The sequence below is a fragment of the Colwellia sp. BRX8-5 genome (genome assembly GCF_014077325.1).
In the GTDB taxonomy this organism is placed as follows: Bacteria; Pseudomonadota; Gammaproteobacteria; order Enterobacterales; family Alteromonadaceae; genus Colwellia_A.
Genome location: NZ_JACGVR010000014.1, coordinates 1 through 111,726 on the forward strand (window position 1 = coordinate 1; position 111,726 = coordinate 111,726).

Genomic DNA, 111,726 nt, shown 5'->3' on the forward strand with positions numbered 1-111,726 from the left:
CTTTATATGAAGGAATAATATGAAAAGTATCAAACTATTAGCGGGATTTTTAATTGGTTGTTTTTTATTTAATGCCAATGCGGAATCAGCAATAAACTATAGTTATTGTGAGCGCGATTGCAAAATGGAATATAACTTTTTTAAGACATATGCTAGAGAAGGTTCGTCTTTGGCAAACTTAGCGATGGCAATCATGAATTATAGAGGTCATGGGCGTGAAATAAATATACCTTTAGCCAATAAGTTACTGATCCGAGCAGCCAGAGATGGTGAGCCTGGTGCAATGTATCAACTTGCTTATAATATGATGTATGGTTTACACATGGAGCAAGATCTTGAAAAAGCACTCGTTTGGTTTAAAAAAACCGAAAGGTTTAATGTCTTAAACACTAAACGTAATGTTAGTTTGCTAACGCTGCTTTTAAATGAAGAGCAAGTTGAAAAACGACCTTCAATAAAAGCATTACTGAGTAAAGCGAGCCAAACAAAAGAAGAGCGGTTGTCTAACACAGAAAATGATGATGGCATCGAGCATATTGCAGTGACTCATCAGTTCTACTGGGATTATATTTTGTACAATGCCGAGCTGCAAACTTGCACGGTAAAATGTTTACCAACGTCATTCAATACCCTAGTTCCTTTAATTCATGTTGTTAACGAGCAAGCACTGTTGAATGAATTAACATTAGCGGTTAGCGCTAAAATTTAATAATCAATTAATAGCTAGATATTAACCATATGCTGTCAATGCTATGGCAATGGTTATAAAGCTTATCTCACATTAGCAACCCTTTTGGGGCTGCTAATGTGGCTGCATTTTAATTTTAAGGATGAAAAACATCGTAAAAGTAAATTTCAACTTTAACCGCTATTACATCATCAAGTCATAAAATTACCGATGTTTATCGCTTCAAGTTAGGTCATGCATTCACTTTGATCATGGCGTATTTCAATAGATATGTGTGATAACTGTGGTAAAAATCCTTTTAAAATACGTTCATATTCGTTTGAATCTAAAGGCTCGGCAGAGGTTACTTTAAGAATTGCTGCTTGGTGTGCGCTTGCTATTTTCCAAACATGAATATCGTTGATCACGCTATTTTTTTCACTTAATACCGCTGAAATTTCATCCATGGTTGATTTATTTATCGATTTATCAAGCAGTACTTCACTTGATTCTTTAATTAATCCATAAGACCAACGCAAGATAACGATGGCACCGACAATCCCCATGAGTGGATCCATCCATAATAAACCAATATATTTACCCACCAATAAGGCAACAATCGCTAATAAAGAGGTGAGGGTGTCCGCCAGTACATGAAAGTAGGCGGCTTTCATCGTATGGTCGTGCTGGTGCTCGTGGTTGTGGTCATGGTGGTGGTGATGGTGATCATCATGTAAGATGAAAACAGAGGCAACATTCACCAGTAACCCTATAATCGCAACAACGATTGCTTCGTTAAAATGAATTGATAGCGGGGCTGACAATCGCTGAGCAGATTCAATTATCATCATCAATGCGACAATCGCTAATGCAATTGCACTGGCAAAACCACCTAAAGAGTTTACTTTGCCTGTTCCAAAACTAAAGTCTTTATTACTGGCATGCTTTTTAGCATAAGAGTAAGCAAAAATAGCAATAAGAAAAGCGGCAGAATGAGTGCCCATATGCCAACCATCAGCAAGCAGAGCCATAGAACCAGACCATGTACCAGCAGCAATCTCAAGTACCATAATGATGGTTGTTAGCCAGAAAACAATTTTTACTTTATTTTCATGAAGCTTACTGTCAATACCAAAATCGTGCGAGTGTTCCCACTGAATACCACTATCTTTTTTCATTAAATATCTCCATCGGTTGCTTAATGCAGTTAGTCATAGCATCAATATATTTTTTGGAATATACTATACCCTAGTATACTACAATTCAAGTAAAGGAAATTTATGTCACATACTGCCGCCGGAAATAAAAAGCTGCTTAGTCGTGTTAGACGAATAAAAGGCCAATCAGTTGCTCTAGAGACTGCTTTAGAAGGAGAGCCCGATTGCATGGCTGTTTTGCAACAGGTTGCTGCAATAAAAGGTGCGGTTAATGGTTTGATGAAAGAAGTGCTAGAAGCTCATTTACGAGAGCATTTAGGTGCGGAGGATATGACAAAAGAGCAACGATTAGCAGAAGTAGAAGATGTTATTTCTATTCTTAAAAGTTACTTAAAATAATCACCGTAATCAACACCGATGAAAAGTAGTGATTAATATTTTTTATTGAATAAAAAAAACAGTTATGTAATCATTTATTATTATCATAATATTTTGTTGGCTACTTTGAGATTTCTTTTCCCTAAAACATTAATAGTATTGTTCGTATGTTTGGCCTTTGTTGGTCAGGCAATGGCCTCTACTAGTATGGCTTATCAAATGATAGGTATGAAGGTAATGAATGCGCAGCCACAAGATATGTCTATGATGGATCACAGCGACCACATTATGGCTAGTGACTCAACTGAGCAGTCAGAAAATACAAAAGAAGATTGTTGTACGTCTTCATGTAAATGCTCTGCTGGCGGTTGCTCTATGGTTATCGCATTTATCAAAGGTATTGCAGGTAACGGACCTGTTGCTAATTTTTCAGCTAAGATCTTTTCTTCTTCTAGTTTGGCTTTAAGCCAACAACCAGCATCTTTGTACCGCCCACCAATATTAAGCTAAATACAGGATAAATGCCTCCAAATTTTGGACCATTTATATCATTACTCTTGTATTAGGCTCTTTTGATATTGCGTTGTTATAACAACTTATCACTGATAAAAAACCTAATTAATCAAAAATATTAATTGATATCCCTCTTGGAGGGGTTATGTTTTCAAAAAAATTCACACCAAAATTAATGGCAGACTTTGTTGTTGGCTCAGATAATAAAGTGCCTGCACTTGCTACTGTGACGCGACCGTTAACATGGGTTCTGACAAACGGTGTTCCATTAAGGAATATGCTGATGAATAATCACAACATCAATAGTAAGTTTTACTTAAAATACAGTGCAGGGCTGCTTGCTTTGATTGTCATTTCTGCCAGCGCCTCTGATGTTAAAATGGTTAAGAGCCCGCCACCATTGTCTTTTATAAAGGCAGTTAAGGTCGCTCAAAAAAATGATCCTTGGTTAACGGGGAATGTTCATCAACAAAACGCTCTTGAATCGATGAGCTCAGCTGCTAGTACCTTACCCGATCCTAAAATGTCAATTGGCTTGGCAAATTTACCGACTAACGGTTTTGACTTTGGTCAAGAAGGTATGACGCAAATTAAAGTGGCTATTTCACAAATGTTTCCACGTGGCGACAGTCTAGCGATTAAAAGCCAACAACTAAAAATTGAAAGTGAAGCGTTTCCCTATCAACGTAAAGACAGAGAATCAAAGGTTGCGGTTACCGTAGGAAGTTTATGGTTGGACACCTATCGAGTTCAGCAAAGTATTGTTTTAATTGAAAAAAATAGATCGTTATTTGAACAGTTAGCTGATGTAGCAACTGCAAGCTATTCATCGGCTTTAGGTAAAACTCGTCAACAAGATATTGTTCGTGCGCAATTAGAATTAACCTATTTAGAAGACAGGTTAGATAAATTAGCACAGCAGAAAAATCACTATGAAGGCATGCTTTTACCCTGGCTAAACACATTTTATAAGACGGGTAGTACTATAGATGAAGCGTCATTACTAACTGACTTTTCTTCACATGATATTGTAGTCAGTCATCAATTACCGCAACTAGAGTTAATGAATAGTCACTTAGTTTTGAAAGAAAATTGGCTTACACCAGGAGAGTTGCTGCCATATTTTTCAAATCACCCGGCGGTTATTGCTGTCGATAAGAAGGTGACTGCGACCAAAACAGGGATAAATTTGGCGCAGCAAAAATATAAAACTGAATGGGGTGTAAATGCAAGTTATGGCTATCGTGGCGATGATGCTATGGGAGGAAGTCGCGCCGATTTATTCTCTATAGGCGTAACTTTTGACATCCCCCTTTTTACTGAAAACCGACAAGACAAAGAAGTTCAATCGGCGATATCTCAAGCAGAAGCGGTGAAAACCGAAAAGTTACTATTACTAAGACAACTGCTAGGTGCTTACTCGAGCGCCAAAGGAAGACTATTGCGCTTAAACGACAGACAAAATTTATATAAAAATAAATTATTACCACAAATACATGACCAAGCAGAAGCCTCTTTGACTGCTTATACCAATGATGATGGCGACTTTTCAGAAGTTGTTCGCTCACGTATTGCCGTGCTAAACGCTGAAATCGACGACCTAACACTTAATGTAGAAGAGCAGAAGATAAGGCTTGAGCTTAATTATCTTTTTATTGGCGGTGCCAATTCGGTCGCTATACAAAACAAAAATAGCAAACTGGCTTTAGACAAAAGTAGACGAAATACGATTATTTCGGGAGAAAAACAATGAGCACATCTACCTCAACAAAATCCGCTAAACCATTAGTTCTTGGCATTATTATTGGTGGGATGCTGACTGTTGCTCTCACTAAACTTATCACTTCGGGCAGTAACTCAGTATCGGATGTTACGTCTAAAGAGAAAGTGCCACTTTATTGGGTCGCACCAATGGATGCCAATTATATCAAAGATAAACCGGGTAAATCACCGATGGGCATGGATTTAGTACCCGTTTACGATGACGGTGGCAAAGGACCCGATGAAGGTCCCGGCACCATTCGTATTTCACCTGATGTTGTTAATAATTTAGGCGTACGCACGGTAAATGTTCAATATAAAAAGCTCAATAGCCAAATTAATACCGTTGGTTATGTTACGTATAACGAAGATAAGCTTGTTCATATTCACCCTCGTGTACAAGGGTGGATTGAGAAGCTCTATGTGAAAGCGGTTGGAGATCCAGTTAAAAAAAATCAGCCATTATATGATATTTATTCTCCTGAGTTAGTTAATGCCCAAGAAGAGCTACTGCTGGCATTAGAGAGAAAAAATAATCGATTAATTAATGCGGCAGAAAATAGATTATCAGCACTACAGTTACCTAAACTAGCGATTAAAGAACTAAAGAAAACGCGAAAAGTACAGCAAAAAATAACTTTTTATTCACCACAAACTGGTGTTGTTGAAAGTCTAAATATCCGTGAAGGTTTTTTTGTAAAGCCAGGTACAACATTAATGTCGGTAGCTAATTTATCAGAAGTCTGGGTTGAGGCTGAGGTGTTTGAAAGGCAAGCAAGTTTAGTTAAAACCGCGTTACCCGTTACCATGACACTTGATTATTTACCGGGTCAAAAATGGCAGGGACAAGTGGACTATATTTACCCAATACTTGATGCTAAAACACGTACTGTGAAAGTACGTTTACGTTTTAATAATGAAGCGGGTGACTTTAAGCCTAATATGTTTGCAGAAATTGCCATAGATACAACAAGTGATAAACGAACACTCATTATTCCTAAAGAAGCGTTAATTCGCACGGGTAATCAAGACAGAGTTGTTTTGGCATTAGGAGAAGGCAGTTTTAAGTCAGTTGAGGTTTCTGTTGGGCGTTATGGCAGTGACAGTGTTGAAATACTAACCGGCCTTACTGATGGCGATAAAGTCGTGAGCTCGGCACAATTCTTATTGGATTCTGAATCGAGTAAATCTTCTGACTTTAAACGTATGCATTATCAGCTGGAACAAACAACGTCTGACTCAAATGACTCAAATGACTCAAATGACTCAATAGCGATGACGATGAGTGATAGCAATGATAACGTTATCAAAGAGAGTGTTTCCTCTGCAACAGTCAATGGTACCGTTATTTTGACCATGGTAAATCATCGAATGGTGACTATCGACCGAGAAGCCATTGTGAAATGGGATCGAGAAGCCGATAGAGTCGATTTTATTGTCGATGAAAAGGTTGATATGACCTTATTTTCAATCAATGCCTATGTGATGTTTACCTTTGAAATTCGCGCGGGTAATTTTATTATTGTTAGTGCTATGGCAATGTCGGCACCTGGCGTCGATACAAATAACATGACTAACGACGAAAGGAAATAATGATGATCACTGCTATTATTCGATGGTCTGTTGGTAATCGGTTTTTTGTCTTACTTGCAACATTATTACTGGTGGCTGCTGGTTTATATTCTGTCAGCAAAACGCCTATTGATGCACTACCAGATTTATCTGATGTGCAAGTCATCATAAAAACAAGTTACCCGGGTCAAGCGCCACAAGTTGTTGAAGACCAAGTTACTTATCCCATTACTACAGCGATGTTGTCCGTGCCCGGCGCAGTTACGGTAAGAGGCTATTCATTTTTTGGTGACTCTTATGTTTACGTTATTTTTGATGAAGATACCGATCTTTACTGGGCACGTTCAAGAGTTCTTGAGTATTTAAGTCAAGTTGCCCCAAACTTACCCAGTGATGCTCGCCCTCAATTGGGTCCCGATGCTACAGGCGTGGGCTGGGTATATTTGTATGCCCTAACCGATAAAACTGGTCAACATGATTTAAGCCAATTACGGAGTTTACAAGATTGGTTCTTAAAATTTGAGTTACAAACCGTGCCTGGCGTTTCGGAAGTTTCTGCTATTGGTGGCATGGTTAAACAATATCAAGTACAAATTAACCCAGAAAAACTGCGTGCTTTTGGTATACCTCTCTCTCATATACAACAGGCCATTAAACAAGGTAATCAGGAAATAGGTGCATCAGTTGTTGAGATGGCAGAAGCCGAGTATATGATCAGGACAACAGGTTATATTAAAAGTGTCAGTGATTTAGAAAACATTCCGCTAGGGGTTAACGAGAAAGGAACACCGCTGTTATTAAAAGATGTTGCCGATATAGGCACAGGTCCGCAAATGCGTCGTGGTGTTGCTGAGTTGAACGGTGAAGGTGAAGTTGTTGGTGGTATTGTGGTGATGCGTTTTGGCGAAAACGCACAGCAAGTCATTAATCGTGTTAAAGATAAACTGGAAAAACTCAAAAAAGGTTTGCCCGAAGGCGTTGAGATAGTACCTGTATATGACCGCTCTGCCTTAATTGAACGCGCAGTAGATAATTTAGCCTACAAGTTGCTCGAAGAATTTGGGGTAGTCGCATTAGTGTGTATTATCTTCTTGTTTCATGTTCGCTCTTCTTTAGTGGCAATTATTAGTTTACCGGTAGGTATATTAACCGCTTTTATCATTATGCACTTGCAAGGGCTTAACGCGAATATTATGTCGTTGGGCGGTATTGCTATTGCTATTGGTGCGATGATTGATGGCGCAATTGTCATGATAGAGAATATGCATAAGCATATGGAAAAAACGCCATTAACAAAAGAAAATCGCTGGCAAATCGTCACAGAATCAGCCAGTGAAGTTGGGCCGGCATTATTTTTTAGCTTATTAATTATTACCGTCAGTTTTGTGCCGGTATTTACTTTAGAAGCACAAGAAGGACGAATGTTTGCTCCACTCGCTTTTACTAAAACCTATGCTATGGCGGCTTCTGCGGCGTTAGCTATTACCTTAGTTCCGGTACTTATGGGCTATTTTATTCGCGGTAAAGTGTTAGCAGAGCATAAAAATCCGGTTAATAGATTTCTGACCTTTATTTATATGCCAGCCTTGAAGAAGGTTTTACATTTTCCAAAAATCACTTTAGTTGCGGCATTAGCTGTGTTGGCTATTGGCATATATCCATTGGATAAAATTGGTAGCGAATTTATTCCACCACTTGATGAAGGTGACTTGATGTATATGCCGACAACCTATCCAGGGATTTCTATTGGTCAAGCTCGTCAACTTCTTCAACAAACCGACAAATTGATTAAAACCGTCCCCGAAGTACAAACCGTGTTTGGTAAAGTTGGTCGAGCTGAAACCGCAACAGATCCTGCGCCACTGACTATGATAGAGACTTTTATTCAGTTAAAACCTCATGACCAATGGCGAGAGGGCGTAACCACAGAGAGCTTAAAGAAAGAACTTGATGCGTTAGTCAAACTACCCGGAGTAACCAACGCTTGGGTTATGCCTATTAAAACGCGTATTGATATGTTGGCAACCGGTATTAAGACACCGGTAGGCATAAAAATAGCGGGGCCACAACTGGACGTTATTCAAGAAATAGGTCAGCAAATAGAAGTCATTTTAGCCGATGTTCCCGGCACAGCGTCCGTTTATTCAGAGCGAGTTGCCGGTGGCCGTTATATTAAAATAGATATCCAGCGAGAAAAAGCTGCTCGTTATGGCCTAAATATCGCAGAAATTCAACAAGTGGTGGCAACGGCTATTGGTGGAATGAATGTTACTAAAACGGTAGAAGGTTTAGAGCGATATCCCGTTAATTTACGCTATCCACAAGATTATCGTGATTCGCCTGAACAATTATCTTCACTGCCCATAGTGACGCCAAACGGACAACGTATTTCGTTAGGTGATGTTGCCAATATCATAGTAGAAAATGGACCTCCGGGCATTAAATCTGAAAATGCTCGACTCAATGGCTGGGCTTTTGTTGATATTGATGGCGTTGATGTCGGAACCTACGTTGAAGCGGCGCAACAAGTGATTGCTGATAAATTAATCTTGCCTGCTGGCTACTCTATTACTTGGGCTGGACAATATGAATATATGCAACGTGCTAAAGCTAAGCTGACTTATGTGGTGCCATTAACTTTATTTATTATTATTATTTTACTCTATCTGAATTTTAGGAACGTTATTGAAGTGGCGATGATTATGGGAACTTTACCCTTTGCGATGGTAGGAAGCATTTGGTTAATGTACTTAGAAGGCTTTAACTTCTCAGTTGCTGTTGGCGTTGGTTTTATTGCGTTAGCCGGTGTTGCTGTAGAGATTGGGGTTATTATGTTGGTGTACCTCAATCAGGCTTACCAATCGATGCTAAGTGAACACCGCTTAGAAGGTATCATCACTAAAAAAGAAGATGTACTACAGGCTGTTTTACATGGCGCTGGGATGCGTGTTCGTCCTGTTATGATGACTGCTGCTGCTATTATTGTTGGTTTACTCCCTATTTTATATGGCACAGGTACGGGCTCTGAAGTGATGAGTCGTATTGCCGCACCTATGGTTGGCGGTATGTTGAGCGCGGTTATTTTAACATTACTGGTTTTACCAACGCTGTTCTATTTATGGCGATCGTCATCGATAAAATAGTGGCGATAAAAATAGTTTAGCAATCACCCTAATATTCATCGAGGTTATGGCGTTTTAAAATAGCGCCCGTACTTTTAAGTCTCATTGATGGTAGGGTAGTTGGGTAAAGTTTTATAAAGCATTGTGTACAAACTAATGAGGGAAAACTATGAACGAAAATGACAAAATAAAAGCATCCGATTTATTTGTGCAAGCATTAGAAGCCGAGGGGGTCGATCATATCTTTGCTGTTCCCGGCGAAGAAAACCTCGATATGCTCGAGTCCCTTCGCAAGTCGTCGATAAAATTAGTGTTAACTCGCCATGAACAAGGCGCAGGATTTATGGCGGCAACTTATGGACGCTTGACTAATAAAGCTGGCGTTTGTTTGGCAACATTAGGTCCAGGAGCAACAAATTTAGCTACACCTGCGGCCTATGCTCACTTAGGTGGTATGCCCTTAATTATGATCACCGGACAAAAGCCAATTAAAAAATCTAAGCAGGGCCAGTTCCAAATTATTGATGTAGTTGGCTTGTTTGACCCCATTTGCAAAATGTCTAAACAAATTGTCCATGGCAATACGATTCCGTCATTAGTGCGTGAAGCTTTCCGTCTCAGTGAAGAAGAGCGCCCGGGTGCTGTATTATTAGAGTTGCCTGAAGATATTGCTGCTGAAGATTGTACGGCAGGGATTATGACACCCCATAAACGTCATTATGCAGGTCCTAATGAGGTGGCACTCGAGGAAGCGGTTACGTTAATAAAGGCCGCTAAAATGCCGTTAATACTTATTGGAGCGGGCGCGAATCGTCAAAATGTTCGAGAGGCAATGTGTGATCTTGTTCACACAACACGTATTCCCTTTTTTGACACTCAAATGGGAAAAGGAGTTGTTGATGAACGCTCAAGTCTCTTTTTAGGCACTGCAGCGTTATCATCTGGTGATTATTTACATTGTGCGATTGAACGTGCAGATTTAATTATTAATATTGGACATGATGTTATTGAAAAACCGCCGTTTTTTATGGAGCAAGGGGGTAAAAAAGTTATTCATGTTAACTATAAATCTGCGAAAGTTGATCAAGTATATTTTCCTCAATCAGAAATTATTGGTGATCTCGCGGCGTCTGTGACTGCTTTAAAAGATAAGTTAGCAGGAGAAGTAAAGTTTGATAGAAGTTATTTTGATAAGGTAAAACTCGCCATAGATGAGCATCTTGAAGAAGGAGCTGACGATAATCGTTTTCCTATTATTCCTCAGCGCTTTGTTGCAGACATTCGAAAAGTCATGGGTGAAAAAGATATCATCGCCTTAGATAACGGTATGTACAAACTTTGGTTTGCCCGTAATTATAAAGCTTATCAACCTAATACGGTACTACTCGATAATGCCCTCGCTACAATGGGCGCTGGTTTGTCATCAGGTATGATGGCAGCAATGTTAAACCCTGACCGACGTGTGATGGCAATATGTGGGGATGGCGGTTTTATGATGAATTCACAAGAATTAGAAACAGCAATTCGTTTAGGCTTGAACCTAGTGATCACCGTGTTAAATGATAACTCTTATGGAATGATCCGTTGGAAGCAAGCCAGCTCTGGCTTTGCAGATTGGGGCTTGGAATTTAAAAACCCTGATTTTGTTAAATACGCAGAAAGTTACGGCGCAACCGGGCACAGAGTTACCTCTGCTGAAGATATCATTGCTACCTATGAAAAAGCATTCTCAGCGGGAGGTGTTCATCTTGTTGAACTTCCGGTTGATTACTCTGAGAATCAAAGGGTATTGATTGATGAATTGGCAGCAAAGGTTTGTTTAATATAAACCTTTTATTATAATATCGCTTGTCAGCAAGCATTTTTTAACTTAATAAAGAGCAGATTATGGCCGACTTAGACAAAAATAGTACCGCTGAAACACTCGATGTGGTTAACCCTTATGACCAAACTTATGTAGGATCAGTTCCAACGGTAACGTGGGATAAAATTGATGAATATTTAGAGACTGCCCAGCAACTCTTCAAAGATCGTAAGCAATGGCTACCTGCCTTTAAGCGGATAAATATTCTTAAAAAAGCGGCGGTGCTAATCTCACAACGAGCTGATGAATTAGCGTTACTCATCGCAAGTGAAGGCGGAAAGCCGCTGGTCGATGCTCGTGTAGAAGTTACCCGAGCTATCGATGGTGTAGAGCTTTGCGCAAAAGAAATATCGGCATTAACAGGTAAGCAAATACCGATGGATTTAACTGAAGCTGGAGCGGGGCGAATTGCTTTCACCAGCAAAGAGCCTATCGGAGTTGTGGTTGCTGTTTCAGCCTTTAATCACCCATTAAATTTAATTGTTCATCAAGTGGCTCCTGCGATAGCTGCAGGTTGTCCGGTGTTAGTTAAACCGGCTCGAGATACACCATTATCTTGTCAGGCATTCGTTGATATTATGCACGAAGCGGGATTACCACCTCAGTGGTGTCGCTTTATTACGTGCGAGACATCAACGTCTGAAAGAATGATCACCGACCCTCGCGTCGCCTTTTTTAGTTTTATTGGATCAGCTAAAATTGGTTGGATGTTACGTTCTAAATTAGCGCCAGGAACACGCTGTGCATTAGAGCATGGTGGCGTTGCCCCGGTTATTATCGAAGAAAGTGCCGATATTGCAGCAATGATCCCGAGTTTGCTTAAAGGTGGTTTTTATCATTCGGGGCAAGTATGTGTTTCTGTACAACGTATTTTTGCGCCTCGAAATAAAGCTCAAGCCATTGCAAAAATGCTAGCTGATGGCGCTGAAAAGCTCGTTGTCGGTAACGCTATTGATGAAACAACCGAATGTGGGCCATTAATTCGTCCCAAAGAAGTCGATCGTGTTGAAGAGTGGGTTAATGAAGCCGTGGCTGGTGGCGCAACACTTGTTACCGGCGGTAAACGCTTGGGTGATACTACTTATGCGCCAACAGTACTGCTTGAACCGCCAGTCGATGCAAAAGTTTCTAACATGGAAGTTTTTGGTCCAGTCATTTGTGTTTATGGCTATGATGATATTGACCAGGCTATTGCTCAGGCTAATTCACTAGACTATGCTTTTCAGGCATCGGTGTTTACCAAGAATCTTGATGTTGCGATGAAGGTGATACAGGAATTAGACGCTACAGCTGTAATGGTCAACGACCATACTGCCTTTAGGGTTGATTGGATGCCTTTCGCTGGGCGCAAAAGTTCAGGATATAATACCGGAGGCATAGCTTACACTATGCATGATATGTCTCAGGATAAGATGGCCGTTATTAAGCTCTAATACAGTAAGCGCTAATACAGTGAGCTTTAATATAGTGAAATAAATAGTCTCTATAAAATAAAAGCGTCTTTAGTTGTTACCAAAGACGCTTTTTTATTCGCTCTATACGCACTTTCATGCGGCGCCTAGTCATCAAATACCTTACATCGATAAATCTTCACGTAATATGTAAATGTTATAAGAAATTTCATCAAAGTGTGATGACCATCTTTGCAGTACTTTTTTAGCTTTTTTTGGGCTATCTAAATGTTTAGCTAGTAATTTACTAAACTTAATTTCTGGTGGCGCCATAGCTCCATAAGTCATGTAAGGAATAGCCAGACTCATTTCAAGTGTGCCATTGACTCTGTCATACCATAACCAATTATATGGCCAATTTTCTTTTTTAGCAGCATCACTGATGATTTTCTTATCTTTTTCTAAAGCTTCGCTGTGTCCTAACTTCAGCTGATAGGTATTAACACCGATATATTTATAAGTAACATCTGCTGGCCAATGACTGTTGTTTAGATCATTTTCAGCGCGGTGGTGTTCATAATGAGAAATATATTTGCTGACATTTTTACGCCAGTTTTCAGAGGCTTTCGCTTGAATGTTCCACTGACGGTAATCATCAAGCTCTGACCAAGTATTGCAACAAGACCGAACGATGTAAGCATCCATATTTGCCCCCATATCAGCTTGATAAACAGACCAGCTTCGTGGGTCTTTCATTAATTTTCGATAGGCAATGTGGTCTATAAACGCTTGTTCAAAATTAGCTATTTGTCCTGGTTTTGGTACAAATAACCACACATTAGCAATGTTTTTTACTGATTTTTCTTCTGCACTTACCGGTACTGACACCCAACCTAACATTAAGAACAAGGTTAATAGTACAAAATAAAATAATATTACTTTTAGATTTTTAGTCATGTTGGCTTCCTTTATATGATTGTTCATCCATGACAACCGCCAACAACTAAATGGAATATGGAAGAGTAATAATAATACAAAGTAGTCGTATTATTATTTGAGTTGGTTCATCAAAAGTGTAGGTGAAAAATTAAATAAAAGCCATTTATTGAGGCATGTTCATGCAATAATTTTGTGCTTTAATCGTTTGAGTTACTGTTACTTGGCTTGTCGGTAAAGCCAGAAAATTTTCTGCTATTTATTACTTCACCGTTTTATCCAAGCAAGCGTTAGGGATGCTTAATAAAAACTCATTTTATTATAATAAGTTAGCTATAAAGGCTATGGTAAAACTGTCGAATAAATATTGCCCTTTATTAAAACGCAAGGATATAATAAACAGAAATATAATAATAAAAGGATGTTCTGTGTATCCCCAAACAAAAAAAATACTGACCTTAGTTTTCATGTTTTTCAGTTACTGTTCCATGGCTATCGCGTTGGAAAATAAAAGTATAGAAAACAAACTAGCGGTAAAAAACCTCGATATTAATACACTCTTTGAGGAAGACGATTACCGTGATGTTAGTTTATCTCCTGATGGTAAACACCTTGCTTTGATCCAAGATCAAAAAGGGACGCCTGTTCTTATCATCGTTGCTGTTGAAACGATGAAAGCGATTAATCAAATTTCCTTTGCCAATAAAGACAGTGTCGGTCAATACCGATGGGCAAATAATGAAAGATTACTGGTTTTTCTTGCCAGTAAAAAAAGAAATCAAGAGAGGAAGGGCTACTATGGTGAAATTTATAGCATTAATATAGATGAAGATGAAGGTGACTTTATTTTTGGTGTCCGTTCACTTGTTCGTCGAGGAAAAATAAAAAAAGGCACTAAAGACCACGATTACGAAAAACATTTGGCGCATCCTGAAATAATCAGCATGTTAAAGGATGACCCTGAACATATCATTATTTCAACGTCACAATATAATGATAAAGGTATGTGGGTTTTTAAGTTAAATATATATGAGGGTCAAATAGAAACGTTAGCAAAAATAGATGATAGCAAGGCAAACCATCAAACGACTCAGCTAGATTACTTCGATGAAAGCCAAGAGTTATGGCTTAGCAGCAACACGGAAGATGATGATATTACTATCGCGCGTTATGATTTTGATGATGAGTCTTGGTTGTACTATAAACCTAAAAATGCAAGCTCTAGCTTATCTATTATCAGTACTTATAAAGATCAAAAGCAACTAGTGGTAAGTGATTATTGTGGTAACGATACTATTTCTATTTGTTTATTTAATCCAAAAACTGAGCAATTATCGACGTTATATACCGTGGATGGTTATGATACCAAATGGCTTTACTTAGATAATCAAGGTAGACCTTTTGCCGTCTCTTACTTTGACGAGTACCCGCAATATAAAATTTTAGATAAAAAGCATCCTATGGCTGAAAAACTTTCGGACTTCTTAGGACAATTTGCCGGTTATCACATTAACGTTAGCTGGGATAAGACATTTGAGACCAAAGCCTTAATCTCTCTTTCGAGCGACATTCAACCGACCTTATGGTATTTATTTGACCGTGAAACAAATAAGTTGAGTTACGTTGCACATAGTAAGAAGGGTATTGATACTAAAAAATTACATCCGCAATACTCGTTTAAATTTAACGCGAGAGATAACACCCCCATTCAAGGATATATAACCTTACCAACAAAAACGACGACTGCCGCAGTACCTGCTGTTGTTTTAGTTCATGGTGGCCCACATGCTCGTGATTATTGGGGATTTAATCCAGAAGTTCAATTATTAGCTTCGAGAGGCTATGCGGTGGTTCAGGTTAACTATCGTGGTTCAAAAGGTTTAGGTTGGAAATTTGAAGCCGCTGGTTTTGGCCAATGGGGAGATAAAATTCAGTATGACATTTTAGATGGCATCAATTATTTGGTCGACAAAAAATACATAGATAAAAGCCGTCTCTGCATCATGGGCGCAAGTTTTGGCGGTTATAGTGCTATTCAAAGCAGCATTATTGCACCTGATCTGTTTAAGTGTACTGTTGCTCGATCAGGGGTTTATGACTTGCCATTATTGGTTGATCACGAAGAGCCTGAGGTAGCGAAAATATTAATTAAAAGAGTCGGTCTAGAAAACATCCAAAAAGACCATTCACCCATTCATAAGATTAATTTATTAAAAGCGCCCGTTTTATTAGTACATGGCACCAAGGATGACAGAACACCTTTAGAGCAAGCAGAAGTATTACTTAAGCAATTAAAGAAGCATAACAAGTCGTACGAATGGTTTGAAATTGAAAATGAAGGGCATAATTTTTATAAGTCTGACAACCGAATTATATATCATGAAAAAGTTCTTCAATTTCTAAACAAACATAATCCGGTTACTTTATAATGGCTGCTCCCTTGTGCACAATGGTATAAGGGAGATTTACTGGCTAATTGCAGCCAAGATATTACCTAAGTCAGTAATCTAGTGTTTTTAAGTGGGATTTTTTTTGAACATCAATTTTATAAAAATTATTGCGAGTACTATTTTTGCCCTTTTAGCGTTTGCGGCAAACTCTGTGCTATGTAGGTTAGCATTAGGTGATAATGCCATTGACGCAAGCAGTTTTACGATTATACGGCTTCTTTCGGGCATTATTATATTAATTATTGTGCTGCAACTAACACGTAAATCAAATGAAATAAAACCTAAATCTAAAGGCAGTTGGTTGGCGGCAGGTATGCTCTTTATTTATGCTATCGCTTTTTCATTTGGCTATATCTCATTAGATACAGGAACAGGCGCACTGATTTTATTTGGCGCAGTACAAATAACGATGATTATGGCGAGTGTAATTTCAGGTAATAAACTTCATTTTACTGAATGGGTAGGACTCATTATTGCATTTTCTGGCTTTGTTTATTTAATCGTGCCAAGCCTAGTAACACCATCATTTAAAGGCTTTATACTTATGGCTGTTTCAGGTATTGCTTGGGGACTTTATACCCTTGCTGGCAGAACATCTAAAAATCCACTTAGTGATACCGCCTATAATTTTATGAGAACATCTCCTTTTATTTTAATACTGATAATTTTTGGACTTAATGATGCTCATATAACACCAATGGGGATATTACTTGCGGTATTGTCTGGTGGTATAGCTTCTGGCATAGGCTATTTTGTTTGGTATATAGCGCTGCGCGGACTCTCTGTTACACAAGCCGCTGTTGTGCAGTTGTTTGTACCTGTTATTGCTGCTGCAGGCGGAATAGTGTTTGCCAATGAACTGATTACATTACGTTTGGTTGAGTCATCCGCTTTAGTGCTTGGTGGTATTTTAACGGTGATCTTAGGTCGATACTATTTTGTTCAGTTAGCAGCAAAGAAGCCACCCATCACTTAATGCATGTTTTTAATCAGCACTCAGCTGACCATTATTGAAAAGTTAGCGTCTTAGCTTAACATTAATGCACATCGCCATTGATAATCGTTTAACCGCCTCATTCATACAACCGATAATCCCAAGGGTTAAGTGGGATTGATCCACATCACTGTGCAGCATCGCACGAAAGCTCAATAGTACCGAAATAGCCCAATAGTACAGTTATAGGGTTCGATCGTATGCGACATTCTTAAACTAAGTGACTACAATAATAGTAATTTTGTACTATTGTACCTTTTTGGTGATAGCGGTCCCGTCGAAAACAGCGCTAATTCTGATGGCGAACGCCTAGCTTAGTTTAATATTTTCCCTTAATGAGGAAAAATAAACCTAAGGTGCTAACCTATGAAGGTAGTAATAAATATTATTGCTCAAACTTTTGATTTTTTAGGCATAAGTTAACTATAAATAAACGCATCATTATATAATTATCAATAAGTTGTTCAAAGTTTATCTTAAGGTAGAAGTTTGCGCTGTTGAAAATAATTCAATCTGTTAATACAGAGATAATCAGAAATAAAAATCAGCTACTTTAATAAGTGGTGTACTTAATAAATAGATGAGTTGATAATTTTTTAGCTCAGTTTTGGAGAGAAAGTTATGATTGCATTCAAGTTAAATGGGAAAAATGTTTCCTCTACTGCAGAGGAAGACACGCCTTTATTATGGGTTATCCGTGATGAATTTGGCTTTAAAGGCACAAAATTTGGCTGTGGTATTGGAATGTGTGGTGCTTGTACTGTACATATCGATGGTGCGGCGATCAGAACCTGCTCTTTTCCATTAATAGCCGCCGCAAATAAAAATATCACCACGATTGAAGGTTTAGACAACAATCATCCATTGCAGCAAACCTGGATCGATGAACAAGTACCTCAGTGCGGCTACTGTCAATCTGGACAAATTATGCAGGCCGCAACTTTGCTAGCCAGTAATACTTCGCCAAGTGACCAAGAAATTGTTGATCATATGAGCGGAAATTTATGTCGTTGTATGGCCTATATCCGTATTCAAAGCGCCATTAAAAGTGCAGCAGATGTTATGTCAGCCGATGTACAAACGTTTGATCCACGCTCTTCAACCCAACAATCATAAAGGCGTATGACAATGCAAAATATTAAAGATGCAAAAAACAATGTCAGCTTATCTCGCCGTCGTTTTTTAGTTGGTACGGTCAGTAGTACATTATTAATGGCTTTCGCCCCCCTAGCTAGCGCCGCGAATATCGGGCAAAGCCCACAAGAAACCCTGAAAAATAAATTGTTTTCGCCAACTGTATGGTTTGAAATTAACCCACAGGGCGATGTGAACATTAATATTGCTAAGGCAGAAATGGGGCAGCATATTGGTACGGCACTCGCACGTGTTGTGGCGGATGAGTTAGGCGCAGATTGGTCTAAAGTCTCTATTACTCATGTAGACACTGACCCTAAATGGGGTTATATGGTCACGGGCGGCTCTTGGTCAGTATTTCAAACGTTTAAGCCACTTTCTCAGGCTGGGGCAGCCGGTCGTATTGCGCTAATAGAAGCCGCGGCAAAAATATTGAATTGCCCAGCAGAGCAATGTCGTGTTGAAAATGGTGCAGTAATTTATCAAGAACAATCGTTAAGTTTTGGTGAAATTGTCACTCAGGGCACCTTTAATCGTGTCTTTACACCAAAAGAGATTGATGCCTTACCCTTAAAACCAGCCAGTAAAAGAACATTAGTTGGCAAGCCTAGTTTAGCCCTCGATATTCCCGATAAAACCAATGGCTCGGCGGTTTATGGTATTGATGTTGAGTTGGAAGGGATGGTTTATGCTCGACCTATTGTTCCACCAACACGTTATGGCACTAAGGTCACCAATGTTGATGATAGTGCGGCTAAAAAGGTTAAAGGTTATTTTGGCTATCATATTTTGCAAGACCCAAGTGAAAACATTCAGGGCTGGGTGAGTGTCGAGGCTGATACTTATTACGGCGCGATTAAAGCCGGCGATGCGTTAAAAGTAAGCTATCAAGCGGGTAAAACAGCCAAAGTTAGCGAGCAAGATATTATTAAAGAAGGTGAGCGTTTAGTTGCTGATGAAAACGAAGGTGGGTTGTTTATTAATGACGGCGACTTTTCAGCGGCGAGTGCTAAAGCAGATAAATCTATTAATGCTGTTTACCGCACCCATACCGCGTTGCATTTTGCTTTGGAGCCAGTTAACGCAACGGTAGAAGAAAAAAATGGTCTGTGGCATGTTTATACCGGTAATCAATGGCAGTCGTTAACTTTGCCAGCGATCGCTAAAGCGCTACAAGTTTCAGATGAAAATGTTGTTATGCATCAGCAATACTTAGGCGGTGGCTTTGGTCGTCGTTTATTTGGCGATTATGCGATTCCAGCTGTATTAACGGCTAAAGCCATTGGCAAACCGGTAAAAATGGTCTTTACCCGAGAAGATGACTCTAGATTTGACCAACCAAGATCGCCTTCGGTTGTTTCGTTTCAAGCGTTATTTGATCAAAAAAATAAATTTACTGGCATGCAACACGCACTTGCTGCAGGTTGGCCAACCTTATCAATGGCGCCAGGGTTTATGCCTGAAAGTCTAGATAAAAAAATTCGTGTCGATATGTTTTCCACCAGTGGTGCAGATCATTGGTACAGCATGGAAAACCATCGTGTGCGCGTGGCTAACAATAGCCTAGCACAACAAACTATGTTGCCTGGTTGGTTAAGATCCGTAGGGCAGGGTTGGATTGTTTGGGGATTAGAATCATTTATTGATGAAATAGCGCATCAAAGTAAAATGGACCCTATTGATTTTCGTTTATCCATGCTTGATGGTTTAGGAAAGCAAGCGGGTAAAGCACCAGAAAGTGTTGGTGGTGCTAAGCGTTTAGCTCACGTATTAACTAGGCTAAAAGAAAAGACCGCCAATGTTAAGTTAGGAAAAAACGAAGCGATTGGTGTTGCGATAAGTGCGGGACAAGAACGTACCATGCCGGCTTGGATGGCTTGTGCCGCTCAAGTACATGTCGAACCTAGCTCTGGCAAAATCACGGTTAAGAAACTGACTATGATTGCTGATGCCGGCGTTATTATTCATCCTGATGGCGCTTTAGCTCAAGTACAAGGGTCAATGCTATGGGGAACAAGCTTAGCATTACACGAACAAAGTCCGATAGAAAATGGTCAAGTAAGTAATCTTAACTTAAACACTTACACTCCATTAAGAATGAATGATGTACCTGAGCTTGATATTGAATTTGTTGAAAGCGAAGAGTTTCCTGTTGGCTTAGGTGAGCCTGGTGTTGTGTCAATAGCGCCCGCTATCGCCAATGCTATTTTTCAGATAACAGGAGTTAGAGTACGAGATTTACCTATTAAGTCAGCGGCGTTAGTAAGTACATAAAATATTATTAGTTTTTTGTATCGCTAATATGGCCAATAAGAAAGATGGCTATAGGTAATAATAACAAAGCCTTTTGTGTCGATAATACGTCATTAAAGGCTTTTTTTATAAGTCAGTAAAAGATAAGGTAGTACTCAATTGTCTTATTAAATTGGCTAACTAAAAAATAAATATTATAGCCGACAAGTTCAGTGGCCTTTAATGGCCTGATTAATATTAATAGGGAGAAAAAATGTTTAGTCATATAATGATCGGCGCAAATGATGTCGCACAATCAAAGGTTTTTTATGATGCCATTCTTGGTGCCATGGGCCACGAGCCTGGTGTAATTGACGCCAAAGGTCGTTGTTTTTATTTTACCAAAAACGGAGTTTTTGCGCTAAGTAAGCCGATAGATGGTAAGCCTGCTAGTCATGGTAATGGCTCTACTATTGGTTTCGCAGCTGATAGTACCGCTATTGCTGATGCATGGCACGCAGCGGGTGTTGCTAATGGTGGTCGTGCGTGTGAAGACCTTCCAGGTGTAAGAGATGGAACGATAGGTAAGATTTATCTTGCTTATTTACGTGATCCCTCAGATAACAAAATTTGTGCGCTTCATCGAATCGTTTAAAAATAATTGTTAATTTTTACTACCATAATAATTTACAAAAGTAAGGGCGAAACCGCTTTAAATATGTCCGAAGTAGTGGCTTTTAGACATCTTACAGTCAGTATTATTTGCCTTTAGTTTAGTGTTTTTTGGAGAACTATCTTGGCGACTAAGCAAGAAGTAACAGACTTTATGAGAACAGAGTTTCCACAGGCCAAATGCATTGTTGAAGCTGTTGGAGAACAATCAGCAATAATAAGGCATACCGTAGGTTTTGATGAATTAAGGCCAGGTGGAACTGTATCTGGCCCCGTGTTAATGACCGTTGCCGATTGTGCTCTATATGTGGCTATTCTTGGTGAAATAGGCATCGTTTCTCTTGCTGTGACCACCAGCCTAACCATTAACTTTCTGAGAAAACCCTCTTCAAGCAAAGATATTATTGGTAAATGTACCTTACTAAAAATAGGGAAGTCACTCATTGTTGGAGAGGTATCCTTATACTCCGAAGGTGATGTAAACCCTGTTGCACATGTTGTTGGAACTTATTCAATACCTAAAGCAAGATAAATTAAATAAGTCTATAAAGAAGCAGGGATAATTATCGTTCGAGCCTCATTTTGTATTACACTATTATCAACAATGACGTGTTACTTGACCTTCTGTTATGTCTTTAGGAACTTATGAAAAAAAATTCTATCCCACAGTTTATCGGTGTCATCATTAGTTTTGTTGCTATTTGGTTAGTTAATGATTTCTTTTTGGTTGATCAATGCTTAGATAATGGTGGTAGCTTCAATTACAGCAAAGGTGAATGTGTATTAGTTAATGGTGAAATACAAGCATCTGATTTAGGGAAGTACTTAATCGCCATCTATTTTTTTATGGGCTTATTAATTGCGTTGTCGGTTTCAATGCTCATTCAAAAAATATGTAAAACTGGGCAAGAATAAACACTATCGACTGCTAATTTAATCGGCTATTAATTACTCTACCATTGGCGTTGGTACTATACATGCTCAGCTGAACGCTAAAATAAAGGTAACATATTATACGATTACAATTACAAGTCGCTACGTTAAGTGGTGTATTTATTGAATATTGAATATTGAATATGGGATCTTGAATCTATATACCCACTGTTTATTCACTATTTATTCGCTATAGCGTTAATGTTTTCATCAAATGAATGTCTTCTTGATAAAAAGCAGTCTAAAATCCTAGCCCATCAGTTTTTCTTGCAAAATTATGGCTAAATAATTACTGCTATTATTAATTGCAACGATATAGTAAGCCATTTAATTGTTATAGCCTTAGTGAAATGTACCGCTTGGCATTTAACTCTAACATGAGTTGTTAACACGATTTTTCCGCAAAAGTGAAGTTAAAATCAGGTCAAATAAACAGGAACTTATAAAGTTGAACAACGAAGAAATTAATTGGACCATTTGTCAGCAGTGCCAAGGGCTTGGTCAAAAAAATAAAAGACCACGCAAAAAAATGCGACTTCAGTATCAGCGTCAGTTGGATGAATTTGAACAAAAACAAAGCGAAGGTACACCTCCAGTTCGTCCTAAGGGACATTTATTTGATTGTTTAAATTGCAATGGAACTGGCCTTGTTCAGGCGAAAGATATTACCACCGCAGATAAAGAAAACTACCCACATATTGCTATTATCGGCGGCGGTATCGGCGGTGTTGCGCTAGCAGTTGCTTGTTTACACCGCGGTATTCCTTTTACACTTTATGAAAGAGACAGTGGCTTTGATACTCGCTCTCAGGGTTACGGACTGACATTACAACAAGCCAGTAGAGCGATAGCAGGGCTTGGCATTTCTGTGTTAACCCAAGGCGTTATTTCAACTAGGCATGTTGTTCATACCACCACGGGTAAAGTTATTGGTGAATGGGGGATCAGAAAGTGGCACCCCTCTGCGGTGAAATCGTCGGTTAAACGAACCAATGTTCATATCGCTCGCCAATCTTTGCGTTTAGCTTTACTTAAGCAACTCGTTGGTGACAACCAAGTAAAATGGTGTCACCAATTAGTAGATTATAAGGAGTCGCTGGCGGGAGGTGTTGATTTGAGTTTTCAGGTCGAAGGTGAATTGAAAAGCGCCAAGGCCGATCTTGTTGTTGGCGCCGATGGTATTCGCAGTTCAGTGCGAAAATTGCTGATAGCTGATGATAAAACACCTCTACGTTACTTAGACTGTATTGTTATTTTGGGTATTTGTCCTTTGGCGGCACTCGAAGGACTTAAAAGTTCACTGCTGGACTCAGCGACTGTTTTTCAAACGGCGAATGGTAATGAACGTATTTATATGATGCCTTATGCGTCTGACTCTGTGATGTGGCAGCTGAGTTTTCCGATGCCTGAAGCGGAAGCTAAGGCATTAAGCGCTAAAGGTCCTCAGGCATTAAAAGACGAAGCGTGTCGAAGAACTCAGTGGCATGACCCTATACCGCAAGTTTTAGCTGCTACCTTGGTGGCTCAAGTTTCTGGTTATCCCGTGTATGACCGGCCATTACTCGAAGCAGAATTATTGCAGCAAGGACAACAATCGACGCTCATTGGTGATGCGGCTCACCCGATGAGCCCATTCAAAGGACAGGGAGCAAATCAAGCGCTTCTCGATGCGTTGTCGCTTGCACGAGGCATATCGATAGGATGTCGGCCATTATCTCAATGGCGAGATGCTGGCATAAGGGAAAGTGTACTCAATGAGTTTGAAGAAGAAATGCTAGCGCGCAGTGCCTCTAAAGTGAAAGATTCTGCAGAAGCGGCAAAGTTTCTACATACCGACACTGTACTTCATGAAGGTGATGAACCCAGGGGCCGTTGCCTTCAAAGAGATGGCTTGTAAGTAAACCTTGACTGAGCAGGCTTGTTTTTTCCGTTATATTTATAGAGAGTTTTTATGATCTGTTGGCCATGTGTTTTAAAGTTAGAAGGCGAAGATGAGCTTACATATTTAGCCTCTGCGCTAGATTTTATTTCAGAATGTCAGGATTTAATTCTTAGCGATGAGGATTATGTTATAGATTCTATGGGTGTTTGCTATTTAATAGAATGTGTATCACAACAACGAGTGCTAGTTAAAACAGGGCGAACAGTCATTATAGCGGAAGTTTTAGATTTGATCCGTGCTCATGAGTTTAGTAAGGCGGAGCTTTGTCTCACTAAAATATATTTTTTAACAGTAGCAGATGCTATTAATTCACTACGCTATTAAATCAAAGTGAACAGCTAATGAGTGGTACAACTGCAGAAAGCCTATCTATTAGGGTTAATTAGCGATTATGTTTTATATAAAACATAATAAATGCCTATCATTACGCGCTATCATTTATTTAATAGCATCATCATTTTGTTAATTAACTCATGATATCAAACACGTAAAATTATTTTATAAATACGCCTTTTATAAAACTTTATACACAGCCATAACTTTATTTCTTTTCTCTCATTAATGTCTACGCATAAATTGCTTTAGCGATATTTACCAACTATATTTGTTTTATGTTTACGTTATATTAACCTTTAATTTACTTTTTTGTATGGATAACATACAGCTCATGATACCCATATAAACAAGTAAACAAAAAGTTATGCGAATATTTCATTATTTGAAATTTGAAAACTTAAGCATTTACAGCTTTAAATAAAATGAAATAATCTTTTAACCAGCGTTCGAAAAAGTAGATTAGTTTGGGTGTACCTGGTTAATTTATTGGCTGTCTTTTAACTTTTATTTATAAGTTATTAAAATAAGTAACTGAATATTATTGTAATTATTAATAGATAAGGGATTTCTATGAGATATTTAACGATAGCATTAATTTTACCTATAATGGCATTTGCTAAACAAATTCCATTCAATGAAGCAATGACTGCGGAAATTTCTTCAGCAATTGTTAGCCAAAACTTACCAACGACGCACAAGTCATCAACAAAAATGTCTACTTTAGCCCCTCCTAGCGGTGGTGATCCCGGAGACGAACCTGGTGGGGATGCTTATGGTATTGCCAATGAAGATATCTTAGCGCGTATGTCTGTAAAAGATTCTGTTACGCCTTATACAACCGACTTACTCGGCGAGCATATTGACCTTAACTCTGGCACGATTGGATTTAGCCATACTGATTTGGTGGCTAAAGGGATTGGCCCCGACATTGTCATAGCTCGAAAGTTCTACCCTGAAGCTGCCGGTTTAACTGCTTATAATTCAGCTTTTTTTGATGATTGGTTACTTGAAATCCCCGCGATTCATACCACACTACTTTTTAATGGTTCCCGGTATTCAGGTTCATGGGGAATAGGCAAAGAATGCTCTGGTTCCTTAAATCCTGGCGGGATTTCTGATCATGGTAACGTGTTTGAATCTCATGAATACTGGAACGGTGACTCTCTTATTTTACCGGGTCGGCAAGAGAAGTTAGTTGAAAAAAACGGTAGAAAAACAAAATCTAATTGGAAGTTCGATTGTTTTACTCGTTCAGGTGGCAATGGCGAAGGCTTTATCGGTCACTCACCCGATGGGCTTAAGTACACTTTCGACAAAATGAGATTAATATCCTCTAAGGGTATTTATCGAGATTATAAAGTTACTTCTCGGTATCAAGCCTTTATGTTGGCTTCAAAAGTAGAAGATCGTTTCGGTAATTGGATTCAGTATAATTATTCTGGTAACAAGCTAACTTCAATAACGTCCAGTGATGGCAGAACAGTTCTTATGACTTATGGAACGGGATCACATCTAAATCATATTACTAAAGTTTCTTATAACGGACGTCATTGGACATATTCATATGGGAGTACTGAAGGTTTAGATTCTGTCACCCGACCTGATGGTAAAAACTGGGTTTTTGATTTAAGCCCATATAGAAATGCTAAACCAACTGTTGGTACCAGGAACGGTGACAAAATGGATGATTGTGCATACACCATAAATTATACACCAAAAAACAGTACTGCAAGTATCACACACCCTGATGGTGTAACTGGCACATTTCAATTTGAAGGAAAAGTTCAAGGAAGAAGTAACACGCTTGAAACCACTACTAGTAATAACGGTCCCTATATACAACCACAATGCTACGCAACCATGTCTATTATTGAAAAAGTGTTAGACGGACCGGGAATGTCCAAGATGACATGGAATTATGATTACTCAGAAAACACAGGTTTTGCCGCTAATGAAAATATCCAAAGTAGTATGTTATTAAAGGGTACATTACCGAGCAATATCAATAATAAAGATTATAAATGGACACAAGTAATAGCTCCAGATAACAGTAGAACAAAATACTATCATAACCGTGATTACTCCAGTTACTTAGACGGTAGCTTAGCCGCTGTAGAAGAATTTGATACAAACGGCGCGATGCTGCTCCAAACAAAGAAAACATTTACTCGTCAAAATATCGGTAATGTGGGATTTGAGTTAAGCAGTGGTGTTGCTCATTCAAACAGAGCGTTAATTGCTTCTGAAGTAAAAGAATACTATAGAGTAGGTGGTAAAGATGTTTTTACTCACCTAACCACCTCATATGATATTTATGGTAACCCAACGCAGGCACACCAATACAATGATGCTAATGGTAACAAACATAAATATATTCAAACCACCTATAATAATGATCCAACATACTGGCTAATTGGTCGGCCATATCAAACAAAGGTCTTTAACGGTACTATTTATGAAGAAGTAGCAAAAACGACTTATCACTCTGCTGCGGGGATCTACAAATCACAACCCGCTAACCAATACTCTTTTGGTCGTTGGCATACCAATTACACCTATTTATCAAATGGATTACCTAATAAAATAACAAGAAATGCCAATAATCAGTGGGTAAAATATTCAAATTATTATCGTGGAATTCCTAGAACTATTCAGACGCCTAAGAGCCGCAGTACAGTTTCTCAATATGGTTATCGAATAGTCAATGCCAATGCTCAGGTTACTCGAGTAACGGATTTTGAAGGTAACTGTGAAAACTACAGCTATAACACTTTAGGGCGGTTAACCTTAATAGACCCTTGTGACGAAGAATGGTCCAATACCAACATTTCATATTCACAGTCATCAGGTGGTATTGGCGTTCCAGGAACAGTTTCAGGTATGACGGTTCAAACGGTTAGTCAAGGTGACTACCGTAAACAGACTTTTTATGATGGACTATTGAGGCCATTGGCCGTAAAAGAGTGGGATAACGGCGATAGTAGTAATACAACAAGGTATGTAAGAACAAACTTTAACTACTTAAATAAACCAACTTTTCAAAGTCAGCAGACAAGTTCTGCGTCTACTTATTATGGTGTTAATTACAGCTATGATGGATTAGGGCGTCCAAAGGCGGTTAATAACAATGCCATTTCAGGTCAAATATCTTATCGATATTTGGTTAATGACAAAGTAGAAGTTAATGATAATAAGGGCAATGTTACCACAACCACTTATTTGTCGTATGCATCCCCAAGTCAATCAATGCCTATACTAATTAACTCACCCGCTGATGTTAGTACAAGTATGGCCTACAATATCTACGGTAATGTTAGCAGCGTTAGCCAAGGCGGAGAGCATGAATACCGCGTTTATGATGATTATCAAAAGCTTTGTAAAGTTGTTAGAGAGGATGTCGGCCCGAGAGCTTATTCATTTGATAGTGTCGGACAGTTAAGCTGGAAAGCTTATGGAACGTCAATTAACACTAGTACCACCTCGTGCGATAGTTTAGTAAGTAGTTCAAATAAAACGAATTACTTCTATGGATACAGAGGAAATACTATTTCTGAGACATATGAAGATGATAGAGCAAACAAAAGCTTTTATTATGATAGAAATGGTCAGTTAATTACCCTTAATACCGGAAGTGTTGCTAGTCATTATTCATACAATAGTCTAGGGGGATTGGCCTCTGAAAGCTTATCTATAGACGGGAATACCTTCACCTTAACTTATCAAACGGATAATTTAGGTAATAAAAGTTCAATCACTTATCCCAGCGGGCAAGTGATGAATGTCAAGCATAATGCGTTAAGTCAACAATTGCGAGTGGGTAATTACGCAACAAATGCTAAGTATCATGCATTAGGTGCTATTAAGTCTCATAATTATAGCAATGGTTTTGTGTATTCTGCTACGCTAAACAGTGCTGGCTTACTTGCTTCAACCTATGATGTAAGAAGTGGTACTTATGCGATAAAACAAGCCATGACCTACGACTCAAATAATAATTTGACGTTCTGGGATGACCAAAAAAATAATGCCTATGACTTAAAAGCAACTTATGACGGGCTTGATAGGTTAAACCTGATCACCGATAGTTACTCGGGTACAGGAGATGTTAATTACGACACCAAAGGTAATATTACCTACTATAAAATAGGTTCTAAATCGATTGGGTATGCTTATGACAGCTTAAACCGTTTAAATTACACCACAGGAAGTAAATCATATAACTTTCTTTACGACAGTAGAGGGAATGTCACTTCAAATGGTTATGATAGCTTTTCGTATAATGTTGCTGGTCAAATGGACGAAGCAAGTGGCAATACTTATGTTTATGATGGTCATAACCGAAGAGTGAAAACAAACGATGGTTCAGGCTTAAGTTATTCGATGTACAGCTTATCTGGTCAGCTAATGTTTAGAAAAGTTGGTGGTGTTAACAAAGATTACTACCGTTTAGGTGGTAAATTAGTCGCTACAAAAAATGCTAGTGTAGAATTCATTCATACTGATTATTTAGGCAGTCCCGCTGCATTTAGTAACTTAGCGGGAGTGATTATAAAAACTCTACACTATCAACCTTTTGGTGAAACGATTGAAACACAAAGTGACGATGTAGGTTATACCGGACATAAGTTCGATACAGATATTGGCCTAAGTTATATGCAGGCACGATACTATGATCCAGTTATAGGGCGGTTTTATTCGAATGATCCGGTTGGTGTACGTGATATACATAGCTCTAACCGTTATGCTTATGCGAATAACAATCCGTATAAGTATATAGATCCTAATGGAATGCATAGCGCTGTCGCCCATGATAAATTAATATCCAATGCTTTAGGGAGTAGAATAAGTAAGCTAGATGTAAAAATAATACAAACGTCGAGTCGAGATTTTGACAAAAGAACTCAATCAGCAGCTGAATCATTTAAACATTCTATGGCTTCAAGTGCCCAAACTCCCGCAGAGGCAAAATCAGCCACTAATAAATTTGTAACAAACAAATTAGCTGATGCTAGAGATCTTCATCACAATGGAGATAGGGATGGAGCACTTAAGTTATTTGGGGAGGCTATGCACCCTGAAATGGATTCCTCTAGTAAGATGCATACAGATGCAAGAGGAATGCCTAAAGTTTGGACACCTTTGAATCCTATTGGGCATAGTCCAACAGATTGGATCGGTAATGAAACTTCAAATGAATTGACAAAAGAAATAATGGACTCGCAAAAAGAAATGATAAACGAAGCATATGACTCAGTATTTGGGCAGGAAGAATAATATGAAAAGTTTAACATTAAACTATAGGTCTTTTTTTTCAGCTTTACTAATTTATATCATTAGTTATATATGTACTTTCGTAGTGTTTACCGATGCTGATTGGGAGGTGTTTTTTAGCTATGTTGTGTGGAGTTGGTCGGGCGGAGGAGAAATCCCAATATTTATAAATATGATATCAATTGGAGTAACTATTTTACTAATATTTTTGGTGTTTATATTGAAATCTTTTAATAAAAAAAGTAACTAACTAGTCTTTAATTATATTCAAATTCTAAGGGAATGAGGGTTTACTTCGCACTCGCGGGTCTTTTTATTGTGTAAAATTAAAGTAATTAGGATTAGGTTGGTGTTTATTTACGTACATTTTTAAGCTGATAACTTTGATAGGAAGATTTACAAAGGACATTATCGTTCGGTTAAGACTCTGCTGAACGATAATCATCGTTAGCCCTGCAATTTTCTTGTTTGATCAACGGCTGCTGTTATTGAAGCAGTAGCAAGCAATGTTATTGAAACTAGCGCGAATAATATAATAAATTCAGTTTCAGGCTCCAATGAAATGCAAAATATTGATTCTCAAGGTGCCGCAACAAATGCTGTGGCAAATACAGCTACAACTAATACAACTAAATTAGCCGCGAGTAGTAAAAAAGTTGCAGTTATAACAGGTGCAGTTGAAGGTGTTAGAAAAGTAATGACGGAGGCTTTAAAATAAGATGATAAAACTTAAACACTTAATTTATATAAAAGAAATTAAATTATCACGGAAAAATTTTCCATGGACATTCTATGGACTCATTGGGCTGAATTTAAGTGTAATCGTTACTTCCATTGTAGTTGGGTTAGGAAAGAAAAAGGAACTTTTTGAAATTATTAGTGCTATGCCGTATGGTTTTTTAATTGTGACTTGTGTCAGTTTAGCAATATTTCCTTTTGTAGATATTTGGGAGAATATTGCTGACAGAGTTATGTGCTTGAATCTCGATTTAGATTATCAAACTGAGTTTTTAGATCGTTATGATATCAACACGCAAGAAAAAATTCGAGATGCATATATTAAAGGGCAAAAAGATAAAATTTCTGATACAAAAATTAAAGAAATAATTAATCAAATAAATCTAGTCTACGATAGTAAAGAATAGAAAACACTCACCCAAAATGGTTGTTTTTTGAATCCAAAAAATTAACTAGGCCATCCATAATAACTTTTGGTGAACAATTGGAACACAAAGTGATGATGTAGGTTATACCGGACATAAGTTCGATACAGATATTGGCTTAAGTTATATGCAGGCACGATACTATGATCCAGTTATCGGGCGGTTTTATTCGAATGATCCTGTTGGCTGGGTTCCTAGAAATCCGGTACACTCTTTTGGTAGATACACATATGCGAATAATAACCCTTATAAATATACTGACCCGACAGGTATGGAGGGTGAAGATTCATATAAAAGTGAAGTTCAAAAGCCAATACTCAAAGATATTACGGTTAAAATAGATCTTATAGTAACAATGGTAAATCTTGATGGTTCAATTACCTCAACCAGTGCAGACGGAACTACATCAGACACAGCGTCAACAAAACTTGATGAACTTGGCCCAATATCATTTGGCGCAAGTAAGGATAAAGCTACAGGAGAAACAACGCATAGTGTAGCGCTCGGAAAACAACTTGGGCCAGATGAGTTGAATGTTACTCCTTCAGTATCTGCTGATTCAAATGGTAATCTTACTGGTGCAGTTCTATTGAATGTTAGTAAAGTTGATCTAGCGGTTCAGGCACAAGTTCCTGCCTCTGGGATTGTTCACAACTTTAAAGTCTTACTTAAGCAGGCTGGGGATATCGCACTAACCTCTCCAACAGGGAATTAATAATCATGAAAGTATTGTTGTATTTATTCGTCATTTTGTATTGCGTAATTGGGCAAACCAATGAGAAGGTTGCTAATAGTGAAAATGATATTACTATAAAATATCAGGAGCTTAAAATGGCTGCTATTGACGGAGACATTAATAGTCAATATGAAATATTTAACTTTGTTAATAGTAACAATGATCCTAAATTAAATGAACATCTAACAGAAGCATTTAAATTTATGATTAAAGCTGGTGACGCAGGTCATACAGAAGCACAATTTACTATAGGTTCAATGTATCAAGCAGGAAACTTGTTGGAAAAAAATAGCGATGTTGCTCTTGGATGGCTTCTTGGGGCGGCTAAGAATGACCATAGAAAAGCACAACTTCTTGTAGGAAATAATTATTCTATTAGAGCTATTGATGCAACAGAAGCAAAAGTAAAAAATGAGAATAATGAATTAGCTATATATTGGTATGAAAAGTCCATTATTGATAGTTCCATAATGGCATTAAAGCAATATGGAATATTCCTTTTTATGATTGATACATTTTCGGCAAAAGCAGATAAATTGCTAAGTCAAGTAGCTGAAAGTGGTGATTCTGAAGCAATGTATTGGCTAGGTAAAATGTATGCTCATCGGTGGAATGATAACAAAGGGGATGTTGAGTTTGAACTTGCCCATTCATGGCTTGAAAAAGCGAAACTAAATGGGTATAAATCTCAAGAATTTATCGATGGATTAAATGAAAGGAAGAAGAATTACCTAGAAAGAATAGCAAAAGAGAATAAAGAGGAACAATAACTCCGCAGTTGAAAGTCTGTTTTATCACTTATTAGGCCACCCATAATAACTTATGCTGTTTTGTTTTAATAAACTAGACTTAAGTTACTTTTATTAAGTCGAGTGATTTTTATACCTAAACCTAGTTCATAACAAGTTAGTTTATTGGATACACCTTTTTATCTCATTTGCGGTCGCTCTGTACGCAAGACTTTTGTTTGTGGGGTTGATAATGAAAATGGGGCATAACTTGTATTTATAGATAGTTTTTTAATGGAATTTAGCGACTTACTTCTAATGGTAAAGTCACTAAAGATTTTTAAACATATAGTTTAATAAACCTGGAGAACAACATGAAAAAATTTACTACGTTTATAGCTCGCTGCATTATTTTAGTGTCGACTATCATCACAACATCGTATGCCAATGATCAGATAACAGATAAACAAATATATCAGTTAATGGATAAATCAGGGATAACCCAGTCAATTGAAGGACTACCGCTACAATTGCAAGCGATGGGACAACAAATGGCTTTAACGGCTAAAAATCCAGTTGAACATGAAAAATTTATGCAAGTGTTTGTATCGTCATTAAATCCTGATGTGATGCTAAACAAAATGACTGAAAACATAAGGAAGAATGTCTCATTAGCTGAACTACAGCCGATTCTTAAGTGGTTGGATAGTGATCTTGCTTCTCGCGTTATAAGTGCTGAGCTTCAATCTACCGATCCAAAGTTTCAGCAAAACTTAATGCTTTATATGGCTGAGTTGCAATCAAGCCCGCCATCTCCTGAGAGAACAAAAGTAATTATTCATTATGTTGAGTCATCAGAAATTGTAGAACAAGGGATGAATTTGATGATGGCGATGTTAGAAAATATGTTTGAAGCGTTGAAAATTACCCAACCAGAAAATGTTGAGCTTGCCACGCAACTCGATGCTCAATTAGAACAAATGGCGGTCAATATAAAGCCTTCAATGGAACAGCAAATGGTTTTAACGTCATATTTTATTTATCGTGACATCAGTAATGAAGATTTAAATGAATATAGTAATTTTTATAAGCAAGCTACCGGGAAAAAGTATTTGTCGCTGATGGTCGGTGCTATTGGCGATGGAATGAATGATTGGGGTACATCACTTATTCATCAAATATCAAAAGACAAAAGCTAGAGTTTTAAGGTTGTGGGTATTTAATTACCCATATTAGCCTCGCAAGGTACTTTAAATAAAGGTACAAAAATGAAGTTCCTTATAGCTATTGATGACAAGACCTGGTTACTGCCATTAATAAAAAGTCTGTTTAACGACGTTAAACAGACTTCAAAAAACCTACGGTGATAATTAGACAAAAGCTGCGAATTATCCTGCCACTATCATCAGTTTTACGCTATAAAACTGTTAATTACTTGCTAACTTTTGCATTAAATAAGTATGTTGCAGTGCGATTCGCTTGGCGGTTTCTTTAAGGTTGGCTGCAGCAGAGTGACCACCATCAATGTTTTCATAGTATAAAAATTTATGCCCTTGGTCTTCCATGCGTTTCGCTACTTTTCGAGCATGTCCCGGATGAACACGATCATCCTTAGTCGATGTTATAAAGAAGACTTCTGGATAATCTACAGCAGGGTCAATATTATGATAAGGCGAAATGCTCCGCAAAAACTTACCTTCAATTTCGTTTTCAGGGTCGCCATATTCGCCCATCCATGAGGCACCTGCTAATAGTGTATGATAGCGCATCATATCAAGCAGGGGCACAGCACATATTACCGCATTGAATAAATCTGGACGTTGGGTAAACATCACCCCCATTAACAAGCCTCCATTTGAGCCACCTTCGATACCTAAATGCTCAGGAGACGTTATTTTTTTGGTGATTAAATCTTGAGCGACAGCAATAAAATCATCATAAATACGTTGGCGATTGGTTTTTAAACCAGCCTGATGCCATTTAGGTCCATATTCGCCACCGCCTCTAATGTTGGCTAAGACATAGACACCGCCTCTTTCTAACCACAACTTTCCGCGAGTAGCCGAATAACTAGGGTTTAGAGAAACTTCAAAGCCGCCATAGCCATACAAAAGAGTTGGGTTTTTACCATCTAACTTTGTGTTCTTGTGTCGAACAACAAAGTAGGGAACTTGAGTACCGTCGGTTGAAGAAACAAAAAATTGTTCACTGACCATGCTTTCAGCATCAAACCAGCTAGGTAAAGATTTAGCTTTAGCTTTTTCGCCTGTTGCGGTGTTATAAGTATAAAGTGTGTCAGGATTAAGAAAGCTCTCTGCTGAAATAAAAGCAATTTCTTCTTTACTGTTGGTACTGCCAATTGAGACGGAACCATTAGCTGGAAAGTCTAATTTTTTAGAGGTCCATTTATTGTCATGCCAATCGAATTGATGAGCAGAGCCGGTTACATCATGGTAGATGCTCATCAGTACTTTAGATTTTGTGACGCCAAAGTTACCAATTGAAGATTTTTCATCAGGACTAAAAACAAGGTTAACAAGGTCAATTTTGCCATCATTCATAAAATCATCAATGTTAAAGCTGACTAAGTCGCCTAGTTTGAATTCACGCCAGTTTTCGTTTAATTTGACAATCATTTGCCCTTTAAACTCACCACTTAAATTTGATTTTTTAGGTATTGGTAATTTGATTTTTTCACTGATGCTGCCATCACTTTTGCGTGGAAACCAATAATACTCGGTGTCATAAAAGGTTAATGCCCGGGTAGTAATAATTTCGCGGCGGCCATCACTTAGCTCTGTTATACCCCCCCAATAGCCAACATCTGTTTGCTCGCCACGGTCAATTTCAACGGCACTCGATAACGCAGTACCGCGTTGCCATAGTTTAGAAACCATAGGGTAACCAGAAGTTGTCATGGTGTTTTCACCAAAATCAACCCCGATAATTAAGGTGTTCTTGTCTAGCCAATCTATACTGCCTTTACTTTCTTGGGTGATAAAACCATCGGTTACAAAAGTTTGAGTTTTGGTATTAAACTCACGTTGAATAACGGCATCTTTACCGCCATCAGAAAGGCTGACCATGCAAATTTCGTAATCAGGTGAAAGGCAGTTATTGCCTTTGTAGACCCAGTTTTTATTTTCACTTTTTGACAGAGCGTCAAAGTCTAAAACAGTTTGCCAAACCGGAATGTCTGAAAGGTAACTACTGAGGGTCGATTTTCTCCATATCCCCCTTTCATGTTGCTCATCTTGCCAAAAATTATGCACTTCTCCATTTCGATAAGACGCGTATGGAATTTTGTCTTTACTGTTAACAATCTCCAACACTTCGCTATTCATTTTTTCAAATAGAGGGTCTGCCATTAGGCGGTCGAGGGTGCGGGTATTCCAGCTTTTTACTTCAGTTAATGCTTTGTCACCTAAAACTTCCTCAAGATATAAATGATCTTGATCAGTTTTTCCTAAGGTGTCATAGGTAATAGTTTTATCAAGGTTTTCCACTTTCATTACGGGGGCCTTATTAGGTTCTTTATCATTTTGGCAAGCGGTGAGTGAAAGTGCTGCGCATAAAAATAGGGTTTTCTTGGGGTGATTCAATACAGACATAGTTCCCTTCTATTAAGATTTTGCTGAATATGCATCAATATAAGCAGAGTTCGGCATTACATTCAAGTCGCAGCTGAAATAATTGATTTTGCTTGGTTTAGTCTTTATATAGCTTGTTGCGATCTTTTATTGTTTATACCGTAATTAATAACAGATAGACTGCGGTCATTAATTACTTAACGATAGAATTTATGGGCTATTTATTTGCAGTTACCCTGCTATGGGCATTTTCATTTAGTTTAATTGGCGTTTATTTGGCAGGGCAGGTTGATGCATGGTTTAGCGTGCTTATGCGTATAACGCTTGCTACCTTAGTCTTTTTACCTTTTTTGAAATTAACACAAACACCAAAGCCCTTAGCGCTAAAGCTTATGATGATAGGCGCTGTGCAACTTGGCGTTATGTATAGCTTTTATTATCATTCCTTTTTATATTTATCTGTACCGGAAGTCTTATTGTTTACGGTAATGACGCCTATCTATATTACGCTATTAAATGATGCCCTTGAAAAACACTTTAACCCTAAATTTTTTCTAACTGCCGTTATCGCCGTCGGTGGCGCTGTAGCTATCCGTTATGAAAGTATTAACAGCAACTTTTGGACAGGCTTTCTGCTCGTACAAGCCGCCAACATCTGTTTTGCAACTGGACAAGTTACTTACAAACGCTTAATGGCTAATAGCAAGTTAGATGATAAAACGGTCTTTGGTTGGTTTTTTATTGGTGCATTAATCGTTGCTGTTGTTTGCTATGCCTTATTCGGCAATTCAGATAAATTACCCAATACAGCAACGCAATGGGGTGTCCTTATTTACCTAGGCATTGTAGCGTCGGGTTTAGGCTACTTTGGCTGGAATAAAGGTGCTACCTTAGTCAATGTCGGTGCATTAGCCGTGATGAATAATTTACTTATTCCAGCAGGTATTATTGTGAACGTACTTATTTGGAACAGAGATGCCGACCTAGTGAAGTTAAGCATTGGCGCGGGAATTATTTTAGCCGCATTATTATTCAACCATATAAATAATAGAGAATAGTATTTATAAAGGCTCTACTTATTGTTAGTTTCAACGTACGACTTTATTCAAAAGGGCAATGACTAAATTTAGTTGTCTGAAACAATGAACAGCGCTTTATAACGTGCTTACGGTTTCTCTTTTATTGATAAAAGATGATAAAAAGACTAGTCATTATTTTACGATAATAGTCGACAATTGTTAGCCACTTGTTGTGATGTTAAATAAGGAATATATGCAGAACTTTTCATGGGTCTACGACCAAGCCGACATTGATTGGCAGCAGTTATCAAGGTTATATCGTATTGCGCCTTTAGGTAATAAAGCCAAAGACGACCTTAATATTGTTTTTTCAAACAGTAAGTTTAAATGCTTTATTTATGAAAAACAAAAGCTTATTGGTGCAGGGAGAGCTTTAGCTGACGGACTTGATTGTTCATATATATGTGACGTTGCCATTCATCCTGAATATCAGGGGATGGGCTTAGGGCGTAAAATGATTAATCAATTAGTTGAGTTATCTTTCGGACATAAAAAAATAATATTATATGCTAATCCGGGTAAAGAAGGTTTTTATAAAAAGCTTGGCTTTAAACAAATGAATACGGCAATGGCTATTTTTAGTAATGAACAGCAGGCAATCGATGTTGGCATATTAAGTTCAACATAAGGTCAATCTATAAAGACCAAAACAACGAAGATAATTTTCTATGTTGCCTAAGCCTAAGCCTAAGCTATAGCCAGCAAAAAATACTTAGTTGATGGGATCGAGTGTAGAGGTTAAACAAGTCATAAAAGCTTTACTCGCTTTAGAAAGGTAATGATCTTTTTTCCATGCCAAACTCAATTTAAAGGCGAGTTTTGGTTCAAACGGAATTGATGTTATCTGCTGTTCATTTTGCAAAATACGCGATAAACAGGTAGTGATACCTACTTCATTGCGAACCAATGATTTTTGCAGTTCAATAAGATTCGTTTCCATACGTATGTCTAATGATAAGTTATGCGCTTTTGCATAGTGGCTAACCACTTCACGTAAAAAATAACCTTGATGAAACAACACCAGTGGCTCTTGACAAAATTGTGCCAATGATAAAGTTTCTTCTTTTGCTAGCGGGTGTGAAATCGCCATAGCAGCAACAATTTCCTCATCAATAAGCTCGGTATAACGCAGTTGTTGATTCTCTAAATCACCGCGGATCAAGGCTAAGTCGAGTTCGCCATTCATTAACATTTTCTCGAGTGCCGCTGTGCCTTGGTCAATCAAGTGTATTTTTATTTTTGGATACTTTTGCTTAAATGCCGTTAATACTTTCGGAAAATAATATGAGCCCATCATCGCGGAAACACCAAAGCGAATGGTACCTCGTTCTAAATCTTTCAGTTCTTCTAACTCTAATTCAACTTGTTTTGCTTGGCTTAATAATTGTGTTGCCAGTTTATAGAGCACTTCACCTTCAGCGGTTAATAAGGAGTTTTTATCGGTACGATTAATTAGCTTCAAACCAACTTCTTGTTCTAGCTTTTGAATAGCTATACTCAATGCTGGCTGAGCAATACCTATTTTATGTGCAGCCCGAGTAAAATTGCCTAATAAGGCTAATTGACAAAAATATGCTAAACGCTTTAAATTCATATTAAGCCTACTGATAAGTAAAAGTTATGATAAATATAATAACTATATATTATATTTATTTTTATTTTGAGGATAGAGTTAACGTATAAATATAAACTTTAGCGCATAACCGCCTACTAATGGAGTTACCTGATGAGCGACAAATTAACGCCTTTCAACTGGCAAGACCCGATGTTCCTTGATAATCAATTAACCGAAGAAGAGCGTATGATACGCGATACCGCTTATGATTATTGCCAAGAAAAATTGATGCCCAGAGTACTCGAAGCCAATCGACATGAACATTTTGACCGAGAAATAATGCGTGAATTAGGTCAATTGGGTTTACTAGGGGCTACTTTGCCTGCTAAGTATGGTGGCAGTGAAGTTAATTATGTTAGCTATGGCTTAATCGCTCGTGAAGTAGAACGCGTTGACAGTGGCTATCGTAGCGCGATGAGTGTGCAATCATCACTCGTTATGCATCCTATCTATGCCTATGGTACACAAGAGCAGCGGATGAAATATTTACCTAAACTTGCTTCCGGCGAATGGGTGGGTTGTTTCGGGTTAACTGAGCCTAATTCAGGTAGTGATCCTGCTTCAATGAGCACGCACGCCAAGAAAGTTGAGGGTGGCTATGCTTTAACGGGCAGTAAAATGTGGATCACCAATTCGCCTATCGCTGATGTGTTTGTTGTTTGGGCAAAGTTTGAAGGAATAATTCGCGGCTTTGTGCTTGAAAAAGGCATGACAGGGTTAACAGCACCGAAAATCGAGGGCAAATTTTCTTTACGTGCTTCAATCACTGGCGAAATTGTTATGGATAACGTTTTTGTACCCGATGAAAATATGTTCCCAGAGATTAAAGGCTTAGCAGGGCCTTTTGGTTGTTTAAATAAAGCGCGCTATGGCATCGCTTGGGGCTCTTTAGGGGCTGCAGAGTTCTGTTTTAATGCCGCAAGACTTTACACGATAGACCGTGAGCAATTTGGTCGCCCCTTGGCTGCTAACCAATTAATTCAAAAGAAACTTGCCGATATGCAAACTGAGATAAGTCTTGGTCTACAAGGTTGCTTACAAATGGGACGGTTAATGGATGCGGATCAATGTCCGGTCGAATTAATTTCACTATTGAAACGTAATAATTGTGGTAAGTCGCTTGATATTGCTCGTGTTGCACGTGATATGCACGGTGGCAATGGCATCAGTGATGAGTATGGGGTTATTCGCCATATGATGAATCTTGAAGCGGTTAATACCTATGAAGGTACCCATGATGTTCATGCCCTGATTTTAGGTCGTGCCATTACCGGTTTACAAGCTTTTTGCTAATGACAGATACTTTTACAAACGCAAACCCTCCATCGGCATTAGCAGGTATCAAGGTAGTCGATTTAAGCCGGATACTTGCGGGGCCTTGGGCCTCGCAAATGCTCGCTGATCTGGGGGCTGAGGTGATAAAAGTTGAACGGCCAAAAGTAGGTGATGACACCCGCTTTTGGGGGCCTCCTTTTGTAAAACCCCAAACAGCCAGTCAACCGCCACAAGCGGCGTACTTTCATTGCGCTAATCGCAACAAGAAATCTATTGCCATTGATATTCAATGTCAGCAAGGTCAACAGATCATTAAAGATTTAGTGGCGCAGTCAGACGTTTTTATTGAAAACTTTAAAGTCGGTGATTTAGCTAAATATGGTTTAGATTATGCTGAGTTGAAAAAAATTAATCCTAATTTGGTGTATTGTTCAATTACTGGCTATGGGCAAACGGGTCCTTATGCTCACAAACCCGGTTACGATGCCATGATACAAGGCGAGGGTGGCCTGATGAGTATTACCGGTGAACAGCAAGGCAGTCCAATGAAGGTTGGGGTTGCAGTCGTGGATATTATGACCGGGCTATATAGCTGTAACGCTATTTTAGCCGCTCTTATGGCTAGGCATCACACCAAGTGTGGTCAATATATTGATATGGCTTTACTTGATGTTCAAACAGCAATGCTGGCTAATCAAGCGATGAATTATTTAACCACTAATGAAAATCCACCTCGATTAGGTAATGCACACCCAAACATCGTGCCCTATCAAACGTTTACCACCCAAGACGGTGACTTAATTTTAGCCATTGGCAATGACAGCCAATTTTCAAGGTTTTGTCATTTGTGTCAGCTAAACGAGTTTGCAGCAGACGACCGCTATAGCACGAATGCTCAACGGGTTCTTCATCGAGACGATGTGGTGTCGACATTGGCTAAAAAAATTAAGACACAAACAACGCAGTGGTGGATAGCGCAACTTGAATTGATATCAGTACCTTGTGGACCGGTAAATACTCTAGAGCAAGTATTTGACCATCCTCAAATAAAACACCGAGCTATGGTTAAGCAACTGCCAAACGATGATGGCGATTTAATCGATGTTGTGGCATCACCCATTAATCTGTCGGCGACACCTCTGCAATACCATAGTGCAGCACCCGAGTTAGGACAGCATACCTACTTTGTTTTAAAGGATATGCTTAACTATGATGATGCCATTATCTCAAGTGCTTTTGAGCAAGGTGTTGTTGCTTAGTCGTAAGAACCAGCAAAGCTTAGCGGTTATCTCACTTACTTCTCTTTAACGGAGCTGGTCGGATAACCAAAGAGTACCTTCAGTTTTGCTTTCATGCCTTTACTGGTCAACATACTGCTTATTAAATAACGCCATTGATGAAAGGTAATCGTCAGTGGGTTATTACTGTGCAGTTGTCCAACAATACCGTATTTACAAGGTTTTCCAGATTCTTCTTTGGCAAAGGTGCCAAATAATTTATCCCAAATAATCAGAACCCCAGCAAAATTTTTATCCAGGTAACCCGCATTTATTGCATGGTGAACCCTGTGATGCGATGGGGTATTAAAAACTTTTTCGAACCACCCTAACTTATTCACAACTTGAGTGTGAACAAAAAATTGATAAGCCAAATTAAGTGCGACTACAGTAAATACGGTAATGGGGTCAAAACCTAGTAATATCATCGGCAACCAAAATAGCCACATACCGGCAAGCGGATACATTAAGCTCTGTCTAAAGGCGGTAGTAAAGTTCATTTTGGTCGAACTATGATGAACAACATGGGCGGCCCATAACCAATGAATATGGTGCGATGCCTTATGAAACCAATAATACAAGAAGTCTTGCAAGATAAAGGCGCCAAAAATACTGATAGGGGTTAGCGCTATATCAAATAATCGATAATCATAAAGCCAATAAAAAAAGGGCATTAAAATCAGTAAGGCGACAGCATCTGCACCTTGATGCATCAGAGCCAGTGCCGTGTTGGCGAAGCTGTCTTTGATATCGTAATAACGGCGATATTTAATAAATTCTAACGTAACAAAAATAATAAATACTGGGCTTAGCGCCAGTAAAATAATTTCTATGGACATACCATGTCACCTTTAAAGTGTAACGCTAATTTTTTAAGTGCTTGCACTAAATCTTTTCTAATAAAAAAAGCCAGTATAAAGCTTGGTAACCACCAGGGGGCTTTGCAGCTAATATGGTAGGTAACTTCAGTGGTTGCTGGGATGCTACTATCTTTAGCCAAGTCTTTTTCATTAAAATAAATGTCGCCGCGATGCTCTGCAACGGGTTTATTACCCATTATTTGATAACTTATATGGTGATGGTCAGCGCTAATAATACGCTCAGAAAACTTAATGCCACTGATTTTTACTTGCCTAATAGCGCCTTTACCACCTTTTAGTTCATCTTTATTTTGTGGTTGAATCAGGCTAAAAGTTGCATCAAAAAAACGACTTAATTGCTGATGCTCTAGCAAGGTCTCGCAAATTTGTTGCGGCGTTGCATTGATATTTTGTTTTAAGGTTATTGAGATCATAGTTACAACGCACCACTCTTGATAATTACCACTAGTATAAAAAAAACTTCCGTGGCAGACTTGCTCATAGATGACCATTTTTTAGCTTTAGGTGACAAATGACTACGTTGGCCGATCATTATTATACAAGTTGCCTTGATTACCTTGAAACGCTTGGTTTAGAGAGTCAAAGCGTTTTGTCGGCGATACACTTTGATGAATACGCGAATAAGCAAGCACAACAGTTAGCGCCTCGCATTAGTTTAAGCAGTTATAATGCACTGCTTGATTATGCGCAACAGACTTTAAATGAGCCAATTTTTGGATTTAAATTAGGTCAGCAAATCAGAGCCGCGGATTTTGGTGTGCTGGGTTATCTCATCGAATCGAGTAATAATTTAGCAAGCGCAATTTCATCGCTGTTAATTTATGACCGTTTGGTCGCTGATATCGGCAAGGCTGAATTTGAACAACAAGAAGATATTGCTATTATTCGATGGTTGCCAGACGCAAGTTGCAGCCCGCAGGCTATTTTACGTAATATGACGGCTTGGGTTAGTGTTATTCGCCAATTGCTTAACTCCCAGCTTTCACCTAGTTATATTTTTTTTACTGAGTCTTGGCCTGATATTGAAATAAAGAGACTCACTGATTGGTTTAACTGCCCGATTAAAACTAATGCACAATATAATCAAATTATCTTTCCTAGTAGCTATTTAGCACTGCCTTTTAAAACTGATAACGCCGCTATTAATTTAGCACTTAAACAAGTATCGGCGCAGCAATTGTCAGGTTTTAAAAGCCAGCAGCGCTTAGCCGAGAAAATAAGCCATCTCTTGATGGCTAAAAATGATTTGGACGACTGCAATTTAATACGCACAGCAAGTGCTTTAAACATGACAGTTCGAACGGTGCAACGTCAATTAAAACAACAACAGACCTCGTTTGCTTATTTACTTGAAAGCGAACGCAAAAGGCGGTTACAAGGCTATATGGGCAAATATCCCTTAGGTACTATCGCCTTAAAACTTGGTTTTAACGATCAAAGTTCTTTTAATCGCGCATTTAAACGTTGGTATGGTTGCAGCCCTTTGTATTACTTAAAATATAAATTAATTAAAACATAAGCTTATTCTTCTGGGGGTCGCTAGATAAACCCCAGCAGGTAATGATATTTGTGATCATTATTATCAGTTAGAAATTAAAAGTTAGCCGTAAAATAAAAAAACGGTTTTGAATTAAATCAAAGCCGTTCGATTTTTTTATACAAAACTGTTATTAACAGTTTTACCGATTGGTATTAGAACTTGTAGTTAATACCTACCTTCATCTGCCAACCAGATGAGCCTAATACTGTTCGATCGTAACTGCGAGTATCTGAGCCATTATAAACTTTATCTATTATATATTTGCCATCACCATCTAAACCACCAAAATCATAAATAGCTTGCTGTGGAAAGCTCATTCGCTTTTCAACACCCCAGTCATCATTTAACATGTTAGCAAAGTTGTTGACCATCAAGAATACTTCACCTTTATGACCTTCTGCAAAACCTGGGATCTGTTGCTTAATGCTGAGATCCATTGTTGTTACCCAAGGTTGTGTGCCAGTATTACGGTCAAGAATTTCACCTCGTTCGCTAATACCTGCTCGGTCTAAGAGCGCTTCTAACTCGTTCCACTTTATTCCTGAATCGGTCCAATTTACATTTGGATCCTCAGCACCTGTTGGAATGTACGCTAAGTAAGCCGAGTTAGAATAAAAGTCGCGAGTATCACCTAAGTCTTCATCTCGATAGTTGCCTGTTACCCAGCTAAATGGGCGGCCTGAACGACGTTCAAAGAATAAGTTGATATTGGTTTTATAACCAGAAAAAAACTCAGTTTCATAGCCTAAGTTAATTTTTAGGTTATGCTCAACTTCATAATTACCACGAGCAACAAAATCAAGATTACGGCTTTTAACAACATTATGTTTGTAGTTACTTTGTGCGCGTGATGATGAGCCAGCGTGATTTTCTTCGATATCTTGATGAGCGTAAGACATGGTCATACTTAAGCCATTGTCCCAACGCTTTGCTAACGCTGTTGAAAAGATAATAGAGCGACCATTGTCTTGCGCGTTAGTCATTTGAATATCAAAGTTATCCTCTACATCACCGGTGTAACGGCTTTCATAGATTAGACGTTCACCATCAGCAGCGGTAATAGGATAAAGTAATGCGGTATTCTTCCAAACAGCTTCATTTTCTTTAACATGGTACATCAATTCTGTTGACCAGTTAAAGTTTTCGCCTAAGCCATCAATGTCAAAAGTGTAATCTGCGGCAATGCGGCTACGCCAACTTGAAGGGAGTTTGAAATTCGGGTCAGTATAGTTTGTACTACCAGCGCCTTTTTCAAGTGAACTGATTATTTCGCTAGGAACATTGAAGTCAATCTCAACAAGTCTATCTTGATAATAATCGTCAACCGCTTTACTTGATGCAGCAACCAGCGTAATACCGTCATTTTGAAATGGGTTGTTATACCAAACATTTGGGATACCACCTTGGAAACGACCAATACCCGCAGAAAGTGTTAGTTTTTCAGAGAATATCCATTCAATATTAACCCGTGGTAAAATAATATCTAAACCGTCAAGATTTTCCTGGTTAGTGTAACCGTAAGTTTCTTGAAATTTGCTATTAAGTGTTGGTTTGTCGCTTGATGATAATCGTTCATAACGAACACCTGCAGTAACATTGATATCGTCTGTTAGATCGAAGTTGTCTTCAATATAAAAGGATAGTTGGCTACGTGAAACGTCGTAAGCAAGGTCTTGAGTATCGCCGGTATATGAATTTTGATAAGTAAATTCACCGTATCTAGCTAAATCACGTGCGGCAAAATCTTTAAAGCTTGCAAACTCCCAAGAGCCTAATGAATTAGCCCCAAATAAGTTGTATAAGTTTAAATCTTCATATTGGAGACCAAAATTAATTTCATGGTCATCCATCAAGTAAGTCGCATCTAACGACAACGTCAGGTTTTGAGTGGCTGATTCATTGGCATGACGGAACTGGTCTTGTCCAAAAACAAACTGTGGACCACGATATTCTGTAATAGCGGTGATTTCACCGATATCGCTATTAGTATTACTATCTGTTGCAACATCTTTGTAGCTTATGCCCATTTCAGTACTGAAGTCATTAGTCCAGTCTGAATAAATTTTAGTGGCGAAGTTATTAAATGTAGTTGCATAAGTATAGCGGTTTGATGCCATGCTAACGGTTGTACCACCGGTGCCGGCATTACGCTCATCTTGATCATCTTGCCATTGGTAGGTGAAATCAAGTCGGTGATCATCATTGATGTTCCAGCTTAATTTAGCTAATAACGTTTCATTGGTGTCTTCTTGATCGCCACCTAAAGAATCAGTGCGGCCATAAACATCACCTAAAATTGTATTGAAGTCATCAAATTGCTCTTGAGAAATATCGTATTCATGGGTAGCGCCGCTACCTTGGAAACCATAATCCATGGCCAACTCACTAGACCAGTTACTATAGTTAACAAAGAAAAATAGTTTGTCTTCTATAATAGGGCCGCCAACGTTAAAACCAAAACGTGATTGTGTTTTAATAGGGGCAACCGTTTTAGTAACAAATGTTTGATGGTCATCATCATCTAATATATTACGTACTCTGGGGTTCTTTTTATCAACGTCTGAATCAGTATAATAAACTTCAGTTGCTATATCGATTGTTTGAACATCACCAGCCATATCCGGTGTTGAAGTTTCAGCAAAGCCTGAAAATTTAAATTCATTAGATCCTGATTTAGTAACTGCATTAATGGTACCACCACCAAAGTTACCTTTTTGTGCTGAAAATGGTGACACATCGACTGATATTTGCGCAATAGCATCTAACGATATTGGTGGTTGCTCTGTTGGGTAGCCACCATAGTTAAGTCCAAAGTCATCATTCTGGCCAATACCATCAACGGTTAAACTGTTTGAACGTGGGTTACCACCAGCAATAATTAACTCGCCGTTACCATTAATACTTGCTAATGGGTTTAAACGGGCAATGTCTTTAATATCGCGGTTAAAACTTGGCGTATTCTGAATAAGCTCTGCTCCAAAAATACTGCTTGAACCACCTGATTTTTGAAGAAAACTTGAGCCTGTTACTTGAATACGTTCAATATTATCTGCTTGTAGTTGTTGGCTAATACGATGAGTATCACCAAGATTAAGAAAAATATTATCTAAAGTGGTATCACTATATGTGTCTGAATCAATAATAACAGTATAAGGACCACCAACACGTAAACCTTTAGCGGTAAAGGTACCTGTGGCATTTGTCATAAACTCACGGCTGGTTTTTGAAGGCTCATGAATAACGGTGATTTTAACATTACTAGCGGCTTCGCCCGTAGGGCTTAGGATTTTACCTCGCATTGAAGACGAGGTATCTGCAGCCATTGCAGAAGTCGATAAGCCAACAGCGATCACAATCGCACTGGCTATTTTTGACAGTCTTAGTTTGTTCATTTTATATTTGTTCCCTAAGTTTTTAAAAAGAACCAACGTTATTCTGTAACATTTTCATTGAAATATCAGTGATCCGTTAGTTCAAATAATCTCTATAAAATAATCAACGTTTCAAATAATTATTTTTACTCTTAAGCTTTATTTAGCAATATTTTTCAATATCGAGCAGCATTTTTCTTCTATAGAGTCTCATTAAAATAATACTATCTTGTCATATGTGTCAAGTTTTACTTGACCAATTGGACAAGAAAATAATATTTTAAATAATAGTATCATAAACAATGAAACTTAAAGTAGGAGTAACCCTCTTGCCACGTAAAAAGTTAACTAATGCTATGTTTCCTTTGGGCAAGGAGAAGATGACCCAACGCATTAACCGATAGAACAACTAACCAATTTACCTACTATACCTAACCTGACAACTTGGCGTCCTTGTGATGCCACTGAATCTACTGTTGTTTGGAAAATGGCGTTTAAAAATCACCAGTGCATTAATTTTTTCACGTCAAAATTTATCAGCCATACCCCGCAATGAATCACAGTTAGCAAATATTGAAAAAAGGTGCCTGCGTATTAACCACTTGTAAAGGGGCACCAGAGGTTATCTTAATTGCGACAGGCTATAGAAGTTGAACTTACTTTAAATGCTGGCAAAGTACTGACCGCGCAAGGACAAAAAGTACAAGTTGTTTCTATACTATCAACCAATATATTTGATGAACAAAGTAGCTATTGTAAAAAAGACATACTGCCAGTCGCCGTTACTAAACCTGTTGCTATAGGCGCCGTCCATAGCGATTTTTGGAGGAAGTATATCGGTTTAAGTGGCGGCGTTGTTGGTCTTAGTCGTTTTGAGAGTTAGCTCCGGGTAAAGTATTAATGGCGTACTTTATCTTTACTGTTGATGAGGTTGTTAAAAAAGTTAACGTTTGGTAATAATAATTTAAAAGTAATGCCACAGCCATTAGATAATAATTTATGCTGTGGTATTAATATACAATCTGCACTATTACTTTTTGTTATTTGTTGACTACTTGGTTAAGATTATTTATCTTGGTGTCGTGTCAAATTTGCACTGTATTTGTGTACGTTTTATTCGGGTTTTATTACGGAGTTGCAAGCATTATGGATAATATAGGGAGTGTTACCATTATTTAATAAAAACATAAGGTATATAAATGAACTATAAAAATAATATTGCTGCTTTATTACTCTGTGCTACCAGCCACTATGCTGTTGCAGACGTTAATAATGGAAGCTTTGAAACATGGTTAGCAGGCTCCCCCTCGGGTTGGACGACGATTGATTCTGGTATTAGCGTGAATAAAAATACCACTGTTTTTCAAGAAGGTTTGAGTTCAGCTGAAATTACCGTTAATACCGGTACACAAGGTTCTACCGACATTCAACAACTGGTTAGTGTTGTTGCAGGGCAAACTTACGAATTTTCTGTTTGGGTTTACCATACAGAAGGTAGTATTAAAGCGCGTTTATATATCGATGGCTATCAGGGCTACTCGAATGAAAGTCTAGTTAATCAATGGCAACAAGTTACCCATAGTTATACCGCAAGCGCAACGTCAGATATTGCTGTTGGCTTACGTTTTTACGACATTGCCGGTTTTGATGGTTCTGAAATTGTCTATGTTGACTATTTTCAACCTACTCAAGCATCGGGCGGTGGGACAGGTAGTTGCAGTACCAATAATGTGACTTTTAGTTTAACCACAGATAATTACGGTTACGAAACTAGTTGGACATTAACCAACACGAGTAATCAAGAAGTTGCTAGTGGTAATAACTACGAAAGTTCGACCAGCTATAATGAAAGTTATTGTTTAGCCGATGATGATTATACTTTTACCATTAATGATACTTATGGTGATGGTATTTGCTGTACTTACGGCAATGGCTCTTATGAATTTTCTCTTGCCGGAACTGCATTAATTAACGGTGGTGACTTCAACAGTAGTGAAACCAAAACCTTTACTTTAGGTAACACAGGCGGAATTCCGGGTGGAGGAGGCAGTGGCTCAGGCACTTATTCTGGTACCTATTATGACGGCATTAGCTCGACATCAGGTTACCCGTTAAAAACAGAGCTTTATAATTTAATCAAAGATCATGCAAATCAGGGCTATTCAGCGCTATGGACCTTCTATGAAAACCATTCTTTGGATGTTTATTTTGAAAATGATGGCTCTATATTAGATATATATTCTGAAAATCCGCTGGTGAGTGACAATTATAATTTTATTAAAGTCACCGATCAGTGTGGTAATTATAGCGGTGAAGGCGGTTGTTATAATCGAGAACATACTTTCCCAAAAAGCTGGTTTGGCGGCAAAGTAGAGCCAATGAACTCTGATGTTCATCATATCTATGCAACCGATGGCTTTGTTAATTCGAAACGCGGTGGTTACCCTTACGGTGAAGTTGCCACAGCATCTTTTACTTCAACTAATAACAGTAAATTAGGCTCAGCAACCACGACTTTAGGTTATAGCGGTACTGTGTTTGAACCCATTGATGAATTTAAAGGTGATTTAGCCCGCGCACAATTTTACATGGCGACGCGTTATGAAAACTTGATTGGCGGCTGGCAGAATAATTCAGTGTATGGTGATGCTATTTTAGATGGTAGTAGTAATCAAGTTTTTGAATTATGGCAATTAGAAATGTTATTGCGTTGGCATACCAATGACCCAGTCAGTCAAAAAGAAATAGATCGAAATGAAGCGGCACTTGGTCATCAAGGCAACCGTAATCCTTTTGTTGACCACCCTGAATATGTTGACAGTATCTGGGGTAATTAATTAAGGGAACTTCTCTTATTCATTGCTTTTAAAGCATTAGCTAACAAAGTAACGTTAAGGCATTTCATTTTTAAAAGTGAAATGCTTTTTTTATGTTCAGGATGAACGGTATGTCACGGTCACATGGATGTGAAGGAGAGACGATGTTCAGGATGGCCTCTCTCAGACATCCTGTCTTTCAAGGCATTAGTGCATCCCTGTACGTCAACGGTATGTCACGGTCACATGGATGTGAAAGAGAGACGATGTTCAGGATGACCTCTCTCAGACATCCTGTCTTTCAAGGAATTAGTGCGTAATATTGCACGTCTAGCTTTATATCTATCAGTGTAAATTTTTTACTTACTGATACCACAACCTTTAAGAATTATCTGGGTAAGGGTTTTAGCCACTTGTTCAAAGTCTTCATTACTTAACTTATCTTTACCCATGGCTGCGTTAACTTGTGGGGCAAAATCAGCATAATGTTGCGTGGCTCCCCAAATAGTAAAGAGTAAATAAAGTGGATCAATTGGGTCCATCTTACCTTGCTTAATCCAGCCTTCAATAGTCGCTTTAACCTCATCTATCCAAGTTTTAAAACTGGTTTTTAAGTATTCCTGCAAGCGAGGAGCACCGTGTATAAATTCACCGGCAAATATCCGTGATGCTTCAGGATTAGTTTTTGAATACATCACCTTAGCAAGAATATAATCACCTAAGACTTTAGCAGGTTCTTCAGTCGAGGTAATAATGGATGAATCCCATAAGGTAAGAATTTCTAATAATATATCAGAGTAAATAGCTTCTTTATTTTTATAATAATAATGAACATTTGCCCGTGGGATACCGGCGCGTTCAGCAATGCCTTTTATTGATGCCCCTTTAAAACCATGCTCTAAGAAATCTTGCTCGGCAGCTTTTAAAATGATCAATTGATTCTTTTTTCTGACCCGCCCAGTTGATGACGTGTTTGGTTGTTGATTCTTTATTATTGGCATATTAATCAATCATCTTTGCAGCATTTATTAGCAGGGTGGCAAATATAAGCTATTTCAACAATAAAGTTAATAGTCAATTTAGGGTTTAATTTTAGCAGAATTATGATTTTACTTGACACTGGTGTCAGGTTATTTCTATTATGTGAAAATAAATAGCTATAAAATAATTAAAACATCTCTGAACTATTAGGAAAATTTATTATGCCAACACCACATATCTCAGCTAATGTCGGAGATTTTGCCGAAACGGTTATCATGCCGGGTGATCCCTTACGTGCAAAATTCATCGCAGACAACTACCTAACCAATGTTAAACAGGTCACCGAAGTTAGAAATATGTTTGGTTACACGGGCGAATACAAAGGTAAACGTATTTCAGTGATGGGCTCAGGTATGGGGATCCCTTCGATGTCTATTTATGCGACTGAGCTTTACCGAGATTATGGCGTTGAAAATATTATTCGTGTTGGTAGCTGTGGTTCAATTCGTGACGATATACAACTTGAAGATATCGTTATTGCTATGGGTGCCAGCACCGACTCTAATGTTAATCGTCAACGATTGAATAATTATGATTTTGCGGCTATAGCTAACTATGAGTTACTCGAAAAAGTGGTTAGCACCGCGAAGCGTTTAGGCAAAACGCCGAAAGTAGGTAATGTTTTTTCAGCTGATTTGTTTTATGTACCAGAATTTGAAGTATTCGCGAAGTTAGAACAATATGGCATTCTTGCGGTAGAAATGGAAGCGGCTGGTCTTTATGGCGTTGCCGCTGAATTAGGTAAAAAAGCGCTATGCCTGCTAACAGTAAGTGATCATATTAAAACGGGCGAAAAAATGTCAGCAGAAGATCGTCAGTTAAAATTTGGCGAAATGATTGAAGTTACTCTAGAAAGTATTCTTTAGTTTTAGTACGCATATTTGTATAGGTAATTAACCATATGTCAGAAAATAAAATTCAATTTTTGTTAAATAACGAACGTAAAATTATCGAAAATTGTGATCCTAATATGACGGTACTCAACTATTTAAGAGAAGAGTTGAGTCGAAAAGGGACGAAAGAAGGTTGTGCTTCAGGAGACTGTGGTGCCTGTACAGCAGTGCTTGCTGAAGTGGTTCACTCAGCAAAAAGTCAAACAATAACCGAACATCTTAGCTATCAATCGATTAATACCTGCATTACTTTTTTATCTGCACTTCATGGCAAACAGCTTGTTACAGTAGAAGACTTACAGCAAGGAAATAAATTACATAGTGTTCAACAAGCTATGGTCGATTGCCATAGCTCACAATGTGGCTTTTGTACTCCTGGTTTTGTAATGTCACTTTTTTCATTAAAGAAAAATTTAGCGCAAGCCAAGTTTATTGATGCGACAGATAATTCTCCTGCTGTTGATCTAGACAAAGACATCGAGCATGGCTTAGCGGGTAACTTGTGCCGCTGTACTGGCTATCGCTCTATTACTGAAGCGGCAAAACAAGCTTGTGATAACAATGACGTTGATCAGTTTGAGCACGAGCAAGCGGCGACTATTAAGCAATTAAAACTCATAGCTCAGCAACAAGAAACTGTTGAACTGCACAATAATGGCAAGAGTCTTTATCTTCCTTATACCTTAGATAAATTAGCAAAATTGGTTGAACAATACCCGAAAGCTAAATTGTTAGCCGGTGGTACAGATTTAGCGTTAAGCGTTACCCAAGGTATGGCGCAAATACAAACCATGATTTCGATGAGCAATGTGCGCGAGCTTGCACAAATTAATGAAACAGCAGAAACTTTGTCTATTGGCGCTATGGTGAGCTATGAGCAAAGCCATCAGTTATTAAGCCAGCATTATCCAGAATTTGGTCAAATGCTTTATCGCCTTGGTTCAACTCAGGTGAGAAACTCGGGCACGTTAGGGGGAAATGTCGGTAATGCTTCTCCTATTGGAGACACGCCACCCGTGTTAATCGCCTTAGGTGCTAAGTTAGTGCTTCGCAAAGGCGAGCGTACTCGTGAAATATCTGTTGAAGATTATTTTGTTGATTACAAAGTAACACAACTCGAAAGTGGTGAGTTCATTGAACGTATTGAAATTCCAAAAGCTAACAGTAATAAACATCTCAAAGTCTTTAAAATATCAAAACGTTTAGATGACGACATCTCAACGGTGCTTGCCTGTTTCTATATTAAGTTTGCCAATAAAAAAGTGGCTAATATTACCATTGCTTTTGGCGGTATGGCAGGCATCCCAAAACGCGCTTTTTCCTGTGAACAAGCTTTAATGGGTAAAGAGCCCAGCGAACAAAATATTGCTTTAGCGATGACAGCATTAGCAAAAGACTTCTCTCCGATGTCAGATGTGCGCGCGAGCAGTGAATATCGCTTACAAGTGGCAAAAAACTTAGTGAGAAAATGCTTTTATGAACTAGAGCAAACGCATGCAGCAACCCGAATCGAAACCTTTGAAGTTGATACCTTTGAAGGGAAAGGAGTGACTCATGCGTAAATTAAGTGAAATTGATAAAGGTCTTGAAAGTAAAAAAAGTTCTGGCGCGGTTGGGCAATCGACCAAGCATGAAAGTGCTGAAATGCATGTTACCGGCAAAGCCGTTTATACCGATGACAAATTAGAGTCGTTAGGGCAATTGCATGCTGCTGTTGGTATGGCAACAATTGCCAGTGGTAATATTACCGCGATAGATTTATCGGCAGTACGCGCCGCCAAGGGTGTAGTTGCTGTTATTACCTTAGATGACATTGTTGGTCATACTGATATTGGTCCTGTTTTTCCGGGCGATCCAATACTCACCAAAGATGTCGTTGAATTTTATGGTCAAGCTATCTTTGCGGTCGCTGCGACGAGCCATGAGTTAGCAAAACAAGCGGTAGCGTTGGCAAAAATTGACTATAAAGAAAAAACACCAGTACTGACTATTAAACAAGCGTTAGAAGCTAAGAGCTTTGTTCGTCCACCGCATAGTATGAAACGTGGTGATAGTGCCACTGCTATTGAGCAAGCTAAGCATCAGCTGAGTGGTGAGATTACCATTGGTGGCCAAGAGCATTTTTATTTGGAAGGTCAAATAGCCAGTGTTATTCCCACCGAAGATGGCGGAATGACCGTTTATTCATCTAGCCAACATCCTGCTGAAGTTCAAAAACTTGTGGCAGAAGTGTTAGGTATCCCTTTTAATCGCGTCGTTGTCGATATGAAACGTATGGGTGGTGGTTTTGGCGGTAAAGAAACACAAGCGGCTGGTTGGTCTTGTTTAGCGGCGGTACTTGCTGATAAAACCCAAAAAGCAGTAAAGCTGCGTTTAAATCGTAGCGACGATATGATGATGACCGGTAAACGTCATCCTTTTGAAAATCATTATCAAGTAGGGTTTAATGGTCAAGGTGTTATTGAAGGCATAGATATAACGGTCAATGGTAATTGTGGTTACTCACCTGATTTATCAGATGCCATCGTCGACAGAGCCATGTTTCATGCTGATAATGGTTATTACTTGGACCATGTTAGTATTATCGGTAATCGTTGTAAGACGAATACCGCCTCCAATACCGCCTTTCGAGGTTTTGGTGGTCCACAAGGTATGATGATTATTGAGTGTGTCATGGATGATATTGCTTACTCTCTAGGATTAGACCCACTTGCTGTGCGTAAAGCTAACCTTTACGGTACAGATACGCGCAATATTACCCCGTACCATCAGCAAGTAGAGCACAATAATTTAGCTGAGATGATAACCAAACTTGAGCATAGCTCTCGTTATGCCAAGCGTTGCCAAGAAATTGATGAATTTAATGCCGGCAGTAAATTTCTTAAAAAAGGTATTTCACTAACACCGGTTAAATTTGGTATTTCGTTTACTGCTCAGCATCTTAATCAAGCAGGGGCGCTGATTAATATTTATACCGACGGAAGTGTTGATGTTACACATGGCGGCACTGAAATGGGCCAAGGGTTGCATACTAAAATTGCCCAAATCGTTGCACAAGTTTTTGGTATCGCCGTTGATAAGGTAAAAGTATCAGCAACGCGGACCGACAAAGTCCCTAATGCTTCACCAACAGCGGCTTCTTCAGGTACCGATCTCAATGGTAAAGCCGCTCAAAACGCTGCACAAACAATTAAACAAAGGTTAATTGATTTTGCTGTCGAGCACTTTGCTGTTGAGAGTAACGAGATAACTTTTAGTGACGATTTAATCGATGCCGGTGAACATAAACTCAGTTTTGTTGAGTTAGTCCAAAAAGCGTATTTTGCTCGGGTGTCTTTATCGTCGACCGGTTTTTATCGAACGCCAAAAATTTATTACGATCGAGAAAATGCCCAAGGTCGACCGTTTTTCTATTTTGCGATGGGTGCTTCAGTATCTGAAGTGTTAATCGATACGCTGACCGGTGAATACAAGTTATTACAAACCGATATCCTTCATGATGTTGGTGACTCTTTAAACCCTGCGATAGATATAGGCCAAATTGAAGGTGGTTATATTCAAGGCGTCGGTTGGTTAACCACTGAAGAATTACATTGGAATGATAAGGGACGTTTGTTAACGACTGGGCCGGCCACCTATAAAATTCCTGCTATTAGCGACGCACCAAAAGTCTTTAACGTTGAGTTGTTGAAAGATTCTCCTAATCGTGAAGCGACCATTTACCATTCTAAAGCGGTAGGCGAGCCACCGTTTATGTTGGCTATTTCTGTCTGGTCAGCGCTGCGCGCCGCTATTGCTAACTCTGTTGCTGCAAAAGATAGAGCCAAAGGTGTTATTCCGTCGCTTGATACTCCTGCCACACCAGAGCGAGTTTTAAAGGCTGTGCAATTAATAACCGCCCAGCAAGGGATGGACACTGATGAATAACCGACAAAGTTGGTCTGAAGCGGTTAGTTCATTAAAGATCAAAGGAGAGGCCTTTGTCTTGCTAACAATTATTGGTGTGCATGGCTCAGCGCCTAGAAATTCTGGTACTAAGATGGTGGTGAGTGCCAATAGCACTTATGACACTATTGGTGGTGGTCACTTAGAGTTTAAGTCTATCGCGATAGCGCAACAATTATTAGCAGACGAGGATAAGAATCAACATATCGAGCACTTTTCTTTAGGTGCTTCCTTAGGGCAATGTTGCGGCGGAGATTGTAGCGTATTATTTGAAAGCTTTGTAGCTTGTAAAACTCAAATAATGCTTTTTGGCGCCGGCCATGTTGGTAAAGCGTTAACGACCATCCTTGCTGACTTACCTTGCCAGCTAAAATGGGTTGATAATCGCCAAGAACAGTTTCCTGTTGAGATGCTGGCAAATGCGCCGGCTAATATTGAGTGTGTTGTTAGTGACAATCCGGTAGATGAAATAGCTAGCATGCCTGCAGGCAGTTTTTTTATCATTATGACCCACAATCATCAATTAGATTTTGAACTATGCCAGGCGCTGTTAAAGCGTGGTGATTTTGCGTATGCCGGTTTAATTGGTTCTGAGACAAAATGGAAACGCTTTCAGCATCGCTTAAAACATCGAGAATTTAGTCAGCAGGCTATTGAACAGCTCACTTGTCCTATTGGTTTAAGTGCCGTGCCGGGTAAACGTCCTATGGAAGTTGCGGTATCAATTGCGGCTGAAATTATTGGTTTATATCAAAAAGACGACCATGCAGGTCATCAGTCAACTACCGCGCAAGGTATCAGTTTCAAAGCGTTAACGCCGTTACTTAATAGCGCGACTAATCTCCATGTTACCGGTCGAAGCAAAAATAAAGTAACTGATAGCAAACCGATTACAGATAAGATTAATGAATAACTTTACCTTAGGTTCAACAGGCGTTTTTACCCTAGAAGGTATAAAAGCGGCAACACTTATTATTAACAGCGACAGGTTAAAAACCGCATAATAATGAGATCAAATTATATATTTATCCTAATAATGCTCTTAAGAAAAAGGGCATTATTGGTTACCTTGAATAAGGAAACGTTATGTCGATTATCGTGTTAAATGCTTTGCAACCTCAGGCGGCCCACTTGGCCTTTATGCAGTGCTGTACAGCCAATACTTGGGTAAGCCGCATGGTGGCTGCTATGCCATATAACAATTTAGCGGCGTTATCTGCACACGCTGATCTCAGCTGGAAAAACCTTACAGAAGCCGATTATTTGCAGGCTTTTGAAGGGCACCCTAAAATTGGCGATGTGTCTAGCCTAAGAGAAAAATACCGCTCGACAGAGAAAATTGCCGCGGGAGAACAATCGGGTGTTAACACAGCGACAGAACAAGCATTAAGTGAGTTAAAGCAATTAAATGATGACTATCAAGAAAAGTTTGGCTTCATTTTTATTGTTTGTGCCACAGGTAAAACAGCCACGCAGATGTTAGATATATTGGTAAAACGTTACGCTAATAATCGCGTGGAAGAAATCATTAATGCAGCAGAAGAGCAACGAAAAATATTTCAGTTAAGAATCAAAAAAATGATTGCTGAAACTGCCACTACTGCTTCAAACGTAAAAGAGACCTAAGTTTATGAGTCAAATAACTTCACATATATTAGACACTAGTCGCGGTAAACCCGCTGCTGGTATTACTATTTCTCTCTTTGAACTTAAGGGTTCAAATGATGGTGACAATAGTATCCAAGCACAGTGGTCACTTTTGGCACAAGGCCAAACAAACAGTGATGGGCGAGTGCCGGCCTTACTTGATAAAGAACGAATATTGCCTGCGGGGAGTTATCGCGTTCATTTTGCGATTAGTGATTATTTTAACGCGCTGAATGAGCAAGCTTTTTATCCCTATGTTGATATTGTTTTTGATATCAGTGGTGATGGTGAACACTATCATATTCCATTATTACTGACCGCTTTTGGTTACTCAACTTACCGTGGCAGCTAAGATGATTTTACATGCTAAACCACTAAGCCAAAAAGCGTTTCAAGCTTTTGGTGATGTGATTGAAGTCAATGATCAAGTAGAAAAAATATCAATAAATTATGGGCTTACACAAAGATATCATGCATTAGCGACGCTAGATGTTAGTGAGGAAGCAGGGCAAGGTATTATCAGTGTTTTTCGCTCGTCGCCTAAAGAATGCTGTCAGATCAACGCCGGTATAGGTCAAATAACCATTGACTGTATGGAACGTCATCCTTTATCAAGCCAGGCTTTTTATCCTTTGTCTGCTAACGCTTATTTGGTAGTTGTTGGACCTGCGGGCGAATTTGATGTGACTAAATTAGCCGTATTTCTTGCTACAGGCAACCAAGGTGTTAATTACCACAAAGGTACTTGGCATCATTATAGTTTAGCTTTAAGTGAAACCGCTGATTTTTTAGTTGTTGACCGAAAAGGTGTCGGCAAAAACTGCGATGAAATCGCTTTAGAAAATAAAATTACCATACATTTCAATTTAGATAACCGGAGCGATTAAGTCGATGTCAGTAAAAGCATTTCGCGGTGAGATTTTACATTTTGTCGAAGACCCAGCCTCGACGCCTTGCCAAGATAAAGAGCAAGCAGAGCAGAGCAGCTACCAGTATTTTGAAGATGGTATTTTGCTGATAGAAAATGGCAAGGTTAAACAGTTGGGCACAGCTAAAGCTATGTTGGCTGATTTAGAGCATTCCCTAGAGATTCAACATATTGAAAATGGCCTGATTGTCCCAGGCTTTATTGATACTCATATCCATTATCCTCAAACTGAGATGATAGGGAGTTATGGTGAACAATTATTACAATGGTTAGAAGATTATACCTTTCCGACCGAAAAAAAGTTTGCTGATAAAGCCTACGCCACTAAAATCAGTGAGTTTTTCCTCAATCAATTGCTTGCTAACGGCACAACAACCGCATTAGTTTTTGGCACTGTCCATGCTGAGTCAGTTAATGCCTTTTTTGAAGTGGCTTTAGCCAAAAATCTCCGCATGATTGCTGGCAAAGTGATGATGGATAGGAATGCTCCTGACTATTTACTCGATACCGCGCAAAGTAGTTATCAGCAGTCTAAGCAACTTATCAAAGATTGGCATGGTAAAGGGCGTTTGCAATATGCTATCACCCCAAGGTTTGCGCCAACCAGTAGTGATGAACAGTTAAGCTTGGCTGGACAACTATTAAAAGAGCACCCAGGTGTTTATATGCAAACCCATTTGTCTGAAAATTTAAAAGAAATTGAATGGGTTAAATCGCTTAATCCCGATTGCGAAAACTATTTAGATGTTTATAAAAAGCATCAATTACTTGGCAGTCGTAGTGTTTTTGCTCATGGTATACATTTATGTGATGCTGAATATAGCGACTTATCTCAATCTAATTCAGCCTTGTCATTTTGTCCAAGTTCAAATCTGTTTTTAGGGAGTGGTCTGTTTAAACTTGATGTTGCCCAGCAACACAATATTAAAGTGGGTCTAGGTACAGATATAGGCGCAGGAACCAGTTTTTCACTATTAGAGACCTTAAAAGATGCCTATAAAACGCAGCAGTTAAGAGGCAAAAAATTAGATTCATTACAATCTTTCTATTTGGCAACTTTAGGTGGCGCAAGGGCGCTAGACTTAGAAGGTACAGTAGGTAATTTTCAAGTGGGTTGTGAGGCTGACTTTATAGTCTTAGATTATCATGCAACACCATTAATGAAATTACGGTTAGAGCAGTGCCAATCATTGGCAGAGAAACTTTTTTCTTTCACTATATTAGGGGATGACCGTGCGGTTAAAGCCACTTATATACAAGGTGAATTAGCTGAGATTAATTGCGATTAGTGCTTACAATAAGATATGTAATAGCTAAAATTAATTTTACAGTTTTTACCTTTAGTGATCGGTTTTACTCAGGTTGGCGCGTTATTCGTGTCGACCACACTAATTACCGGTGCGACAAGACAATATTTCATCCTTCGTTAAACAATATCTAGATAGAGAATCAGCATCATTGCTCAACAAACAGCCTATCTGTTGTTCAGGTGATCATATTTAAGGTCATTAATATAAATTATTGAGTGTTAATTACTGATATACGGCTACAATCGAGTATGAAGGTTGATCAGCTTTGCCGAGTTAAAGCGATAGCTCTTGCCTCCAAGTTAAAACTTCAATCTATGCTCAGCATAAATTTTCTCCCCAACGCTATATATAAACCTGAGCGTTGCATTCGCACAACATTGGAGGCAGCCAAGAAGTATAGCTTTCCCATTGAAAAAATAATGTTTGAATTTACCGAAGTTGAAAAAATTGATGACACCGCTTTTATTAAGAATATTGTTGAGTCTTATAAGAAAATAGGCTTTAAAACTGCAATAGATGACTTTGGCGCAGGGTATGCTGGCTTGGGTTTATTAGCTGATTTTCAAACTAACATCGTAAAAATTGATATGGGGTTAATCCGTAACATTAATGAAGATAAAGTTCGTCAGTCAATAGTAAAAAATTGTTTAAATATTTTTAATGACCTAAACATTACTCCGCTTGCTGAGGGAATAGAGACTAAAGAAGAATACCGCTGTTTACGTGATTTTGGTATTGAACTAATGCAAGGTTACTTTTTTGCCAGACCGGGCTTTGAAAATCTACCTTTGGTTGACTTTAGCGACCTTTAATAATGAGAGCCTAACAAGCTGATTCATCAGTTTTTTATCCCTGTTTTACCTTTTATCTGCTGAAAGTATTTCGTCCACCGCTAAGCATTTACCTTGTTGCCAGCTCTCTTGTAAGCGTTGTTTAAATAATACTATTTCGTCTCGTTGTGCTAATAGTCCCTTAATTAAACTCTCTGCCTCAAGCAAGCGTATATCAAGTTGTTCGACTATTTTGTTGTGATCAAGTCCTTCAGTTACGCCACTATCTGCTAAAACATTTAAGATATCTGCCAATCTAAAACCTAGCCGCTTCGCACATTCAATCGTTGCTAAACGCTGCACACTATCTTGCGAATAATGTCGATAACCATTTATATTTCTTTGTATTTTAGGGAGTAATCCTTTGGCTTCATAAAACCGTATAGTAGAGGCTGTTATACCACTTATTTTTGCTAACTCGCTGATTTTCATCGGTACCTACTTTATGCGTATGTAAACTGTTGACATTAAAGTTAACTTTAAGCTTATACTTGTACAAAATCCAGCTCGTTAAACTTATTAACAGGAGTTCTACTTGAGTCACTCTGTATTTACACCGATAACTCTTCCTAATGGCGCAATTTTGCCAAATCGTTTAGCAAAAGCCGCCATGGAAGAAAATATGGCTGTTGAAGGCCATTTACCCGGCGATGATATTTTTCAACTATATAAAACATGGGCTGCGGGAGGTACTGGCCTGCTTATTACGGGTAATGTTATGGTAGATCACCGCGCAATGACCGGCCCAGGAGGTATTGCTTTAGAGGCAAATACACCCTTAGAGCCCTTTAAAAAGTGGGCTGAAATAGCAAGCAAAAATGGCACAAAAATATGGATGCAAATAAATCATCCTGGCCGACAAGTCTATGCTGCTATGGGAGGGCAAGTGTTTTCTCCCTCAGATATTGCATTGGATATGGGGAAGCATAGTCAGTTATTTAGTAAACCAAGTCCGATGACCGAGCTTGAAATTCAAGCGTTAATTCAGCGATTTGTTATCACAGCATCACGTGCTGTTGAAGCTGGGTTTCATGGTATCGAGATCCACGCAGCCCATGGCTACTTGTTATCACAATTTTTGTCGCCGCTGACCAATAAGAGAAATGATAACTGGGGTGGCAGCCTTGAAAACCGTGCTCGTCTCCTTTTTGAAATTGTTAAAGCGGTCAAGCTAGTTATACCTGAAAATATAGCGATAGCGGTTAAGTTAAACTCCGCAGATTTCCAACGTGGTGGTTTCGATGCACAAGATGCCTTAGTTGTGGTAAAAGAACTTGGCCATTTAAACGTAGATTTAGTTGAATTGTCAGGTGGTAGCTATGAAAGTCCAGCAATGCAGGGTAATACAGCTGATGGACAGCCCCTAAATAGAGAAGCTTATTTTCTTGAGTTTGCGAAAGAAATTGCCAAACAAGCTCCTATGCCAATTATGACAACAGGAGGGATTGTCCGTTTAGCGATTGCACAAAAAGTAGTAGATGAAGGCGTAGATATGGTCGGCATTGGCAGAGCGCTGGCCTTTAGTCCAAATCTTCCTCAACGCTGGAAAACGTCACCAGACGCGGTAGCCATTTTACCTCAAGTAAAATGGCAAGATAAAACTTTAGCCGCACTTGCAACTATGGCTATTACCAAACGTCAGTTACAACGTATTGGCAAAGGTAAAGCCCCAAAATTAAACTCATCACCATTATTTTCACTGATTTTTGACCAACTACGACTTAAAAAACTGACTAAAATCTATCGAAAAACTTATGAAAATGAATAGGGCATATTGATATTTTTTTAATCTTATATAAGGCATTGTCAACAGATAGTGTCGAGTAAGCCCGTTGATTAGCGGTTGACTAGGGCCTAAGGAAGTTGACAATAAAGCATAGTTTGACGGTTAATGGCGGCATATTCATCACCTTGCTTATATAAAGTGACGAAAATTACTCTTGTTAACGATAATACGTTATGTGTTAACAATCGTTCTAAACGTAAGGTTTATCCTTGCGTCTTTAATGAGTTTAGTTGGTGGTAAACGATGTAGCCAATGCTGTTGTGTTGGCCCTTTCATGACTAACAAACTGCCCGCTTTAAGGGGTAAGGTAATGACTTCTTTTGATATCTTGTGCTTAAAAGCAAACTTTCTTTCAGCACCAAAACTTAACGATGCAATCGCACCTTGGTCCTTTAAATCTTTTTCACCATCGCTGTGCCAAGCCATGCCTTCTTCTCCACTGTGATAAAGGTTAAGTAAGCATGAATTATAAGTTTCACCACTATGGCGCTCGACAAGTGCTTTTAATGAAAGCAAATCATCGGTAAAAGGCAACGCTGTTTTAGTAATATTTGAGTAGGTATAGCTAAAACATTCAGCAGCATGCCAAGCCACTTTTCTTTTTGTTTCAATAGTTTTGCCAAATATAACTGCTTGGTCACAACGCCAATCAATACCGTTAAGTAAGCGATTAAAGTAATAGTCGCTATCGTCTAAAGAGATAATTTCACCAAAATAATCGACATCACCATCATATGGCAAAAGATTAATCGGCTGTTCAAATAAAGATGAAAATAGATCCATGTCGATAACACTTAAATGAGAAGGTGAAGTAGCCATAGTACAGACAGCAGTTAATGAAAATGGGCTAAGCGTGTTTAAGTTAACACCCCCAAGCAATTACCTGAACTTTTTGAAAATAATAGCACAGTAGATAATAAAACTCATCGATACTTACGTCGCCACTTTAAAATTCAGCAATATTTACCACAATAAAACAACATTTTGTAGGGGGTTTCCCTGATTGAAGATGAAATTGGATTTAGATACTGTCTGAGCATAATAATATTCTGCAATTAAAAATGTCCTTAACGGTGAAGATAAGACTTCGTGGGTTAAGACTAAAATTGTTAAAAAACATATGATTAATGTCTTAAGTAGGACCTTTACTGCAGTAAGTAGTTTTATCTAATACTCATTGTCAATTATGTAAGATAAATCTATTTTGGAAGCCCATGGACGTGGTTAAAAAACTAAATTATGCCATTATCCACCCAGAGCAAAATAGCTACGATATAAAGCAGTTCGTTGACGGTAGCTGGATACGTCTTATTTATATGGCGTTGCAACAACAAAATTTACCAGCAAACAAATTATTATCGTCAGTAGGTATTAACGTCGCTTCTTTACGTGAGTTAGATTCTATTCAACGGGACGTTGTGCTTAAGCTATATGATAATATTGCAGTATATTCAGGCTTAGATGCCTTACCTGCTGCAGTGGCTGCTATTTTTCAACTGCATTTCTTACGTCATACGGGTGTCATCGTAGCAGATGCTAAATCGCTAGGTGATTTATTAGAAAAAATTATTTTTGCTAGTGAGCAAATGAATAAATTGATTGAGGTCACTTTAGTCGTTAAGGGCGATTGCAACTTATTAGTTGTTTCATCGCGGGCAGAGCTGGTTAATGTCCATAGAACGACACTAGAAATTGGATTTTGTCTGGTTTATAAAATAATTAATCAAATATTTCCTGCCCACTTAGATATTATTTCAAAGATAACGCTTGATTTAAAAAGTCAAAGAAACAGCTTTGAAAAAACATTTGACTATCCGGTTACGTACACCGATAGCGGGAAATATGTCATTTTTTTTAAGAAAAATGTTCTTGCGACCAAAAATTTATTTTCAACGCACTCGATTGGTTTAGAGCCCTTCGTAGATAATAAATTGTCTAAAACTTATATTCAATTACTCTCTGATATTGAGAATTTAATGACAGAAAATATTGCTTCAAATAATCTAAATATCGTTTTTGTAGCTGAGCAGATGAACATTAGTGTCAAGACCTTGCAACGCCGTTTAAAACGCTTTAATACTGACTTTAGTACTTTATTGAAAACAAAAAAAATCAATCATGCGCAAATACTCTTAAAGCAAAATAAGCTGAATTTAATTCAAATTTCTTATCGGCTGGGTTTTAATTCGCCATCAAGTTTTTCTAGGGCATTTAAGAAATGGACAGGTGTTTCGCCATCAGATTATCAGTAAATAATGTACATCTTGGTAACTCAATAGTTGGCTATGTAACTCCCTGTCAGTTGGTATTAATTTAACGTAACTGTTTTCATTATGGTACTAGACACTTTAAACACTGAACACTTGCTCATAAAAGTTTTGTAGTTGTTGAATAGCCAATGAAATTACAATTTTCTCATTAAATCTACCCACCGTATTCAACTTTTATTAACATCAATAATTTTAACTTGTTTTACTGGGTTAACTCGCGATATTAAGGCGTTATTATTACCTGGTAATCTTTATTAATGATCTAAAAAGCTATATTGAAAACAGCTGACCCCATACTTATGTAGCTTAGTTGTTATAAAGATAATAATTATAAGTTAGCCACTTAGTGAGGTGTCTTTAGTTGTCTAGATAATGTCGTTACTGGTTAAGGATTATTCTAAATAAACGCTTATAGTTAGCTAAATAAAAGCGAGTTTAGTGAATCGTTTAATTGAAGACAAATTTATTGATCATCGTCGTTGTGGTCGTTAAGGCAAATATATTTAATTCAGGTATTAAAAGCTACTTGAGCACATCCAGTCGTATCCTATGATTTTATTATAGTTTTGGATAATAAATTTTTGCGACAAGGATAAGTAATATAAAGGAATATAATCATGAGAATATTACATACCGCACAAGTGCTTACACTATTATTTAGTGCTAGTGCACTGGCTAATGCAAACAATACTAGCATCGATATTACGGGTATTAGTCTTACCGAACTATTCAATCTTAAAATAACCTCACTATCAAAAAAAAAGCAGACTTTACATAAAGTCGCTGCCGCTGTGTATCTGCTTACTCATAATGAAATAGATTACCTTGGCGTGACTACCATCGCAGATGCACTAGGTTATGTTTCAGGTGTTGAGGTAGCATATTGATTCGAGTCGATGGGCATAAGATTACTTGGGTGGTTAATGGGCTAAAAGCAGTGGAAATATTTCCAAGTAAAACCTTTGATATTGTCTTGATGGATTTTCAAATGCCCATTATGAATGATGACTTTAAGTGTAAAAATATCGAAGCAGCACAACATCACCTGACTATTTTAACACATACCTTTACCCGCAGTTTGGCGTTAATCAACGGATTAGTTCAACCAACTAATAGCCGTCAACTTTACCCGGTTATGAGCAAGCTCGAAGCTATTGAACAAATTAAAATTCTACGTGAATTATTCAAGAACTTTCAGCTATTTGACCTGATTTTAAAAAAAATTAATTCAGCAATTGCCTCATTTAAACAATCCTGATGAGCTGACCAACAAGTTACGATGTGCTATTGCCGACTTTTATTTTGAACGAGGAGTCATAGCGTTAATCGATATTGAATTACTACCGAGCAAGGAGTCAGCAAATGCAGTTAACTTATAATGCTAAAGCGAAAATTTTGGTGGTTGATGATGAACCTAATAACCTACAGGTCATTAATCAAGTGCTAGTGGGAAATTATCAATTGGTGTTTGCTAAAAATGGCCAGCGTGCCATTGAAATTGCAATAGAGCAGCAGCCTGATTTAATTTTACTCGACATCATGATGCCAGAAATGGACGGTTATGAAGTCTGTCGAACATTAAAAAAGATTAAAAGTACCGCTCATATTCCTATTATATTTGTTTCGGCAATGTCTAATATGGAAAATGAATGTCAGGGATTTGAAGCAGGGGGCGTCGATTATATTACTAAACCGATATGCCCAGAAATAGTACGCGTCAGAGTGAAAACCCATTTGTCTTTGGTTGGGGTAAATGAGCTAAAAGAAAGCAGAATGCAAATTATCCAGCGGTTAGGACGAGCCGCCGAATATAAAGATAATGAAACTGGATTACATGTTATTCGCATGAGCCACTACTCAAAACTAATTGCTAGGGCTGCTGGTTTAGATGAGTTTTCTCAAGAAACACTTCTTAATGCTGCCCCAATGCATGATATCGGCAAAATTGGTATACCCGATCATATTTTATTAAAGCCGGGGAAATTAGATGCCAAGGAGTGGGCTATTATGAAAACCCATGCCAATATTGGTGCCGACATCATCGGCGAAAATGACTCTCCACTACTAAGTATGGCGCTTAGTATTGCTTTAACTCACCATGAAAAATGGGATGGCTCTGGTTATCCTAATCATCTTAAAGGGCAAGAAATTCCGTTGGTTGGGCGAATCGTTGCTATTGCTGATGTCTTTGATGCCCTAACATCTGAGCGGTCATATAAAGCAGCATGGCCAGTTGATAAGGCTATTGCTCATATGAATTCAGTGTCGGGAAGTCATTTTGATCCCGATCTTATTAAACTTTTCAATGCGGTGTTACCGGATATTTTACTTATAAGAAATAAGTGGCCAGAGTTAAAGGCAAGTTCATCGTTTATTAACAAAGTATCTTAGTGATTTTGAAATTTCGTTATTTAAGATCACCATACTCTCAGACAAAAGCATTATTAATTGAAAAACTTCCAACAAACTAAATAACTAAAAATTAGTGGTTAAGTCGCCATTAGAGTTACGAGCGAGATAACAAAATGGACAGGCTTTATTCCTGCAGATTTTCAATTAATAATCTTCAGGTCGATACCTTTATAAAAGGATTAATATTTATGATTTTACTGATATTGAGAAGGTTGGTGACCACTTGTTTAATTTAAGTCATCGAGTGAATAAACCAATTTCGTTGTCTAGAAGTTTTCTAGATGTGATGCCGATACCCGTAGCAATATTTGATGTTGATGGTAAGTTGCTCCATGTGAACATTCAATTTTCACTATGGTTTACTCCTAACGCCGCCGAACTTAAAACCCTTAAGCAGGTATCAATGTTAATCAATGAGTTAATGTCTAATGAGCTGCAATTAATATTGTCAGATGTTATGACAAATAATCAAAGACGATACATCAGAGAAATAGCGATTAGAACTAACATTAAAGGCCACAAAACCTGTAAAACATCTTTTACCAATATTAGGTGTAATGATAAAAGTAATGGTGTGATTATGTTTTTTGAAGATAAAGACCGCGAAACTGAAAATATGGCACTTTATAAGGAGCAAGCTCAATTAGACCAACTTACAGATACCCTAAATAGGTTTGGCTTCTATGAGGCATTCAATAGGGTAACTCATCAATGTCTTAATCATAAATTTCTCTATGCGGTTATGATTGCTGACATCGATAAATTAAAATTATTGAATGATGTTAACGGTCATCAATATGGCGATATGGTGATAAAAAATACGGCGAAAGGGCTGTTAAAAGAACTGAGGACAGAAGACATTTTGGCGTGATGGGGGGGTGACGAATTTATCATTGTCTTGACTAATATATTTTCTGAAAATCATGTGACCAAACTTTCTGAACGACTAGCGAAAGGGGTTGATGAGTATAGTTTGGCGAAAAACACACCTACTTCAATTTCTTATGGTCTCGCTGTCTGGAAAACACATGGCGAATCACTAGATGATTTAATTGGTCACGCTGACCGCATGATGTATCAGCAAAAACAGCTTAAATAACGAGGATAAATTATTGTTGTTATGAACGCTTTAAACCTTACTCTATATTTTTACTAAAATCGGTGATGAATCCCTTGCCTGTAAAGGACTTTTATAACCGTAAATTTGAAAAATTAATATTTAATCTTAATTGAAATTATCGAAAACAGACATTTAATTCACATTTTTGTGTAGTAAACTTTTATTAGATTTAAGGCGGTTTGGAGCAAATAACGCCATAGAGTCCTTGATTTTTTCAGTGCGTTAAATTTAAGTTAGCAAAATTTCAATCTTAAGATCTGACATGATTTTTAAGATGCAGTGACTCTATCAGTGGTTATGATACTACAGACGTTGGAAACAGAGCCTGAGTCGAGTTAACTTTCAGTAAAAAAATTTATGAAACTAAAAAATTAGCTTTATAATAACTGATATTTTAAACCATAACAGCTTGGTTTCTTCCATTCTTTTTTGCTTTGTAAAGCGCAGAGTCTACCCTATCAAGTATTTCAGGCCATTCATTACTATTTATATTGCATGTTGAAACAGTCGTTGCACCAGCAGATATAGTAATATTCAAATCGCCCATGGTAGTTTTAATTGTTTCATTGGATATTGTTTGAATTATTCTATTAACCATCGAAAGTTCATTAACTTGCTGCTTCTTTTCTATAACTAAAACGAACTCTTCTCCACCCCAACGTACTAAAATATCGCTTTCTCTAATTTTAGTGCTTAATAACTTAGCAATTATAACGAGTACTTCATCCCCGACACCATGCCCATATGTGTCGTTGACTTGTTTAAAGTGATCTATATCGATGATAACAATGCAGTAATCTGTTTCTTCTTTGCTAGATTTAGCATCAAATACTTTTATATATTCAGTAAGTGCACGCCTATTACCCAATTTGGTTAACGGATCGATTAAGCTACTCTCTAGTAGTTTAGTATTTGATTTTTCTAGTTTGTTTTTATATTTCCAGATTGAAAAATAACGACTAACTAAGACGAATAAAACAATAACGCTAAAAATTGACACTAGAATTAATAGTTTATTAGAAAGCGTTCTTTCACTTAACTTAGATGATTGTAAATCGTTATTAATTTGTAGCAAGGTTATTTGTTTATCTTTTAACTTAGCTTCGTAGCTTTCATTAATCTCAGCGACTTCTTTTACACGTTCATTAAACATTAATTCAACATGTTTTTCATAATAACTTCTGAGTTGAATTAATGCCTTTTGATAGTCACCTGAACGTTCATAAGCGATACTTAAGCTTAGTTGTTGTTGAATCATGGCTTTAATATTGTTTTGTTTTTCAAAACTGTCTTTAGCATCAATCAGTAACTCAATGGCACTAGAATAATGCCCTAACTCTATTTCAATATGCCCTAAGTTAGAACGACAATGATGTAAAACCGAAGTTACACCGTATTTAATAGAATCATCGATACATTCTTGAACTTCTTTTTTTGCTTCGTTAATATTTTTGGTCTGTAATAATACACCTGAAAGGTTATTTTTTACGTTTAAAATCAAATTAATTGATCCGGACTTTATTGCACTCTCTTTGGCAAGATAAAGTGTGCTAGTTGCTTCGTCGATTTTGCCAATATTTCTCAAGAAGAGTGCCTTCATTATCAGTAGAGAAGTTTTCAGCTGTATATTATCTATTTTTTGGTCATCATATAACTGAAAAGCTAACTCATTAATTTGCAAACCTTTAGTAAAGTCTTCAATTTCCAAATAGATAATAGACATATTGGAGTAGATTTTTACCGTCCAGTCTTCGTTAGGGTATTGAGTTAAAGCATCGAACGCCAAATAATAATCTTTTAATGCACCGCTGTTATCACCGCTGCTTTGTTTATAAATCGCTCGTAAGTTATAGAGCCTACCAACTAAGTGGTTGAAATTTATATTTATTGCGGCTTGTAGTGTATTCTCAATAATATTATAAACAGAATTGGTGTTTCCATCTCGGCTTAAGTCAATATTAGCTTTTTGATAATTTGCTTCTAACATCAGCCAATCTATATTTTTTTCCTCTGCATATTTAGTTAGTTCTTCAACGGCGATATTTTCTTCTTGAGGGGAAGACATCGCCCTCTGAATTTGGATTTTTAAAATATAATATTTAGCATTTATAATGGGAGTATTTTCCCAAGTTTCTGATGCTTTTAATAGCTCTAATTGCTCTAATGTTTTTTTTGGGTTTATCGCATATTTACTTTCCGCTTTTAATAGTAGCCGACCTAGTTGACTCTTGTGTAGTGAGACAAAAGGTTGGATTTCTTCCATCGAAGCAAATGCTCGTAGTGAAAGAGCAAAAATTGATAAAAGTACAAAATTGACCAGCAGTTTTTTTAGCTTATACATTTTCCGATACGCCACAAGTAGTCCTTGTAATGTAGATGCAACCAAGGCAGCTAATAATACCCATGAATAATTTTTTTCAATATACCTAAACATCGAAAAAATTTCAGCATTAAAATTAGATAAATAAAGTGTAGTTGATTAATGTTCGCGAAGCACCGTTTTGTTAAATTTAGATTTTACACTCCTAAATATAGGAGTTATAAGAAAATATGCAAAAGTAGAGTAACTCTTTTAATTCTTAATATAATTAGATATTCATGAATTTATTCGTGGGTAGGATGTATCAGGTTTCTGAACTCAGTCCGTTATATAGTAATCTATAATATCTGCTTTTTTATATTTGTTAACTTTCACTGTGTGGCAAAAATAGGCGGTTAGCTCTAACTCATAAAAGGGGAGGTCTACCTAGATTTAATATTCTAGATTCATTTGGAACTTGAATATTCCAATGGTAAAAATTGACAAAATTTAATGCCTATTGATATTACACTGAACAAAGGGCTTGTATCTATGGTGAGTATATTAGGTTTTAACATTATTGACGAAGGAGTCGAAACTGAGCAACAGGGACAGCCCTGCAAACAACTTAATATTGGACGGGTACAAGGTTGCTACTATTCTCGCCCTAAACCTCAGCATGATATTGAAATTACTTACCTTCAAACATTAGATTTTTTTGTAAAAGGAACTCAAAAATATATGCAATGATTCAAAAGCTAGCTAAACAAATTTTTCACTACGAGGTAGTCTTAAAGTCAGGTACTGCGGACATTCAGGCTTTTGTACAAAAAATACAGGCAGATCATTAGAAAATATTTTCTAAAAGGCCTAACCTTGCAGATACCTACCCAGGTATTAATGGTATTGGCGTCATTTATTATGTACCAAAATAAAGTTAATTATTTTATCGAACAACAACGAATGTATAGAGCTAATTTTAATCCTAACTCTCAAAATAATGGAGATGAATATTGGGCAATTACCTATATAGATAGAGCCACTTAAAGGTAATGAAAAAGCGGTAGGATTAGACATGGTATTTGAAGAGAATCTGTTTAGTGCCGCCAAAAAAGCAAAAGATAGTGCAACAACACAAATTACTGCGCCTATAGCACGGGTTTAAGATGCAATAAAACACTTGGTTTATAGGCAAGGGTGATTTGTGTTATGATATGAATTGCTTTAGAAATCAAAGCAGAGTAATTATCTAAATTGCTCAAACAAACGCAAACAGTTGACTGGCGTTTGAAGTTTTCAATTTTAGTCAACAATTTATCGTTCGTTCGATAGGCGTTATACATTTATCAAATTCTAAAAATTAGGGAATTACATGACTGATATAGATATTGGCATAAATAAAGAAAATAGAACGGAAATATCAGACGGTTTAAAACGACTTTTAGCCGACTCTTATACGCTATATTTGCAAACACATAATTTTCATTGGAATGTAACCGGGTTACAATTTCGTGAGTTACATTTGATGTTTGAAGAACATTATACCGAATTAGCAATTGCTGTTGATGACATCGCTGAACGTATTAGAACCCTAGATGTACCTGCACCAGGAACCTATAAAGAGTTTTCAAAATTAAGCTCTATTAAAGAGGTTGACGGTGTACCAAGTTCTGCACAGATGGTTGAGTTACTTACCAAAGGGCACGAACAAGTCATTAAAACATCGCGTGAAGTTTTAAAAATTGCACAAGCTGCTGATGATGAATCAACCGCTTCGTTAGTGTCTGATCGTATGCGTATACACGAGAAAACAGCGTGGATGTTGAGAGCGACTAAAGAATCATAATAAGTTAATTAAACGGAAAATAACGGTTGGATATCGCACCCCTCTTATTTTCCGTTTTTAGCGACTACCTTACAAAATACTCCGACTAGCCCTTAAAAATAATATATAAATAACGTTTCTAATCGGCCCAGTAGCTTATTTGATGGCTTGCACCCATAAGCTTTTCAAATTAATCTAGCACCCTAACTTACATTATGGGAGAGATTTGTTATTAGTGAACTCAGCTCCTTAGACTTGATACAGTCTAAACAATGGTTGTCAGCTTGGCAAAGAAACGCACTTAGCGAAATTATCAAGGTTAGTTTTGCTGATATAGATGCAGAAGATTATCTGCTAAAATATTTTGATAGCCCTGAGCCCAACCAGAGAAAGCTGCGACTTTACTTCAATAATGAGCAAATCGTAGGCTATTGCTTACTCACCTTCACAGACAGTGCAAATTATACGGTAATTAAGGCTTCTGCTGCATTTCTTCCACAATATCGAAAGGGGAGTAATACTTTTTTATTTTCAATTAAAGAGAGCTTTAAAAACTGGTTGCAAAGACCCTGGCGCAAACACTATTATGCCGATACTATGCTCAGCCCTGCTATGTATCGAGCAATTGCCAAGAATACCGCCATTGTTTGGCCACATTTTGGGCAATCTGCACCCAAGGAATTGTTTACGCGTTTTAATCCAAACGGAAAAAACAGTAATGAAAATCAGTTGCGTTGTTTAGTTTCAGTCAATCGAAGCAGTAATTATAGCGAGCAGGAGTTGGAAATGTTGCGCTGTAGCGACAAAGCAGAAATTCAATATTATTGTCAGCTCAACCCTGACTTTGATCAAGGGATAGCGCTCTTTGTTATTATTCCAATAAATTTACAGCAGTTCGTGCAGACGACAATTAAATATCTAATGAAGTAAAATCGTATGCGCCAACAAAATAGTAGCGATTGAATAAATTAAGAGTTTTGAGATAAAACCATGAATAAACAAGGGTAATATAGCCTAAATAATGATTTTACTCATTTAGTTGAGGCGTTTTACTGAACTGAAAGAGCCCAGGTATTAACTGGGCTTTTATGTGAATAACGATTATTTATTCTTTAAAAATATCGTTTAACATTCCAGCAAGACGGAAGCCTGCTTTGGCTATTTGCTCATTTAATATCGGAGTGTTTTTATACGCATACTGGTAACTTAATTCTTTATCTTCAGGGAAGTCATAGACTGTTTCTCTGTTCGATTTAGATTCTTTAGCCCAATCAAGATAAACGGTATCTTGCCATAGGTTAATGGTGTCAGGCGTTTGATTATTTAAAAAGTTAGCATATTCGGTATAAGAAAGCTTTTGATGCTCAATTATTGACGAATCCCACACAGCATGAAGTTTTGTTGGTTTTCCAAACCATTTTACGGTTATTTTATTACCGCCAAGGTCATCTCTGCGTCCAACATGAAGCGGTTGGTGAATATCGCCAACAAAGTGAATATAGAAAGCTAGTGCTTGCCATTTCTCTTCTTTGGTGATTTTTTTATCGCGAAGTTTTTTTTCAAAATCAGCTAAAGCTTTTAATATGTCGCCATCTTCATTTCTTTTTAGCCCCTTAAATACTTCGTCATCATCAATAGAAATATAATGCCAAGGCTTAGCATAATCCCATTTTTTATCTGAACGTATGTTATCAGGCCAATTAGCCATTTGAGCTAATGGTGCACCATCGGTTAGCTGCATTAGCGCCTTTTTGGCCGAAGGTTCTAAGTTATCTTCTGCTATTTTGGCAACCATACGATGCCCATTAGGGCCAAGTGCTAATGCTGATTTAATCGGCAAGTGTGCGAGTGTAATGACCATAACAGCCATCAAACTTTTATTTATCATCTACATAATCCTTGTTTTAGTGTTTTCTTATCTGCAGTAAACTATTTTATATCTAAGTATGAGTAAGCTTGGTAGAGCAGTAAAGAACTTTATTACTTGGAGAGGTTTTGCTGGCAGTTGCGAGATGCGAGTTGCATTAATTTATCATTAATGCAACTCATTCTGCTAACAAGAAGGTGAGTTGTAACCTACTTATTAAGTCTTCTTAACGATAATAGAGCAAGTCCTGTAAGTAAAAAGTAAAAAGTACCACCACTGGTGTCTTCCTTTGTTATTACTTCAGCGGCGACATTAATAGTAACAGCGGCTGAACTTGTTTTACCTTGATCATCAGTAACAGTCACGTTAAATATTAGGCTTTCATCTTTACCAACTTTCGGTGCAACAAAAGTAATGGTAGCTGTGTCATAAACAGCAATATCAGCAACTTTACCGCTAGTTTGTGTCCAAACATAGCTAGCAATACTGCCATCACTATCTGCAGCCGTTGCGGTTAGTGTTACGTTAGCAGCTGAAGCAACTGATTGTTCATCACCAGCTGAAACGGTTGGTGCTGCATTAGCATCACCACCATCACTAGCAGCACCACAAGCTGAAGCATAAAGACTATCGACCCATTCAGGGTGATCGATAAAAGGATTACGGTTGCCTTGAAACTCATAGATAGTGTGGTTACGGTTTATTTCAAAGGTATCTATGGGGTCTTGTGAATGCCAGTCAAACAAGGTACACAATTTACCTAGTTTGCCAGTACCATCACTCAATTTGCTCGTTGCTGTACCAACAGTATCAACTAAGATTAAATCAGGCATGGTACTTTCTGTACCTGCATCGTAACGTACATCCATATAAAACATCATACGGGCAACATCACCTTTAACGTCATCTCTTGGTTCCCAAGTATCTGCTGTGCTTCTGTTTTCAGGCGCTTCAGTATTAGCGGTACCACCAATATCAAAATCACGATTACCACGGTCACTATTCATCGATATATCAGTAGGGCGCAAATGATGAATATCGGTATAACCTAATTGGTTAGTCTCTGGAAAACCATGTGATTTAGCCCATGTATGCTCTCGATTCCAAAAATCCTGGTTACTTGAAGCAGAACCACTACCGTTATCTGCTTTGGCAATTGAACGTCCAGAATAGAGTAAAATTATGTTATCAGCATTTGTAGCATCTTCATCGGTACTGGTTAGCGCGGTCCATACTTCTGAGTAGGTTAGCTGTTTATGATTAACACTGATGTCCGCTGTGATTGCTGCACGTAAATCGGCGGTTTCTGCAGCGTTTGCTTGGCTATAATAAGTGGCTTCGACATAAGTCGTTCGGTCAGCTATTTTTGCTAAATCAGGGCAGTTTGTACAAATTCCTGTAGCAGGTGTTGATCCATCACCAGTAGGCGTTCCAGCAGTAGGTAAAGCTTGTGAACCATCACAAGTTACTTCGCCACTACAGCCTAAACCATCAGCAGTATCTTTAGCAAAAGTAGCCCATTGTGTTGCTGGGTCAAAAGCATCATCAGCAGTGGCATCACCTTCGGTAACCGAGTTTAGGCGACGTAAGGTATGATCTTTTGTTGAAAAATCACCGGTACCCCAATTGCTACCTGGGTCAACACCAAATTGGCCAAAGCTATCAACAATACCGGTATTGTTAATAAGTAAAATAGCATCATCACCATTAAAGTAAGTTACGCTTGTGTCTTCAATACCTTGAGGAGCATCAAATTTAAATAGCTCAGTTGCCGCCTGATTATAAACAACAATACTAGAGCCAGGTACAAGTAAACCTTGCAATAATAGCTCATTTGGTGAATCTGTCTTGCCATTTGCATAAAGCTCTAGTTTATAACCATCTACCGCTAAATCTACATCTGCAGTACCTAAGTTAGATATTTCAATGGCTTTATTACTGCCACCGCCTTCAACATACTCAGTGATAATAACAATGCCTTGGCCAGTGGATGCGCCGCCTTCAGTCGGTAAGGGTTGATTGCCATCACAGGCTGCTATACCAGAACATCCTAAACCGTCTGAGGTGTCTTTTGGAAAGGTTGCCCATTGTGTCGCGGGGTCAAAAGCATCGTCAGAGGTAGTATCACCTTCAGTGACTGATGTTAAGCGGCGTAAAGTATGATCTTTAGTAGAAAAATCACCTTCACCCCAGTTACTGCCTGGGTCTGTTCCTAATTGTCCAAAACTGTCAACAACGCCATTAGCGTTTGAAAGTAATAGGGCATCATCACCATTAAAGTAAGTGGCACTTGAATCTTCAAGGCCTTGAGGAGCATCAAATTTAAATTCGGCAGTGGCATCCTTGTTATAAACAACAATGCTCGAGCCTGGCACTAATACGCCTTGCAATGATATACCGTTAGTTGTTTCTGTTTTACCGTTAGAATAAAGGTCGAGTTTATAACCTTCCGCGGCTAAGTCGACATTTTCGCTGCCAAGATTAGAAATCTCAATGGCTTTATTACTACCTCCACCTTCAATATATTCAGTGATCACAACATTAGCATGACTAGAAAGCACGCTAAGGCCGAGTACCGCTGTTAACATTTGTATTTTCATAATTTTCCTTTAGGTTGTTTGCTCAATGGTATTGAGTCTCTTCGTTAGTATTATTCAGTCATTAATGACCATTAGTGAATCTTAGTTAATTGCCTTCAAGCACCAAAAATAGCTGCTTAGCTATGTCGGTATTAGTTTGATGACGGTTTAAGGCTTTAGCACCATTCCCGGTGGCAAAGACTTGTACGTCAATACCGGTATGGCCACTAGAAGTCCAACCGGTATTAGTTCTTGCATCAATTAATAATTTAATTTGCTCATAGATAGATTTTTCATCGCTGCACCCAATAAACAAATTAGCTTCTTGGTCGGTAATAATAAAGCCGAGTGCGTCTGTTAATTGCTGAGCAGAAATAGCTGTGTTTTGATGCGCTAATTTTGTTGCAATACTTTTAGGTGATACGGATAGGTTTTTTAAAAATTCAGGCTGCCAACGATAATCGCCATTAGCACCAAGGGTTAAGCCACCAGTACTATGATCTGCCGTGGCAACTAATAAGGTGTCATGACGATTTTCTACATAGTTATTCAACCAAGTAAGTGTTTCGGCTAAATCTTGCATTTCAGCCATAGCAGCAGCAATATCATTACTATGACCCGCCCAGTCTATTTGACTTGCTTCAACAAGTAGTACATAACCTTGATTATTTTCTAAATGTCGTACACCAGCTTTAGCCATTGCCAGTAGATGGTTTTCATTTTTATTGTCAAGTGTCCAAGGTAGTCCGACTTCAGCAAATAAACCCAATACCGATTGTTGTTTATTAAGCGAAGTAAGTTTTGATAAGTCATCAATATATTGAAAACCTGCCTGCTTGAATTCGCTGACTAAGTCTCTGTCTGGGCGAATAAAATATTTGCTACCACCGCCGAGCATTAAATCAGCCTTAAAGTGACCGTTAATTTTTTCGTCAAAGTAACTGTCAGCGATTTCATTATAATTTTTGCGACTTTCATTGTGAGAAAAATAAGCAGCAGGAGTTGCATGGTTGATTTGGGAGGTAACCACTAAGCCCGTTTTCTTGCCTAATTGTTTTGCTCGCTCCATTAGCGTTAATAATGGTTTTTTATTTACATCAACGCCAATCGCACCATTATAGGTTTTATAACCGGTAGATAATGCAGTAGCGGCTGCGGCAGAATCGGTAACGTAACCTTGGCTATTAACCGGATAAGTACTGGCCATGCCTGTTAGCAGTTCATCAAAAATAGTTGTTTCTACCCGTGGCGTATTTATATTATCCATATAATAACGATAACCCGTGGTATAAGCGGGTCCCATTCCATCGCCAATAACCATGATAATATTTTTAGCCTGCTTATCTTTGGCTGTTAAAGTTAAATCAGCCCAAACCAAACGATGATCAGATGAAGCGGAGCGGGTTTCAATTAAGCGATAGAGTGGGCTGTCTTTCTTTGGCCAAAAAACACCATTATTTTGTAGGTTAATACCAAGGCGAGAAGGTAAAACATAGTCTGCTTGCATACCCCAACCAGCGGTATGATTAGCAGCAAAAGGGCTGTTACTGTTTTTTATCCCAGCGACACTAGCAGGTGTCATATCATTGTTAATATAAGGACTAGCTAAAAGGTTACTAATACCTTCTTTACGGGCAGCACCTTCATCTTTAGAGGCGTTTTGATCACCCAAAATAACAAAGCGGCTATCTAATGTTAAGCCACCTTTACCACCTTGGTCATCGTAAATATAATTGCCTTTGTTGGGGGTAATATAATCTTGCCAAAAGCGTATTTCGTCATGGTTTCTAGCACCATTACGGTCTTCTTCACCGTCGAACACCGGTGGTGTAGGGTGGCTTGCTAGTATATGAACAAGTTTACCTTGGACATTAATCGGAATATCCCAGTGCGATTTAGACGATAAACGCAGCATTTGCCATTCTTGTTCGTTATACCAGTGTTCTTTCGTACTTGGATTGATTGGCACTATGGCATTGGGCATATCTTTCCAAAGGAAATGTTGGAAAGTTCTAATATTATCCTCAACAATTGGATATTTAGATAGCACCAACATACCAAAATGACCTGGGAAGTGGCCATAACCTTGAGCGTCGCCAAGGTTATTAGTTTTTTTACCGTTATTGTCCAAATCAAAAGGTGTGCTTACACCAGTATTTACCGGTGCAAAATAATAATAAGGGTAATCAATGGCGGCGATTCCCTGTTGTGATTTACCTAAATATTGCTTTAAAAATATTTCAACGCCTTGTTTTGGGTCGGCAATATAGTCAAATTCATTAAGGAGAATAATATCAGGGCGGTTACGTTGAATAATTTCAGCAATATTCTTAATTTGTTGACGATCGTCTTTAAGAGCAGCGATAAGTTCAACACCTGACCCTATTTTATTGTTAGGTAGGTAATTAGTTGCGTCCATGCTGACATTAAATGTTGCTACTCTAATGTGAGGTTGTTGGTCTATTGCAGGTTGAATAACGGATGCTTGAGTGACAAAAACAGCTAATAAAAGCGGTAAAGCTAGCTGAATAAAATTAATTTTCAGCGGTTTATAGGTCTTTTTATGTTTAATTTTAGTCAGTAATTGTATTTTAAATTTCATATATTTATCACAATTTCATGTACTTATATTAGTAGGTGAATAAGTCATTAATCAAACATAACTTGTCACTTGTGTCAGGTTATGTTTAGAATGTAAAATAAATTAACCATATGGTCAAGTTTTCTTTGTCCATGAGTATAAACAGATAAAATGTTAAGGAATAGTAGAATGTTTAGAGATATTCCCTTTATTGATTTACACCGCCATTTAGACGGCAATATAAGAGCAAAAACAATTCTGGCATTAGGACAACAGCATGGTATCGAATTACCCGCAGATAATTTGACTGATTTATTACAGCATGTACAAATTCAAGGTAAAGAAAGTAACTTAGTCTCTTTTTTACAAAAACTTGATTATGGCGTTAGCGTGTTAGCTAATTTAGAGGCATGTAAACGTATCGCTTATGAAAACGTTGAAGACGCTTTTTTGCAAGGGCTTGATTATGCTGAATTAAGATTCTCTCCTTATTATATGGCTATGGAACATAAGCTCAATGTCACCGACGTGGTTGCTGCAGTGGTCGACGGCGTAAAGTTAGCGCAAAAAGATTTTCCTGTCCAAATTAACCTTATTGGTATTTTAAGTCGTACCTTTGGTGTTAATGCCTGTTTTGAGGAGTTACATGCCTTACTTGCACACAAAAATGAACTTGTCGCGGTCGATTTGGCTGGAGATGAGTTAGGCAAGCCAGGCCAACTCTTTGTTGAACACTTTGCTTTGGTTAATAAAGCCGGCTTACAGGTGACTATTCATGCCGGTGAAGCGGATGGAGCATCGAGTATCTATCAGGCTATCAATGAATTACATGCAACCCGCATTGGCCATGGTACTCACGCTGTGGGTGATGAAAAATTAATGGATTATATGTATCAGCATAATATCGCCATTGAATCATGTTTAACGTCAAATTATCAAACAGGGACAGTCAAAAATATCAGTCAGCATCCCGTTAAAACATTTCTTGATAGAGGTTTACTTGTTTGCCTCAACAGTGACGATCCTGCTGTGCAGGGGTGTGACATAAAATATGAATATCAGCATGCGGCACTTGAAGCGGGGCTTAGTCAAGCGCAGTGTCGTACATTACAAGATAACGCGTTAAAAATGGCTTTCTTATCTGACCATGAAAAGCGAGTCTTAAGACAGACAGCAATGAAGAGGGGTTGAGAAGTGTCATAACATAAACGCTAATATTACTGTGTTTATTTGTTGGAGTTGGCTGTGCTAAAGCCTTTAGCAATCTAACTTTGACCAACTAGGTATGACTTATCGCAGATAGTGCAGCAGTCTTACTAACAATCATAAGTAGTTGATATAGTGATTTAAGTTATCTTAATTGCCGTCAATAGCACTATAAAAATTAATTTTTTTTGGTAAATAACAGCAATACATTAAAATTTTAACCTCGTTGTTATGACCTGTCTATAGATTCAATTTATCAACTAAATTGCTAGTGGGATCATCATTAATATTATCGATAATTATTGCTGTTGTAGTATCCGAGTAATTGGTGGTTATTCGATAATATCCTATTGACCTAAGTAGAATCTTAGTTTAGATTAAAAACCTGACTATATAGTCAGGTTTTTAATATCAATACTCAAAATAAATAAAATGCTGTATTTGGTCTTAGTCTCCATTGTCATCAAAATAATAATAAAATCAAAATAACAGGGAATAACATGGATACGAATATACTACGCAGCATTTTGGGGATTTTTGTCCTTTTAGCTATTGCCTATTTCGCCTCGTCAGATAGAAAGAACATTAATTGGCGAACGATTATTGGTGCACTAGTGTTACAAATATCTCTGGGTGCTTTTGTGTTATATATCCCCGCAGGTAAAGATATCTTGTTGAGTGTTGCTAGCGGTGTATCTAATGTTATTGGCTATGCCAATGACGGTATTAGCTTTATATTTGGCGAACAAATAGGTGAAAAAAGCTTAGGCTTTATGTTCGCTTTCCATGTCTTACCCGTCATCGTCTTTTTCTCGGCGTTGATTGCCGTGCTTTATTATATTGGTGTAATGGAGTTGGTAATTAAGTTTATTGGTGGTGGTTTGCAAAAACTTCTTAAAACCAGTCAAGCTGAATCTATGTCAGCGACCGCAAATATTTTTGTTGGTCAAACCGAAGCGCCTTTAGTGATAAAACCTTTTTTGCCTAAGATGACCCGCTCTGAACTTTTTGCGGTAATGGTGGGTGGCTTAGCATCGGTAGCAGGCTCGGTAGTCGCCGGTTACGCTGGTATTGGTATTGATTTAAAATACCTCATCGCTGCTAGCTTTATGGCTGCCCCTGGCGGCTTGCTTATGGCAAAAATGTTAGTGCCTGAAACTGAACAGCCGAACGACAATTTAGACGATATGAAAAGCGATGTTAAAGAGGCCGTTAATGTTATTGATGCAGCCGCCACCGGAGCATCTAATGGCATGATGCTCGCGCTAAATGTTGGTGCTATGTTATTAGCATTTGTTGCTCTACTGGCGATGGTAAACGGTTTGCTAGGTGGCTTTGGAGAATGGTTCGGCCTACAAAACCTAAGCTTACAACTGATTTTAGGTTATATTTTTCAACCGGTCGCTTATCTTATTGGGATCCCTTGGCATGAAGCAAACATGGCTGGGAGTTTCCTTGGTCAAAAAATTATCATCAATGAATTCGTCGCCTATCTAGATTTTATTACTGTTGCTGATCAATTAAGTGCCAGAACCCAAGCCATTATCACCTTTGCACTTTGTGGTTTTGCTAACTTATCTTCCGTGGCTATTTTATTGGGCGGCATGGGTAACATGGCACCTTCTCGTCGCCCCGATATTGCTAAGCTTGGCATGAAAGCGGTTCTCGCTGGGGCTATGGCTAACCTGATGAGCGCAACTATTGCGGGAATTTTTATCTAATTTACCTCATTAATTTAAACGAATAAACAAACGAATAAACAGAAACTTTTTAACAGGAATTATTATGCAAGCACAACTATCTCAACTAGAACAATTAAAAACCATGACAACTGTCGTTGCTGATACGGGGGATATTGAAGCCATAGCAAAATTTTCACCAATGGATGCGACGACTAATCCTTCATTATTATTAAAAGCTGCTGCTATACCTGCTTATCAAAACTTACTGACAGAAGCTGTTAATTGGGCAAAAAGTCAGACTAAAGACAAGGCCATTGAAGTCAGTCTTGCGGCTGATAAATTATCAGTATTAATTGGCTTAGAAATTTTAGCGATTGTACCCGGTCGTATTTCTACTGAAGTTGATGCACGTTTATCTTTTGATAAAGAAGCAAGTATTGTTAAGGCTCGTCAACTTATCGCTATGTATCAAGAAGCCGGTGTTGGTAAAGAACGTATTTTGATAAAAATGGCGTCAACTTGGGAAGGTATTCAAGCGGCTAAACAACTTGAGCAAGAGGGGATTCAATGTAATTTAACCTTGTTATTTAGTTTTGCTCAAGCAAAAGCTTGTGCTGAAGCACAAGTGTATTTAATTTCACCCTTTGTTGGTCGAATTCTTGATTGGCACAAAAAAGATACTGGTCGTGATAGCTATTTAGCCAATGAAGATCCTGGGGTGATTTCTGTTACAGAAATTTTTAATTATTACAAACAGCATGACTACAATACTGTGGTGATGGGCGCAAGTTTTCGTAATATCGATGAAGTTATCGCCCTTGCTGGCTGTGACAGATTAACGATCAGTCCACCATTAATGAGTGAATTATCAGATAATTATCAAGGTATAACGCAGCAATTAATGCCTGCAACTCGTGTTCAAGATAAACCCGTAGCATTAACTGAAGCTGAGTTTCGCTGGGAAATGAATCAAGATGCGATGGCAACAGAAAAACTAGCAGAAGGTATTCGTAACTTTGCCATTGACCAGTGCAAGCTCGAAGTACAACTAAGCCAATTATTTTAAGATAACTTTAGGAAACCCTTCATGCTAATGGATACTTTTAACGACACTTTAGGACAACACTCATGTTAATGGATACTTTTAACGATAAGTGGCGAGAACTTCAACAACACTTGCTTGAGATAAAAAGTAGCCATTTGCGTGACTTGTTTGCCAGTGATCCACTACGAGCAGAAAATTTATCGGTTAGTGCTTGTCGCTTAAATTTAGATTATTCAAAAAATCGTATTACTGAGAAAACGCGCGCTTTGTTAATCGAGTTAGCCGAATCAGCGCAATTAGCTGAAAAAAGAGAGGCGATGTTCGCTGGTGCGCCGATTAATAATACTGAGAACAGATCGGTATTACACACAGCTTTGCGACAACAAGACAGTACACCTGTACTTGTTGACGGTGTTGATATTATACCTCAAATCAAAGCGGTGCGCCTTAAGGTAGAAGCAGTCGTTAACCAAGTGCGTGACAAGAGATGGTTAGGTTATAGTGGTAAATCTATTACTGATGTCTTAAATCTAGGTATTGGTGGCTCTTTCTTAGGGCCTAAAATAGTGACTACTGCATTAAAACCTTATGTTGAAGGTGGGCCTAAACAGCATTTTGTGGCCAATATAGATGGAAATCATCTACATGATGTTTTAACTCATTTAAACCCTGAAACAACCTTGGTGTTGATCGCATCAAAGTCTTTTAATACTCAGGAAACTCTGACGAATGCCGAGTCTACTCGCCAATGGTTTTATGACTATGGTGTTACGTTTGAGCAGCTAAACCGACACTTTATTGCCATATCATCCAATGTAACTAAAGCGGTCGAATTTGGTATTAATGGTGACAATGTTTTTCCGATGTGGGATTGGGTTGGGGGACGATATTCATTATGGTCAGCTATTGGCATGCCTATTGCGATGGCAATAGGTAATCAAGGATTTACTGAATTACTAAAAGGTGCTGCCGATCTTGATAAGCATTTTAAAGAGGCACCGCTTGAGCAAAACTTACCGGTACTCATGGGGATGTTAGGGGTGTGGAACCATAACTTTTTTGGTTGTCAAACTCATGCTTTATTACCATACAGTCATTATTTACGTGGTTTTCCTGCGTATGTACAACAGATGGACATGGAGTCTAACGGTAAAAGCTGCCAGCTTAATAATGAAATTGTCAGCAGTACTACCGGTCCGGTTATTTGGGGCGCAGAAGGCACGAATGGTCAACATGCTTTTCATCAGTTATTACATCAAGGTACGTCAGTAGTACCGGTTGATTTTATTCAGCCATTAGTTGCTGAACATAATATGAACGGTCACCAAGATATGCTCGTTGCCAATTGTTTTGCACAAAGTAAAACGCTAATGCAAGGTAAAACACATCAACAAGCCTATGATGAACTTGTCGCTTCAGGTATGGAAGAAGCATTAGCCAAAGTGATTGCCAAACATAAAGAAATGCCAGGGAATCGACCATCGAATACCTTGACCTTTGACCGATTAACACCATACCAACTTGGGACGCTAATTGCTTTATATGAGCATAAAGTCTTTGTTCAAGGGGTTATTTGGAACTTAAATTCCTTCGACCAATGGGGGGTCGAGCTTGGGAAAATATTAGGTGATGATATATTATCTCGCATTGGACAGCCTAATAATACTGAACTTTCAGACAGTTCGACAGAATTACTCCTTGCGCAATACCGAGATGCTAATAAATCATTGATGTAACATTAGGCCTTCTTTAAATACTCAATAAAAATCAATGATTAATAACCGAGTAAGACTATGTATCAATAATAGTTTACTCGGTTTTTTTATTTAATCTGTTGATATCAGGCAGTGTTGTTAAATCTGTTGGCAAATTGAAAAGCCAATTTATTGTTAGTAAATACGTTTATCAAGGGACCAACTAGGGTCCTTGAGTTAAGGCTTCAATGATTAAAACTTTAGTTCGTCTAAAAAAGACTGACCATAATCCATTGCGTCTAAGGTAAATAAACTGGCTAAAGTTTGTCCCAAATCGGCAAAACTATTGCGTTGGCCTAAGTTTATCGAATGGATATGATTGTGATAAGCGATAACTGGCACGAATTCACGCGTATGATCATTGCCTGGCCAAGTAGGATCACAACCGTGATCAGCGGTTAATAGCAGTAAGTCATCATCAGCCATTTGATCTAAAAACTCCGCTAAACGCTCATCGAAATATTCTAACGCTTCGCCAAACCCGACAGGGTCACGTCGATGACCAAAGTCTTGATCAAAATTAACTAGATTGGTAAAAATAATACTCTTATCTGCTGCGGTTTTCATATGTGCGAGCGTTGCATCTAATAACGCAGGTAGTCCGGTTGCTTTGGTTTTGATACTAATACCCTGATGCGCAAAAATATCGGCAATTTTACCGACACTTATCACCGTACCATCGGCTTGCGTTAATTTTTCTAATACGGTGGTCGCTGGAGGTAATACTGAATAATCTCTGCGATTACCTGTTCGCTCAAAATCGGCAGGAATCTCACCAATAAAAGGGCGAGCGATCACACGTCCTATATTTAACGGATCGAGTATTACCCGCACTTGTTGACAATATTTATAAAGATTATCTAAGCCAAAGTGTTGTTCATGGGCGGCAACTTGGAAAACACTGTCGCCTGAGGTGTAACAAATAGGTAAACCTGTTTTTATATGTTGTTCGCCTAAATTAGCGATAATATCGGTACCAGAGGCATGGCAATTTCCTAACATATCAGCATAACCTGTGGCTTGGTTTATTTGTGCCATCAGTTCTGCTGAGAAGCTATTTTTCTTATCAGTAAAGTAAGTCCAATCAAATAAAACCGGCACTCCTGCCATTTCCCAGTGACCACTAGGGGTATCCTTACCAGTACTTATTTCAGCAGCGTAACCATAAGCCCCTTTCGTTGGCTTAACGGGTTCAACACAAAGCGTGCGACCTGACGCTTGTTGACAAGCCTTAACTAAGCCCAGTTTACTTAAATGAGGAAGCTTTAAAGGGCGTCCTTTAATTTCTTGAAATTTTTCAGCTAAATTTGCAAAGGTGTTGGCGTTAACATCACCAAAAGCTTCTGCATCAGGGGCATGACCTAAGCCAAAACCGTCAATGACCAAAATAATTGCTCTCGACATAATTGTTCTCATTTTATAAATTTATTTAAAGAAGGGGATAAAAAGTTAAGGCGACTTTACAGTCGCCTTAATAATGGATTCATCTCAGTTGAGTATCAATAATTAGGTAATGAGTTGATGTATCACAGGTTCAACAATAACTGGCGCTACTGAAATTTCAACCGCACTTAAGTATTGTTTAATCGCTTGAGTTGCTTGAGCGTCATCTTTGGCATGAACAATAGCAATGATGTCACCTTCAGCGACTTTCGTGCCTTTTGGCTTAATATCACTAAAGCCGACACTGTAATCTAAGCTTTGATTATGGTCGACACGACCACCACCCATTTCTACTAATGCCATACCTATAGCACGAGTATCCATAATGCCAATGTAACCAGCTTTTGAGGCGACGATGTTTTTAGTCATATTAGCTTTAGGCAGTAAACTTTCACTGTGAGTTAATAAATCAGCTGGGCCACCCATCGCGGTGATCATTTTGCCAAATATTTCAGCGGCTTTACCTGATGTTAATGCCTCTTCGGCCAACGTTGTTGCTTGTTCAATATCACGGGCTATTTTACTGGTTAATAACATTCGAGCAGCAAGGGCTATCGTGACTTCATGCAACCTTGGTTCACGATATTTTCCGGTCAAATAATCTATAGTTTCTTGTATTTCAAGCGCATTACCCACTGTGGTTCCCAGCGGTTGATTCATATCAGTGATTAATGCTTGTGTCGGTGTTCCTGCGCCATTGGCGACTGAGACAATTGAATGAGCTAATGCTTGAGCTGATTCAATATCGGCCATCATCGCGCCATTGCCTACTTTTACATCCATGACTAAAGACTCGAGGCCAGCTGCTAATTTTTTTGATAAAATAGAAGCGGTGATCAATGGGATGGATTCTACTGTGCTCGTTACGTCACGAATTGAATAAAGACGTTTGTCGGCTGGTGCTAAATCTTTGGTTTGTGAAATAATTGCTGTGCCTTGCTCTTTAACTGTTGCTTGGAACTCTGCAAGGCTAGGGCGAACATTAAAACCAGGGATGGCCTCTAATTTATCAACCGTACCACCAGTATGACCTAAACCTTGTCCTGCAATCATTGGCACATTAGCCCCACATGCCGCGACTATTGGTGCTAGCATTAAGCTTACTTTATCACCAACACCACCCGTTGAATGTTTATCTACAATGGGTTTGTTTAATTTATTATGCCAATCAACAACCGTACCCGAGTCACGCATAGCCATGGTTAGATTAACAACTTCATCGGTTGTCATGCCATTAAGCCAAATAGCCATAGCCATAGAGCCAACTTGTGCATCGGTGAAATCACCTGTTTTAAGACCGTCAACAAAGCATTGAATTTCATCTACAGTTAAAGCTTGTTTATTACGTTTTTGACGAATGATATTTTGAGGTAAGTGCATAGTGATCCCTTTAGATAATAATTGAGTTGAAAAGCATTAGGTAACAATTATGTAAACGTCCATGCTTTTTAATTTGTTAATTGGTTGCTAATAGCATAGCTATGTATTGCTTTTATTTAGTATTATAGTTGAGCCATAACTAGCTGTTTAATACATTTAATAGCCATATATTGTGTTTTCCTGACTCATGTGTCAAGATCTAATCGTGTTTTTCTGACCAATTGGTCAGATTATTATACTATGCCCGTTGTTTTACTAAAAGAGTATTGTCATGTCCCTGTTAGAAGCCTTTGGTTATGTTGCAAGTGTGCTAATTGCCTTATCGTTAATGATGTCTAATATCAAACGATTGCGTTGGATAAATTTATTTGGTGCTGCTGCCTTTAGTGTTTACGGGTACTTTATTGATGCCTACCCTGTTTTTATTTTAAACGGTTGGATAGCTTTGGTTGATGTATACTATTTAATCCGTATTTATCAAGAAAAAGATCAATTTGATTTAATTAAATTAAAATCAGTGGAATCATCTTTTTTCAACTTGTTAAAGGAACGTTACGGTAAAGATATCATTGGCTTATGTAAAAACTTTCAGTGGCAGCAACTTGATGATGCCGTGGTATTGTTATTGTTTAGGAACATGAAACCCGTAGGATTATTTGCTTATCGGGAGTTAGATGAGGACGGTAAGGTTGAAGTGCTACTCGACTATATCATTCCCGAAGACCGAGATTTTAAAGCAGCCAAATTTATGTTCTCTGCTGAAGAAAATCAACTAAGACAAGAAGGTATTAAACATTTAATCGTCGAGCCATCAGATGATGCTCATGAACTTTACTTGAGACGGGTTGGCTTTACCAAAAAGGCTGATCATTACGAATTATTAATCAATTGAGTGTACTGAAGACCGCAAGCAGATAAATACCGGGTTTAAAAGGGAAAACAATAAAATCCCGCCATCACCTTAAATGAAGTGGCGGGGTGTTCGCTATTAGCGCGTTAGTTCTTTTGTGAATTTTCTAAATCTTTAATCTGCACGGCTATTTTTTCTGCTTCAGCAGTGATCATCGAATATGACTTTATATCTCCATTTCTTTGCGAAAACATCGCTTGTTCAAGCTTAGCTTCATAGAGTTTATTTAATCTTTTTATCGGGTCTTTTTTAAATATCCCAAACATTTTATTTACCATTGAGTTGGTTACTGTTAGTTATACGTATACAAATCGATTTTAGTTTTTATTATTTACATTTTAATTAAAAACTTATTGTATCGTGCTACGTGTTGCAAAAATTTATTCTCATTATAAGAGGGAAAAATGGAAAAAAATAAATTCAGCTCAGAATGGTCCTTACTCCAAAATCAGTTTGACAGCTATGAGAAACATTCGCTTTATATAAAACTTATTGCCGTTATCGTTTTACTAATAGCCATTATATCGAATGTAATCACGATTCCTATCTTTTTAATCTTAGTCGTTTTATGGCTTCAAGATGCTGTTTGGAAGACATTTCAATCACGTATTGAGACACGGCTTTTACAGCTGGAAAAATATATTTCAGCCGACAGTAGTGAAAATGTATGTCAATTTAACTCTGAATATCATAAAGTTAGCTTATCAGGTCTTACCTTAATTAAAGAATATGCCTGTCAATCAATTAGGCCTACTGTTGCATTTCCTCATGTAGTATTGATATTCATCTTATGGGTTCAGCATGTGTTGTAGTGGGTTAGCTTATATTGATAAATCACTTATGACTTTAGATAACTATTGTTTTATTCGCGCGAATATCGCGTTATTTTTTGGATAATTATTATGAACTTAGACAAATCGACTAAACGTATTGATAAAAGAGTTAAGAAAGGATTTCAAGGCTACCCACAAATTTCATTAGCTTATTTTGGTCAGTCAGCTGATTGTGCTACTGAAGTTGTGGTTGGTTTTATTGCCGCTGAAGGTGATGCTCCACAAGAGCAAAAATTTACCAGTAAAGGTGATGCGAGAAAAGATGAAACTATTCAAACAACACTATTAAAAGTTATTGAACGTGCTGATGCAAAAACAGTGGTAGAAGTTGCGGGTGTTACCCTTATTAAATAATGTTGCTGGCTAATTACTGTCTGTTAATAGGTCAGTGAATATTGAGTTTAAAAATTAAAGATGACCATAATTTATAGATTTTCTGACGACCATATAAAGCAAGTTCACCAGCTTTATAAAAGTGTATGGTGGGGTAAAGAACGCTCACTCGAAGACACTCAAAATTGTATTCGTGGTTCTCAAATTTGTATTGGTATTCTCGATGTAGACAATGAGCTCATTGGTTTTACGCGAATTCTAAGCGACTTTATCTATAAAGCAATAATCTTTGATGTGATTGTAAGCGCCTCTCATCGCGGTAATGGTATCGGTCAGCAATTGATGAGCCTGGTTAAAAACCATGATAAATTAATCAAAGTAAAACATTTTGAATTATATTGCTTACCTGAACTGGAGAGCTTTTATAAAAATCTTGGTTTTTCAACGGATGTCGGTGGTATAAAATTAATGCGCTGCAGCAACCGTTAATTTTTATATAAAAGCCTAGCCATGCTTTAGTTGAACTATGGGTAATACTATTAAGCTATTATTTCTAAAAAAGATCGACTTAGCCTGTTGATTTATTATTACAGATAGGATTTAATCCACATGTCGGTTATTAGAATAAATACTCAAATTGTATGTTTTTAATAATCAACCAGAAGAGGAGCAGTAGCTAGGTAGATAACACGAAGAACCACCATTCTTTTGACTGTTATTGAGGGAGACTATTGCCGAGAGTAATTAGCGAGTGGCGTTATTTATTCGGTTACTAGGGCTGAATCCCTAGGATTGTCACCTCTAGTTAGTATGTTAAGTGCTAATTAGATTATGGTGGAGAGCTTCTGGCTGAAAAGTTTAGTTTATCTTACCAAGAACACTTCTTAATTCAGCCATGCTCTTCCTTGAAGTTTATAAAGTTACCCTATAATTATTACTGGGGGCTTAATTAGGGAGACCTTAGATGTCATTATTACCTTTTACTGTTGCAAAATTTGGCGGCACAAGTCTAGCTGATCATCAAGCGATGTTACGATGCGCTCAGATCATTAAAAACGATGCAAGTAACAAAGTTGTTGTCGTATCTGCAAGTTCAGGCGTTACTAATTTACTGGTTCGTTTAAGTCAAAAAGATGTATCTCAGCATGAACAATTAACAATCATTAGCAGTATTCGCGCTATCCAATTTAATATTACCCAACATTTAGCTGAAGAAACACAGCTAAACTTTCAAATTGATCAACTGCTAAATGAGTTAAGCGAGTTCTCTAACGCGCAATCACTTAATTATTGCCCACGCATAGCCGATGCAATTTTGTCATTTGGTGAACAAATGAGTTCATGTATCTTTGCACAAGTCCTTAAATCTGTTGGTGTTAATGGCGAAATGTTTGATGTTCGCCAAGTTATGAAAACCAACGCATTATACGGTAAAGCCGTTGTTAACCTTGAGATGCTCGCTAATAACGCACAGCAATTTCTTATGCCTTTGCTGGTTGATAAAGTTATCGTTACCCAAGGTTTCATTGGTCAAGACGAGGACGGTCATACGACAACCCTAGGCCGTGGTGGATCTGATTACAGTGCGGCACTTTTAGCCGAAGCGTTACATGCCGATAATCTTTCTATTTGGACTGATGTTGTCGGTATTTTTACCACAGACCCACGTATTACCGAGCATGCCCGTGCTATTAAAGAAATCAGTTTTGGCGAAGCGGCTGAAATGGCGACCTTTGGCGCAAAAATTCTTCATCCGGCAACACTCATTCCTGCGATGAGAAAGAATATTCCGGTTTTTGTTGGTTCAAGTAAGGAACCAGAGAAGGGGGGTACACGCATTCAACAGTTTGTTGAATCGAGCCCAATATACCGCTCAATAGCCTTACGTAGAGAGCAAACATTAGTAACGGTAAAGAGTCCTGCTATGCTACATGCTAGTGGTTTTCTTGCACAAGTCTTTGGTATTTTAGCCAAACATGAACTGAGTGTTGATTTAATTACCACCAGTGAAATCAGTATTGCGCTAACCTTTGATAATCCAACGGGGTCGACGCAAGCGCTTTTAAATTCAACCGTTGTTGAAGAATTAGAACAGCTTTGTGAAGTCACCGTAGAGCACGGTTTATCGTTAATAGCGGTTATAGGAAATAAAATGCATCGCAGTAATGGCGTTGGTACCAGTATTTTTGAAACTATATCAGGGATAAACGTGCGGATGATTTGTCATGGCGCCAGTGAACATAACTTATGTTTCTTAGTCGACGAGAAACAAGCAAATGAAACCGTTGAAAAGCTACACAATGCCTTATTTTCATAAGCTTTAAGCGTAATATTTCTTTGGTCAGTACAGAAAAAAGATAAAACACCTTGCCGTGTTTTATCTTTTATTTATCAAGATTCGTAACTTAACGGATCGGTAACATTATTATCACTGAAAGCTTCTAAACGCTCTTGGCAGGCACCACATTTTCCACAGGCTTTTTCACGGCCGTTATAACACGTCCAAGTATTATCATAGCTTAAGCCCATTTTTAATCCATCGGTTAAAATATCACTTTTAGTAACCGTTAAATAAGGGCTAAATATTTCTACTGACTCGTAGTTAGCTATTTTACACACCTCATTCATTTTCATTACAAATTCGGGACGACAATCAGGATATATTGCATGGTCTCCTGAATGTGCGCCGTAATAAACTTGGCTAGCCCCCACTGAAACGGCATAACCGACCGCAAGTGATAACAAAATCATGTTACGGTTAGGTACAACCGTTGATTTCATACTTTCAGCTTCGTAATGACCTTCAGGAATATCAATATTGTCGGTTAATGAAGAACCAGCAAGTAATTGATTAATAGATGATATATCGATAATTTTATGGTTTACATCAAGTGATTGACAAACCGTACTGGCAAATTCAATTTCTTTGACATGACGCTGTCCGTAATCAAAGGTTAATGCGAACACTTCTTTGCCATCATGCAAGGCGCGATTAAGAACAGTGAATGAGTCCATGCCACCAGAATAAATAACAACAACTTTGTTTGTCATTTCTAAAGTCTCTTAGGGTATAATTAATATCGCGCATTTTACTTCAATTTACACCAGCAATAAACAGGCAAAAACCCCGATGACCGTAAAATACAAAATTAATGAATTATTTGAAACTATTCAAGGAGAGGGCGCTTTTACCGGTCAACCTTCAATTTTTATCCGTTTACAAGGTTGCCCCGTTGCTTGCTCGTGGTGTGATACTAAGCATACTTGGGCAATAAACCTTGAAGATGAAGTAACACCGAATGCTATGTTAACAAAAGAAGCTGAATCTCAAACGTGGTCAGCGCTTACGGTTAAAGATATTTTAGCGATGATAACGGCAGAAGGTTATCAAGCCAAACACATTGTTATCACAGGCGGTGAGCCAGCGATGGTTGATTTACTCCCTCTGTGCCAAGTACTTGAAACCAATGGTTTTAGTTGTCAATTAGAAACATCGGGTACTTTTGAAATACAGGTGACGGATAAGTGCTGGGTGACTGTTTCACCCAAAGTAAACATGAAGGGTGGCTACAAAATATTAAACTCAGCGATGTTACGTGCCAATGAAATTAAACATCCAGTGGCGACTGAGCAGCATATAGACGACTTAAAAGCGTTATTAGCCGAACATAATATTGTTAACACCCAAGTTTATTTGCAACCGATTAGCCAAAAAGAACGGGCAACAGCGTTAGCAATAAAAAGCTGTATTGAAAATAATTGGCGTTTATCCGTTCAAGTACATAAATATTTAGGTATAGAGTAAATAATTACTTTACCTGCAATGGCAAAGTAATCGACACCGTGACACCTTGCGGATTATGATGATTACTTGCCACGATATGCCCCTGATGAAATTCACAAATCAAACGGGCAATATATAAGCCTAATCCCAAATGAGGGGTCTTATCTTCTTTCATTTGCGGTGTTTCACGCATTGAAACCATAGAATCAAAAAGTCGCTCTTCCATCGTGTCGGGTAATAACGTGCCGTTATTGCTAACGTGAATGGTGATGTCTTTATTTTTCAACGCTGTAGTTATGAAAAGTTTACTATCTTCACTAAACTCTACGGCATTAGTGACAACCTTATCTAATAATTGCGCTATATGCTCAGGCGATCCCGCCAACATTACTTTTTTATCTGAGGCCAAATACTCAATAGTAAAGTTAGGGTATATCTGCTGATATCCTTGTACACAACCATTAAGCACGTCAAAGACATTAAAACTGACCTTGTCAGTTTGATTGAGCATTTGTTCAAGACGAGTCGCTTCACTCATATTGGTTAATATATTGTTTAAGCGATTAATACCACTTTGGGCACGGTCAATGTAAGCGGAACTTTTCTCAGGTAAGGCTTGTAAAGACAAATTTTCTAAGGATGTTCTAACAATCGCTATCGGGGTGCGGAGTTCATGTGAGAGTCGTGACGACATATTTTCTAAGTAATGATTGTACTGGCTTAAACGATTTACTGCCGTAGAAAAACTGCGAGAGAGGTCGCCAATTTCATCATTGGCTGTTGATACTTGCATACTCTCGGCTATCTCGTTATTGATTCGACCGTGTTCATCAATAGCAATTTCTGCCTGATTACGCAGTTGGCGAATGCGATTTGAAATACGTGACGCAAAAAAGAAAAAAGCGAAAGCACCCAATAACATAATCGCTAAAATTGACGTAAACAATTTCTCTAAGGCTTTATTTCGTACACTGAGAATGCCATTGGTTGTTTCTTCAACAATGACCGCACCGTTGACCTTATCACTGATATAAATAGGGTATGCAGCTGATATGATTACCGCTTTTTTATCTGTGGTTAATCGCCATTGAGATTTTGGCATACCCGCAAGTGCGGCTTCAATATGTTCACCCGTTAGGTTTTGCGTGTCGTAAAGACGGTCAATAAAATCATCTTGAGGTTTGTTGAGCAAATGTTGAAATAACGGTTGTAAGTATTTTTGTGTCCAAGCATACCAAGAGCCATCGTTATCAGAGTTATTGATGTTTTTTTGCCATAAGCCACTGGCTTTTTTTATGTCGCCACTTTTTGCTAGTACGCGATGATGTTGATCAACCACCCAAATACGTGACTGTGTGTAACTCATGCCCTTTACTATGCGTTCAATTTCAGGTGACGGCACCAAAATGGTGCCTAAGGTTGCTGCGCTACTTGGATCTGCACTGCCTATTATTGTTGTGGCTGCACTTAATGGCGTATCGACATCATGAATGGCAAAGGCTAAGCGATCGCTGATTTTAGTTAAAGGGATGCGCAGTTCAATATTATAACCTTGCTCGGTATTGCGCCATTGGCCCTGAATGAAGCTAACGGGCTTTGGAAATTGAAGCCGTTCATTACTTTCAAGATCATTAATGCGATAGGCAGCAAGCCAGCCCTGATTTTTATTACTGACGATAAAGCGTTGAAAATTGCCATTAATATCGTTGAATGATAATTCCAGATGATCATTTTTGTTGATGGCTCGAGCATTTTCATCACGATAAATAACCGTATCGTCGATCACCTGAATAAAAAAGTATAAGTATTTATCATATTTTCCAACAGCGGCACTGAAATGATTAGTGAGCTTATCAACGCTTAATTGCCGACCAAGCTGGTTATTAACCCCATAGTAGTGGGACTTTTCTTGAAAACTTGGCCAGTCGTTGGGTAAACCGTCGAGATTTATCGCTTGGGATAACTGATAACCGTAAAGGTCTTTACCTTTTTCAACATCGGGTAAGAAACTGGCTTGGTTATTAAAAAGGTTAGGGCGTTCATGCAACGAAGTCGCGAGGGCTCTTGCTGTTCCTATGATTGTTTGTTCTTGACCAAAGCGTAAATACTTTTCCATTTCCCATACGTATTGATAACCAAACCAGGGAATGGCAAAGAGAAAACTAGACAGGAGTAAAAGCTTAGTTCGTAAGCCGAAACGAAAATTGAGCTTATTTTTCATCTTTGTTCCAACGATAGCCCATGCCATAAACTGTTTCTATGCAGTTAAAGTCTTTATCTATTTGGTTAAATTTTTTACGAATACGTTTTACATGGGAAGTAATGGTACTGTCATCGACATAGATGTTGGAGTCTTTCATCAGTTGTTGACGGTTCTTAACATGTCCGGGGTTTTTAGCTAAGGCAAAGACCATCCAAAATTCGGTGATCGTTAAATCAACACTTTGTTGTTGCCAAACAATGCTCATTCGTTGATTGTCGATAGTTAGCGGCCCTAATGTGAGTAAACTACTTTCAGCAGTTGGCTGTTTTAGTGCTTCTTGGCGACGAAAGAGGGCTGCAATGCGCGCTGATAAATGTGGCAGGCTAATATCTTTAGTTAAATAATCGTCAGCACCAATACGCAATCCTGACACCGTATCAACATCATTATCACGCGCAGTTAAAAAAATAATAGGCAAGGTCGTTGATATATTCCTAAGCCATTGGCATAGGGTAAAACCGCCGTCATATTCTTGCTCTAAGCCAATATCCAATATCACAAGGTGTGGCAAACTTATTGCAAAGGCCTTACAGGCGTTTTCTCTATTAGCAAAGGTCTGCACTTGATAACCTTGAACACGCAGCACATCCGCATAGTTTTCTCTTATAGCGGCTTCATCTTCGACTATGGCAATTCGTTTTAACACTCTATACGACTCTATTGGTTAACTTATTTTAAGGCACTATATAAGAGTTTTTTTATAAATGCGCGCAATTGTTGTAATTGCCACATTGTTGCCACATTTGCTCATTACTTTGCCTTTTTTGTGTCGTTTCAAAGCCTATTTTTCTTGTTTTAATTACCTCGTCAACAAAAAACACCTTAATCATTTAGGAATTAACATGAAAAAAATTAACAGTAAATTAAACCCAGCGAAACTTTTCTTAATCACAGCGCTTATTGCTGCACCGACATTAAGTCATTCCGCATACGCCTTTGAAAAGTCAAACTTAACAGCAAGCGATTCGGTTGAACTTAGTGACAGAGATAAAGAAAGTATTGGCTTAGGTAGCGGCATGATCATTGGCGCGATATTTGGTGGTCCTATTGGCGCTATTTTAGTGGGAGCGACCGGTACACTTATTGCGAAAACACAAAACGATAAAGAAAATTTGAGTGAACTACAGGCGTCATTGAAAAAGCAAGAGCATGATTATTTGCAGGCTGCAAACGAGTTCCGCCGCAATTTACAACGCTCTGAACAAAATCATCAATTAGAATTATCGGTTTTAGAACAAAACTTTGATAAAAAACACCAAAATGCCAGTCAACTACAAGCTGAAAATTTACTGATGAGTTTACAATTTTCAACTGGCTCTAGTGACTTACAGCCGCACTATAAAAGTCAAATCGTTGCTTTGGCAGAAATGTTACAACAATCGCCAAAACTCTTTATCGATTTATCGGGTTATACCGATAAACAAGGTAATAAAAAATCAAACCAAGCGCTGTCTATTGCTCGTGTTAACACCGTTAAAAATGCCTTAATTGACCAAGGCGTTAAAGCAGAACGCATTAAACTGTTTGCTTTTGGTGAGCAAGCGCCGGTAGTGGCTAACACTCAACAAGAAGTCAGTTTTTATGACCGACGTGTGGTAATAAAGCTGCACAGTAACACCGAGCAAGTGGCTAATAATTATTAAGTGTTGGTATAAGTGAAGGTAAAGGTGTGTTCAATCATTTATTTAAATAAGATAAGGAGGTGAAACAGCAAATAATGAAATAGTTTACTAATTAAAGAATAAATTAAAAACCAAGGACACTCCCATAGCGCCTTGGTTTTTCTTTATCTGTGCAAAAAATACTAAACCTTCAGCTACCTGACCTGATAAATAGCAAAACTTAACGGGGGAACGGTTAATGTTCCATCGACAAACTCATTATTTTTAAAGGCTGGGTATATTTTTTCGCCATTTTTGAGGGTAAAGCCTAACGCTACAGACTTTTCTGTTTTTGCTGTATTAAAGACAATAATGATTTCTTCTTCGTCTTTTAATGTACGAGATACCGCAAAAATCCCCGGCTTATTATCAGCATTTATGAATTTTTGTTCGCCAAACCTAAGTGCTGGGTATTGATAATAGATATCCGCATACTCAGCAAATGTCTTATAAAATAGATGATTTTCATCAAAGTTGTCATCAGCGGTTGTTTTAATATTTGCGAGTAAATCATCATCGTTGTAGCTGTCTACCAAGGAAGGCATCATGTCTTGGCGAGAGTCTTTATCTCCGCCATCACCAACAAAACCTTGCTCGTCGCCATAATAGACAATTGGCACGCCACGCAGAAAGTAAACCATCGCATGGGCTAGCAAGGTGCGTTGAATAATTTCTGCTTCGCTATAGTTGAAATCACTACTTTTCAACATGCCTGAAAAACGTCCCATGTCATGGTTACCGGTAAAGTTAAGCAACTGATTGGCATTACTGTCACTGTCATTATAGTAAGCATCACTCTCGAACACCTCAACAAGTTTATGTGTTCCTTGCTGTTTAATAAGGGTGTCTTGTAAAGCAAATTGTAAGGAAAAATCAAGTACAGACTGCATTTTACCTACAGTGGTATAAGCACTTAATTCTTTAACATCGCCACTATATACTTCACCAAACATAAAAAATTCTGGAATACCAATCGCTTTTGCGTGGTCAACAAGCGCAGGGGCAAAATCTGCCCAAAACTCTATATTGACGTGCTTTACGGTATCAATTCTAAAACCATCAGGTTTAAATTCACTGATGACATTTTTGAATATTTCGGTCATGCCTGTAACCACTTCAGGTGAGTTAGTATCAATATCATCTAAGCCACTAAAGTCGCCATATATCGAGTTTTCTCCTTCATAGGTTGTATCTCCTTGGTTGTGATAATATTTTTTATCATTTAACCAAGCGGGTGATTTAAGGTTTTCTTGGCCTTTAGGAATAACGGCTTGATAAGTATCACCCGCTGCCACTTGAGCAAGTGTTTTATATAAACAGCCATCATTTTCTTTCATCAAATACTGTAAGCCATCTTCGCCGTGACATTCAACATACTTAATAACGTCAGCGGTGTGGTTAGTAATAATGTCAAAAAATACTTTTATATTCTCTTTATGTGCAGCGTTAATGAAACGTTTTAAATCTTCATTACTGCCCAAATGTGGGTCAATTTCATTAAAGTCCAAGATCCAGTAACCATGATAACCCGAAGAATCACCTTGCATGGCCTGATTACGCATAATAGGTGTTAACCAAATAGCGCTAATCCCCATACCTTTCAAATAAGGCAGTTTAGCCTGCAAACCTTGAATGTCACCGCCGTGATACATGCCTTTGTCGGCTTTATCAAAACCACCAGCAGATATTATGTCGGTCTTAGAACCTTGGTCATTATCGGTGTTGCCATTATAAAAACGGTCGGGCATAACAAAGTAAAAAACTTCATCTTGTATATTTCTATTTAAATAAGGAGCTAAATCGTCAGCATTTTTAAGTGGTAAGGCTTTTGCCTCACTTAAGCTGGCTGATTTTTCTATGTGAATTGGCTTAGTTTCATTACAAGCGCTAAGAAATAGGCCACTTAAGATAAGTAGCGCAATCTTTGATTTTTTTAATGTGAATGTACTATTTGTTATTATCATTATATTCTCATCCATTATTGTGTTCATTAAAATCGACATTATGACTAATATTAGCTTTTTGGTCTGGCTTTTTGCATCGCTTGTGCAAGCAATTTAACAGAATCTTTTTGCCAAAACTCAGTCATAGTTACCGGTAATTTTTGACGCCAGTTAGGGTGTTCATCGATAGTGCCGGGAATGTTAACTTGTTCAACAATCTCTAAGGTGTCTTCTAATGGAATAAGTTGGATATGGCTGTGTGCTTTCGCCATATATTTCTGGACGGCAATTGATAATTCAGTATTGATTATTGCCGGACTTTGTTGCGGCGCTTTTGTTACATCGATAACGTCTAAGTCTGCTAATGCTGCAACTAACAAGCTACGGTCTTGTATACGAGCTTGGCGTTCTTGTTGGCCCATTTCGTCTGATGGATATAGATTCAATGCTTGTCGCCAATGTAAATCACGTCCAGTCCACCAACCGGTAAGGGTAGGTAAATCGTGTGTTGACACTGTTACCATAGATTGGGCTGGATACAACTCCGGGCGTTTAAATAAACCCGACTCCCAACGCTCAAAAAATAGCACCTTGTATGATAGTAAACCTGCGGCGGCCATTATTTCACTAAAGCCATCGGGCACCGTGCCTAAGTCTTCGCCGATAACCACACAGTCATTACGACGAGATTCAAGGGCAATAATGCGCAATATATCTTTAAATGGAAAGGTAATATAAACACCTTGATCGGCTTTCATGCCCGGCGCTACCCAATATTGACGCATTAAACCTAAAATATGATCAATACGTAAAGCACCTGCATATTGCATATTACTGCGCAGTGCCTTTATTAAGGGTAAATATCCTTGTTGCTGCAGTGCTACTGGGTTAATCGGCGTTAGCCCCCAATCTTGCCCTAAGGTATTCATAGCATCGGGTGGAGCACCAACCGCTGCACCAGACACATAAACATCTTTATCAGACCAAACATCAACGCCCGAGCCGTCACAACCAACCGCAAGGTCTAGATATAAACCAATCGGCATGCCAGCTTGTTCTGTTAATGCGGCAACATCAGTTAACTGGCGATGAGCTAGCCATTGCAAAAAAGCAAAGTAATCAAGACGTTTAGCATGCTGTTGTTGAAAAGCAGCGACTTGTGCTGAATGTGGTGATTGAAACTCACTCGGCCACATTTTCCAACCATAAGCATTAGAATCAATCATTCTAAAATACTCATATAAGGCGTCAAAGGTGGTTAACAGTAATAAATCATCGCCTTGCTCGGCTTTAAAGTCGCTGAACTCTTGGTAGGTCGCGCTTACATTCTGGTCATTATTCGCTTGAATGAAGTCTTCAAAGAGTAATTCAATAATTTCAAATTTAACATCAGCAACGCCAGGGTAATCGATAAGTTCAGTGTTACGGACGAAGTTAACTTTTGCTTGAAATTCATCACTGTTAAAGCGAAGTTGAGCGGCCTTGCAGCTTGAAAAGTTAGGTACCTGGGTAACATCAATATACAAACTATTGAGAAAACAACGGCTGGTCGGGGAATAAGGGCTGCGATGTGCGGGATTATTTTGATACAAGGGATGCAACGGATTTAAACCTATGGCGGCAGCGCCTTGCTCGGCAGAATTTTTAACCAGTGTTTTTAAATCACCAAAATCGCCCATTCCCCAATTACTTTCACTTTTGAGTGAATATAACTGCGCAGCATATCCCCACATTTTTTCTGGTGAGGCTTCCTGTGGGCTATAACAAGTTTTAGGCGCAAAAATCAAATGACAACTTGCTGTTTGTTGGCCATAACTCAGCTTAAGCTTATGATAACCTTGCGATAACAAAGGGAGTGTTAAGGCAAGCTTTCGATATTCTTTATCGGCAAGCTGATTTTTTTCTTGGAAAATTAACTCGCTAACCAACACTTCACCCGTTAAGATTTCGCTTTGCTCAGTAGTTATCTGCCAAGTAACTTTTAAACTTTCATCTACCGGTAGGCTAATAATAATAGTGTGACTGTGTTCTTCAAGCTTAGCAATATGGACGCCAGGCAACATTTTACGCCAGCTATCTTCTTGTAAGGCTGTAATACTGTTATTGATAGTATGGTTATTAGACAGGTCATAACCCATAGCACAAAGTAGGCTATGCCTAGCACTTTCGTTTGCCGGAACTTGGTGCCCATAACTATCAGTGTAACTTCTGTGAAAGCCAACTAGGTCGGCAAGTTTTTCTATCAAATTCATAAGTTTAATACTCTATTCTTTTTGAGTGGCTAAAGGAATACTTTTGCCAATGCTTGTGGTGATTTTGTTATCTACGATTCAACTACTTAACGCAGAACCGTATTGCTATTTGTCTTTTGGGCTATGTAAATACCGCAATACCACACAGCTATGTTCAGCAATAGTAATAGCGGGGTGTCTAATGTTTTTTGGCGATTTTTTGTCAGCGTAACTGTATTCTTGATTATCAACAGCGGTATCAATGAGCACTTGCCAGTAACCGTTAAGTACTGGCAATAAGAAGTTGATACTGCGCTGATGAGCATTAAAAATAATCAGTAGGGCATCGTCTTGCTGATGTTCAGGAGTAGATGAGCGTTCGGTATTGGCTAACATCATTGCAAAGCACTTGATGGATTGATCATGCCAATTGTCTTTAGTCATCGCTTTACCGTGACAATTTAACCAACTGATATCAGCTAAACCGGTATGTTCACTTACTTTTACACCGTGTTGATAATGTGTTCTGTTTAATAGCGGATGTGCTTTTCGCAGTGCAATTAATTTTTTAACAAAATCTGATTCTTGCTGTGCTTGTGGGCTTTGCCAATCTAGCCACGATATTTCATTATCTTGGCAGTAAGCATTATTGTTACCGCGCTGGCTATTATTGAGTTCATCGCCACTGAGTAACATCGGCGTGCCTTGAGCAATAAAGAGGGTGGTCAGTAAATTGCGTTTTTGCTGGCGGCGTAAAAGACTAATTCTACAATTGTCGGTTGGCCCTTCAGTCCCTAAATTATTACTAAAGTTACTGTTATGGCCGTCATGGTTTTGTTCGCCGTTCGCCTTGTTTTGCTTGTTATTGAAGCTCACTAAATCGGTTAAGGTAAAACCATCATGTGAAGTAATAAAATTAACACTGGCACTAGGTCGACGACTGGGCTGTTCAAAAATGTCACTTGAGCCGTGCAAACGTTTAGCAAACTCTGCAACTAAGCCTTGTTCACCTCGCCAGAAGCGTCGACAAGAGTCACGAAAACGATCGTTTAGCTCTAACCAGCTATTGGGAAAACGGCCTAGTTGATAGCCGCCATGACCGACATCCCAAGGTTCGGCAATAAGTTTAACTCTTGATAAGATAGGATCTTGTCTTATACTGGTAAAAAAGTGATTGTTGGCTTTAAAATCAGGTGCATCGCGCCCTAGTACTGGCGCTAAGTCGAAACGAAAACCGTCAACGCCCATGATTTCTACCCAGTAGCGCAAACTGTCAGTGATCAGTTGAATAACACGAGGGTGCTGCACATTAATGGTATTGCCGCACCCTGAAAAATTCTCATAATAGCGTTTGTCAGCTGGGTGTAAACGATAATAACTAGCATTGTCTATGCCTTTAAAGCTCAGCGTTTGACCAAGTTCATCACCTTCTGCCGTATGGTTATAAACCACATCAAGAATAACTTCGATACCTGCTTCATGGTAAGTTTCAACCATAGAACGAAACTCGCCAACCTCACCTGAGTGGCAGTAAGCGGCGTGCGGAACAAAAAATGAAATGGTGTTATAGCCCCAGTAATTAGTTAACCCTTTGTCTTGGACAAAGTCCTCATTAATAAACTGTTGCACGGGTAGCAGTTCAATACTGGTTACCCCTAAAGACTTTAAATACTGGCAAACCTTTTTATTAGCAAGACCCGCGAATGTTCCGCGTAGCTCAATGGGTACATCGGGATTTTGTTGGGTAAAGCCTTTAACATGTAATTCATAAAGAATGGTGTCACGGCGACGAACTTGTGGATGCGTTTGACTAAACAGTAATGGTGAAACAACCACACACTTTGGCATAGTCGCCGAATTATCCCGATTATCAACGGTTAAATCTTTTTGGGTGCTTTTTAGATCATAACTAAAATTAAGGTCGCTGCGGATAAAGCTACCGTGCAATTTTTTAGCATAGGGGTCTAACAATAATTTATTAGCATTAAAACGATGGCCATTATGAGGTTCAAAAGGACCATGTACGCGGTAGCCATATAAACAACCTTCTGCGATCCCTTCAACGAAACCATGCCAAACATCATCGGTAAACTCAGGTAATTCAATGCGCTGTAGTTCATATTTACCGTCACCTGAAAATAGACAAAGCTCTACTTTTGTTGCATGTGCAGAAAATAGGGCAAAGTTACAGCCCAGACCACTTTTAGCCAGTGAAGCACCCATCGGATACGAACGCCCCGAAGTTACTTTGTATGCAGTGTTAATTGCGCAAGTTGTCATTATTTACCCTCAAGTGGTAAACGTACATCTTTGAGGATAAACATCGCTGTCGCTAACGGGGGTACAGTAATGTCTATATAGTGTTGCTGACCTTGCCAGGCCAATTCTACACTCGGTAAAATACCTAGGTTCAAGGTGTTACTGCCGCCATAAATTTCAGCGTCCGAGTTAAGTAATTCGACGTACTCTCCCGATTTTGGTACCCCTAATTTAACGTTATGATGGGTTTGTGAGGTAAAGTTACATACCACGACAACCGCATTCTCTTGGGCGTCATTGCCAAAACGAATAAAGCTGTAAATTGATTGTTCGCTGTTTTGATGATCTAACCAACTAAAACCCTCGCTTTGGCAATCTTTTTCATAGAGTGCTGGCGTGTTGCAATAAACCTTATTTAACGCTTTAATCAGTCGCTGTACGCCACTGTGCCAGTGAACGTCAAGTTGATGCCAATCAAGTTCGTGGTCATGATCCCATTCTTTACCTTGGGCAAATTCACAGCCCATAAATAGTAGCTTTTTACCGGGATGTGCCCACATAAAACTGTAATAAGCGCGTATATTGGCAAACTGTTGCCAAGCATCATCGCCAGGCATCTTTTGTAAAATAGAGCCTTTACCATGAACGACTTCGTCATGACTAAGTGGCAGAATAAAGTTTTCATCAAAGGCATAAACTAGGCTAAAGCTAAGTTCGTTATGGTGATGGCAACGATGCACAGATTCACGCTGCATGTATTGTAAACTGTCGTTCATCCAGCCCATATTCCATTTATAACCAAAGCCTAAACCGCCATCATGGGTCGCGCGAGAAACACCCGGCCATGACGTAGACTCTTCGGCAACAGAAAATGTACCAGGGTATTGTTGATAGAGTTCTTCGTTAAAGCGTTTTAAAAAGTCGACAGCGGCTAAGTTTTCTCTGCCTCCGTGGATGTTAGGGATCCATTCATTTTCTTTGCGGCTGTAGTCGAGATAAAGCATCGAGGCAACTGCGTCAACGCGAATGCCATCAACATGGTATTTATCTAACCAATGCAGGGCACTTGCTCGCAAAAAATTAGCAACTTCAACACGCTCGTAATTATAAATATGGGTATTCCAGTCGGGGTGATATCCCTGTCTGGGGTCTTCATGCTCAAAAAGATGAGTACCATCGAAGGTCGCTAAACCGTGATCATCACTTGGAAAATGTCCCGGTACCCAATCAATCAATAAGCCTAAATTGGCTTGATGACAGGCATCAACAAAATACTGAAAGTCAGCTTCATTACCAAACCGAGCTGTTGGTGCAAATAAGCCAACCGGTTGATATCCCCATGAACCATCGAATGGAAATTCACTGACCGGCATTAGCTGAATATGGGTAAAACCCATTGATAAAGTGTAAGGAATAAGCTGGTCAGCTATCTGACGGTAATTTAAAAATTCGTTATTTTTATCTCGGCGCCAAGAGCCTAAATGGACTTCGTAAATTGAAATTGCAGCGTTTCTACTGTTACGTTTTTCACGTTTGGCTAACCAATCTTGGTCTTGCCAAAGGTAATTGTCTTTTGCACTGATAATTGACGCTGTGTCAGGTCGGTATTGGGCTTGGTTGCCATAAGGGTCGGCTTTAAATGGTAACGTGTTACCGTTTTTGTCTTTAATCGCATACTTATATTGTTGCCCAACTGACGCTTGTGGGATAAATATATTCCAATAGCCACTAGCGACATCGCCCAAGGTGATATTTTGCATGGCATGGCTACGTTCATCCCAGTGATTAAAGTCACCAAGCAAAGAAACATGACTGGCATTAGGTGCCCAAACAGCAAACGAAACACCCTGAATTTTTTGGCCATTAAGGGTTTTATTTTGCAGATGAGCGCCTAATTTCTCGTAAGGTTTTTGATGATTACCTTGTTGCAGCAAGTAAATATCAAGCTCCCCTAAGGTAGCTGAAAACTGATAGGGATCGTCAATTAACCATGATGCGTTTGCAGAGGTCAGCTTGAGTTTATAAGTGAATAATTTTTTACGACGTAGCTTAAGTGAGTAAAGTCCACTGTGATGAACTTTCACCAACTTACCTAATGATTTTATCTGTTCATTACTATTAAGTTGCGCTGATTTTTTATTAGGGGCTAAGGCCATTATCTCAACAGCGTCAATATCGTTAAGGTGAGGAAAATAGCAAGTGATCCGTAAATAACGAGTGTTTTGGTCAGCATTTAACCCTAAAACCTCGTAAGGTGTCTTATGGCAAGCGCTGACTAAAGCTTTGATGTCATTTACAGATAAACTCATATATTTTCCTCAGTTTTCTTAATAATTAATGCTTAAGCGCTCGGTGTTAAAAACCAAATGTTTTTCACATAGTCTTCAATCGAGCGATCAGAATTAAATTTACCCATCAACGCCGTATTTAAAATGGCCATTTTTGCCCAACGTTTTTTGTCTTGATAAGCGACACCTAAGTCTTGTTGAGCGTCACTGTAGCTTTCAAAATCAGCCAGCACTTTGTATGGATCGCCACCTTCAAGGAAACTTTGTTTAATCGAAGATAATTCTCCCATATGGCCTGGCGTAAAGTAGTCCGTGTCTAACCAGTCTAAACAGGCTTTGATTTCATTATTCGTTTCATAAAAGTGATAAGGGTTGTAGCCTTTGTTATCTAGGGCTTTAACTTCATCAACGGTTAAGCCAAAGATGAAAATATTGTCGTCGCCAACTTCTTCAGCTATTTCAATGTTTGCGCCATCTAAAGTCCCAATGGTTACGGCACCGTTGAGGGCGAGCTTCATATTGCCAGTACCAGAGGCTTCTTTACCTGCTGTTGATATTTGCTCTGAAACATCGGCTGCCGGAATTATTTTTTCGGCTAAACTGACCCGATAGTTAGGTAAAAACACCACTTTTAATTTGTCTTGAATGCGGGTGTCATTATTGATTTTTTCAGCAATTTTATTGGTTGCGTAAATAATTTCTTTGGCTAACTGATAGCCCGGCGCTGCTTTTGCACCAAAGATAAATACGCGTGGTTGCATAGGTAAGTCAGGATCAGCCAATAAACGGCGGTATAGCGCTAAGATATGCAATAAATTAAGGTGCTGGCGTTTGTATTCATGAAGTCGTTTAATTTGGACATCAAAAATGGCCTCTGGGCTGACATCTATACCGGTTAAGGTTTTAATTTCAGTGGTTAATGCCACTTTGTTTTGATGTTTAATTGCCATGAATTTCTTTTGGAAACTGGCATTATCAGCAAGGGTTGATAATGAAGATAAGCTGTTTAAGTTTTTAGCCCAGTCATCGTCAACGTGCTTTGATAGTAATTCAGACAGTAATGGGTTACATGATTTCAACCAACGTCTTGGGGTAATACCATTAGTTACATTGGTTAATTTCTCTGGCCAAAGTTGGTTGAATTCTGGGAATAGATCTTTTTTTACTAAGTCTGAATGGATTTGAGCAACACCGTTAACTTTATGTGAAGTAATGACACATAAATGTGCCATACGGACTTTACGTTGTTCACCTTCTTCAATAATTGAAAGGCGAGCGCGCATTGCCTCGTTGTTTGGCCACATCGCATTCACTTCATCATTCAAAAATGCTTCGTTGATACGATATAAAATAGTTAAATGGCGTGGTAGTACACGTTCAAATAATGAAACAGACCATTTTTCTAACGCTTCAGGTAACAGGGTATGGTTAGTATAAGAAAATACTTTACCGGCTAATTGCCAGGCGTTTTGCCATGAGAAGTCATACTCATCAAGTAATACGCGCATTAACTCTAAAATGGCAATGGTAGGGTGGGTATCGTTGAGTTGGATCGCTACTTTTTCAGCAAAGTTTGTACTACTTCCTTGGGTAAGTGGACCAAATTGCAGCTGATAACGACTAATAATGTCTTTAATTGAACAAGCACAGAAAAAGTACTGTTGAATAAAGCGTAATTCATTACCCGCATCGTGTTCGTCATTAGGATAAAGAACTTTAGATACTGTTTCAGCATTGACTTGATCGTGGTGCGCTTGTAGATAGTCACCCTGATTAAGGGTATCCCAGTCAAAGGCAGAGTCTGCGCGACATTCCCATAAGCGTAAAGCATTTACGGTTGACGAGTTATAGCCAACGATAGGAATATCCCAAGGAACTCCTTTGAGCATTTTTCCTGCACGCCAAACCGATGTTAAACTACCGTCGGCTTGTGCTTGTTGTTCAACATAACCATAAACGGGAATAAGCTGGGTAGATTCAGGACGGCAAATTTCCCAAGGACTACCAAACTCACGCCACATATCAGGCTGTTCTATTTGGTGTCCGTCTTTAAAACTTTGTTTGAATAAACCATGTTGGTAATGAATGCCGTAACCCATAGCGTTGTAATCAAGTGTCGCTAATGAATCAAGAAAACATGCGGCTAAACGGCCTAATCCACCATTACCTAGGGCTAAATCAGCCCCTTCTTCACATAAATCGGCTAAATCAAAACCAAGTGATTTAAGGGCCTTTTCGGTATTTTTATATAAATCTAAATTATGTAAGTTGTTAGAAAGTAGTCGCCCCATCAAATATTCAAGTGACAGGTAGTTAATACTTTTAGTCGCTGATTTTGCTTGTTGAACCTTACTTGCTTGCAGTTTATCAATAATAATTTCATTAAGCGCCATTGATGTCGCTTGCCAATAAGCCTGCTTGTTTTGTGGTGTATTTTTGTAGGCGTCTTCACAAATAACGCGATCACCTAAGGTACTGTTCAAATGGTGCTGAATGCGTTTTTTTAAGTCAGTGGCGGTAATATCAGCTGTGCTACTTTTTATTTTTTTATTTATCATAATAAATTTTTATCATCAAAAACCGTCTTGTTCGTTGCTGACGTTTTGATTTATTTCCTGTTTATTTAAAATCTGTGGCGTATATATAGGACTTTATTCATCCTTATTTTTTATTTGCATCAGTCGTACGAATTCTTTCCACAATAAATAACGTGATGATTAAATTATGCCGATGTTAGAAATTAGAGCAATAAACTACATACGTATGCATGATGGATTTATGCACTATTTGCCATGCATACGTATGCATTTTTGATGATTATTGGCGCTTGATGAAAAGTTCAGGGTGATGACTTACTCGCTACCTTTAAAATTTGATGGAAGTCGGCGTTTATCAGCTGAGTAATTTTTTGCTTTACTCTTAATAAGGTATACAAGGCTAGGGGGCTAAGTTAGTATCTAAGTAGTATATTTATTAATAAGTTATTGGTTAATTTAATGGTTAAAGCTAAAAATACTTCGTTTGATATTGCTTATCGTGCGGGCGTTTCTCAGTCAACAGTTTCAAGAGCACTACGTAATAGTCCGTTAGTAAATGAAGAAACACGGCTACGTGTTCAAGCCATTGCCAAAGAACTTAATTACAAAGTAGATAAAAACGCCAGCAGTTTACGTACTCAACGTAGTGGCACCATTGCCTTGCTATTGTTTGAAGACCCAACCAACGATGACTCATTAATCAATCCTTTTTTTATGTCAATGTTAGGCAGCATTACCCGAGCTTGTGGTAATAAGGGCTATGATTTATTAGTCTCTTTTCAGCAAATGAGCCACGATTGGCATGCTGACTTTGAAGATACCCGTAAAGCTGACGGGATAATATTGTTGGGTTATGGTGACTACACCGATTACGAAGAAAAGCTTGTTCAGTTAATAGAGCAAGAAACCCATTTCGTTCGTTGGGGGGCTGAAGTAAAAGACCTCGATGTTGTCTCTGTCGGTTGCGATAACTTCCAAGGAGGCTATCAACTCACCGAACATGTCATTAATAATAACCGCAAAAAATTTGCTTTTTTAGGCGGAGTTTCAACGGGCTCTCCTGAATTTTTAGATCGTTATTTAGGTCATTGTAAAGCGCAAACTGATCACGACTTAGTCGTTAATACCCAACTTCAATTTGACGCGATTTCTACCGAAGAATCTGGCCATAACGCTGCATTAAACCTTATTAAGGGTGGTGAAAGTTTTGATGCCATTATGGCGGCCAGTGATTTAATTGCCGTGGGTGCGATGCGCGCTTTGCAAGAACACAATATGCGCGTACCCGAAGATATAGCCGTGTTTGGTTTTGATGATATTCCGGTTGCTAGTTTTACTTTTCCGACCTTAACTACAGCTAAACAAGATACGATGTTAGCAGGGGAGTTATTAGTAGAAAAGCTTTTAGCACTAGTGAATGGCGAAGAAGCAAAAACAGAGTTGATGGCAACCACACTTGTGGTTCGTCAATCTTGTGGCAGTGGCAATTGATGTTTTATAGTGTTTATGTAGGTTAGTTTTTCACTAACAAATTTTAGGTAGAGCCCTAACCTACAAACAAAAGCGAGTAGAGGTTACTCGCTTTTTTCTTTGACAAAATAAACGGATACAGCACCAAGTACCATAGAGACACCCGCTAAGATAATAATATTTATTGCCTGGTTTTCAAAAACTGAATTTAATATCCAGCCAGCAAAAATTCCTGAGATAATTTGTGGCGCGGCAATGGTAAAGTTAAAAATCCCCATGTATACACCGGTTTTGTTGGCAGGTAATGCACCAGCAAGTATTGAGTATGGCATTGCTAAAATAGCAGCCCAAGCAATACCTACACCTATCATAGGAATAAATAAAGTAACCGCGCCTTGTGGCACCGTGATTTCAGTGATCAATAAATTGACTAAAGTTGGTTCAGGGTTATTGATAAACATAAAGCTTAAATAACCTAAGCCACCGGCGAGTAAGGAAAACGAGTAAACCGCTTTTCGGCCGAAGGTATTGGCAAGCTTGGCCAGCACAATTGAGAAAAAGGCCGCAAACAAAGAATACGCTGCAAACAAAATACCTACCCAGTCACCAGCTGCGCCTTTTGCCGCAGCGATATCATTGGGAATACCACCAACAGAGCTAATATAGGTAGGGTCAAACCACTTTACATCTATGCCCCAAACCTGTTGAGCAATGGCCGGCATGGTATAAACCCACATAATGAATAGAGAAAACCAAGAGAAAAACTGTACGAGTGCTAAACGCTTCATTACCTCGGGCATAGATTTCATTAGGCCAACGAAGTCAGTTAGTTTTTCAATTAACGACTTTTCAATGGCTTGTTCTTTGGCAACCTGTTCAGCATCCATTCCTTTGAACTCATAATATTCTTTAGGTGAATATTCTTTAGTTTTAAAAACTGTCCATAACACCGAACCTAATAAAACCGTGGCGCCGATATAAAATGCCCAAACAACGGATGGAGCAATACTACCTTGCTGTGAGGTGTTCTCTAAACCAACAACATTTGTAAGAACAAATGGCAATATAGAGCCGATAACGGCACCAATATTAATCAAAAAGGCTTGGATAGCGTAACCCTTGTTCATTTGATTATCGGGCACCATATCAGACACTAGCGCTCTAAAAGGTTGAAAAGCGATATTAAAAGATGCGTCCATAACCGCTAACATCATCGCACCAAAAATCATTGGTGTGATAACAGAGACAAATAACGGCGCGTTTGGCATTAATAACATACCGACAGTTGCGCATATGGCACCGATTAATATATAGGGGTTACGGCGACCAAACTTATTCCATGTTCTATCTGACGCTGCGCCGACGAGAGGCTGGATAAGTAAGCCCATAATAGGAGCGAGCAACCAAAATAAAGATAAAGAGTGCAGATCAGCACCCAAGTCTGAAAGTATTCGACTGACATTAGCGTTTTGTAAGGCAAAGCCAAATTGAACGCCCAAAAAGCCGAAGCTAACATTCCATATTTGCCAAAAACTGAGTTGAGGTTTGTTTTTCATTTATTATTTTTCTTATGAGAGTAACACACGATGAAGTTATATAATCACAACCAAAAAACTGACACAACAAATTACATACGTATTCAGCATGATATAAACAGGTAATATTATTATTTAAATACAGGTAAAGTTTTTGTGTAAATCGTCAATAATGGTAAATTATCGCTAAATAGCTGTTTTTTTCGCACACTTGCTGATTTATCGAACATAAAGAAGAAATAGTAAAATTAGTGCTTTACAAATGCTATTGCAGGTCTTAATATCTGCCCCGTCTTGAAGCAAGCAATTGTTTTAAGACATTCAGGTGAGATGGCTGAGTGGTCGAAAGCACTGGTCTTGAAAACCAGCAAGGGTTTATAGCCCTTCTAGAGTTCAAATCTCTATCTCACCGCCAAACAAAGAAAAACCGCTAATCGAAA

The 111,726-nt window shown here is 38.4% G+C and carries 86 protein-coding genes, 1 tRNA gene, 3 pseudogenes and 1 riboswitch; of the genes and pseudogenes, 63 read left to right on the forward strand and 27 right to left on the reverse strand.

The genetic code is table 11. The annotated features are described in order from the left end of the window. The first annotated feature begins 19 nt into the window (after positions 1–19). Positions 20–709, forward strand: coding sequence for a tetratricopeptide repeat protein (locus H4J62_RS10935; RefSeq protein WP_182215909.1), 690 nt, complete (start codon positions 20–22; stop codon positions 707–709). Positions 710–915: 206 nt separating this feature from the next. Here H4J62_RS10935 and dmeF read toward each other — a convergent pair whose 3' ends face one another. After that, the gene (gene dmeF, locus H4J62_RS10940) at positions 916–1,845 is read right to left on the reverse strand and encodes a CDF family Co(II)/Ni(II) efflux transporter DmeF (protein ID WP_182215910.1); all 930 of its coding nucleotides are present in this window, start codon (positions 1,843–1,845) and stop codon (positions 916–918) included. Between the two features lie 102 nt (positions 1,846–1,947). On the opposite strand from dmeF, the gene H4J62_RS10945 reads away from it, so the two are divergent. The 7 genes from H4J62_RS10945 to H4J62_RS10975 all read left to right on the forward strand — a co-directional run bounded on the left by H4J62_RS10945 (position 1,948) and on the right by H4J62_RS10975 (position 12,467). Next, positions 1,948–2,223 (forward strand): metal/formaldehyde-sensitive transcriptional repressor, encoded by a 276-nt coding sequence (locus tag H4J62_RS10945; RefSeq protein ID WP_182215912.1) that lies wholly within the window; start codon positions 1,948–1,950, stop codon positions 2,221–2,223. A gap of 138 nt (positions 2,224–2,361) precedes the next feature. Beyond that, positions 2,362–2,712 carry a hypothetical protein gene (locus H4J62_RS10950; RefSeq protein ID WP_259364897.1) on the forward strand — a complete coding sequence of 117 codons (351 nt, stop codon included), beginning with the start codon at positions 2,362–2,364 and terminating at the stop codon, positions 2,710–2,712. Between the two features lie 286 nt (positions 2,713–2,998). Continuing rightward, positions 2,999–4,468, forward strand: coding sequence for a TolC family protein (locus H4J62_RS10955; RefSeq protein ID WP_182215988.1), 1,470 nt, complete (start codon positions 2,999–3,001; stop codon positions 4,466–4,468). Beyond that, positions 4,465–6,069 (forward strand): efflux RND transporter periplasmic adaptor subunit, encoded by a 1,605-nt coding sequence (locus tag H4J62_RS10960; RefSeq protein WP_182231338.1) that lies wholly within the window; start codon positions 4,465–4,467, stop codon positions 6,067–6,069. Before H4J62_RS10955 ends, H4J62_RS10960 begins: the two co-directional genes overlap by 4 nt. Before the next feature lie 2 nt (positions 6,070–6,071). Then, a complete protein-coding gene (locus H4J62_RS10965; RefSeq protein WP_182215918.1) occupies positions 6,072–9,191 on the forward strand; it encodes an efflux RND transporter permease subunit in 3,120 nt (1,039 codons plus the stop codon). Between the two features lie 166 nt (positions 9,192–9,357). Beyond that, positions 9,358–10,998, forward strand: coding sequence for an acetolactate synthase large subunit (locus H4J62_RS10970; protein ID WP_404842396.1), 1,641 nt, complete (start codon positions 9,358–9,360; stop codon positions 10,996–10,998). 59 nt (positions 10,999–11,057) lie between these two features. Further along, positions 11,058–12,467 carry an aldehyde dehydrogenase family protein gene (locus tag H4J62_RS10975; RefSeq protein ID WP_182215922.1) on the forward strand — a complete coding sequence of 470 codons (1,410 nt, stop codon included), beginning with the start codon at positions 11,058–11,060 and terminating at the stop codon, positions 12,465–12,467. A 141-nt stretch (positions 12,468–12,608) separates the two neighbouring features. Here H4J62_RS10975 and H4J62_RS10980 read toward each other — a convergent pair whose 3' ends face one another. Further along, positions 12,609–13,382, reverse strand: coding sequence for a hypothetical protein (locus tag H4J62_RS10980; RefSeq protein WP_182215924.1), 774 nt, complete (start codon positions 13,380–13,382; stop codon positions 12,609–12,611). A gap of 407 nt (positions 13,383–13,789) precedes the next feature. On the opposite strand from H4J62_RS10980, the gene H4J62_RS20655 reads away from it, so the two are divergent. The 15 genes from H4J62_RS20655 (at position 13,790) to H4J62_RS11055 (ending at position 33,151) form a co-directional block, all read left to right on the forward strand. Beyond that, entirely contained in the window at positions 13,790–15,790 is a 2,001-nt protein-coding gene (locus H4J62_RS20655) for an alpha/beta fold hydrolase (RefSeq protein WP_182215926.1), read from the forward strand. 103 nt (positions 15,791–15,893) lie between these two features. Next, positions 15,894–16,787 (forward strand): DMT family transporter, encoded by an 894-nt coding sequence (locus H4J62_RS10990; RefSeq protein ID WP_182215928.1) that lies wholly within the window; start codon positions 15,894–15,896, stop codon positions 16,785–16,787. Between the two features lie 639 nt (positions 16,788–17,426). After that, the gene (locus tag H4J62_RS10995) at positions 17,427–17,921 is read left to right on the forward strand and encodes a (2Fe-2S)-binding protein (protein ID WP_070376774.1); all 495 of its coding nucleotides are present in this window, start codon (positions 17,427–17,429) and stop codon (positions 17,919–17,921) included. Between the two features lie 6 nt (positions 17,922–17,927). Beyond that, positions 17,928–20,213, forward strand: a complete 2,286-nt coding sequence (locus H4J62_RS11000; RefSeq protein WP_182215930.1) for a xanthine dehydrogenase family protein molybdopterin-binding subunit — start codon at positions 17,928–17,930, stop codon at positions 20,211–20,213. A gap of 232 nt (positions 20,214–20,445) precedes the next feature. Beyond that, on the forward strand, positions 20,446–20,826 hold the full coding sequence (locus H4J62_RS11005) for a VOC family protein (RefSeq protein WP_182215932.1): 381 nt from the start codon (positions 20,446–20,448) through the stop codon (positions 20,824–20,826). 138 nt (positions 20,827–20,964) lie between these two features. Further along, the gene (locus tag H4J62_RS11010; RefSeq protein ID WP_182215989.1) at positions 20,965–21,375 is read left to right on the forward strand and encodes a PaaI family thioesterase; all 411 of its coding nucleotides are present in this window, start codon (positions 20,965–20,967) and stop codon (positions 21,373–21,375) included. A gap of 113 nt (positions 21,376–21,488) precedes the next feature. Beyond that, entirely contained in the window at positions 21,489–21,758 is a 270-nt protein-coding gene (locus H4J62_RS11015) for a hypothetical protein (protein ID WP_182215934.1), read from the forward strand. A 466-nt stretch (positions 21,759–22,224) separates the two neighbouring features. Further along, positions 22,225–23,673, forward strand: coding sequence for an NAD(P)/FAD-dependent oxidoreductase (locus tag H4J62_RS11020; RefSeq protein ID WP_220466026.1), 1,449 nt, complete (start codon positions 22,225–22,227; stop codon positions 23,671–23,673). A 54-nt stretch (positions 23,674–23,727) separates the two neighbouring features. Continuing rightward, a complete protein-coding gene (locus tag H4J62_RS11025) occupies positions 23,728–24,042 on the forward strand; it encodes a DUF4144 family protein (protein WP_182215936.1) in 315 nt (104 codons plus the stop codon). Positions 24,043–24,624: 582 nt separating this feature from the next. After that, positions 24,625–29,328 carry an RHS repeat domain-containing protein gene (locus tag H4J62_RS11030; RefSeq protein ID WP_182215937.1) on the forward strand — a complete coding sequence of 1,568 codons (4,704 nt, stop codon included), beginning with the start codon at positions 24,625–24,627 and terminating at the stop codon, positions 29,326–29,328. A 559-nt stretch (positions 29,329–29,887) separates the two neighbouring features. Beyond that, complete coding sequence (locus H4J62_RS11035) at positions 29,888–30,043, forward strand: hypothetical protein (RefSeq protein WP_182215939.1); 156 nt, start codon at positions 29,888–29,890, stop codon at positions 30,041–30,043. A 1-nt stretch (position 30,044) separates the two neighbouring features. Beyond that, complete coding sequence (locus H4J62_RS11040) at positions 30,045–30,470, forward strand: hypothetical protein (RefSeq protein WP_182215941.1); 426 nt, start codon at positions 30,045–30,047, stop codon at positions 30,468–30,470. A gap of 76 nt (positions 30,471–30,546) precedes the next feature. Next, a complete protein-coding gene (locus tag H4J62_RS20425; protein WP_310733521.1) occupies positions 30,547–31,203 on the forward strand; it encodes an RHS repeat-associated core domain-containing protein in 657 nt (218 codons plus the stop codon). A gap of 5 nt (positions 31,204–31,208) precedes the next feature. Next, positions 31,209–31,994 (forward strand): tetratricopeptide repeat protein, encoded by a 786-nt coding sequence (locus H4J62_RS11050; RefSeq protein ID WP_182215943.1) that lies wholly within the window; start codon positions 31,209–31,211, stop codon positions 31,992–31,994. 332 nt (positions 31,995–32,326) lie between these two features. After that, positions 32,327–33,151 carry a hypothetical protein gene (locus tag H4J62_RS11055; RefSeq protein WP_182215944.1) on the forward strand — a complete coding sequence of 275 codons (825 nt, stop codon included), beginning with the start codon at positions 32,327–32,329 and terminating at the stop codon, positions 33,149–33,151. Positions 33,152–33,379: 228 nt separating this feature from the next. Here the strand turns inward: H4J62_RS11055 and H4J62_RS11060 are convergent, their stop codons facing one another. Continuing rightward, on the reverse strand, positions 33,380–35,563 hold the full coding sequence (locus H4J62_RS11060; protein ID WP_182215946.1) for a prolyl oligopeptidase family protein: 2,184 nt from the start codon (positions 35,561–35,563) through the stop codon (positions 33,380–33,382). Between the two features lie 191 nt (positions 35,564–35,754). Here H4J62_RS11060 and H4J62_RS11065 point away from each other — a divergent pair, with 191 nt between their 5' ends. Further along, positions 35,755–36,600 (forward strand): carboxylate/amino acid/amine transporter, encoded by an 846-nt coding sequence (locus H4J62_RS11065; protein ID WP_182215948.1) that lies wholly within the window; start codon positions 35,755–35,757, stop codon positions 36,598–36,600. Between the two features lie 214 nt (positions 36,601–36,814). Further along, on the forward strand, positions 36,815–37,249 hold the full coding sequence (locus H4J62_RS11070; protein ID WP_182215950.1) for a GNAT family N-acetyltransferase: 435 nt from the start codon (positions 36,815–36,817) through the stop codon (positions 37,247–37,249). Between the two features lie 84 nt (positions 37,250–37,333). On the opposite strand, the gene H4J62_RS11075 is transcribed toward H4J62_RS11070, so the two are convergent. After that, the gene (locus tag H4J62_RS11075) at positions 37,334–38,215 is read right to left on the reverse strand and encodes a LysR family transcriptional regulator (protein WP_182215951.1); all 882 of its coding nucleotides are present in this window, start codon (positions 38,213–38,215) and stop codon (positions 37,334–37,336) included. Between the two features lie 132 nt (positions 38,216–38,347). Here H4J62_RS11075 and H4J62_RS11080 point away from each other — a divergent pair, with 132 nt between their 5' ends. Beyond that, positions 38,348–39,529, forward strand: a complete 1,182-nt coding sequence (locus H4J62_RS11080; RefSeq protein WP_182215953.1) for an acyl-CoA dehydrogenase — start codon at positions 38,348–38,350, stop codon at positions 39,527–39,529. Then, on the forward strand, positions 39,529–40,770 hold the full coding sequence (locus tag H4J62_RS11085; RefSeq protein WP_182215955.1) for a CaiB/BaiF CoA-transferase family protein: 1,242 nt from the start codon (positions 39,529–39,531) through the stop codon (positions 40,768–40,770). Before H4J62_RS11080 ends, H4J62_RS11085 begins: the two co-directional genes overlap by 1 nt. A 35-nt stretch (positions 40,771–40,805) precedes the next feature. Here H4J62_RS11085 and H4J62_RS11090 read toward each other — a convergent pair whose 3' ends face one another. Further along, on the reverse strand, positions 40,806–41,627 hold the full coding sequence (locus tag H4J62_RS11090) for a sterol desaturase family protein (protein ID WP_182215957.1): 822 nt from the start codon (positions 41,625–41,627) through the stop codon (positions 40,806–40,808). Continuing rightward, a complete protein-coding gene (locus H4J62_RS11095) occupies positions 41,618–42,082 on the reverse strand; it encodes an SRPBCC family protein (protein WP_182215959.1) in 465 nt (154 codons plus the stop codon). Before H4J62_RS11095 ends, H4J62_RS11090 begins: the two co-directional genes overlap by 10 nt. Before the next feature lie 98 nt (positions 42,083–42,180). Between H4J62_RS11095 and H4J62_RS11100 the strand changes: the two genes are divergently transcribed. Then, positions 42,181–43,188 (forward strand): AraC family transcriptional regulator, encoded by a 1,008-nt coding sequence (locus H4J62_RS11100; RefSeq protein WP_182215961.1) that lies wholly within the window; start codon positions 42,181–42,183, stop codon positions 43,186–43,188. Positions 43,189–43,361: 173 nt separating this feature from the next. Here H4J62_RS11100 and H4J62_RS11105 read toward each other — a convergent pair whose 3' ends face one another. Next, positions 43,362–46,601, reverse strand: coding sequence for a TonB-dependent receptor (locus H4J62_RS11105; RefSeq protein ID WP_182215963.1), 3,240 nt, complete (start codon positions 46,599–46,601; stop codon positions 43,362–43,364). Positions 46,602–47,211: 610 nt separating this feature from the next. Here H4J62_RS11105 and H4J62_RS11110 point away from each other — a divergent pair. Further along, positions 47,212–47,463: a transketolase-like TK C-terminal-containing protein gene (locus H4J62_RS11110; RefSeq protein ID WP_182215965.1), complete on the forward strand. Its 252-nt coding sequence runs from the start codon at positions 47,212–47,214 to the stop codon at positions 47,461–47,463. 316 nt (positions 47,464–47,779) lie between these two features. Next, positions 47,780–49,417 (forward strand): endonuclease, encoded by a 1,638-nt coding sequence (locus H4J62_RS11115; RefSeq protein ID WP_182215966.1) that lies wholly within the window; start codon positions 47,780–47,782, stop codon positions 49,415–49,417. Between the two features lie 338 nt (positions 49,418–49,755). Here H4J62_RS11115 and H4J62_RS11120 read toward each other — a convergent pair whose 3' ends face one another. Then, a complete protein-coding gene (locus H4J62_RS11120; protein WP_259364916.1) occupies positions 49,756–50,331 on the reverse strand; it encodes a TetR/AcrR family transcriptional regulator in 576 nt (191 codons plus the stop codon). A gap of 267 nt (positions 50,332–50,598) precedes the next feature. Between H4J62_RS11120 and deoD the strand changes: the two genes are divergently transcribed. The 9 genes and pseudogenes from deoD to H4J62_RS11165 all read left to right on the forward strand — a co-directional run. Then, positions 50,599–51,303 (forward strand): purine-nucleoside phosphorylase, encoded by a 705-nt coding sequence (gene deoD, locus H4J62_RS11125; RefSeq protein WP_182215970.1) that lies wholly within the window; start codon positions 50,599–50,601, stop codon positions 51,301–51,303. A gap of 35 nt (positions 51,304–51,338) precedes the next feature. Continuing rightward, positions 51,339–52,892, forward strand: a complete 1,554-nt coding sequence (gene xdhA, locus H4J62_RS11130; RefSeq protein WP_182215971.1) for a xanthine dehydrogenase small subunit — start codon at positions 51,339–51,341, stop codon at positions 52,890–52,892. After that, on the forward strand, positions 52,885–55,257 hold the full coding sequence (xdhB, locus tag H4J62_RS11135) for a xanthine dehydrogenase molybdopterin binding subunit (RefSeq protein ID WP_182215973.1): 2,373 nt from the start codon (positions 52,885–52,887) through the stop codon (positions 55,255–55,257). The genes xdhA and xdhB overlap by 8 nt, the downstream gene beginning before the upstream one ends. Beyond that, positions 55,250–56,188: a xanthine dehydrogenase accessory protein XdhC gene (xdhC, locus tag H4J62_RS11140; protein ID WP_182215974.1), complete on the forward strand. Its 939-nt coding sequence runs from the start codon at positions 55,250–55,252 to the stop codon at positions 56,186–56,188. The genes xdhB and xdhC overlap by 8 nt, the downstream gene beginning before the upstream one ends. Positions 56,189–56,361: 173 nt before the next feature. Beyond that, a complete protein-coding gene (gene uraD, locus H4J62_RS11145) occupies positions 56,362–56,901 on the forward strand; it encodes a 2-oxo-4-hydroxy-4-carboxy-5-ureidoimidazoline decarboxylase (protein ID WP_182215976.1) in 540 nt (179 codons plus the stop codon). Positions 56,902–56,905: 4 nt separating this feature from the next. After that, the gene (uraH, locus tag H4J62_RS11150) at positions 56,906–57,274 is read left to right on the forward strand and encodes a hydroxyisourate hydrolase (protein WP_182215978.1); all 369 of its coding nucleotides are present in this window, start codon (positions 56,906–56,908) and stop codon (positions 57,272–57,274) included. Between the two features lies 1 nt (position 57,275). Further along, positions 57,276–57,809: an ureidoglycolate lyase gene (locus H4J62_RS11155; RefSeq protein WP_182215979.1), complete on the forward strand. Its 534-nt coding sequence runs from the start codon at positions 57,276–57,278 to the stop codon at positions 57,807–57,809. Between the two features lie 4 nt (positions 57,810–57,813). Next, a complete protein-coding gene (guaD, locus tag H4J62_RS11160) occupies positions 57,814–59,139 on the forward strand; it encodes a guanine deaminase (protein ID WP_182215981.1) in 1,326 nt (441 codons plus the stop codon). A gap of 275 nt (positions 59,140–59,414) precedes the next feature. Continuing rightward, positions 59,415–59,972 (forward strand): annotated as a pseudogene (locus tag H4J62_RS11165) (EAL domain-containing protein); the annotation flags it as partial. A 45-nt stretch (positions 59,973–60,017) separates the two neighbouring features. Here the strand turns inward: H4J62_RS11165 and H4J62_RS11170 are convergent. Continuing rightward, positions 60,018–60,422, reverse strand: coding sequence for a MerR family transcriptional regulator (locus H4J62_RS11170; RefSeq protein ID WP_182215982.1), 405 nt, complete (start codon positions 60,420–60,422; stop codon positions 60,018–60,020). 103 nt (positions 60,423–60,525) lie between these two features. Between H4J62_RS11170 and H4J62_RS11175 the strand changes: the two genes are divergently transcribed. Continuing rightward, on the forward strand, positions 60,526–61,758 hold the full coding sequence (locus H4J62_RS11175) for an NADH:flavin oxidoreductase/NADH oxidase family protein (RefSeq protein WP_182215984.1): 1,233 nt from the start codon (positions 60,526–60,528) through the stop codon (positions 61,756–61,758). Positions 61,759–61,947: 189 nt separating this feature from the next. On the opposite strand, the gene H4J62_RS11180 is transcribed toward H4J62_RS11175, so the two are convergent. Next, the gene (locus H4J62_RS11180) at positions 61,948–62,595 is read right to left on the reverse strand and encodes an alpha-ketoglutarate-dependent dioxygenase AlkB (RefSeq protein WP_259364918.1); all 648 of its coding nucleotides are present in this window, start codon (positions 62,593–62,595) and stop codon (positions 61,948–61,950) included. Between the two features lie 395 nt (positions 62,596–62,990). Here H4J62_RS11180 and H4J62_RS11185 point away from each other — a divergent pair, with 395 nt between their 5' ends. From H4J62_RS11185 to H4J62_RS20430, 5 genes and pseudogenes are all read left to right on the forward strand, one after another. Further along, positions 62,991–64,028, forward strand: a complete 1,038-nt coding sequence (locus H4J62_RS11185) for an AraC family transcriptional regulator (protein WP_182215986.1) — start codon at positions 62,991–62,993, stop codon at positions 64,026–64,028. 635 nt (positions 64,029–64,663) lie between these two features. Continuing rightward, complete coding sequence (locus H4J62_RS11190; protein WP_182218769.1) at positions 64,664–64,933, forward strand: hypothetical protein; 270 nt, start codon at positions 64,664–64,666, stop codon at positions 64,931–64,933. Continuing rightward, complete coding sequence (locus tag H4J62_RS11195; protein WP_182218767.1) at positions 64,930–65,304, forward strand: hypothetical protein; 375 nt, start codon at positions 64,930–64,932, stop codon at positions 65,302–65,304. The genes H4J62_RS11190 and H4J62_RS11195 overlap by 4 nt, the downstream gene beginning before the upstream one ends. Positions 65,305–65,408: 104 nt before the next feature. After that, complete coding sequence (locus tag H4J62_RS11200) at positions 65,409–66,437, forward strand: two-component system response regulator (protein WP_182222420.1); 1,029 nt, start codon at positions 65,409–65,411, stop codon at positions 66,435–66,437. A gap of 478 nt (positions 66,438–66,915) precedes the next feature. Continuing rightward, positions 66,916–67,557 (forward strand): annotated as a pseudogene (locus H4J62_RS20430) (GGDEF domain-containing protein). 415 nt (positions 67,558–67,972) lie between these two features. Here H4J62_RS20430 and H4J62_RS11215 read toward each other — a convergent pair. Further along, entirely contained in the window at positions 67,973–69,919 is a 1,947-nt protein-coding gene (locus H4J62_RS11215; RefSeq protein WP_182217374.1) for a GGDEF domain-containing protein, read from the reverse strand. A gap of 510 nt (positions 69,920–70,429) precedes the next feature. Between H4J62_RS11215 and H4J62_RS11220 the strand changes: the two genes are divergently transcribed. From H4J62_RS11220 to H4J62_RS11240, 5 genes are all read left to right on the forward strand, one after another. Then, entirely contained in the window at positions 70,430–70,627 is a 198-nt protein-coding gene (locus H4J62_RS11220) for a hypothetical protein (protein ID WP_182217376.1), read from the forward strand. Between the two features lie 126 nt (positions 70,628–70,753). Next, the gene (locus H4J62_RS11225; RefSeq protein WP_182217377.1) at positions 70,754–70,924 is read left to right on the forward strand and encodes a hypothetical protein; all 171 of its coding nucleotides are present in this window, start codon (positions 70,754–70,756) and stop codon (positions 70,922–70,924) included. A 28-nt stretch (positions 70,925–70,952) separates the two neighbouring features. Beyond that, complete coding sequence (locus H4J62_RS11230) at positions 70,953–71,042, forward strand: hypothetical protein (protein WP_182217379.1); 90 nt, start codon at positions 70,953–70,955, stop codon at positions 71,040–71,042. Positions 71,043–71,249: 207 nt separating this feature from the next. Then, the gene (locus H4J62_RS11235; RefSeq protein WP_070376816.1) at positions 71,250–71,723 is read left to right on the forward strand and encodes a Dps family protein; all 474 of its coding nucleotides are present in this window, start codon (positions 71,250–71,252) and stop codon (positions 71,721–71,723) included. Between the two features lie 234 nt (positions 71,724–71,957). Next, positions 71,958–72,632, forward strand: coding sequence for a hypothetical protein (locus H4J62_RS11240; protein WP_182217380.1), 675 nt, complete (start codon positions 71,958–71,960; stop codon positions 72,630–72,632). 175 nt (positions 72,633–72,807) lie between these two features. Here the strand turns inward: H4J62_RS11240 and H4J62_RS11245 are convergent, their stop codons facing one another. The 4 genes and pseudogenes from H4J62_RS11245 to H4J62_RS20440 form a co-directional block, all read right to left on the reverse strand. Next, positions 72,808–73,590: a S1/P1 nuclease gene (locus H4J62_RS11245; protein ID WP_182217382.1), complete on the reverse strand. Its 783-nt coding sequence runs from the start codon at positions 73,588–73,590 to the stop codon at positions 72,808–72,810. Between the two features lie 188 nt (positions 73,591–73,778). Then, positions 73,779–76,169, reverse strand: a complete 2,391-nt coding sequence (locus tag H4J62_RS11250; RefSeq protein ID WP_182217383.1) for an endonuclease — start codon at positions 76,167–76,169, stop codon at positions 73,779–73,781. 85 nt (positions 76,170–76,254) lie between these two features. Continuing rightward, positions 76,255–77,526, reverse strand: coding sequence for an alkaline phosphatase (locus tag H4J62_RS20435; RefSeq protein ID WP_259364731.1), 1,272 nt, complete (start codon positions 77,524–77,526; stop codon positions 76,255–76,257). Next, positions 77,506–78,693, reverse strand: a pseudogene (locus tag H4J62_RS20440) (endonuclease/exonuclease/phosphatase family protein); the annotation flags it as partial. The pseudogene H4J62_RS20440 and the gene H4J62_RS20435, both read right to left, overlap by 21 nt. Positions 78,694–78,918: 225 nt before the next feature. Here H4J62_RS20440 and add point away from each other — a divergent pair. The 4 genes from add to pgi all read left to right on the forward strand — a co-directional run bounded on the left by add (position 78,919) and on the right by pgi (position 84,398). Then, complete coding sequence (gene add / locus H4J62_RS11260) at positions 78,919–79,920, forward strand: adenosine deaminase (RefSeq protein ID WP_182217387.1); 1,002 nt, start codon at positions 78,919–78,921, stop codon at positions 79,918–79,920. Positions 79,921–80,435: 515 nt separating this feature from the next. After that, positions 80,436–81,656 carry a NupC/NupG family nucleoside CNT transporter gene (locus H4J62_RS11265; RefSeq protein WP_070376818.1) on the forward strand — a complete coding sequence of 407 codons (1,221 nt, stop codon included), beginning with the start codon at positions 80,436–80,438 and terminating at the stop codon, positions 81,654–81,656. A 64-nt stretch (positions 81,657–81,720) separates the two neighbouring features. Next, on the forward strand, positions 81,721–82,683 hold the full coding sequence (tal, locus tag H4J62_RS11270; RefSeq protein ID WP_070376819.1) for a transaldolase: 963 nt from the start codon (positions 81,721–81,723) through the stop codon (positions 82,681–82,683). Between the two features lie 62 nt (positions 82,684–82,745). Beyond that, positions 82,746–84,398: a glucose-6-phosphate isomerase gene (pgi, locus tag H4J62_RS11275; protein WP_182217389.1), complete on the forward strand. Its 1,653-nt coding sequence runs from the start codon at positions 82,746–82,748 to the stop codon at positions 84,396–84,398. A gap of 210 nt (positions 84,399–84,608) precedes the next feature. On the opposite strand, the gene H4J62_RS11280 is transcribed toward pgi, so the two are convergent. Continuing rightward, positions 84,609–85,820, reverse strand: coding sequence for a phosphopentomutase (locus H4J62_RS11280; RefSeq protein ID WP_182217390.1), 1,212 nt, complete (start codon positions 85,818–85,820; stop codon positions 84,609–84,611). 102 nt (positions 85,821–85,922) lie between these two features. Then, on the reverse strand, positions 85,923–87,239 hold the full coding sequence (gene deoA, locus H4J62_RS11285; protein WP_182217392.1) for a thymidine phosphorylase: 1,317 nt from the start codon (positions 87,237–87,239) through the stop codon (positions 85,923–85,925). 271 nt (positions 87,240–87,510) lie between these two features. On the opposite strand from deoA, the gene H4J62_RS11290 reads away from it, so the two are divergent. Continuing rightward, a complete protein-coding gene (locus H4J62_RS11290) occupies positions 87,511–88,131 on the forward strand; it encodes a hypothetical protein (protein ID WP_182217394.1) in 621 nt (206 codons plus the stop codon). A 104-nt stretch (positions 88,132–88,235) separates the two neighbouring features. On the opposite strand, the gene H4J62_RS11295 is transcribed toward H4J62_RS11290, so the two are convergent. Then, entirely contained in the window at positions 88,236–88,415 is a 180-nt protein-coding gene (locus tag H4J62_RS11295; RefSeq protein WP_182217396.1) for a DUF6435 family protein, read from the reverse strand. A gap of 138 nt (positions 88,416–88,553) precedes the next feature. Between H4J62_RS11295 and H4J62_RS11300 the strand changes: the two genes are divergently transcribed. From H4J62_RS11300 to lysC, 4 genes are all read left to right on the forward strand, one after another. Continuing rightward, a complete protein-coding gene (locus H4J62_RS11300; RefSeq protein ID WP_182217398.1) occupies positions 88,554–88,961 on the forward strand; it encodes a hypothetical protein in 408 nt (135 codons plus the stop codon). 90 nt (positions 88,962–89,051) lie between these two features. Continuing rightward, positions 89,052–89,336, forward strand: a complete 285-nt coding sequence (locus H4J62_RS11305; protein ID WP_070376826.1) for a hypothetical protein — start codon at positions 89,052–89,054, stop codon at positions 89,334–89,336. Between the two features lie 60 nt (positions 89,337–89,396). Further along, positions 89,397–89,804: a GNAT family N-acetyltransferase gene (locus H4J62_RS11310; protein ID WP_182217399.1), complete on the forward strand. Its 408-nt coding sequence runs from the start codon at positions 89,397–89,399 to the stop codon at positions 89,802–89,804. 165 nt (positions 89,805–89,969) lie between these two features. Beyond that, positions 89,970–90,168: riboswitch (Lysine riboswitch) on the forward strand. 111 nt (positions 90,169–90,279) lie between these two features. Next, positions 90,280–91,632: a lysine-sensitive aspartokinase 3 gene (lysC, locus tag H4J62_RS11315; RefSeq protein ID WP_182172353.1), complete on the forward strand. Its 1,353-nt coding sequence runs from the start codon at positions 90,280–90,282 to the stop codon at positions 91,630–91,632. A gap of 74 nt (positions 91,633–91,706) precedes the next feature. Here the strand turns inward: lysC and queC are convergent, their stop codons facing one another. Next, entirely contained in the window at positions 91,707–92,366 is a 660-nt protein-coding gene (gene queC / locus H4J62_RS11320) for a 7-cyano-7-deazaguanine synthase QueC (protein WP_070376829.1), read from the reverse strand. A gap of 79 nt (positions 92,367–92,445) precedes the next feature. On the opposite strand from queC, the gene queE reads away from it, so the two are divergent. Continuing rightward, positions 92,446–93,120 (forward strand): 7-carboxy-7-deazaguanine synthase QueE, encoded by a 675-nt coding sequence (gene queE, locus H4J62_RS11325; protein WP_182217401.1) that lies wholly within the window; start codon positions 92,446–92,448, stop codon positions 93,118–93,120. Positions 93,121–93,124: 4 nt separating this feature from the next. Here the strand turns inward: queE and pdsS are convergent, their stop codons facing one another. Together pdsS and pdsR are read right to left on the reverse strand one after the other, a co-directional pair. Next, positions 93,125–95,320, reverse strand: coding sequence for a proteobacterial dedicated sortase system histidine kinase (pdsS, locus tag H4J62_RS11330; RefSeq protein ID WP_182217403.1), 2,196 nt, complete (start codon positions 95,318–95,320; stop codon positions 93,125–93,127). Then, the gene (gene pdsR, locus H4J62_RS11335; RefSeq protein WP_182217405.1) at positions 95,310–96,008 is read right to left on the reverse strand and encodes a proteobacterial dedicated sortase system response regulator; all 699 of its coding nucleotides are present in this window, start codon (positions 96,006–96,008) and stop codon (positions 95,310–95,312) included. The genes pdsS and pdsR overlap by 11 nt, the downstream gene beginning before the upstream one ends. Positions 96,009–96,204: 196 nt before the next feature. Here pdsR and pdsO point away from each other — a divergent pair, with 196 nt between their 5' ends. Beyond that, a complete protein-coding gene (gene pdsO, locus H4J62_RS11340) occupies positions 96,205–97,005 on the forward strand; it encodes a sortase-associated OmpA-like protein PdsO (protein WP_182172364.1) in 801 nt (266 codons plus the stop codon). Positions 97,006–97,178: 173 nt separating this feature from the next. On the opposite strand, the gene H4J62_RS11345 is transcribed toward pdsO, so the two are convergent. The 5 genes from H4J62_RS11345 to H4J62_RS11365 all read right to left on the reverse strand — a co-directional run bounded on the left by H4J62_RS11345 (position 97,179) and on the right by H4J62_RS11365 (position 108,302). Continuing rightward, positions 97,179–98,987 (reverse strand): alpha-amylase family glycosyl hydrolase, encoded by a 1,809-nt coding sequence (locus H4J62_RS11345; protein ID WP_182217407.1) that lies wholly within the window; start codon positions 98,985–98,987, stop codon positions 97,179–97,181. A gap of 50 nt (positions 98,988–99,037) precedes the next feature. Beyond that, a complete protein-coding gene (gene malQ, locus H4J62_RS11350) occupies positions 99,038–101,218 on the reverse strand; it encodes a 4-alpha-glucanotransferase (RefSeq protein ID WP_182172370.1) in 2,181 nt (726 codons plus the stop codon). Positions 101,219–101,323: 105 nt separating this feature from the next. Next, the gene (gene glgX, locus H4J62_RS11355; RefSeq protein WP_070376836.1) at positions 101,324–103,477 is read right to left on the reverse strand and encodes a glycogen debranching protein GlgX; all 2,154 of its coding nucleotides are present in this window, start codon (positions 103,475–103,477) and stop codon (positions 101,324–101,326) included. Next, entirely contained in the window at positions 103,477–105,765 is a 2,289-nt protein-coding gene (glgB, locus tag H4J62_RS11360; RefSeq protein ID WP_182217409.1) for a 1,4-alpha-glucan branching protein GlgB, read from the reverse strand. The genes glgX and glgB overlap by 1 nt, the downstream gene beginning before the upstream one ends. 32 nt (positions 105,766–105,797) lie before the next feature. Next, positions 105,798–108,302: a glycogen/starch/alpha-glucan phosphorylase gene (locus H4J62_RS11365; protein WP_182217411.1), complete on the reverse strand. Its 2,505-nt coding sequence runs from the start codon at positions 108,300–108,302 to the stop codon at positions 105,798–105,800. A gap of 438 nt (positions 108,303–108,740) precedes the next feature. Here H4J62_RS11365 and H4J62_RS11370 point away from each other — a divergent pair, with 438 nt between their 5' ends. Further along, the gene (locus H4J62_RS11370) at positions 108,741–109,772 is read left to right on the forward strand and encodes a LacI family DNA-binding transcriptional regulator (RefSeq protein WP_182217413.1); all 1,032 of its coding nucleotides are present in this window, start codon (positions 108,741–108,743) and stop codon (positions 109,770–109,772) included. Between the two features lie 83 nt (positions 109,773–109,855). Here H4J62_RS11370 and H4J62_RS11375 read toward each other — a convergent pair whose 3' ends face one another. Further along, positions 109,856–111,307, reverse strand: coding sequence for an MFS transporter (locus tag H4J62_RS11375; RefSeq protein ID WP_182217415.1), 1,452 nt, complete (start codon positions 111,305–111,307; stop codon positions 109,856–109,858). A 303-nt stretch (positions 111,308–111,610) separates the two neighbouring features. Between H4J62_RS11375 and H4J62_RS11380 the strand changes: the two genes are divergently transcribed. Beyond that, positions 111,611–111,701 (forward strand) — tRNA-Ser (locus H4J62_RS11380). Positions 111,702–111,726: the final 25 nt, after the last annotated feature.

What these genes read in the sequence shown, in the direction of transcription:
- H4J62_RS10935 (WP_182215909.1), top strand. Translation starts at nt 20, where the DNA reads ATGAAAAGTATCAAACTATTAGCGGGATTTTTAATTGGTTGTTTTTTA.
- dmeF (WP_182215910.1), bottom strand. Translation starts at nt 1,845, where the DNA reads ATGAAAAAAGATAGTGGTATTCAGTGGGAACACTCGCACGATTTTGGT.
- H4J62_RS10945 (WP_182215912.1), top strand. Translation starts at nt 1,948, where the DNA reads ATGTCACATACTGCCGCCGGAAATAAAAAGCTGCTTAGTCGTGTTAGA.
- H4J62_RS10955 (WP_182215988.1), top strand. Translation starts at nt 2,999, where the DNA reads ATGAATAATCACAACATCAATAGTAAGTTTTACTTAAAATACAGTGCA.
- H4J62_RS10960 (WP_182231338.1), top strand. Translation starts at nt 4,465, where the DNA reads ATGAGCACATCTACCTCAACAAAATCCGCTAAACCATTAGTTCTTGGC.
- H4J62_RS10965 (WP_182215918.1), top strand. Translation starts at nt 6,072, where the DNA reads ATGATCACTGCTATTATTCGATGGTCTGTTGGTAATCGGTTTTTTGTC.
- H4J62_RS10975 (WP_182215922.1), top strand. Translation starts at nt 11,058, where the DNA reads ATGGCCGACTTAGACAAAAATAGTACCGCTGAAACACTCGATGTGGTT.
- H4J62_RS10980 (WP_182215924.1), bottom strand. Translation starts at nt 13,382, where the DNA reads ATGACTAAAAATCTAAAAGTAATATTATTTTATTTTGTACTATTAACC.
- H4J62_RS10995 (WP_070376774.1), top strand. Translation starts at nt 17,427, where the DNA reads ATGATTGCATTCAAGTTAAATGGGAAAAATGTTTCCTCTACTGCAGAG.
- H4J62_RS11000 (WP_182215930.1), top strand. Translation starts at nt 17,928, where the DNA reads ATGACAATGCAAAATATTAAAGATGCAAAAAACAATGTCAGCTTATCT.
- H4J62_RS11005 (WP_182215932.1), top strand. Translation starts at nt 20,446, where the DNA reads ATGTTTAGTCATATAATGATCGGCGCAAATGATGTCGCACAATCAAAG.
- H4J62_RS11015 (WP_182215934.1), top strand. Translation starts at nt 21,489, where the DNA reads ATGAAAAAAAATTCTATCCCACAGTTTATCGGTGTCATCATTAGTTTT.
- H4J62_RS11025 (WP_182215936.1), top strand. Translation starts at nt 23,728, where the DNA reads ATGATCTGTTGGCCATGTGTTTTAAAGTTAGAAGGCGAAGATGAGCTT.
- H4J62_RS11030 (WP_182215937.1), top strand. Translation starts at nt 24,625, where the DNA reads ATGAGATATTTAACGATAGCATTAATTTTACCTATAATGGCATTTGCT.
- H4J62_RS11035 (WP_182215939.1), top strand. Translation starts at nt 29,888, where the DNA reads ATGCAAAATATTGATTCTCAAGGTGCCGCAACAAATGCTGTGGCAAAT.
- H4J62_RS11040 (WP_182215941.1), top strand. Translation starts at nt 30,045, where the DNA reads ATGATAAAACTTAAACACTTAATTTATATAAAAGAAATTAAATTATCA.
- H4J62_RS11050 (WP_182215943.1), top strand. Translation starts at nt 31,209, where the DNA reads ATGAAAGTATTGTTGTATTTATTCGTCATTTTGTATTGCGTAATTGGG.
- H4J62_RS11055 (WP_182215944.1), top strand. Translation starts at nt 32,327, where the DNA reads ATGAAAAAATTTACTACGTTTATAGCTCGCTGCATTATTTTAGTGTCG.
- H4J62_RS11060 (WP_182215946.1), bottom strand. Translation starts at nt 35,563, where the DNA reads ATGTCTGTATTGAATCACCCCAAGAAAACCCTATTTTTATGCGCAGCA.
- H4J62_RS11065 (WP_182215948.1), top strand. Translation starts at nt 35,755, where the DNA reads ATGGGCTATTTATTTGCAGTTACCCTGCTATGGGCATTTTCATTTAGT.
- H4J62_RS11070 (WP_182215950.1), top strand. Translation starts at nt 36,815, where the DNA reads ATGCAGAACTTTTCATGGGTCTACGACCAAGCCGACATTGATTGGCAG.
- H4J62_RS11075 (WP_182215951.1), bottom strand. Translation starts at nt 38,215, where the DNA reads ATGAATTTAAAGCGTTTAGCATATTTTTGTCAATTAGCCTTATTAGGC.
- H4J62_RS11080 (WP_182215953.1), top strand. Translation starts at nt 38,348, where the DNA reads ATGAGCGACAAATTAACGCCTTTCAACTGGCAAGACCCGATGTTCCTT.
- H4J62_RS11085 (WP_182215955.1), top strand. Translation starts at nt 39,529, where the DNA reads ATGACAGATACTTTTACAAACGCAAACCCTCCATCGGCATTAGCAGGT.
- H4J62_RS11090 (WP_182215957.1), bottom strand. Translation starts at nt 41,627, where the DNA reads ATGTCCATAGAAATTATTTTACTGGCGCTAAGCCCAGTATTTATTATT.
- H4J62_RS11095 (WP_182215959.1), bottom strand. Translation starts at nt 42,082, where the DNA reads ATGATCTCAATAACCTTAAAACAAAATATCAATGCAACGCCGCAACAA.
- H4J62_RS11100 (WP_182215961.1), top strand. Translation starts at nt 42,181, where the DNA reads ATGACTACGTTGGCCGATCATTATTATACAAGTTGCCTTGATTACCTT.
- H4J62_RS11105 (WP_182215963.1), bottom strand. Translation starts at nt 46,601, where the DNA reads ATGAACAAACTAAGACTGTCAAAAATAGCCAGTGCGATTGTGATCGCT.
- H4J62_RS11115 (WP_182215966.1), top strand. Translation starts at nt 47,780, where the DNA reads ATGAACTATAAAAATAATATTGCTGCTTTATTACTCTGTGCTACCAGC.
- deoD (WP_182215970.1), top strand. Translation starts at nt 50,599, where the DNA reads ATGCCAACACCACATATCTCAGCTAATGTCGGAGATTTTGCCGAAACG.
- xdhA (WP_182215971.1), top strand. Translation starts at nt 51,339, where the DNA reads ATGTCAGAAAATAAAATTCAATTTTTGTTAAATAACGAACGTAAAATT.
- xdhB (WP_182215973.1), top strand. Translation starts at nt 52,885, where the DNA reads ATGCGTAAATTAAGTGAAATTGATAAAGGTCTTGAAAGTAAAAAAAGT.
- xdhC (WP_182215974.1), top strand. Translation starts at nt 55,250, where the DNA reads ATGAATAACCGACAAAGTTGGTCTGAAGCGGTTAGTTCATTAAAGATC.
- uraD (WP_182215976.1), top strand. Translation starts at nt 56,362, where the DNA reads ATGTCGATTATCGTGTTAAATGCTTTGCAACCTCAGGCGGCCCACTTG.
- uraH (WP_182215978.1), top strand. Translation starts at nt 56,906, where the DNA reads ATGAGTCAAATAACTTCACATATATTAGACACTAGTCGCGGTAAACCC.
- H4J62_RS11155 (WP_182215979.1), top strand. Translation starts at nt 57,276, where the DNA reads ATGATTTTACATGCTAAACCACTAAGCCAAAAAGCGTTTCAAGCTTTT.
- guaD (WP_182215981.1), top strand. Translation starts at nt 57,814, where the DNA reads ATGTCAGTAAAAGCATTTCGCGGTGAGATTTTACATTTTGTCGAAGAC.
- H4J62_RS11170 (WP_182215982.1), bottom strand. Translation starts at nt 60,422, where the DNA reads ATGAAAATCAGCGAGTTAGCAAAAATAAGTGGTATAACAGCCTCTACT.
- H4J62_RS11180 (WP_259364918.1), bottom strand. Translation starts at nt 62,595, where the DNA reads ATGGCTACTTCACCTTCTCATTTAAGTGTTATCGACATGGATCTATTT.
- H4J62_RS11185 (WP_182215986.1), top strand. Translation starts at nt 62,991, where the DNA reads ATGGACGTGGTTAAAAAACTAAATTATGCCATTATCCACCCAGAGCAA.
- H4J62_RS11190 (WP_182218769.1), top strand. Translation starts at nt 64,664, where the DNA reads ATGAGAATATTACATACCGCACAAGTGCTTACACTATTATTTAGTGCT.
- H4J62_RS11200 (WP_182222420.1), top strand. Translation starts at nt 65,409, where the DNA reads ATGCAGTTAACTTATAATGCTAAAGCGAAAATTTTGGTGGTTGATGAT.
- H4J62_RS11215 (WP_182217374.1), bottom strand. Translation starts at nt 69,919, where the DNA reads ATGTATAAGCTAAAAAAACTGCTGGTCAATTTTGTACTTTTATCAATT.
- H4J62_RS11220 (WP_182217376.1), top strand. Translation starts at nt 70,430, where the DNA reads ATGGTGAGTATATTAGGTTTTAACATTATTGACGAAGGAGTCGAAACT.
- H4J62_RS11230 (WP_182217379.1), top strand. Translation starts at nt 70,953, where the DNA reads ATGGTATTTGAAGAGAATCTGTTTAGTGCCGCCAAAAAAGCAAAAGAT.
- H4J62_RS11235 (WP_070376816.1), top strand. Translation starts at nt 71,250, where the DNA reads ATGACTGATATAGATATTGGCATAAATAAAGAAAATAGAACGGAAATA.
- H4J62_RS11245 (WP_182217382.1), bottom strand. Translation starts at nt 73,590, where the DNA reads ATGATAAATAAAAGTTTGATGGCTGTTATGGTCATTACACTCGCACAC.
- H4J62_RS11250 (WP_182217383.1), bottom strand. Translation starts at nt 76,169, where the DNA reads ATGAAAATACAAATGTTAACAGCGGTACTCGGCCTTAGCGTGCTTTCT.
- add (WP_182217387.1), top strand. Translation starts at nt 78,919, where the DNA reads ATGTTTAGAGATATTCCCTTTATTGATTTACACCGCCATTTAGACGGC.
- H4J62_RS11265 (WP_070376818.1), top strand. Translation starts at nt 80,436, where the DNA reads ATGGATACGAATATACTACGCAGCATTTTGGGGATTTTTGTCCTTTTA.
- tal (WP_070376819.1), top strand. Translation starts at nt 81,721, where the DNA reads ATGCAAGCACAACTATCTCAACTAGAACAATTAAAAACCATGACAACT.
- pgi (WP_182217389.1), top strand. Translation starts at nt 82,746, where the DNA reads ATGTTAATGGATACTTTTAACGATAAGTGGCGAGAACTTCAACAACAC.
- H4J62_RS11280 (WP_182217390.1), bottom strand. Translation starts at nt 85,820, where the DNA reads ATGTCGAGAGCAATTATTTTGGTCATTGACGGTTTTGGCTTAGGTCAT.
- deoA (WP_182217392.1), bottom strand. Translation starts at nt 87,239, where the DNA reads ATGCACTTACCTCAAAATATCATTCGTCAAAAACGTAATAAACAAGCT.
- H4J62_RS11290 (WP_182217394.1), top strand. Translation starts at nt 87,511, where the DNA reads ATGTCCCTGTTAGAAGCCTTTGGTTATGTTGCAAGTGTGCTAATTGCC.
- H4J62_RS11295 (WP_182217396.1), bottom strand. Translation starts at nt 88,415, where the DNA reads ATGTTTGGGATATTTAAAAAAGACCCGATAAAAAGATTAAATAAACTC.
- H4J62_RS11300 (WP_182217398.1), top strand. Translation starts at nt 88,554, where the DNA reads ATGGAAAAAAATAAATTCAGCTCAGAATGGTCCTTACTCCAAAATCAG.
- H4J62_RS11305 (WP_070376826.1), top strand. Translation starts at nt 89,052, where the DNA reads ATGAACTTAGACAAATCGACTAAACGTATTGATAAAAGAGTTAAGAAA.
- H4J62_RS11310 (WP_182217399.1), top strand. Translation starts at nt 89,397, where the DNA reads ATGACCATAATTTATAGATTTTCTGACGACCATATAAAGCAAGTTCAC.
- lysC (WP_182172353.1), top strand. Translation starts at nt 90,280, where the DNA reads ATGTCATTATTACCTTTTACTGTTGCAAAATTTGGCGGCACAAGTCTA.
- queC (WP_070376829.1), bottom strand. Translation starts at nt 92,366, where the DNA reads ATGACAAACAAAGTTGTTGTTATTTATTCTGGTGGCATGGACTCATTC.
- queE (WP_182217401.1), top strand. Translation starts at nt 92,446, where the DNA reads ATGACCGTAAAATACAAAATTAATGAATTATTTGAAACTATTCAAGGA.
- pdsS (WP_182217403.1), bottom strand. Translation starts at nt 95,320, where the DNA reads ATGAAAAATAAGCTCAATTTTCGTTTCGGCTTACGAACTAAGCTTTTA.
- pdsO (WP_182172364.1), top strand. Translation starts at nt 96,205, where the DNA reads ATGAAAAAAATTAACAGTAAATTAAACCCAGCGAAACTTTTCTTAATC.
- H4J62_RS11345 (WP_182217407.1), bottom strand. Translation starts at nt 98,987, where the DNA reads ATGATAATAACAAATAGTACATTCACATTAAAAAAATCAAAGATTGCG.
- malQ (WP_182172370.1), bottom strand. Translation starts at nt 101,218, where the DNA reads ATGAATTTGATAGAAAAACTTGCCGACCTAGTTGGCTTTCACAGAAGT.
- glgX (WP_070376836.1), bottom strand. Translation starts at nt 103,477, where the DNA reads ATGACAACTTGCGCAATTAACACTGCATACAAAGTAACTTCGGGGCGT.
- glgB (WP_182217409.1), bottom strand. Translation starts at nt 105,765, where the DNA reads ATGAGTTTATCTGTAAATGACATCAAAGCTTTAGTCAGCGCTTGCCAT.
- H4J62_RS11365 (WP_182217411.1), bottom strand. Translation starts at nt 108,302, where the DNA reads ATGATAAATAAAAAAATAAAAAGTAGCACAGCTGATATTACCGCCACT.
- H4J62_RS11370 (WP_182217413.1), top strand. Translation starts at nt 108,741, where the DNA reads ATGGTTAAAGCTAAAAATACTTCGTTTGATATTGCTTATCGTGCGGGC.
- H4J62_RS11375 (WP_182217415.1), bottom strand. Translation starts at nt 111,307, where the DNA reads ATGAAAAACAAACCTCAACTCAGTTTTTGGCAAATATGGAATGTTAGC.